This is a genomic window from Pseudomonas multiresinivorans (genome assembly GCF_012971725.1).
Taxonomy (GTDB): Bacteria; Pseudomonadota; Gammaproteobacteria; order Pseudomonadales; family Pseudomonadaceae; genus Pseudomonas; species Pseudomonas multiresinivorans.
Window position 1 is genome coordinate 2035699 of the sequence record NZ_CP048833.1, and the last position, 112955, is coordinate 2148653.

General features: G+C 64.6%; 108 protein-coding genes, 1 tRNA gene and 2 pseudogenes (1 of these 111 running past the window's edge). 73 read left to right on the forward strand and 38 right to left on the reverse strand.

What is annotated here, in order from left to right; genetic code table 11:
- Positions 1-83: 83 nt before the first annotated feature.
- The gene (locus G4G71_RS09310; RefSeq protein WP_169937036.1) at positions 84-593 is read right to left on the reverse strand and encodes an RDD family protein; all 510 of its coding nucleotides are present in this window, start codon (positions 591-593) and stop codon (positions 84-86) included.
- A 161-nt stretch (positions 594-754) separates the two neighbouring features.
- Here G4G71_RS09310 and G4G71_RS09315 point away from each other — a divergent pair, with 161 nt between their 5' ends.
- Positions 755-2305, forward strand: a complete 1551-nt coding sequence (locus G4G71_RS09315; RefSeq protein ID WP_169937038.1) for an EAL domain-containing protein — start codon at positions 755-757, stop codon at positions 2303-2305.
- A gap of 44 nt (positions 2306-2349) precedes the next feature.
- Here G4G71_RS09315 and G4G71_RS09320 read toward each other — a convergent pair.
- Positions 2350-2435, reverse strand: a tRNA-Leu gene (locus G4G71_RS09320).
- Positions 2436-2541: 106 nt separating this feature from the next.
- Here G4G71_RS09320 and queA point away from each other — a divergent pair.
- The 6 genes from queA (at position 2542) to G4G71_RS09350 (ending at position 8645) form a co-directional block, all read left to right on the forward strand.
- Positions 2542-3585, forward strand: a complete 1044-nt coding sequence (queA, locus tag G4G71_RS09325) for a tRNA preQ1(34) S-adenosylmethionine ribosyltransferase-isomerase QueA (RefSeq protein WP_169937040.1) — start codon at positions 2542-2544, stop codon at positions 3583-3585.
- Positions 3586-3597: 12 nt separating this feature from the next.
- Entirely contained in the window at positions 3598-4716 is a 1119-nt protein-coding gene (gene tgt, locus G4G71_RS09330) for a tRNA guanosine(34) transglycosylase Tgt (RefSeq protein ID WP_169942585.1), read from the forward strand.
- A 38-nt stretch (positions 4717-4754) separates the two neighbouring features.
- Positions 4755-5096: a preprotein translocase subunit YajC gene (gene yajC, locus G4G71_RS09335; RefSeq protein ID WP_024762947.1), complete on the forward strand. Its 342-nt coding sequence runs from the start codon at positions 4755-4757 to the stop codon at positions 5094-5096.
- Positions 5097-5160: 64 nt separating this feature from the next.
- The gene (gene secD, locus G4G71_RS09340; protein WP_024762948.1) at positions 5161-7023 is read left to right on the forward strand and encodes a protein translocase subunit SecD; all 1863 of its coding nucleotides are present in this window, start codon (positions 5161-5163) and stop codon (positions 7021-7023) included.
- Between the two features lie 10 nt (positions 7024-7033).
- Positions 7034-7951, forward strand: coding sequence for a protein translocase subunit SecF (secF, locus tag G4G71_RS09345; RefSeq protein ID WP_169937042.1), 918 nt, complete (start codon positions 7034-7036; stop codon positions 7949-7951).
- Between the two features lie 157 nt (positions 7952-8108).
- Positions 8109-8645: a glycine zipper 2TM domain-containing protein gene (locus tag G4G71_RS09350; RefSeq protein WP_169937044.1), complete on the forward strand. Its 537-nt coding sequence runs from the start codon at positions 8109-8111 to the stop codon at positions 8643-8645.
- Positions 8646-8858: 213 nt separating this feature from the next.
- On the opposite strand, the gene suhB is transcribed toward G4G71_RS09350, so the two are convergent.
- Positions 8859-9674: a type III secretion system regulator SuhB gene (gene suhB / locus G4G71_RS09355; protein WP_045210547.1), complete on the reverse strand. Its 816-nt coding sequence runs from the start codon at positions 9672-9674 to the stop codon at positions 8859-8861.
- A gap of 147 nt (positions 9675-9821) precedes the next feature.
- On the opposite strand from suhB, the gene trmJ reads away from it, so the two are divergent.
- The 21 genes from trmJ to G4G71_RS09460 all read left to right on the forward strand — a co-directional run bounded on the left by trmJ (position 9822) and on the right by G4G71_RS09460 (position 28483).
- On the forward strand, positions 9822-10601 hold the full coding sequence (gene trmJ, locus G4G71_RS09360; RefSeq protein WP_045210545.1) for a tRNA (cytosine(32)/uridine(32)-2'-O)-methyltransferase TrmJ: 780 nt from the start codon (positions 9822-9824) through the stop codon (positions 10599-10601).
- Complete coding sequence (gene cysE, locus G4G71_RS09365) at positions 10594-11373, forward strand: serine O-acetyltransferase (RefSeq protein WP_037010113.1); 780 nt, start codon at positions 10594-10596, stop codon at positions 11371-11373. The genes trmJ and cysE overlap by 8 nt, the downstream gene beginning before the upstream one ends.
- A gap of 140 nt (positions 11374-11513) precedes the next feature.
- Positions 11514-12008 (forward strand): Fe-S cluster assembly transcriptional regulator IscR, encoded by a 495-nt coding sequence (iscR, locus tag G4G71_RS09370; protein WP_024762953.1) that lies wholly within the window; start codon positions 11514-11516, stop codon positions 12006-12008.
- 28 nt (positions 12009-12036) lie between these two features.
- Positions 12037-13251, forward strand: coding sequence for an IscS subfamily cysteine desulfurase (locus G4G71_RS09375; protein WP_169937046.1), 1215 nt, complete (start codon positions 12037-12039; stop codon positions 13249-13251).
- Positions 13252-13278: 27 nt separating this feature from the next.
- Positions 13279-13665, forward strand: coding sequence for a Fe-S cluster assembly scaffold IscU (iscU, locus tag G4G71_RS09380; RefSeq protein ID WP_015478505.1), 387 nt, complete (start codon positions 13279-13281; stop codon positions 13663-13665).
- Positions 13666-13691: 26 nt separating this feature from the next.
- A complete protein-coding gene (gene iscA / locus G4G71_RS09385; protein ID WP_024762955.1) occupies positions 13692-14015 on the forward strand; it encodes an iron-sulfur cluster assembly protein IscA in 324 nt (107 codons plus the stop codon).
- An 8-nt stretch (positions 14016-14023) separates the two neighbouring features.
- Positions 14024-14545 carry a co-chaperone HscB gene (gene hscB / locus G4G71_RS09390; RefSeq protein WP_169937048.1) on the forward strand — a complete coding sequence of 174 codons (522 nt, stop codon included), beginning with the start codon at positions 14024-14026 and terminating at the stop codon, positions 14543-14545.
- Between the two features lie 44 nt (positions 14546-14589).
- Positions 14590-16449: a Fe-S protein assembly chaperone HscA gene (hscA, locus tag G4G71_RS09395; protein WP_169937050.1), complete on the forward strand. Its 1860-nt coding sequence runs from the start codon at positions 14590-14592 to the stop codon at positions 16447-16449.
- A 6-nt stretch (positions 16450-16455) separates the two neighbouring features.
- Entirely contained in the window at positions 16456-16794 is a 339-nt protein-coding gene (fdx, locus tag G4G71_RS09400; RefSeq protein ID WP_024762958.1) for an ISC system 2Fe-2S type ferredoxin, read from the forward strand.
- A gap of 14 nt (positions 16795-16808) precedes the next feature.
- Positions 16809-17009, forward strand: coding sequence for a Fe-S cluster assembly protein IscX (gene iscX, locus G4G71_RS09405; protein ID WP_017522288.1), 201 nt, complete (start codon positions 16809-16811; stop codon positions 17007-17009).
- 250 nt (positions 17010-17259) lie between these two features.
- Positions 17260-17691: a nucleoside-diphosphate kinase gene (gene ndk / locus G4G71_RS09410; protein ID WP_024762960.1), complete on the forward strand. Its 432-nt coding sequence runs from the start codon at positions 17260-17262 to the stop codon at positions 17689-17691.
- 29 nt (positions 17692-17720) lie between these two features.
- On the forward strand, positions 17721-18869 hold the full coding sequence (rlmN, locus tag G4G71_RS09415; protein WP_169937052.1) for a dual-specificity RNA methyltransferase RlmN: 1149 nt from the start codon (positions 17721-17723) through the stop codon (positions 18867-18869).
- Between the two features lie 16 nt (positions 18870-18885).
- Positions 18886-19644 (forward strand): type IV pilus biogenesis/stability protein PilW, encoded by a 759-nt coding sequence (pilW, locus tag G4G71_RS09420; protein WP_054907351.1) that lies wholly within the window; start codon positions 18886-18888, stop codon positions 19642-19644.
- Positions 19644-20666: a RodZ domain-containing protein gene (locus G4G71_RS09425; protein ID WP_169937054.1), complete on the forward strand. Its 1023-nt coding sequence runs from the start codon at positions 19644-19646 to the stop codon at positions 20664-20666. Before pilW ends, G4G71_RS09425 begins: the two co-directional genes overlap by 1 nt.
- Before the next feature lies 1 nt (position 20667).
- Complete coding sequence (gene ispG / locus G4G71_RS09430; RefSeq protein ID WP_169937057.1) at positions 20668-21780, forward strand: flavodoxin-dependent (E)-4-hydroxy-3-methylbut-2-enyl-diphosphate synthase; 1113 nt, start codon at positions 20668-20670, stop codon at positions 21778-21780.
- An 18-nt stretch (positions 21781-21798) separates the two neighbouring features.
- Positions 21799-23088 (forward strand): histidine--tRNA ligase, encoded by a 1290-nt coding sequence (gene hisS, locus G4G71_RS09435; RefSeq protein ID WP_169937059.1) that lies wholly within the window; start codon positions 21799-21801, stop codon positions 23086-23088.
- Between the two features lie 23 nt (positions 23089-23111).
- Entirely contained in the window at positions 23112-23756 is a 645-nt protein-coding gene (locus G4G71_RS09440; protein WP_169937062.1) for a YfgM family protein, read from the forward strand.
- A 1-nt stretch (position 23757) separates the two neighbouring features.
- Entirely contained in the window at positions 23758-24900 is a 1143-nt protein-coding gene (bamB, locus tag G4G71_RS09445) for an outer membrane protein assembly factor BamB (RefSeq protein WP_169937064.1), read from the forward strand.
- 83 nt (positions 24901-24983) lie between these two features.
- Entirely contained in the window at positions 24984-26471 is a 1488-nt protein-coding gene (gene der / locus G4G71_RS09450) for a ribosome biogenesis GTPase Der (protein ID WP_169937067.1), read from the forward strand.
- A gap of 81 nt (positions 26472-26552) precedes the next feature.
- Positions 26553-27701, forward strand: coding sequence for a pyridoxal phosphate-dependent aminotransferase (locus G4G71_RS09455; RefSeq protein ID WP_169937069.1), 1149 nt, complete (start codon positions 26553-26555; stop codon positions 27699-27701).
- A complete protein-coding gene (locus tag G4G71_RS09460) occupies positions 27689-28483 on the forward strand; it encodes an amidohydrolase (RefSeq protein ID WP_169937072.1) in 795 nt (264 codons plus the stop codon). Before G4G71_RS09455 ends, G4G71_RS09460 begins: the two co-directional genes overlap by 13 nt.
- Positions 28484-28580: 97 nt before the next feature.
- On the opposite strand, the gene G4G71_RS09465 is transcribed toward G4G71_RS09460, so the two are convergent.
- Positions 28581-29534 carry an aldo/keto reductase gene (locus tag G4G71_RS09465; RefSeq protein ID WP_169937074.1) on the reverse strand — a complete coding sequence of 318 codons (954 nt, stop codon included), beginning with the start codon at positions 29532-29534 and terminating at the stop codon, positions 28581-28583.
- Between the two features lie 133 nt (positions 29535-29667).
- Between G4G71_RS09465 and G4G71_RS09470 the strand changes: the two genes are divergently transcribed.
- Complete coding sequence (locus G4G71_RS09470) at positions 29668-30000, forward strand: DUF5629 family protein (protein WP_169937076.1); 333 nt, start codon at positions 29668-29670, stop codon at positions 29998-30000.
- Between the two features lie 54 nt (positions 30001-30054).
- Here G4G71_RS09470 and G4G71_RS09475 read toward each other — a convergent pair whose 3' ends face one another.
- The 4 genes from G4G71_RS09475 to leuA all read right to left on the reverse strand — a co-directional run bounded on the left by G4G71_RS09475 (position 30055) and on the right by leuA (position 35239).
- Entirely contained in the window at positions 30055-31293 is a 1239-nt protein-coding gene (locus G4G71_RS09475) for an OprD family porin (RefSeq protein WP_169937078.1), read from the reverse strand.
- Positions 31294-31374: 81 nt separating this feature from the next.
- Positions 31375-32745 carry a spinster family MFS transporter gene (locus G4G71_RS09480; RefSeq protein WP_169937080.1) on the reverse strand — a complete coding sequence of 457 codons (1371 nt, stop codon included), beginning with the start codon at positions 32743-32745 and terminating at the stop codon, positions 31375-31377.
- A gap of 273 nt (positions 32746-33018) precedes the next feature.
- On the reverse strand, positions 33019-33495 hold the full coding sequence (locus G4G71_RS09485; protein ID WP_169937082.1) for a hypothetical protein: 477 nt from the start codon (positions 33493-33495) through the stop codon (positions 33019-33021).
- 73 nt (positions 33496-33568) lie between these two features.
- Entirely contained in the window at positions 33569-35239 is a 1671-nt protein-coding gene (gene leuA / locus G4G71_RS09490; RefSeq protein ID WP_054907363.1) for a 2-isopropylmalate synthase, read from the reverse strand.
- Positions 35240-35638: 399 nt separating this feature from the next.
- Between leuA and G4G71_RS09495 the strand changes: the two genes are divergently transcribed.
- From G4G71_RS09495 to G4G71_RS09515, 5 genes are all read left to right on the forward strand, one after another.
- Positions 35639-36097 carry a DUF2946 domain-containing protein gene (locus tag G4G71_RS09495; protein WP_169937084.1) on the forward strand — a complete coding sequence of 153 codons (459 nt, stop codon included), beginning with the start codon at positions 35639-35641 and terminating at the stop codon, positions 36095-36097.
- Between the two features lie 105 nt (positions 36098-36202).
- Positions 36203-38314 carry a TonB-dependent copper receptor gene (locus G4G71_RS09500; protein WP_169937087.1) on the forward strand — a complete coding sequence of 704 codons (2112 nt, stop codon included), beginning with the start codon at positions 36203-36205 and terminating at the stop codon, positions 38312-38314.
- A 52-nt stretch (positions 38315-38366) separates the two neighbouring features.
- Positions 38367-39737, forward strand: a complete 1371-nt coding sequence (locus G4G71_RS09505; RefSeq protein ID WP_169937089.1) for a PepSY-associated TM helix domain-containing protein — start codon at positions 38367-38369, stop codon at positions 39735-39737.
- Between the two features lie 129 nt (positions 39738-39866).
- Positions 39867-40355: a copper chaperone PCu(A)C gene (locus tag G4G71_RS09510; protein ID WP_169937091.1), complete on the forward strand. Its 489-nt coding sequence runs from the start codon at positions 39867-39869 to the stop codon at positions 40353-40355.
- Positions 40355-40897 carry a GNAT family N-acetyltransferase gene (locus G4G71_RS09515; RefSeq protein ID WP_169937093.1) on the forward strand — a complete coding sequence of 181 codons (543 nt, stop codon included), beginning with the start codon at positions 40355-40357 and terminating at the stop codon, positions 40895-40897. The genes G4G71_RS09510 and G4G71_RS09515 overlap by 1 nt, the downstream gene beginning before the upstream one ends.
- Here G4G71_RS09515 and G4G71_RS09520 read toward each other — a convergent pair.
- The 4 genes from G4G71_RS09520 to xseA all read right to left on the reverse strand — a co-directional run bounded on the left by G4G71_RS09520 (position 40878) and on the right by xseA (position 44448).
- Positions 40878-41267: a ribosomal maturation YjgA family protein gene (locus G4G71_RS09520; RefSeq protein ID WP_169937095.1), complete on the reverse strand. Its 390-nt coding sequence runs from the start codon at positions 41265-41267 to the stop codon at positions 40878-40880. The genes G4G71_RS09515 and G4G71_RS09520 overlap by 20 nt on opposite strands.
- Positions 41267-42103, reverse strand: coding sequence for a M23 family metallopeptidase (locus tag G4G71_RS09525; protein WP_169937097.1), 837 nt, complete (start codon positions 42101-42103; stop codon positions 41267-41269). Before G4G71_RS09525 ends, G4G71_RS09520 begins: the two co-directional genes overlap by 1 nt.
- A gap of 203 nt (positions 42104-42306) precedes the next feature.
- The gene (locus G4G71_RS09530) at positions 42307-43062 is read right to left on the reverse strand and encodes a M15 family metallopeptidase (RefSeq protein ID WP_169937100.1); all 756 of its coding nucleotides are present in this window, start codon (positions 43060-43062) and stop codon (positions 42307-42309) included.
- Between the two features lie 6 nt (positions 43063-43068).
- The gene (gene xseA / locus G4G71_RS09535; RefSeq protein WP_169937102.1) at positions 43069-44448 is read right to left on the reverse strand and encodes an exodeoxyribonuclease VII large subunit; all 1380 of its coding nucleotides are present in this window, start codon (positions 44446-44448) and stop codon (positions 43069-43071) included.
- A 148-nt stretch (positions 44449-44596) separates the two neighbouring features.
- On the opposite strand from xseA, the gene guaB reads away from it, so the two are divergent.
- The 4 genes from guaB (at position 44597) to tadA (ending at position 49896) form a co-directional block, all read left to right on the forward strand.
- Complete coding sequence (guaB, locus tag G4G71_RS09540) at positions 44597-46066, forward strand: IMP dehydrogenase (RefSeq protein WP_024762983.1); 1470 nt, start codon at positions 44597-44599, stop codon at positions 46064-46066.
- Positions 46067-46148: 82 nt separating this feature from the next.
- The gene (gene guaA / locus G4G71_RS09545; protein ID WP_169937104.1) at positions 46149-47726 is read left to right on the forward strand and encodes a glutamine-hydrolyzing GMP synthase; all 1578 of its coding nucleotides are present in this window, start codon (positions 46149-46151) and stop codon (positions 47724-47726) included.
- Positions 47727-47980: 254 nt separating this feature from the next.
- A complete protein-coding gene (locus tag G4G71_RS09550; protein WP_169937106.1) occupies positions 47981-49384 on the forward strand; it encodes a multicopper oxidase family protein in 1404 nt (467 codons plus the stop codon).
- Positions 49372-49896, forward strand: coding sequence for a tRNA adenosine(34) deaminase TadA (gene tadA, locus G4G71_RS09555; protein ID WP_420825992.1), 525 nt, complete (start codon positions 49372-49374; stop codon positions 49894-49896). The genes G4G71_RS09550 and tadA overlap by 13 nt, the downstream gene beginning before the upstream one ends.
- Before the next feature lie 352 nt (positions 49897-50248).
- Here tadA and mltF read toward each other — a convergent pair whose 3' ends face one another.
- Entirely contained in the window at positions 50249-51727 is a 1479-nt protein-coding gene (mltF, locus tag G4G71_RS09560) for a membrane-bound lytic murein transglycosylase MltF (RefSeq protein WP_169937108.1), read from the reverse strand.
- Positions 51728-52017: 290 nt separating this feature from the next.
- On the opposite strand from mltF, the gene purL reads away from it, so the two are divergent.
- Entirely contained in the window at positions 52018-55914 is a 3897-nt protein-coding gene (purL, locus tag G4G71_RS09565; RefSeq protein WP_169937110.1) for a phosphoribosylformylglycinamidine synthase, read from the forward strand.
- Positions 55915-55995: 81 nt separating this feature from the next.
- Positions 55996-56247, forward strand: coding sequence for a CDGSH iron-sulfur domain-containing protein (locus tag G4G71_RS09570; protein ID WP_240964893.1), 252 nt, complete (start codon positions 55996-55998; stop codon positions 56245-56247).
- 23 nt (positions 56248-56270) lie between these two features.
- Here the strand turns inward: G4G71_RS09570 and G4G71_RS09575 are convergent, their stop codons facing one another.
- A complete protein-coding gene (locus G4G71_RS09575; RefSeq protein WP_169937114.1) occupies positions 56271-57998 on the reverse strand; it encodes a B12-binding domain-containing radical SAM protein in 1728 nt (575 codons plus the stop codon).
- A 394-nt stretch (positions 57999-58392) separates the two neighbouring features.
- On the opposite strand from G4G71_RS09575, the gene G4G71_RS09580 reads away from it, so the two are divergent.
- Positions 58393-58710, forward strand: coding sequence for a YqfO family protein (locus tag G4G71_RS09580; protein ID WP_169937116.1), 318 nt, complete (start codon positions 58393-58395; stop codon positions 58708-58710).
- 48 nt (positions 58711-58758) lie between these two features.
- Here the strand turns inward: G4G71_RS09580 and G4G71_RS09585 are convergent, their stop codons facing one another.
- Both G4G71_RS09585 and G4G71_RS09590 read right to left on the reverse strand, forming a co-directional pair.
- Entirely contained in the window at positions 58759-59259 is a 501-nt protein-coding gene (locus G4G71_RS09585; RefSeq protein WP_045210474.1) for a L,D-transpeptidase family protein, read from the reverse strand.
- Positions 59260-59309: 50 nt separating this feature from the next.
- On the reverse strand, positions 59310-59864 hold the full coding sequence (locus G4G71_RS09590; protein WP_169937117.1) for an NUDIX hydrolase: 555 nt from the start codon (positions 59862-59864) through the stop codon (positions 59310-59312).
- Between the two features lie 135 nt (positions 59865-59999).
- Here G4G71_RS09590 and G4G71_RS09595 point away from each other — a divergent pair, with 135 nt between their 5' ends.
- From G4G71_RS09595 to G4G71_RS09615, 5 genes are all read left to right on the forward strand, one after another.
- Positions 60000-60596 (forward strand): CoA pyrophosphatase, encoded by a 597-nt coding sequence (locus G4G71_RS09595; protein WP_017522246.1) that lies wholly within the window; start codon positions 60000-60002, stop codon positions 60594-60596.
- Positions 60597-60636: 40 nt separating this feature from the next.
- On the forward strand, positions 60637-61164 hold the full coding sequence (locus G4G71_RS09600) for a gamma carbonic anhydrase family protein (RefSeq protein ID WP_054907384.1): 528 nt from the start codon (positions 60637-60639) through the stop codon (positions 61162-61164).
- Positions 61157-61345: a DUF1289 domain-containing protein gene (locus G4G71_RS09605; RefSeq protein ID WP_169937120.1), complete on the forward strand. Its 189-nt coding sequence runs from the start codon at positions 61157-61159 to the stop codon at positions 61343-61345. The genes G4G71_RS09600 and G4G71_RS09605 overlap by 8 nt, the downstream gene beginning before the upstream one ends.
- A gap of 67 nt (positions 61346-61412) precedes the next feature.
- Positions 61413-62594 carry a formate-dependent phosphoribosylglycinamide formyltransferase gene (purT, locus tag G4G71_RS09610; RefSeq protein WP_169937122.1) on the forward strand — a complete coding sequence of 394 codons (1182 nt, stop codon included), beginning with the start codon at positions 61413-61415 and terminating at the stop codon, positions 62592-62594.
- The gene (locus tag G4G71_RS09615) at positions 62591-63331 is read left to right on the forward strand and encodes an SGNH/GDSL hydrolase family protein (protein WP_169937124.1); all 741 of its coding nucleotides are present in this window, start codon (positions 62591-62593) and stop codon (positions 63329-63331) included. The genes purT and G4G71_RS09615 overlap by 4 nt, the downstream gene beginning before the upstream one ends.
- An 84-nt stretch (positions 63332-63415) precedes the next feature.
- Here G4G71_RS09615 and G4G71_RS09620 read toward each other — a convergent pair whose 3' ends face one another.
- From G4G71_RS09620 to G4G71_RS09630, 3 genes are all read right to left on the reverse strand, one after another.
- On the reverse strand, positions 63416-64729 hold the full coding sequence (locus tag G4G71_RS09620) for an MFS transporter (protein WP_169937126.1): 1314 nt from the start codon (positions 64727-64729) through the stop codon (positions 63416-63418).
- Between the two features lie 285 nt (positions 64730-65014).
- A complete protein-coding gene (locus tag G4G71_RS09625; protein WP_024766879.1) occupies positions 65015-66307 on the reverse strand; it encodes an HlyC/CorC family transporter in 1293 nt (430 codons plus the stop codon).
- 42 nt (positions 66308-66349) lie between these two features.
- On the reverse strand, positions 66350-67150 hold the full coding sequence (locus G4G71_RS09630; RefSeq protein WP_054907389.1) for a cytochrome C assembly family protein: 801 nt from the start codon (positions 67148-67150) through the stop codon (positions 66350-66352).
- A gap of 220 nt (positions 67151-67370) precedes the next feature.
- Here G4G71_RS09630 and ffh point away from each other — a divergent pair, with 220 nt between their 5' ends.
- From ffh to G4G71_RS09660, 6 genes are all read left to right on the forward strand, one after another.
- Positions 67371-68744, forward strand: a complete 1374-nt coding sequence (gene ffh / locus G4G71_RS09635) for a signal recognition particle protein (protein WP_054907390.1) — start codon at positions 67371-67373, stop codon at positions 68742-68744.
- A 144-nt stretch (positions 68745-68888) separates the two neighbouring features.
- Positions 68889-69137, forward strand: a complete 249-nt coding sequence (gene rpsP / locus G4G71_RS09640; RefSeq protein ID WP_017522237.1) for a 30S ribosomal protein S16 — start codon at positions 68889-68891, stop codon at positions 69135-69137.
- 5 nt (positions 69138-69142) lie between these two features.
- The gene (rimM, locus tag G4G71_RS09645) at positions 69143-69679 is read left to right on the forward strand and encodes a ribosome maturation factor RimM (RefSeq protein ID WP_169937128.1); all 537 of its coding nucleotides are present in this window, start codon (positions 69143-69145) and stop codon (positions 69677-69679) included.
- Between the two features lie 3 nt (positions 69680-69682).
- Complete coding sequence (trmD, locus tag G4G71_RS09650; protein ID WP_169937130.1) at positions 69683-70426, forward strand: tRNA (guanosine(37)-N1)-methyltransferase TrmD; 744 nt, start codon at positions 69683-69685, stop codon at positions 70424-70426.
- Positions 70427-70469: 43 nt separating this feature from the next.
- Positions 70470-70820, forward strand: a complete 351-nt coding sequence (gene rplS / locus G4G71_RS09655) for a 50S ribosomal protein L19 (RefSeq protein WP_017522234.1) — start codon at positions 70470-70472, stop codon at positions 70818-70820.
- 161 nt (positions 70821-70981) lie between these two features.
- A complete protein-coding gene (locus G4G71_RS09660) occupies positions 70982-71395 on the forward strand; it encodes an acyl-CoA thioesterase (RefSeq protein WP_169937132.1) in 414 nt (137 codons plus the stop codon).
- Between the two features lie 142 nt (positions 71396-71537).
- On the opposite strand, the gene G4G71_RS09665 is transcribed toward G4G71_RS09660, so the two are convergent.
- Together G4G71_RS09665 and G4G71_RS09670 are read right to left on the reverse strand one after the other, a co-directional pair.
- Positions 71538-72215 (reverse strand): cyclic di-GMP-binding domain-containing protein, MshE-related, encoded by a 678-nt coding sequence (locus G4G71_RS09665; protein ID WP_169937134.1) that lies wholly within the window; start codon positions 72213-72215, stop codon positions 71538-71540.
- Positions 72216-72313: 98 nt separating this feature from the next.
- Entirely contained in the window at positions 72314-74158 is a 1845-nt protein-coding gene (locus G4G71_RS09670; RefSeq protein WP_054907396.1) for a cation:proton antiporter, read from the reverse strand.
- 88 nt (positions 74159-74246) lie between these two features.
- Here G4G71_RS09670 and xerD point away from each other — a divergent pair, with 88 nt between their 5' ends.
- The 5 genes from xerD to G4G71_RS09695 all read left to right on the forward strand — a co-directional run bounded on the left by xerD (position 74247) and on the right by G4G71_RS09695 (position 79515).
- Positions 74247-75143: a site-specific tyrosine recombinase XerD gene (gene xerD / locus G4G71_RS09675; protein ID WP_169937137.1), complete on the forward strand. Its 897-nt coding sequence runs from the start codon at positions 74247-74249 to the stop codon at positions 75141-75143.
- 250 nt (positions 75144-75393) lie between these two features.
- Complete coding sequence (locus G4G71_RS09680) at positions 75394-76122, forward strand: thioredoxin fold domain-containing protein (RefSeq protein ID WP_169937139.1); 729 nt, start codon at positions 75394-75396, stop codon at positions 76120-76122.
- Between the two features lie 174 nt (positions 76123-76296).
- On the forward strand, positions 76297-77601 hold the full coding sequence (locus G4G71_RS09685) for a homoserine dehydrogenase (RefSeq protein WP_169937141.1): 1305 nt from the start codon (positions 76297-76299) through the stop codon (positions 77599-77601).
- Positions 77602-77652: 51 nt separating this feature from the next.
- A complete protein-coding gene (gene thrC, locus G4G71_RS09690) occupies positions 77653-79062 on the forward strand; it encodes a threonine synthase (RefSeq protein WP_169937143.1) in 1410 nt (469 codons plus the stop codon).
- A gap of 171 nt (positions 79063-79233) precedes the next feature.
- Positions 79234-79515 (forward strand): DUF3509 domain-containing protein, encoded by a 282-nt coding sequence (locus G4G71_RS09695; RefSeq protein ID WP_169937145.1) that lies wholly within the window; start codon positions 79234-79236, stop codon positions 79513-79515.
- A gap of 52 nt (positions 79516-79567) precedes the next feature.
- Here G4G71_RS09695 and G4G71_RS09700 read toward each other — a convergent pair whose 3' ends face one another.
- The 6 genes from G4G71_RS09700 to G4G71_RS09725 all read right to left on the reverse strand — a co-directional run bounded on the left by G4G71_RS09700 (position 79568) and on the right by G4G71_RS09725 (position 85032).
- A complete protein-coding gene (locus G4G71_RS09700; protein ID WP_169937147.1) occupies positions 79568-79900 on the reverse strand; it encodes a hypothetical protein in 333 nt (110 codons plus the stop codon).
- Positions 79901-80148: 248 nt separating this feature from the next.
- The gene (locus tag G4G71_RS09705) at positions 80149-80850 is read right to left on the reverse strand and encodes an ABC transporter ATP-binding protein (RefSeq protein ID WP_024766892.1); all 702 of its coding nucleotides are present in this window, start codon (positions 80848-80850) and stop codon (positions 80149-80151) included.
- Between the two features lie 3 nt (positions 80851-80853).
- Positions 80854-81621: a high-affinity branched-chain amino acid ABC transporter ATP-binding protein LivG gene (gene livG / locus G4G71_RS09710; RefSeq protein ID WP_054907399.1), complete on the reverse strand. Its 768-nt coding sequence runs from the start codon at positions 81619-81621 to the stop codon at positions 80854-80856.
- On the reverse strand, positions 81618-82874 hold the full coding sequence (locus tag G4G71_RS09715; RefSeq protein WP_169937149.1) for a high-affinity branched-chain amino acid ABC transporter permease LivM: 1257 nt from the start codon (positions 82872-82874) through the stop codon (positions 81618-81620). Before G4G71_RS09715 ends, livG begins: the two co-directional genes overlap by 4 nt.
- Positions 82871-83794: a high-affinity branched-chain amino acid ABC transporter permease LivH gene (livH, locus tag G4G71_RS09720; RefSeq protein WP_169937151.1), complete on the reverse strand. Its 924-nt coding sequence runs from the start codon at positions 83792-83794 to the stop codon at positions 82871-82873. The genes G4G71_RS09715 and livH overlap by 4 nt, the downstream gene beginning before the upstream one ends.
- Positions 83795-83910: 116 nt before the next feature.
- Positions 83911-85032: a branched-chain amino acid ABC transporter substrate-binding protein gene (locus G4G71_RS09725; protein ID WP_024766896.1), complete on the reverse strand. Its 1122-nt coding sequence runs from the start codon at positions 85030-85032 to the stop codon at positions 83911-83913.
- Between the two features lie 309 nt (positions 85033-85341).
- On the opposite strand from G4G71_RS09725, the gene G4G71_RS09730 reads away from it, so the two are divergent.
- Positions 85342-85659: a DUF2288 domain-containing protein gene (locus G4G71_RS09730; RefSeq protein ID WP_054907401.1), complete on the forward strand. Its 318-nt coding sequence runs from the start codon at positions 85342-85344 to the stop codon at positions 85657-85659.
- A gap of 66 nt (positions 85660-85725) precedes the next feature.
- Entirely contained in the window at positions 85726-86091 is a 366-nt protein-coding gene (locus tag G4G71_RS09735) for a DUF5064 family protein (protein WP_024766898.1), read from the forward strand.
- Between the two features lie 159 nt (positions 86092-86250).
- Here the strand turns inward: G4G71_RS09735 and phnE are convergent, their stop codons facing one another.
- From phnE to G4G71_RS09755, 4 genes are read right to left on the reverse strand one after another with little or no spacing between them, the layout of a single operon-like run.
- A complete protein-coding gene (gene phnE / locus G4G71_RS09740; RefSeq protein ID WP_169937153.1) occupies positions 86251-87021 on the reverse strand; it encodes a phosphonate ABC transporter, permease protein PhnE in 771 nt (256 codons plus the stop codon).
- A complete protein-coding gene (locus G4G71_RS09745) occupies positions 87018-87860 on the reverse strand; it encodes a PhnE/PtxC family ABC transporter permease (RefSeq protein ID WP_169937155.1) in 843 nt (280 codons plus the stop codon). The genes phnE and G4G71_RS09745 overlap by 4 nt, the downstream gene beginning before the upstream one ends.
- The gene (locus G4G71_RS09750) at positions 87854-88660 is read right to left on the reverse strand and encodes a phosphonate ABC transporter ATP-binding protein (RefSeq protein ID WP_169937157.1); all 807 of its coding nucleotides are present in this window, start codon (positions 88658-88660) and stop codon (positions 87854-87856) included. The genes G4G71_RS09745 and G4G71_RS09750 overlap by 7 nt, the downstream gene beginning before the upstream one ends.
- On the reverse strand, positions 88657-89514 hold the full coding sequence (locus G4G71_RS09755) for a putative selenate ABC transporter substrate-binding protein (protein WP_054907404.1): 858 nt from the start codon (positions 89512-89514) through the stop codon (positions 88657-88659). The genes G4G71_RS09750 and G4G71_RS09755 overlap by 4 nt, the downstream gene beginning before the upstream one ends.
- Positions 89515-89681: 167 nt before the next feature.
- Between G4G71_RS09755 and G4G71_RS09760 the strand changes: the two genes are divergently transcribed.
- Entirely contained in the window at positions 89682-90581 is a 900-nt protein-coding gene (locus G4G71_RS09760) for an NAD(P)-dependent oxidoreductase (protein ID WP_169937159.1), read from the forward strand.
- Complete coding sequence (locus tag G4G71_RS09765) at positions 90578-91369, forward strand: hydroxypyruvate isomerase family protein (RefSeq protein WP_169937161.1); 792 nt, start codon at positions 90578-90580, stop codon at positions 91367-91369. The genes G4G71_RS09760 and G4G71_RS09765 overlap by 4 nt, the downstream gene beginning before the upstream one ends.
- 12 nt (positions 91370-91381) lie before the next feature.
- Here the strand turns inward: G4G71_RS09765 and G4G71_RS09770 are convergent, their stop codons facing one another.
- On the reverse strand, positions 91382-93544 hold the full coding sequence (locus tag G4G71_RS09770; RefSeq protein ID WP_169937164.1) for a putative bifunctional diguanylate cyclase/phosphodiesterase: 2163 nt from the start codon (positions 93542-93544) through the stop codon (positions 91382-91384).
- Between the two features lie 296 nt (positions 93545-93840).
- Here G4G71_RS09770 and G4G71_RS09775 point away from each other — a divergent pair, with 296 nt between their 5' ends.
- Entirely contained in the window at positions 93841-95499 is a 1659-nt protein-coding gene (locus G4G71_RS09775) for a phosphoethanolamine transferase (protein WP_169937166.1), read from the forward strand.
- Between the two features lie 80 nt (positions 95500-95579).
- Here the strand turns inward: G4G71_RS09775 and G4G71_RS09780 are convergent, their stop codons facing one another.
- Both G4G71_RS09780 and rapA read right to left on the reverse strand, forming a co-directional pair.
- Positions 95580-96032, reverse strand: coding sequence for a universal stress protein (locus tag G4G71_RS09780; RefSeq protein WP_024764627.1), 453 nt, complete (start codon positions 96030-96032; stop codon positions 95580-95582).
- A gap of 321 nt (positions 96033-96353) precedes the next feature.
- The gene (gene rapA / locus G4G71_RS09785; protein ID WP_169937168.1) at positions 96354-99206 is read right to left on the reverse strand and encodes an RNA polymerase-associated protein RapA; all 2853 of its coding nucleotides are present in this window, start codon (positions 99204-99206) and stop codon (positions 96354-96356) included.
- A gap of 227 nt (positions 99207-99433) precedes the next feature.
- On the opposite strand from rapA, the gene G4G71_RS09790 reads away from it, so the two are divergent.
- From G4G71_RS09790 to G4G71_RS09815, 7 genes are all read left to right on the forward strand, one after another.
- A complete protein-coding gene (locus G4G71_RS09790; protein ID WP_169937170.1) occupies positions 99434-99739 on the forward strand; it encodes an aspartate-semialdehyde dehydrogenase in 306 nt (101 codons plus the stop codon).
- A 48-nt stretch (positions 99740-99787) separates the two neighbouring features.
- Positions 99788-100387: an alpha-ketoglutarate-dependent dioxygenase AlkB family protein gene (locus G4G71_RS09795; protein ID WP_169937172.1), complete on the forward strand. Its 600-nt coding sequence runs from the start codon at positions 99788-99790 to the stop codon at positions 100385-100387.
- Positions 100384-100545 carry a hypothetical protein gene (locus G4G71_RS09800; protein ID WP_089285726.1) on the forward strand — a complete coding sequence of 54 codons (162 nt, stop codon included), beginning with the start codon at positions 100384-100386 and terminating at the stop codon, positions 100543-100545. The genes G4G71_RS09795 and G4G71_RS09800 overlap by 4 nt, the downstream gene beginning before the upstream one ends.
- Before the next feature lie 215 nt (positions 100546-100760).
- A complete protein-coding gene (gene ccoM / locus G4G71_RS30040; RefSeq protein WP_024764625.1) occupies positions 100761-100871 on the forward strand; it encodes a cytochrome c oxidase subunit CcoM in 111 nt (36 codons plus the stop codon).
- 182 nt (positions 100872-101053) lie between these two features.
- The gene (locus G4G71_RS09805; protein WP_169937174.1) at positions 101054-103042 is read left to right on the forward strand and encodes an FUSC family protein; all 1989 of its coding nucleotides are present in this window, start codon (positions 101054-101056) and stop codon (positions 103040-103042) included.
- Positions 103029-103238: a DUF1656 domain-containing protein gene (locus G4G71_RS09810; protein ID WP_169937176.1), complete on the forward strand. Its 210-nt coding sequence runs from the start codon at positions 103029-103031 to the stop codon at positions 103236-103238. Before G4G71_RS09805 ends, G4G71_RS09810 begins: the two co-directional genes overlap by 14 nt.
- A gap of 13 nt (positions 103239-103251) precedes the next feature.
- Entirely contained in the window at positions 103252-104109 is an 858-nt protein-coding gene (locus tag G4G71_RS09815) for an efflux RND transporter periplasmic adaptor subunit (RefSeq protein WP_169937177.1), read from the forward strand.
- On the opposite strand, the gene G4G71_RS09820 is transcribed toward G4G71_RS09815, so the two are convergent.
- The 3 genes from G4G71_RS09820 to G4G71_RS09830 all read right to left on the reverse strand — a co-directional run bounded on the left by G4G71_RS09820 (position 104090) and on the right by G4G71_RS09830 (position 106831).
- Complete coding sequence (locus tag G4G71_RS09820; protein ID WP_169937179.1) at positions 104090-105268, reverse strand: MFS transporter; 1179 nt, start codon at positions 105266-105268, stop codon at positions 104090-104092. The genes G4G71_RS09815 and G4G71_RS09820 overlap by 20 nt on opposite strands.
- 142 nt (positions 105269-105410) lie before the next feature.
- A complete protein-coding gene (locus tag G4G71_RS09825) occupies positions 105411-105881 on the reverse strand; it encodes a MaoC family dehydratase (RefSeq protein ID WP_169937181.1) in 471 nt (156 codons plus the stop codon).
- Positions 105878-106831 carry an alpha/beta hydrolase gene (locus G4G71_RS09830; RefSeq protein ID WP_169937183.1) on the reverse strand — a complete coding sequence of 318 codons (954 nt, stop codon included), beginning with the start codon at positions 106829-106831 and terminating at the stop codon, positions 105878-105880. The genes G4G71_RS09825 and G4G71_RS09830 overlap by 4 nt, the downstream gene beginning before the upstream one ends.
- Positions 106832-107137: 306 nt before the next feature.
- Between G4G71_RS09830 and fadD2 the strand changes: the two genes are divergently transcribed.
- Positions 107138-108826 (forward strand): long-chain-fatty-acid--CoA ligase FadD2, encoded by a 1689-nt coding sequence (fadD2, locus tag G4G71_RS09835; protein WP_169937185.1) that lies wholly within the window; start codon positions 107138-107140, stop codon positions 108824-108826.
- Positions 108827-108902: 76 nt separating this feature from the next.
- Here fadD2 and G4G71_RS09840 read toward each other — a convergent pair whose 3' ends face one another.
- Positions 108903-109139 (reverse strand): HP1242/YdcH family protein, encoded by a 237-nt coding sequence (locus G4G71_RS09840; protein WP_054907419.1) that lies wholly within the window; start codon positions 109137-109139, stop codon positions 108903-108905.
- Positions 109140-109673: 534 nt separating this feature from the next.
- Here G4G71_RS09840 and fadD1 point away from each other — a divergent pair.
- From fadD1 to G4G71_RS30195, 3 genes and pseudogenes are all read left to right on the forward strand, one after another.
- Entirely contained in the window at positions 109674-111359 is a 1686-nt protein-coding gene (gene fadD1, locus G4G71_RS09845) for a long-chain-fatty-acid--CoA ligase FadD1 (protein ID WP_169937187.1), read from the forward strand.
- 39 nt (positions 111360-111398) lie between these two features.
- Positions 111399-112223: pseudogene (locus tag G4G71_RS30190) on the forward strand (cache domain-containing protein); the annotation flags it as partial.
- A gap of 306 nt (positions 112224-112529) precedes the next feature.
- Positions 112530-112955 (forward strand): annotated as a pseudogene (locus G4G71_RS30195) (methyl-accepting chemotaxis protein) (its annotated part continues 174 nt past the right edge of the window); the annotation flags it as partial.

Consider the following 112955-nt stretch of genomic DNA (forward strand, 5'->3'; position numbering starts at 1 on the left):
TCCGAGTGGATTCTGTTCGCGAGCAAGCTCGCTCCTACACAAAGCAAAAAGCCGGCAATCGCCGGCTTTTTTGTGTGCCGGGGTCAGCCCTGGCCCTGGGTGGCCTTGCGCACAGCTTTGGGAATCTGGATCACCAGGCTTTCCGAGTAGCGGTCCTGCCAGGTGCGTTTGTCCTTGTCCCAGAGCATCCAGAGGAAGCCCAGGCCCACGCAACCCCAGGAAGCGATGGCAATGACGAAGCGCAGCAGCGCCTGCATCAGGCTGATGCGCGTCCCGTCCGCGTTCTGCACGCGCACGCCCCAGACCTGCATGCCCAGGGTCTGGCCACTATGGGTCCAGAATTTCGCGAAGAAGGCGAACACGCTGATGAACAGCAGGCTGGACAGCAGCGGATCACCGGTCAGCGCGCCCTGGTCGGCCAGCATGCGGAGTTTCTCGCTGCCATAGATCAGGCGCAGGAAGCCTTGCTGGTAGATGAGCGTCACCACCATCAGCAAGGCCACGCAGAGCAGGAAGTCGTAGAACATCGCGGCAAAGCGACGGACGAGCGTGGCGGGCGGAAAGTCTCCCACGGGCTGGAGCTGCTTGGGCATGAGCGTCTTCTATGGAGGCTGGGATCGATGGGGCCGGGATTATACGGATTCCTTCGCACGGCGCCCGGCGGCGGAGGCTGTTCTAAGCTCAAACCACGTCGCTGCCCATGGGGGAGTGGCAATGCGCCGCAGGTCGCGGTGCCGTCGAGCAAGGATCAAGGATGCCGCTACGCAGCTACACCCGGCGCAGGCTGCTGCCCCGCCTGGTCTTTTCACTTTCCATGGCGCTGCTGCCGCTGCTGCTGGGCAGCGCCATCATCTATTGGCAGGCCTTGCGCAGCCTGACCGTCGAGGCCAGTACCGCTGCGAACGAAGCCGTGCGCCTGTTCGATGTGATGCTCGGCAATGCCAACGGCGCGGCCCGCGTAGCGCTACTGCATGCCGATGAGTCCTGCGACGAGGCGACCCTGGTACTCAGGGAGCAGGTCGCCGTGGTGCCGTTCGTCCGCTCGGTCAACCTGGCCCGCGACGACGACATCTACTGCACGTCGCTGTTCGGCGAGTTCGACGAGCTGCTGGACCCTTCTCTCTATGCGCAGGGGCAGTTGCGGATGATGGCAGGGAACCGGGTGACGCCGGACTCTGCCCTGCTGATCCTGCGTCGACCCCAGGGCAGCTATGCAGCGCTCGCCACCGTTGATGGCCGCTACCTGAGCAATACCCTGCAACTGGTCGATCAGCGCAGTGACCTGCAGTTGCAGGTGGGACGGCAGTGGATGGACGAGGAGGGCGCGGTGCGCGACGGCGATCCGGCGCCCATGCCGCTCGGGCACGTCGAGCGGCGCTCGGAGCTGTTTCCGTATGCGGTGATCGGTGGCTTCCCTGCCGGGGCGCAGTGGCGGCATATCCGCGAAGACTCGCTGCCGCTGGTGGCGCTGATGCTTATGCTGGGCGGCGTCTCCGGCCTTGCCTGTTTCTGGCTCTGGGGCCGTTCCGCGACCCCGAGTCTGGAATTGGAGAGAGCCCTGCTGGCGGGGGAGTTCGTCCCCTACCTGCAGCCGCTGGTGGACGCACAGGACGGCCGCTGGATCGGCGCCGAGGTGCTGATGCGCTGGATTCATCCGCGCGAAGGGATGGTCGGGCCGGATCTGTTCATTCCCTTGGCCGAGCGCTCCGGGCTCATCGTGCCGATGACTCGCGACCTGATGCACCAGGTCGCCGATGGCCTGGCGCCACACGGCGAGTTGCTGGGCGATGGCTTCCACCTGGGCTTCAACATCAGCGCTCGGCACCTTGCCGAGCCGGGGCTGTTCGAGGAGTGTCAGGAGTTCCAGGCGCGATTCCTGCCGCATCGTCCTGAGTTGACCCTGGAGCTGACCGAGCGCGAGCTGATCGTCTCCAGCGCGGCCATCGACGAGCTGTTCGACAATCTCCATGCCCAGGGAGTCTGCCTGGCGATCGACGACTTCGGCACCGGTAATTCCAGCCTGGCCTATCTGCACCGTTTCAAGGTGGATGCGCTGAAGATTGACCGCAGTTTCGTCGCAATGATTGGAGTGGATGCGCTGTCCTCGCACATCCTCGACAGCATCGTCGAACTGTGCGGCAAGCTGAATCTGCGAATCGTCGCCGAGGGCGTGGAGACCGAGGAGCAGTGGCGCTACCTGGCGCAATGCGAAGTGGATGTGCTGCAGGGCTATCTGTTCGGCAAGCCGATGGCGCTGGCGGCCTTCATCGAAGCGCTGAAGGCCAGAAACGAAAAAGCCCGCTGAATGAGCGGGCTTTCAAGTGTTCCCTCCACTGAGGAGAGGGAGGATGGTGCCCCGGGAGAGACTCGAACTCTCACTCTGTCGCCAGAAACGGATTTTGAATCCGCCGCGTCTACCATTCCGCCACCGAGGCAATCGGCGCGCAGTATAGGGAGCCGCTCTGCGCCGGTCAATCGGCTCGAATGGTCAGAATTTGGCATTTCCAGTAAGATACGCGCCCCTTCGAGATAGCTCTTCCCATGCGCGTCGCTGACTTTCATTTCGACCTGCCCGAGGCGTTGATCGCCCGCCATCCGCTTCCCGAGCGCCGCTCCAGCCGTCTGCTGGTGCTGGACGGTCCGAGCGGCGAGCTCAGCCATCGGCAATTCGCTGACGTCCTCGGCTTCCTCCAGCCGGGTGACCTGATGGTGTTCAACAACACCCGGGTGATTCCTGCCCGCCTGTTCGGCCAGAAAGCTTCCGGCGGCAAGCTGGAAATCCTCGTGGAGCGCGTGCTGGACAGCCACCGTGTGCTGGCCCACGTGCGTTCCAGCAAATCGCCCAAGCCGGGCTCGAAGATCCTCATCGACGGCGGTGGCGAAGCTGAAATGCTGCAGCGCCATGATGCGCTGTTCGAACTGGGCTTCAGCGAGGACGTGCTGCCGCTGCTGGAGCGCGTCGGCCACATGCCGTTGCCGCCCTATATCGATCGCCCCGACGAGGACGCCGACCGCGAGCGTTACCAGACCGTCTACGCCGAACGCGCGGGCGCTGTTGCAGCGCCGACTGCCGGCCTGCACTTCGACGAGGCGCTGCTGGAGTCCATCCGCGCCAAGGGCGTGGAAACCGCGTTCGTGACCCTGCACGTCGGCGCCGGCACCTTCCAGCCGGTGCGTGTAGAGCGCATCGAAGACCACCACATGCACAACGAATGGCTGGAAGTCAGCCAGGACGTGGTCGACGCCGTGGCCGCCTGCAAGGCGCGCGGCGGCCGCGTGGTCGCCGTCGGCACCACCAGCGTGCGCTCGCTGGAAAGCGCCGCCCGTGATGGCGTGCTCAAGCCGTTCAGCGGCGACACCGACATCTTCATCTTCCCGGGCCGGCCGTTCCATGTGGTCGACGCCCTGGTGACCAATTTCCACCTGCCCGAATCCACCCTGCTGATGCTGGTCTCCGCCTTCGCCGGCTACCCCGAGACCATGGCTGCCTATGCGGCGGCAGTGGAGCAGGGCTATCGCTTCTTCAGCTACGGCGATGCCATGTTCATTACCCGCAACCCGGCACCGCGCGGCCCCGAGGACTGATCCATGAGTTTCATGAAATTCGAACTGCTGGCCACTGAAGGCAAGGCCCGTCGCGGCCGCCTGACCTTCCCGCGCGGTGTGGTGGAAACCCCGGCTTTCATGCCGGTGGGCACCTACGGCACCGTGAAGGGCATGCTCCCGCACGACATCGAGGGCATCGGCGCGCAGATCATCCTCGGCAATACCTTCCACCTGTGGCTGCGCCCGGGTACCGAGGTGATCCAGAAGCACGGCGACCTGCATGACTTCATGCAGTGGAAGGGGCCGATCCTCACCGACTCGGGCGGCTTCCAGGTGTTCAGCCTGGGCGCGCTGCGCAAGATCAAGGAGGAGGGCGTGTACTTTGCTTCGCCGGTAGATGGCGCCAAGGTCTTCATGGGCCCGGAAGAGTCCATGGCCGTGCAGCGTGCACTGGGCTCGGACATCGTGATGATCTTCGACGAGTGCACCCCGTACCCGGCCGAGTTCGACGTGGCCAAGCGCTCCATGGAGCTGTCGCTGCGCTGGGCCAAGCGCTCGAAAGCTGCTCACGGCGACAGTCCGTCGGCGCTGTTCGGCATCGTCCAGGGCGGCATGCACGAAGAGCTGCGCATGCGCTCGCTCGAAGGCCTGCAGGAAATCGGCTTCGACGGCCTGGCCATCGGCGGCCTTTCGGTGGGCGAGCCCAAGGAAGAGATGATCCGCGTGCTGGACTTCCTGCCCAAGCACATGCCGGCTGACAAACCTCGTTACCTGATGGGTGTGGGCAAACCCGAGGACCTCGTGGAAGGTGTGCGCCGGGGCGTCGACATGTTCGACTGCGTCATGCCCACCCGCAATGCGCGCAATGGCCACCTTTTCGTTGACACCGGGGTGATCAAGATCCGCAACGCGGTGCACAAGCACGACGAATCTCCGCTGGACCCGACCTGCGATTGCTACACCTGCAAGCACTTCTCCCGCGCCTACCTCTACCACCTGGACAAGTGCGGCGAAATGCTCGGCAGCATGCTCAATACCATCCACAACTTGCGGCATTATCAGCGGCTTATGGCTGGTTTGCGCGAGGCAATCCAACAGGGTACATTGGCGAACTTTGTCGACGCCTTCTACGCCAAGCGCGGCCTTCCCGTGCCGCCGCTGGCGGACTGACCTTATTCATCGAAAAAGCTTTGAGACAGGAGTTTCCAATGAGTTTTCTGATCCCCGCTGCCTACGCTGACGCCGCAGCCCCGGCCGCTGCTGCTGGCCCGGCCGGTACCGGCTTCGAGTGGATTTTCCTGGTCGGTTTCCTGGTCATCTTCTACCTGATGATCTGGCGTCCCCAGGCCAAGCGCTCCAAGGAGCACAAGAACCTGCTGTCCGGTCTGCAGAAGGGCGATGAAGTCGTCACTTCCGCCGGCATCGCCGGCAAGGTGACCAAGGTGGCCGATGACTTCGTCGTCGTCGAGGTTTCCGACAACGTCGAGCTGAAGTTCCAGAAGGCCGCGATCGCCGCGACCCTGCCGAAAGGCACCCTGAAGGCGATCTGATCCACCTATTAGAAACCCAACCGACGGGGCGCAAGATGCGCCCCGCGTCATAACGGGCGGTGTCATGCTCAACAAGTATCCCCTGTGGAAGTATCTGCTGATCCTGGCGGTTCTGGCCGTCGGTTTCATCTACTCCGCACCCAACCTCTATCCTGACGATCCGGCCGTCCAGATCAGCGGCGCGAGCACCGCGCTGCAGGTCACCCAGGCCGATGTGGACAAGGCCAGCAAAGCGCTCGCCGACGCTGGCATCGCCGTCAAGGCGGGCTCGCTGGGCAAGAACAGCGGCCTGATCCGCCTGGTCAAGCAGGAAGACCAGTTGCCGGCCAAGGACATCGTCCGCCGTGCGCTGGGTGACGACTATGTAGTCGCCCTGAACCTGGCCCAGACCACGCCGAACTGGCTGCGCAATATCGCCGCCCACCCGATGAAGCTGGGTCTGGACCTGTCCGGTGGTGTGCACTTCCTGCTGGAAGTGGACATGGACAAGGCCGTCGACGCTCGTATGAAGGTCTACGAGAACGAGGTCAAGAGTGCCCTGCGTAAAGAGCGCGTGCGCTACCGCAGCCTGCCGGTACAGGACGGCGGCATCCAGCTGGGCTTCACTGAAGAAGCCGACCTGGACAAGGCCAAGTCGATCATCGCCAAGGATTTCCGCGATTTCGAAACCGCCCAGAGCGAGCGCAATGGCATGCAGGTCCTGCGCCTGGCCATGACCGCCACCAAGCTGGCCGAAATCCGCGAATACTCGATCAAGCAGAACCTCACCACCGTCCGCAACCGCGTGAACGAGCTGGGCGTGTCCGAGCCGCTGGTACAGCGCCAGGGCGCCAACCGCATCGTCGTCGAGCTGCCGGGCGTGCAGGACACCGCCGAAGCCAAGCGTATTCTCGGCAAGACCGCGAACCTGGAGTTCCGCCTGGCCGCCGAGCCGGATGCGATCAAGTCCTCCACTGAAACCTTCGATTTCCGCGAGCCGCGTCGTCCGCCGGCAACCCTGGAGCGCGGCGTGATCATCACCGGTGACCAGGTCACCGACGCCAGCGCCAGCTTCGACGAGAACGGCCGTCCACAGGTGAACATCCGTCTGGATGGCCACGGCGGCGAGCTGATGAACCGCGCGACCCGCAACAACGTCGGCCGCAGCATGGCGGTGGTGTTCATCGAGCAGAAGCCGATCACCCGCTACACCAAGCAGGTCGTCGACGGCGTCGAGCAGGAAGTCGCTGTCCAGGCGTTCAAGGAAGAGAAGCAGATCATCAGCCTGGCGACCATCCAGTCGCCGCTGGGCAACCAGTTCCGCATCACCGGCCTGGACGCTCCGGGCGAGTCCTCGGAACTGGCCCTGCTGCTGCGCGCTGGTGGCCTGGCTGCGCCGATGTACTTCGCTGAAGAGCGCACCATCGGCCCGAGCCTGGGTGCCGACAACATCGCCAAGGGTATCGATGCATCCCTGTGGGGCATGGTCTTCGTTTCCCTGTTCATCATCGTCATCTACCGCTTCTTCGGCGTGATCGCCACCGTCGCCCTGGCCTTCAACATGGTCATGCTGGTGGCGCTGATGTCGATCCTCGGTGCGACCCTGACCCTGCCGGGTATCGCGGGTATCGTGTTGACCATGGGTATGGCGGTGGACGCCAACGTGCTGATCTTCTCGCGGATACGCGAGGAACTGGCGGCGGGCATGTCGACGCAGCGGGCGATCCACGAGGGCTTCAACCGGGCCTTCACCGCGATCATCGACGCCAACCTGACCTCGCTGCTGGTCGGCGGCATCCTCTACGCCATGGGCACCGGCCCGGTGAAGGGCTTCGCCGTGACCATGTCCCTGGGTATTCTCACCTCGATGTTCACTGCCATTCTGGTCACCCGCGCAATGGTGAACCTGATCTACGGCGGCCGCGACGTTAAGAAGCTGTGGATCTAAGGGGCCAGAGATGAATATCAAGATCGGTACTATCAACTTCATGGGCGTGCGCAACATTGCGTTCGCCGCGACTCTGCTCCTGACCCTGATCGCCCTTGGCAGCTGGGTCTTCAAAGGCATCAACTTCGGCCTGGACTTCACCGGCGGTACGTCGATCAAGCTGAGCTACGAACAGCCTGCCGACCTCTCCAAGGTGCGTGAGCAACTGGTCGCCGCCGGTTACAGCGAAGCCGTGGTACAGAGCTTCGGCGACACCAAGGACGTGCTGGTACGTATGCCCAGCGAAGACCCGGAGCTGGGCAAGAAGGTCGCCACTGCGCTGCAGAAGGCTGATGCTTCCAACCCGGCCAAGGTGAACGGCGTCGAGTACGTCGGCCCGCAGGTGGGTGAAGAGCTGCGCGACCAGGGCGGCCTCGGCATGCTCCTGGCGCTGGGCGGCATCCTGTTGTACGTGGGCTTCCGCTTCCAGTGGAAGTTCGCCCTGGGGGCGATCCTCTCGCTGATCCACGACGCCATCATCGTGATGGGCGTGCTGTCGTTCTTCCAGATCACTTTCGACCTGACCGTGCTGGCTGCGGTGCTGGCGGTGGTGGGCTACTCGCTGAACGACACCATCGTGATCTTCGACCGGGTGCGCGAGAACTTCCGCGTGCTGCGCAAGGCCAGCCTGATCGAGAACATCAACATCTCGACCAGCCAGACCCTGCTGCGGACCATCGCCACCTCGGTGTCGACCCTGCTGGCCATCGCCGCTCTGCTGTTCTTCGGTGGCGACAACCTGTTCGGCTTCTCCATCGCCCTGTTCGTCGGTGTGATGGCGGGTACCTACTCGTCGATCTACATCGCCAACGTGGTGCTGATCTGGCTGAACCTGTCCAGCGAGGACCTGATTCCTCCGCCGAGCAAGGAAGTCGACGAGCGCCCGTAATAGAGCGCTCCGAGCTTTCGACAAAACTCCCGCTTCGGCGGGAGTTCTTGTTTGTGGGTAGTAGCTCACGGATTTGTTGGAACTTTCTTACAAATCCTTTGCTCCAAGGCAGGGTAAAGGGCAAGGCCCGAATGAGAAGAAAGACCAGGAGAACCCTATGAACAAGTCGTTGCTAATCGGTACCGTGCTGGGCGCTGTAGGCGTGACTGCCGGTGGCGCCGTGGCTACCTACAGTCTGGTGGACCGTGCGCCGCAATACGCCGAGGTGCTCGCCGTTCAGCCGGTCAAGGAAACCATCAAGAATCCGCGCCAGGTCTGCAAGGCCGTGGCAGTGACCCATCAGCGTCCGGTCAAGGACCAGCACCAGATTGCCGGTACCGCCATTGGCGCCATTGCCGGCGGCCTGCTCGGCAACCAGATCGGCGGCGGCAACGGCAAGAAGATCGCCACCGTGGCAGGCGCCATCGGCGGCGGCTACGCGGGTAACAAGGTGCAGGAAGGCATGCAGGAGCGTGATACCTACACCACCACCGAAACCCGCTGCAGCACCGTCAACGATACCAGCGAGAAGGTCGTCGGCTACGACGTGAAGTACCTGCTCGATGGCAAGGCTGGTCAGGTCCGCATGGATCGTGATCCGGGCTCGCAGATTCCGGTCGACAAGAGCGGTCGACTGATCCTGGGTCAGCAGTAAGCAGTCGCCAGGTGTAAGTGGAAAAGGCGCCCATCGGGCGCCTTTTTCTTTTTCGCCCTTGTGTAGGAGCGAGCTTGCTCGCGAACCGCCCCGCGTCGTGGCGCCAGAAGAAAGAGCAAAAGCTTCGCGAGCAAGCTCGCTCTTACAGGAAGGGTTTTCTTGCGGGCACAAAAAAGCCCGGCACTGCCGGGCTTTTTCTCGCGTCACTCAAGCTCAGCGCTTGAGCGAGGCCGGCAGGTGCGGCTGGATGCTGGTCAGCAGCGCTTTGAAGCACTTGGTGTTGCCGGCAACGATCTGGCCTTTCTCGAGGAATTCGTGGCTGCCGGTGAAATCGCTCACCAGGCCGCCCGCTTCCTGGATCAGCAGGGCGCCAGCTGCCATGTCCCACTCGGACAGGCCGAATTCCCAGAAGGCGTCGTAGCGGCCGGCGGCTACGTAGGCCAGGTCCAGGCTGGCGGCGCCAGCGCGGCGGATGCCGGCGGTCTGGCCGACCAGGCTGCGGAACATGCCCAGGTAGGCGTCCAGGTTGTCCATCTGGCTGTCGCGGAACGGGAAGCCGGTGCCGAGGAGGGCGCCTTCCAGGCTCTTGCGGTTGCTGACGCGCAGGCGGCGACCGTTCAGTGCGGCGCCACGGCCACGGCTGGCGGTAAATTCTTCCTGGCGGACCGGGTCGAGAACCACTGCGTGCTCGAGGCGGCCGCGGTATTTGCAGGCGATGCTGACGGCGTAGTGCGGGACGCCGTGGATGAAGTTGGTGGTGCCGTCCAGCGGGTCGATGATCCACAGGTAATCGGCGCCTTCGCCGCTGCCTTCGAGCATGCCGCCTTCTTCGCCCATGATCCCGTGGTTCGGGTAGGCCTTGCGCAGGGCGGTGACGATGGAGAGTTCGGCCGCGCGATCGACTTCGGTGACGTAGTCGTTGGCTTCTTTCTCGTTGACCGACAGGGTATCCAGGCGTTCGATGGAGCGGAAGATCAGTTCACCGGCGCTGCGAGCGGCGCGCAGGGCGATATTCAGCATAGGCTGCATGGAGAGGTCACCTGGGTCGTTAAAGAAAGCCGAACATTCTAGCAGAAAGCCATGGAGTTCATAGAGCGACCTGTCGCCTGCGTGGCGCAAGCCCCACTGCTGCGGTAGGATTCCCTCCCTTTTTCGCTTTATGTGTGGAGTCGCGCGTTGCTCGACAAAATTCGCGTGGTGCTGGTCAACACCAGCCATCCCGGCAATATCGGCGGTACGGCCCGTGCGATGAAGAACATGGGCCTTTCGCGCCTCGTGCTGGTCGATCCGATGGATTTTCCCAGTGGTGAAGCTCGCGCCCGTGCTTCCGGCGCCGATGACATCCTCGACGCGGCCGTGGTCGTTCCGACCCTGGAAGATGCCCTGGCGGGTTGCAGCCTGGTGCTGGGCACCAGCGCGCGCGATCGCCGCATTCCCTGGCCGTTGCTGGACCCCCGCGAGTGCGCCACCACTAGCCTGGAACACGTCCAGCAGGGTGGGGAGGTCGCGCTGGTATTTGGCCGCGAATATGCCGGCCTGACCAACGAAGAGCTGCAGCGATGTCAGTTCCACGTGCACATCCCGGCCAATCCCGAGTTCAGCTCGCTGAACCTGGCGACGGCGGTGCAGGTGCTGGTCTACGAGGTGCGCATGGCTTGGCTGGCCGCTGAAGGTCAGCCGACCAAGCACGAGAAGGTCGAGTCCACGGCGATGCTCAACAGCGTCCCGGTGACGTCGGATGAGCTGGAGCGCTTCTATGCGCACCTGGAATCGACCCTGGTGGATATCCAGTTCCTCGACCCGCAGAAGCCGCGCCACCTGATGTCGCGCCTGCGTCGCCTGTACGGCCGCAGCGGCGTCAGCAAGCTGGAGATGAATATCCTGCGGGGTATTCTCACCGAGACACAGAAGGCTGCCCGCGGGGAGCTTTCCAAGCGGAGTGATGAAGATGTTTGAGCGTGTACGCGAGGATATCCAGAGCGTATTCCATCGTGACCCGGCGGCGCGCAACGCCTTCGAGGTGCTGACCTGCTATCCGGGGTTGCATGCCGTCTGGCTGCATCGTCTGGCTCATGGCCTGTGGGCGTCCGGCTGGAAATGGCTGGCGCGCATGGTGTCGAACTTCGGTCGCTGGATGACCGGCATCGAGATCCATCCGGGTGCGAAGATCGGTCGCCGGTTCTTCATCGATCACGGCCTGGGTATCGTCATCGGCGAAACCGCCGAGATCGGCGATGACGTGACCATCTACCAGGGCGTAACCCTGGGCGGCACAAGCTGGAACAAGGGCAAGCGCCATCCGACCCTGGCCGATGGCGTGGTGGTGGGGGCGGGCGCCAAGGTGCTTGGTCCGTTCACCGTCGGCGCCGGGGCCAAGGTTGGTTCCAATGCCGTGGTGACCAAGGAGGTACCGCCTGGGGCTACCGTCGTGGGTATTCCGGGTCGCATCATCGTCAAGGATGACGCGGATCAGGCGGCCAAGCGCCAGGCCATGGCAGAAAAGCTCGGATTCGATGCCTACGGCGTCAGCCAGGACATGCCCGACCCGGTGGCGCGCGCCATCGGTCAGTTGCTCGATCACCTGCAGGCGGTCGACGGCCGTCTGGAAGGCATGTGCAAGGCTCTGACGGCTTTGGGCAGTGACTACTGTGCCAAGGATCTTCCGGTTCTGCGGGAAGAGGACTTTGCCGGGGTCAAGGATCAGGAGAGCAGCCAGTCGGCGCAGTGATGCGCCGACGCCGCTATTGCTGTTAGAATGCGGCGCCGTTCGCTGGCTAAATCCGACTAAAGTAATAGGTCTTATAGTTGACTTAAATAGTCGGAAAAGAGCATACTCCCGCCATACCAGCGATTCTTCCGGATTTCCCCATGCGATTGACCACCAAAGGCCGCTATGCCGTCACCGCCATGCTCGACCTGGCGTTGCACGCCCAGCGTGGCCCGGTTTCTCTCGCCGATATCTCCGAACGCCAGGGTATATCCCTGTCCTACCTGGAACAGCTGTTCGCCAAGTTGCGCCGTGGCAACCTGGTGGTCAGCGTGCGCGGTCCGGGCGGTGGCTATCAGCTGTCCCGCGACATGACCGGCATCCACGTCGCCCAGGTGATCGATGCGGTCAACGAGTCGGTCGACGCCACCCGCTGTCAAGGTCAGGGCGACTGCCACTCCGGCGATACCTGCCTGACCCACCACCTGTGGTGCGACCTCAGTCAGCAGATTCACGAGTTTCTCAGCGGCATCAGCCTGGCCGACCTGGTCGAGCGCCGCGAAGTTCAAGAGGTCGCCCAGCGCCAGGACGAGCGTCGCTGCTCGGGCAGCAAGTCGCTGCGCCTCGACAAGATTGAAGCGTCCGCCATCGATTGAGCGAACGCCCGCCTGTAGGAGTTACCTGATGAGATTGCCGATTTACCTCGACTACTCCGCCACCACCCCGGTGGATCCGCGTGTCGCTCAGAAAATGGCCGACTGTCTGCTGGTTGACGGCAATTTCGGCAACCCGGCTTCGCGTTCCCACCTCTTCGGCTGGAAGGCCGAGGAAGCGGCTGAGAACGCCCGTCGCCAGGTCGCCGAGCTGGTCAATGCCGACCCCCGCGAGATCGTCTGGACGTCCGGTGCCACCGAGTCCGACAACCTCGCCGTCAAGGGTGTCGCGCACTTCTACGCGACCAAGGGCAAGCACATCATCACCTCGAAGATCGAGCACAAGGCGGTCCTGGATACCTGCCGCCAGCTGGAGCGCGAAGGCTTCGAAGTGACCTATCTGGAGCCGACTCCCGAGGGCATTATCACCCCGGCAATGGTCGAGGCCGCCCTGCGTGACGACACCATCCTGGTCTCGGTCATGCACGTGAACAACGAAGTCGGCAGCATCAACGATATTGCCGCCATCGGCGAGCTGACCCGTTCGCGCGGCATCCTGCTGCATGTCGACGCTGCTCAGTCCGCCGGCAAGGTGGACATCGACCTGGAAAAACTCAAGGTCGACCTGATGTCCTTCTCTGCCCACAAGGTCTATGGCCCCAAAGGCATGGGCGCTCTGTACGTGCGCCGCAAGCCGCGTGTACGTCTGGAAGCCCAGATGCACGGTGGCGGCCACGAGCGCGGCATGCGTTCGGGCACCCTGGCGACCCACCAGATCGTCGGCATGGGCGAAGCCTTCCGCATCGCCAAGGAAGAAATGCACCAGGAAATGGCCCGCATCGAAGGCCTGCGCAAGCGCTTCTTCGATCAGGTGCAGGACCTGGAAGAGCTGTATCTCAATGGCAGCCCGGTTTCCTACGCACCGAACATCCTCAACGTCAGCTTCAACTACGTCGAAGGCGAGTCGCTGATGATGTCGCTCAAGGACCTGGCCGTTTCGTCCGGTTCCGCCTGCACCTCGGCCTCGCTGGAGCCGTCCTACGTGCTCCGCGCCCTGGGTCGCAACGACGAACTGGCGCACAGCTCCATCCGTTTCAGCTTCGGCCGCTTCACCACCGAAGAAGAGGTCGATTACGCCGCCAAGAAGGTGGTGGAAGCCGTTTCCAAGCTGCGTGAGCTCTCGCCGCTGTGGGATATGTTCAAAGAGGGTGTCGACCTGTCCAAGGTCGAATGGCAGGCCCACTGACCCGCCCCGTAGAAGTGAGGATTAGCCATGGCTTACAGTGACAAGGTCATCGACCACTACGAAAACCCGCGCAACGTCGGCAAGCTCAACGCCGAAGATCCGGATGTCGGCACCGGCATGGTCGGTGCTCCCGCTTGCGGCGACGTGATGCGCTTGCAGATCAAGGTCAACGAGCAGGGCGTCATCGAGGACGCCAAGTTCAAGACCTACGGCTGCGGTTCGGCCATCGCCTCCAGCTCCCTCGCCACCGAGTGGATGAAGGGTAAGACCCTGGACGAAGCAGAATCGATCAAGAACACCACCATCGCCGAAGAACTGGCTCTGCCGCCGGTGAAGATCCACTGCTCGGTACTCGCCGAGGACGCCATCAAGGCGGCCGTGCGCGACTACAAGCAGAAGAAAGGTCTGCTCTGAAGCGATTCGTTGAGTAAGGAGTTCCCATGGCCATCAGCATGACCGAAGCCGCCGCCAACCACGTTCGCCGCTCCCTCGAAGGGCGCGGCAAGGGCGAGGGCATTCGTCTTGGCGTGCGTACCACCGGCTGTTCGGGCCTTGCCTACGTGCTGGAGTTCGTCGACGAACTGGCAGCCGAGGATGAGGTGTTCGAGAGCCACGGCGTGAAGGTCATCATCGACCCGAAAAGCCTGGTCTACCTCGACGGCACGGAGTTGGACTTCACCAAGGAAGGCCTCAACGAGGGCTTCAAGTTCAACAACCCGAACGTGCGCGGTGAGTGTGGCTGCGGCGAAAGCTTCAACGTCTGAGGCTGGGTGTGGGTAGTCCCTGTCACTTTGCGCTATTCGACCTGCAGCCGGGCTTCCGGATTGATCTGGAAGCCCTTGGCAATCGCTACCGTGAGCTGGTGCGAACCGTCCATCCGGACCGTTTCGCCGATGCTTCCGAGCGCGAGCAGCGACTGGCGCAGTCCAAGGCCGCCGAGCTCAACGATGCCTACCAGACGCTGAAGAGCGTTCCGCGTCGTGCCCTGTACCTGCTGGCCCTGCGCGGCAATGCGTTGCCGCTGGAAGCCACGGTGCAGGATCCGGAGTTCCTCTTGCAGCAAATGCAGCTGCGCGAGGACCTGGAAGACCTGCAGGAAAGCGCTGATCTCGACGGCGTGGCGCAGTTCAAGCGTCAGTTGAAATCCGCCCAGCAGCGTCTGGAAGAGGATTTCGCCGATTGCTGGGATGATGCAGCCCGTCGTGATCTGGCCGAGCGTCTGGTTCGCCGCATGCAGTTCCTCGACAAGCTGGCGCAGGAAGTGCGGCAGCTCGAAGAGCGACTCGACGATTAATCCGCGCGGCCCGCGCCGCGCCCGATAGCCTGATTAGAAACCGCATGGCCCTACTGCAGATCGCCGAGCCCGGACAAAGTCCCCAGCCACACCAGCGTCGCCTGGCGGTGGGGATCGACCTGGGCACCACGAATTCCCTGGTCGCTGCCGTGCGCAGCGGCGTCGCAGCACCCTTGCCCGATGATCGCGGCGAAGTGATCCTGCCGTCTGCGGTGCGCTATCTCGCCGATCGCATCGAGGTGGGCGAGAGCGTTCGCGCCAACGCCTCGCAGGACCCGCTGAACTCCATCATCTCGGTCAAGCGCTTCATGGGGCGCGGCCTGGAAGATGTGAAGCAACTGGGCGGCCAACTGCCGTACCGCTTCACCCAGGGCGAATCGCACATGCCCTTCATCGAGACTGTCCAGGGTGCCAAGAGCCCGGTGGAAGTCTCGGCTGAGATCCTCCGCGTCCTGCGTCAGCGTGCCGAGTCCACCCTGGGTGGCGAGCTGGTTGGCGCGGTGATCACTGTTCCCGCCTATTTCGACGACGCCCAGCGTCAGGCCACCAAGGATGCTGCGCGTCTGGCCGGCCTGCACGTTCTGCGCCTGCTCAATGAGCCGACCGCTGCTGCTGTGGCCTACGGCCTGGACAAGAACGCCGAGGGCGTGGTCGCCATCTATGACCTGGGCGGCGGTACCTTCGATATTTCCATCCTGCGCCTGACCCGTGGCGTCTTCGAAGTTCTGGCCACCGGCGGTGATACCGCGCTGGGCGGCGACGACTTCGACCATGCCATTGCCGGCTGGATCATCGAGCAGGCTGGCCTCTCGGCCGATCTCGATCCGGGTGCCCAGCGCCGCCTGCTGCAGACTGCCTGCGCGGCCAAGGAAGCGCTGACCGACAGTGCCAGCGTGGCCGTTGCTTATGACAGCTGGTCTGGTGAACTGACCCGCAACCAGCTTGAGGCCCTGATCGATCCGCTGATCCAGCGCAGCCTCAAGTCCTGCCGTCGCGCAGTTCGTGATTCCGGTGTCGAGCTGGAAGAAGTCAGCGCCGTCGTCATGGTTGGCGGCTCGACCCGCGTACCTCGTGTGCGCGAACTGGTGGGCGACCTGTTCGCTCGCGACCCGCTGACCGACATCGATCCGGATCAGGTCGTCGCCATTGGCGCGGCCATCCAGGCTGATGCCCTGGCCGGCAACAAGCGCGGCGAAGAGTTGCTGCTGCTGGACGTGATTCCCCTGTCGCTCGGCCTGGAAACCATGGGCGGGCTGATGGAGAAGGTGATTCCGCGCAACACCACTATCCCGGTGGCGCGTGCTCAGGAGTTCACCACCTACAAGGATGGCCAGACGGCCATGATGATTCATGTGCTGCAAGGCGAGCGTGAGTTGGTCAAGGACTGCCGGTCCCTGGCGCGCTTCGAGCTGCGCGGCATTCCACCGATGGTAGCTGGCGCGGCGAAGATTCGCGTCAGCTTCCAGGTTGATGCTGACGGTTTGCTGGGCGTTTCCGCTCGCGAATTGTCCTCGGGCGTCGAGGCGAGCATCCAGGTCAAGCCTTCCTATGGCCTGACCGATGGCGAAATCGCTCGTATGCTGCAGGACTCCTTCCAGTATGCCGGCGATGATCTTGCTGCCCGCGCCCTGCGTGAGCAGCAGGTCGAGGCCCAGCGCCTGCTGGAGGCCGTGCAGTCGGCGCTGGACGCCGACGGCGAGCGCCTGCTGGAGGCCGACGAGCGCCTGGTCATCGATGCCGGCATGGACTCGCTGCGCGAACTGGCCACCGGCAGCGATACCGTCGCCATCGAACAACAGATCAAGCGTCTGTCCCAGCTGACCGACGCCTTTGCCGCGCGCCGTATGGACGCCACCGTCAAAGCCGCACTGGCCGGTCGCCGGCTCAACGAAATCGAGGAATAAGCGAAGATGCCGCAGATTGTCTTTCTGCCCCACGCCGAACACTGCCCGGAAGGCGCGGTGATCGAAGCCCAGCCGGGCGAAACCATCATGAAGGCAGCGCTGCGCAATGGCATCGAGATCGAGCATGCCTGCGAGATGTCCTGTGCCTGCACCACCTGCCACGTGATCGTGCGCGAAGGCTTCAACTCGATGGAAGCCTCCGACGAGCTGGAAGACGACATGCTGGACAAGGCCTGGGGTCTGGAGGCTGATTCGCGCCTGTCCTGCCAGGCTGTGGTCGGCGAGACGGACCTGGTGGTGGAAATTCCGAAGTACACCATCAACCAGGTGTCCGAAGGTCACTGAAGCGGAGCGTTCACATGAGTCTGAAATGGGTTGATGTGCTCGAAATCGCCATCCAGTTGGCCGAATCCAAGCCGGATGTCGATCCGCGCTACGTGAATTTCGTCGATCTGCACCGCTGGGTGCTGGCATTGCCGGAGTTCAGCGACGATCCTTCCCGCGGCGGGGAGAAGGTCCTGGAGGCCATCCAGGCCGCCTGGATCGAGGAAGCCGACTGAGGGCGCGGCTCACCAGAGCCGCGTACCCATTTGTCATGAACCCGCGTATAATTCGCGGGTTTTATCTTTAGGTGAGCTGTCGAAAATTTCCCCAGGGGAATTTTCCAGTCGCCGGCCCTGTCGCAGTCGGGCCGGTTTCGCGGCTGCCGCCCAACGGGCGTGGCGCGCGGCAAACCCTAGAATCGCAGGAGCTCCTGGCCACGCCAGGGGCTTCTTGGCATTACCAACCTTGCTTTTCGGAGTTATTTCCATGGCCCTGCAACGTACCTTCTCCATCATCAAGCCCGACGCCGTTTCCAAGAACGTCATCGGCGAAATCCTGACCCGCTTCGAGAAAGCCGGTCTGCGCGTTGTCGCTTCGAAGATGGTTCAGCTGTCCGAGCGCGAAGCTGGCGGTTTCTACGCCGAGCACAAAGAGCGTCCCTTCTTCAAGGACCTGGTTTCCTTCATGACCTCCGGCCCGGTCGTCGTTCAGGTTCTGGAAGGCGAAGACGCCATCCTGCGCAACCGTGAGCTGATGGGCGCCACCGATCCGAAGAAAGCCGACGCCGGCACCATCCGCGCCGACTTCGCTGTTTCCATCGACGAGAACGCCGTACACGGTTCCGACTCGGAAGCTTCGGCTGCCCGCGAAATCGCTTACTTCTTCTCCAGCACCGAGGTGTGCGAGCGCATTCGCTGATCCGTCAGTGAATGAGCGAGGGTGAATCCATGACTGATACCGCTGTAAAGGCCAACCTGCTGGGCATGACCAAGCCCCAGCTCGAGGAATTCTTCGAGTCCATCGGTGAAAAGCGCTTCCGCGCCGGCCAGGTGATGCAATGGATTCACCACTTTGGCGCCGTCGAATTCGGCGCCATGACGAACGTCGGCAAGGCCTTGCGCGAAAAGCTCGAGGCCGTTGCCGAAATTCGCCCGCCGGAGATCGTCAGCCAGGACATTTCCGCTGACGGTACCCGCAAGTGGGTCGTACGCGTGGCCTCGGGCAGTTGCGTCGAGACCGTGTACATCCCGCAGGGCGGCCGCGGCACCCTGTGCGTGTCGTCCCAGGCCGGTTGCGCGCTGGACTGCAGCTTCTGCTCCACCGGCAAGCAAGGCTTCAACAGCGACCTGACCTCCGCCGAGATCATCGGCCAGGTGTGGATCGCCAACCAATCGTTCGGGACCATCCCGGGCAAGATCGACCGTGCCATCACCAACGTGGTAATGATGGGCATGGGCGAGCCGCTGCTGAACTTCGACAACGTCGTGACTGCCATGAGCATCATGATGGAGGACCTCGGCTACGGTATTTCCAAGCGCAAGGTGACCCTGTCCACCTCCGGCGTGGTGCCGATGATCGACAAGCTCGCCGAGGTGACCGACGTGTCCCTGGCCCTGTCGCTGCACGCGCCCAACGACGAACTGCGCAACAAGCTGGTACCGATCAACAAGAAGTACCCGCTCGAAATGCTGCTCGACTCCTGCTACCGCTACATCACGCGCCTGGGCAAGGAGCGCGTGCTGACGATCGAGTACACCCTGCTGGCCGGTGTCAACGACCAGCCCGAGCATGCCGAGCAGTTGATCGCATTGCTCAAGGATTTCCCTTGCAAGATCAACCTGATTCCGTTTAATCCGTTCCCGCATTCCGGCTACGAGCGGCCGAGCAACAATGCCATCCGCCGTTTTCAGGACATGCTGCACAAAAGCGGCTTCAACGTTACGGTTCGCACCACTCGCGGAGACGACATCGATGCCGCCTGTGGTCAGCTGGTAGGCCAGGTGATGGACCGCACCCGCCGCAGCGAACGCTATATCGCCGTACGACAGCTGGCCGCGGAAGCCGATCAGGCTCCGACCAACGCCAATCGAAACTGAACTAGGGAGGAATCCGATGACCCTGCGCGCCGCGCTGTTCTTGCTGTTGGCAACCGTGCTGACGGGTTGCGTGACGACTGGTAAACAGGATCCTCTGAAGACCGACAAGGGCCGGAACGAGGCGCGTGACGCCTATATCCAGCTCGGCATCGGTTACCTGCAGATGGGCAATACCGAGCAGGCCAAGATACCGCTGCGTCAGGCGCTGGAGATCGACTCGTCCAGCGCTGACGCCCACGCTGCGCTGGCGGTTGTCTACCAGACCGAAATGGAACCCAAGCTCGCCGAGAGCGAGTACCGCAAGGCGTTGTCCGCGCGTTCGGGAGATGCCCGCATCCTGAACAACTACGCGAGTTTTCTGTTCGAGCAGAAGCGCTACAAGGAAGCCTACGACACCTATATGAAGGCCACCGAAGACGGCCTTTACTCCGAGCGCTCGCGCATCTTCGAGAATCTCGGCATCGTCAGCCTCAAGCTCAACGACCGAGTCCAGGCCAAGCAGTACTTCGAGAAGGCCGTGCGCCTGAATCGCAATCAGCCGGGGGCACTGATCGAACTGGCTGACCTGAACTACCAGGATCGCGAGTACGTGCCTGCCCGGACTTTCTATGAGGAATACCTTAAGCAGGGCCCGCAGACCGCGCGCAGCCTGCTGCTGGGGATTCGACTGGCGAAGATTTTCGACGACCGGGATACCGCTGCCAGCTACGGGCTGCAACTCAAGCGCCTGTATCCCGCTTCTCCTGAATACCAGGCATACCAGGCGGATAAATAATGAATACGTCGCAGTCCGATGTCATCGGCACGACCCGCGCCAATCCTGGCGAGACCCTGCGCCAGGCGCGCGAGAACAAGGGCTGGAGCACCGCTCAGGTCGCCGGTCAGCTGAATCTCACCGAGAATGCGCTGCGCCAGCTGGAGCAGGGTTCCTTCGACCAGTTGCCGGGCCACACCTTCGCCCGTGGCTATATCCGCGCCTACGCCAAGCTGCTGGGCATGGACCAGGCTCAGATGGTCACTGCCTTCGATCAGTACACTGGCACCGATGCCAGCGGCAGCAACGTGCAGGCGCTCGGCCGAGTGGTCGAGCCGGTGCGCCTGTCGCGCAATCTGCTGCGCCTGTTCAGCCTGGTCCTGCTGGCCGTGCTGATCGGCTTTGGCTACTTCTGGTGGCAGGAACGCTCCGCGCGTCCGGCCGAGACGGGCAGCCTGAATATGGAGCACGTCGAGGTCGAGAGCGCCGACGGCACCACTGAAATCCATACCCTCGACGAGCCGGAAGACCAAGCCGTCGCGGAGGACCAGGCCAATACCCCGCCGGTTCCGTCCGAGCCCGCTGGCGACAGTGGCACCGCCGAGGCTCCGGTCGAAGGTGCTCCGCCGGCCACTGTCGCACCTGCCGCTCCGGGCACACCTGCCTCCCCAGAAGTCGCACCGGCTCCCGCACAGGCAGTTCCAGCCCCGGCGCAACCGCCGGCTGCGCAACAGCCCGCGGTACCGGCGAGCCCCGCTGCACCGGCTGGGGCGCCGGCTGCTCCCGTGGTCGCTGCCGCCGGCCAGGGTGTGGTCAAGGTTCAATTTGTCGCCGATTGCTGGACCCAGGTGACCGATGCCGACGGCAAGGTCATCCTCGAGGGCCTCAAGCGCAAGGGTGATTCGCTCGAAGTCGCCGCCAAGGCGCCGGTCCAACTGCGCCTTGGCTTTGCCCAGGGGGCACAGGTCAGCTACAACGGCCAGCCAGTCGAAGTCACGCCGGCGCGCGGTGGTACCGCTCGCCTGAAGTTGGGTGGACAGTAAGATGCATTGCGAGTCTCCGATCAAACGTCGCCTTTCCCGGAAAATCTGGGTAGGTAACGTGCCGGTAGGTGGGGATGCCCCCATCGCCGTGCAGAGCATGACCAACACCGACACCCTGGATGTGGCGGCCACCGTGGCCCAGATCCGCCGTCTGGAAGACGCCGGCGCCGACATCGTGCGCGTCTCCGTGCCGGATATGGACGCTGCCGAGGCATTCGGCAAGATCAAGCAGCAGGTGAATGTCCCGCTGGTGGCCGATATCCACTTCGACTACAAGATCGCCCTGCGCGTGGCCGAACTGGGCGTTGACTGCCTGCGCATCAACCCCGGCAACATCGGTCGCGAAGACCGGGTGAAGGCCGTGGTCGATGCGGCTCGCGAGCGCAATATCCCGATCCGCATCGGCGTCAACGCCGGCTCGCTGGAAAAGGATCTGCAGAAGAAATACGGCGAGCCGACTCCCGAAGCACTGCTGGAATCGGCCATGCGTCACGTCGACCACCTGCAGCGTCTGGACTTCCAGAACTTCAAGGTCAGCGTTAAGGCCTCCGACGTGTTCATGGCCGTCGCCGCCTACCGCCTGCTGGCGAAAGAGATCGAGCAACCCCTGCACCTGGGCATCACCGAAGCCGGTGGCCTGCGTTCAGGCACCGTGAAGTCGGCCGTGGGCCTGGGCATGCTGCTCGCCGAAGGCATCGGCGACACCATCCGCATTTCCCTCGCCGCTGACCCGGTGGAAGAGATCAAGGTCGGCTTCGACATCCTCAAGTCGCTGCGCCTGCGCTCCCGTGGCATCAATTTCATCGCCTGCCCGAGCTGCTCGCGGCAGAACTTCGATGTGGTGAAGACCATGAACGAGCTGGAAGGCCGCCTGGAGGACCTGCTGGTCCCGCTGGACGTCGCCGTGATTGGCTGTGTGGTCAACGGCCCGGGCGAAGCCAAGGAGGCCCACATCGGCCTTACCGGTGGCACGCCGAGCAATCTGATCTACATCGACGGCAAGCCGGCGCAGAAGCTGCAGAACGATAACCTGGTGGATGAGCTGGAACGGCTGATCCGCGAAAAAGCGGCCGAGAAGGCCGAGGCCGACGCCGCACTCATCGTGCGCGGCTGACCGCAACAAGGATCTTAAGTGAGCAAGTCCCTGCAAGCCATCCGTGGCATGAACGACATCCTGCCGGACCAGACCCCGGCCTGGCGCTATCTGGAGCGCACCTTTGCCGATCTGCTGGACGCCTATGGCTACAGCGAGATCCGCATGCCGATCCTGGAGTTCACCGAACTCTTCGCCCGCGGCATTGGCGAAGGCACCGACGTGGTCGACAAGGAGATGTACACCTTCCTCGACCGCAACGGCGAATCCCTGACCATGCGTCCTGAAGGTACTGCCGGTTGCGTGCGCGCCGTGCTTGAGCACGGCCTGTCCGGTGGCGGCCAGGTGCAGAAGCTCTGGTACACCGGCCCGATGTTCCGCTACGAGAAGCCGCAGAAGGGCCGCTATCGCCAGTTCCACCAGATTGGCGTGGAAGTCTTCAACCTGCCCGGCCCGGACATCGACGCCGAGCTGATCATCCTCACCTGGCGCCTGTGGCAGAAGCTGGGCATGGCCGACGCCGTGACCCTGCAGCTGAACACCCTGGGTTCCAGTGAAGCTCGGGCGCGTTTCCGCGAGGACCTGGTGGCCTACCTGCAGGAGCGCTTCGACCAGCTCGACGAAGACAGCCAGCGCCGTATGACCACCAACCCGCTGCGCATCCTCGACAGCAAGGTAGAGGCCACCCAGGCCCTGCTGGTTGGCGCGCCGAGCCTGCACGATTACCTGGATGAAGAGTCGATCGCCCACTTCGAGGGCCTGAAGGCTCGTCTGGATGCGGTCGGCCTGCGCTACGAGATCAACCAGAAGCTGGTGCGCGGCCTGGATTACTACTGCCGCACCGCTTTCGAATGGGTCACCGACAAGCTCGGCGCCCAGGGCACTGTCTGCGGCGGGGGTCGCTACGACGGCCTGGTCAGCCAGTTCGGCGGCAAGCCGACGCCGGGCGTGGGCTTCGCCATGGGCGTGGAGCGCCTGGTGCTGCTGCTGGAAACCCTGGGCGTGGTCCCGTCCGAGCTGAATCGCCCGGCCGACCTCTATGTCTGCGCCTTTGGCGAGCCGGCCGAGCTGGCCGCGCTGACCCTGGCGGAACAACTGCGCTCGGCTATCCCGGGGCTGCGCCTGCTGGTCAATGCCGGCGCCGGCAGTTTCAAGAGCCAGTTCAAGAAGGCCGACAAGAGCGGCGCACAGTTCGCAATGATTCTGGGTGACGACGAACTGGCCAACCGCGTGGTAGGTTTCAAGCCCCTGCGTGGCGAGGGCGAACAACAGAATATCGCCTGGGATGCTCTGCCCGAGCACCTGGCTGCCTGCCTCCAGCAGGCCTGAATCGAGCGGATAGGAGTATTGGGGTGAGTAACCGTACCGAAGAAGAACAGATCGCTGACATCAAGGACTGGTGGCAGCGTAACGGCATGCCCCTGCTGACCGGCGCCGCTCTGGCGTTGATCGTGGTGTTCGGCTGGCAAGCCTGGAAAAAGTACCAGACCAATCAGTCCCAGGGCGCTTCCATCATTTACCAGGCCCTGCTGGAAACCGCGCTGAACCCGGCCGGCAAGCCCGACACCGCCAAGGTCGCCGAGCTGGCCGGCAAGCTGACCACCGAGTTCCCCGGCACTCCGTACGCCCAGTACGGCCGCCTGTTTGTCGCGAAGGTCGCGGTGGACAACGGCAAGCTGGATGACGCCGCCCTCGAACTCAAGGCCGTAGTCGACAAGCCGGTCGACGCTACGCTTGGCGAGCTGGCGCGTCAGCGTCTTGCCCGCGTGCTGGCTGCCCAGGGCAAGGTCGAAGACGGTCTCAAGCTGCTCGACGGCAACGTCGACAAGGCCTATGTAGCCACTCGCGAAGAACTGCGCGGCGACCTGCTGCTGCAACTCAAGCGCAATGACGACGCCCGTGTCGCCTACGAGAAGGCCAAGGCTGCCTTGCCCGAAGACGCCGCCGTTGGCGCCCTGCAGATGAAACTCGACGACCTGGCCAAGGGAGACGCCTGAGATGTTGCGTTGGAAACACGTTGCACTGCTGGCACTGACCCTGATGGCTGTGGGTTGCAGCAGCAATAGCAAGAAAGAACTGCCGCCGGCCGAATTGACCGATTTCAAGGAAGAGGTTCGCCTGGAGAAACAGTGGAGCCGTTCGGTCGGTGACGGCCAGGGCGACCTGTACAACCTGCTCGAACCCGCCGTGGATGGCCAGACCATCTATGCCGCGTCTGCCGAGGGTCGTGTCATGGCCATGCAGCGCGAGAGCGGCGAAGTGCTGTGGAAGAAAGACCTCGACCTGCCCATCTCCGGCGCCGTCGGAGTGGGTAACGGCATGGTCCTGCTGGGCACCCTGCGCGGTGACGTGATCGCCCTGGATTCCGGTTCGGGCGAGCAGAAGTGGCGCACCAAGGTCAGCAGCGAAGTACTGGCTGCTCCGGCCACCAACGGTGACGTGGTGGTCGTGCAGACCCAGGATGACAAGCTGATCGGCTTCGATGCCGCTACCGGCAACCAGCGCTGGATCTACGAAGGCACCGTGCCGGTACTGACCCTGCGTGGCACCGGCGCTCCGCTGATCGCTGGTCGCCTGGCCCTGGCGGGCCTGGCCAGCGGCAAGGTTGTCGCCGTGGACGTCGAGCGCGGCCTGCCGGTCTGGGAACAGCGCGTTGCCATTCCGCAAGGTCGTTCCGAACTGGACCGCGTCGTCGACATCGACGGCGGCCTGCTGCTGGTCGACAACGTTCTCTACGTCGCCAGCTACCAGGGCCGCGCCGCGGCGCTGGACGTAGGCACCGGCCGCGTACTCTGGCAGCGTGAAGCTTCCAGCTACGTCGGCGTCGCCGAAGGGACTGGCAGCGTGTTCATCAGCCAGGCCAGCGGCACCGTGGAAAGCCTCGACTCCCGTGGTTCGTCCTCGCTGTGGAGCAACGACGCCCTGGCTCGCCGCCAGCTGTCCGCTCCGGCCGTGCTGTCGAGCAACGTGGTTGTCGGTGACCTGGAAGGTTATGTGCACCTGCTGAGCCAGGTGGACGGTCGTTTCGTTGGCCGCGAGAAGGTCGACGGTGACGGCGTGCGGGTTCGCCCGCTGGTAGTCGGCAGCTGGATGTACGTGTTCGGCAACAGCGGTAAGCTGGCCGCCTACACGATTCGCTAAGCTGAGTGTTACTGCCGGCCGCTGCCGTGAAAAACGGCAGCGGCCGTCGTGTTTTCTGAAAATCAAATTTCCTGGAGAGCCGCATGGTTCCCGTTATAGCCCTGGTGGGCCGCCCGAACGTCGGCAAGTCCACCCTGTTCAACCGCCTGACCCGCACCCGCGACGCCATCGTCGCCGAGTACGCAGGTCTGACCCGAGACCGCCAGTACGGCGAGGCCAAGTGGCAGGGCAAGAAATTCATCGTCATCGATACCGGTGGTATCTCCGGTGACGAAGAGGGTATCGACGCCAAGATGGCCGAGCAGTCGCTGCAGGCAATCGAAGAGGCCGATGCTGTCCTGTTCATGGTCGACTCCCGCGCCGGCCTTACCGCCGCCGACGAGATGATTGGCGAGCACCTGCGCAAGAAGAACAAGCGCACCTACCTGGTGGCGAACAAGGTCGACACGGTCGACCCGGACATCGCCCGCGCCGAGTTCAGCCCGCTGGCCCTGGGGCATGCGATCCCGATCGCCGCTGCCCACGGCCGTGGCATCACACAGATGCTGCAGGAAGCCCTGGGCGAGATGTTCGCACCCGAGCCCGAGGCGCCGGAAGACAACGACCTGCCCAGCGAGCTGGAAGAGGTCGCTGAGGGCGAGGAAGCCAAGCGCATCCCCGGCCCGAGCGAGAAGGATGGCATCAAGATCGCCATCATCGGCCGCCCCAACGTCGGCAAGTCCACCCTGGTCAACCGCATGCTCGGTGAAGAGCGGGTGATCGTGTACGACCAGGCGGGCACCACCCGCGACAGCATCTACATCCCCTTCGAGCGCAACGAAGAGAAGTACACCCTGATCGACACCGCCGGCGTGCGTCGCCGTGGCAAGATCTTCGAGGCGGTGGAAAAGTTCTCCGTGGTGAAGACCCTGCAGGCGATCCAGGATGCCAACGTGGTCATCTTCGTCATGGACGCCCGCGAAGGTGTGGTCGAGCACGACCTCAACCTGCTCGGCTTTGTGCTGGAGACCGGCCGTGCGCTGGTCATCGCGCTGAACAAGTGGGACGGCATGGAGTCGGCCGAGCGCGACTACGTGAAGACCGAGCTCGAGCGCCGGCTGATGTTCGCCGACTTCGCCGATATCCACTTCATCTCCGCGCTGCACGGCACTGGCGTTGGCCACCTGTACAAATCGGTGCAGGATTCCTTCCGTTCCGCCGTGACCCGCTGGCCCACCAGCAAGCTCACGCAGATTCTCGAGGACGCCATCCAGGTCCACCAGCCGCCCATGGTCAACGGCCGCCGCATCAAGCTGCGCTATGCGCACCTGGGTGGCGCCAACCCGCCGCTGATCGTGATCCACGGCAACCAGGTGGACGCGGTGCCCAAGGCCTACACGCGCTACCTGGAGAAGACTTTCCGTCGCGTGCTGAAGCTGGTCGGTACGCCGATCCGCATCGAGTACAAGGGCGGTGAAAACCCGTTCGAGGGCAAGAAGACCCAGCTCACCGAACGCCAGGTCAACAAGAAGCGTCGCCTGATGTCGCACCACAAGAAGGCCGAGAAGAAGAAGAAAGACAAACGCAAATAACGTCTGTCGGGCTTTAGACCGCAAGCTGCAGGCGATAGAGTAGGGGCCTCCCTCTCATCGCCTGCAGCCTGTAGTCACGCCATGCTTACCAGCAAACTGCCGAATGTCGGCACCACCATCTTCACCCGCATGTCCCAGCTCGCCGCCGAAAGCGGGGCGCTGAACCTCTCCCAGGGCTTCCCGGACTTCCCCGGCCCCGCACCGCTGCTCGAAGCGGTCGCCCGCCATGTCATGGCCGGAAACAACCAGTACAGCCCGATGACCGGCCTGCCGGCACTGCGCGAACAGGTAGCGATCAAGGTCGCCAGCCTGTATGGGCGTAGCGTCAGCGCTGACTCCGAGGTGACCATCGTCCCCGGCGCGACGGAAGGGATCTTCTGTGCGGTACAGGCGCTGATCCGCCCTGGCGACGAAGCTATCGTCCTGGACCCCTGCTATGACAGCTACGAGCCTTCGGTCGAACTGGCCGGCGGCCGTTGCGTGCACGTTGCGTTGAGCCAGCCCGGCTTCCGCATCGACTGGCAGCGCCTGGCCGATGCCATCACTCCGCGCACGCGCCTGATCTTCCTCAACAGCCCGCACAACCCCAGCGGCGCGCTGATCGACCGCGCCGACCTGGATCGTCTGGCCGAGCTGATTCGCGACCGCGAGATCTACGTCATCAGCGACGAGGTATACGAGCACCTGATCTACGACGGCGTGCAGCATGCCAGCGTGCTGGCCCATGACGAACTGTATCCGCGCGCCTTTGTCATCAGCTCCTTTGGCAAGACCTACCATGTTACCGGCTGGAAGACCGGCTATGTGGTAGCGCCGCCGGCGCTGTCGGCGGAGATGCGCAAGATCCACCAGTACGTGAACTTCTGCGGCGTGACCCCGCTGCAGTGGGCGCTGGCTGATTTCATGGCCGCGCATCCCGAGCACCTGCGCGAGTTGCCGGGCTTCTACCAGGCCAAGCGCGACCTGTTCTGCGACCTGCTGGAGGGCTCGCGCTTCGAGTTCCAGCGGGCTGCCGGCACTTACTTCCAGGTGGTGGACTACTCGGCGATCCGCCCGGACCTTGATGACGTCGCCATGTCCGAATGGCTGACGCGCGAGCACGGCGTGGCCGCCATTCCGGTCTCGGTGTTCTACCAGCAGGCCCCAGCGGACATGCGCCTGGTGCGCTTCTGCTTCGCCAAGAAAGAGGAGACGCTGCGCCAGGCAGCGGAACGACTATGCGCGATCTGAGCCAATTGCCCGACCTCAAGCTTGCTCTCGTGCAGACCACCCTGGTCTGGCACGACGCCAGGGCCAATCGCGAGCGCTTCGACGCGCTGCTGGAGGGTGCTCACGGTGCGGATCTGGTGATCCTTCCGGAGATGTTCACCACGGGCTTCTCCATGGACTCCGAAGCACTGGCCGAGGCGGAGGAGGGCGAAACCTACACCTGGCTAAGCGAGCAGGCAGCGAAGCTTGAAGCGGTGGTCTGCGGCAGCGTGATCATCCGTACCGCCGACGGCAGCCATCGCAACCGCCTGCTCTGGGCGCGCCCGGATGGCGAGATGCAGCACTACGACAAGCGCCACCTGTTCCGCATGGCCGGCGAGCACAAGCACTACACGCCGGGCGAACAGCAGGTGCTGCTGGAATGGAAGGGCTGGCGGATTCGCCCGCTGGTCTGTTACGACCTGCGTTTCCCGGTGTGGAGCCGCGATGCCCAGGACACCGACCTGCTGCTGTATACCGCCAACTGGCCGGCCGCGCGCCGCCAGCACTGGAACCGTCTGCTGCCGGCACGGGCCATTGAAAACCTCTGCTACGTCGCCGCGGTCAACCGCGTCGGTGAAGACGGCAAGGGCCACGCCTATTCCGGCGACAGTCAGGTGCTGGACTTCCAGGGTGATAACCTGCTGGCGGCGGGCAATGCCGACGGGGTATTCCAGATCGCCCTGAATGCGGCGGAGCTCGCGGCTTACCGGGAACGCTTCCCGGCCAATCTCGATGCGGACGAGTTCGACATCCGTCCCTGAAGTTGTCGCTCGCTGCAATCCATCGCGGACGAAGTCCGCTCCTACGAAACATGACACCGCGTAGGAGCGGACTCTGTCCGCGATGTTTCCGCCCCGCTCAATACGCGCTGGCGGTGTTCAAGCGCTGGATCACTTCGTCACTGAGCTTCAGGTCTACCGCCGCGATCAGGTCCGGCAACTGCTCCAGCCTCGACGCGCTGGCGATGGGGGCCGTGATACTCGGGCGGGCCATCAGCCAGGCCAGGGAGACCTGTGTTGGCGTGGCATTCAGCTCGCCAGCCACTTCCTCCAGCGCATCAAGGATCGCGAAGCCGCGCTCGTTCATGAAGTTCTTCACCTTGTAGCCGCGCACCGCACTCTTGCCCAGGTCATCCTCGCGACGGTACTTGCCGGTGAGGAAGCCGGCGGCCAAGGAGTAGAAGTTGATCACGCCCAGGCCCAGTTGCTGCACCGTGGGCTCCAGGTTGGTCTCGTAATTGGCGCGATCGTAGAGGTTGTAGTTGGGCTGCAGGCTCTGGTAGTTCGGCAGCTTCAGCCGGTCGCAGACTTCGCGGGCTTCGCGCAGGCGCTTGGCGTCCAGGTTGGAGGCGCCGATCACGCGGACCTTGCCTAGCTCCACCGCTTCGGCGAAGGCGCCCATGGTTTCCTCCATGGACGTATGCGGGTCGTCACAGTGAGACTGGTAGAGGTCGATGTAGTCGGTCTGCAGGCGCTTGAGCGAGCGCCCCAGCGCCTGCTCGATGTACACCGCCGATAGACCCTTGTGGCCGTTGCCCATGTCCATGCCGACCTTGGTGGCGATCTGCACCTGGTTGCGCTTGCCGGTCTTCTTCAGCCATTTGCCGATCAGTGCTTCCGATTCGCCACCCTCATGGCCGGGAGCCCAGCGCGAGTAGACGTCCGCGGTGTCGATGCAGTTGAGCCCGGCGTCGAGCAGGGCGTCGAGCAGGCGGAAGGAGGTCGCTTCGTCGGCGGACCAGCCGAACACATTGCCGCCGAAGACCAGCGCGGGAATCTTCAGGCCCGATTGTCCGAGTTCGCGTGTACGCATCTGCTTTGCCTCCTCAGGGATGTGCGAGAACCCTCAGTGTAGACGCCGCCTCTGCCCGCGCCGGGCGGAATAACCGGCAGCCGCCACCCAGCTGGTCTATCATGGCGGCCAGCCCAATTGCCGAGTGCCGAACATGACCACGACTCCTTACCTGCTGGACCAGCTGGAAACCGCCGATATGCTCTTGATCGACGGCCTGCATGCCTGGCAGTTCGAGCTCAACGAGGCACTGCTGGACCAGGCGGACGCCGCCGCCAACGCCGGGCAACCCTTCGCCAGCGAAGACGTGGTGCTGCAGATCGAATCCATCGACGGCCGTGACCGCCGCGAATGGCGCTTCAGCTACAACCAGGTGATGGAGGCCAGCTACCAGTCCGAGGACGAGAGCTGGCTGCTGCAGGGCGGTGAACAGCAGCACCGCCTGTGTTGCCTGGGCGCCGTGACGGCCAGTGGCGACGACGAATGAGTGACGAGTGAATGAAGAAGGCCCCGAAAAGGGGCCTTCTTCGTTTCAGGGCCTTCAGAACGCCAGCGGGTAGCTGGTGATGAAGCGCACCTCGTCATAATCGCTGGCGTAGCTGCTGCGCACGGTGGAGGTGCGCATAAGGAATGACAACGTCTTCAGTGGGCCGTCCTGGATCGTGTAGCCGATATCCGTATCGCGCTCGTACTCGTGGCCGTCGCCCTTGCCAGGGCGCGCAATGTCGGTGCCCTTGGTGTAGCGCGTCATCAGGGTCAGGCCCGGCAGGCCGAGGCTGGCGAAGTCATAGTCGTAGCGCAGCTGGTAGGAGCGCTCCTGAGCCCAGAAGAACCCGCCGTTGGTGACCCAGTTGACCAGGTATGGCTGTGGCGTGTTGCCCAGCAGCATGGGGAACATGTCCTCGCCCAGCATGCGCTGGTAGGTGGCCGACAGCGTGTGGCTGCCGTGCTTCACACCCAGCCGCGCACCATAGGCGCGGTTGTCGATGCGCCCGGACAACGCCTGCCCGGACTCCTCGTTGTGGAAGTAACTCAGGGTGCCGAGCAGTGCGGTGTTCTCGCCAACCGGTTGCTTGAAGTTGGCGCCGACATAGTGCTGGTCGTAGATGTCCTCGAGCTGGGCGAAGTAGTAGCTGGTGGACAGGCCGGGCGTCCACTGCGCATCGACACCGCCAAGGTTCAGCTTGTTGCTGTCCTGGCTGGCGGGGCGGGTGGCGAGGTAGAACGACTCGCGATCGCTGGAGGCGCGGGTGCTGGTGTTCCACAACTGGGCCGCGGTGAACTTGAAGCGCTCCGATTCCTTTGACTCCAGCATCACGCCCTGGAATGTCTGCGGCAGTACGCGCACATCGTCCTGGAATATCACCGGCAGGCGCGGTTCCAGCAGGCCGACCTTCAGCGTGGTCTTCGAATAGCGCAGCTTGAGCGTGGCGCCGCCACGGCTGAAGTCATCCACCGGCTCGCCGGTCGTGCGGTCATAGGGCAGGTTGCTGTCGTTGCTGGTGCCGGCGCCGCCGTCGAGCTTCAGGGCGTAGAAACCGGTGAAGTCCACACCGACACCGATGGTGCCTTGGGTAAAGCCCGAACTGAAGCGTGCCAGCACGGCTTGGGACCAACTGCCCGCCTGGGATTGCGGGGCATTGTCCTGTCGGTAGTCGCGCAACATGTAGAAGTTGCGCAGGGTGGTGTCCAGGCGGCTGTCGTCGATCAGGTCGGCCTGGGCGCAGAGGGGCAACAGCGCGCTGGAAAGCAGCGCGCCGGCAAAGCGATTACGGAACATCGTCATCTCCTGGGCATCGTTCGCCGGGGCGCAGGGCGCCACGCCGGCGAACGGGCGTACGTCTTGTCGAGGCGGGTGCGATCAGTTCGTGGCGGCGGTGCTATCCAGCGATACGGCTTCAGGCTGGATTGTTTGCTCCTGGCCCAGGCTGCGGCGGAAGTGCTTGCGGCCGTTGCCCAGCAGCCACAGGCAGAGCAGCCCGGCGAGGGTGACAATGATGCCGATGGAGGAGCCGACGGCCTTCGGGTCCTTGAAGTACTGGTCGGTGAGCAGTGCAACGAGGGTGGTGCCGACGCCCAGGCCGATCAGGTTGGAGACCAGCAGGAACAGCGCCGACACCTGTGCGCGCAGGCGGTTGGGCGTGAGCACCTGCATGGCCGCCGCCGAGGTGGAGATGCAGAAGGCGCAGAAGAACATCGCCGGCCCCATCAGCAGCACCGACAGCTGCAGGCTGCCGGCCGTCACGGAGCCGATGACGAAGGGAATGGTGCAGGCGGCGCCGAGCATGCCGCTGATCAGCGCGGCGTCGCTGCGCCCGCGCTTCTGCAGCACGTCCACCAGCCAACCGGCGCAGAACACCCCGGCGGTGTTGAGCACCAGCAGGATGCCGCCAAGGATGTAGCCGACCTCCAGCGGCGACAGGCCATACTGGCGGATGTACATGGCCGGTGCCCAGCCCATCAGCGCGTACTGGCACATGGCGAAGAAGGAGAAACCCAGGTAGTGGCAGGCGAAGGTGGCGCGGTGGCGGCCCAGGAAACGCAGCCCGTCACGAACCGTTGCCTTTTGTTCCCGATCGCCCAGCTTGCGCGCCGGGTCGCGGATGGTCAGCGCGATCAGCAGCGCCACCAGCACGCCGGGCAAGCCGACGATGAAGAAGGCGATCTGCCAGGAACGCACCTGGCCCAGCCAGCCCAGGTCGATGGCCGGCACGTCGCGCAGTGCTTCGATTACGTAGCCACCGACGAGGAAGGCCAGGCCGCCGCCGAGGAAGGCGCCCATGGAGTAAAGCCCCAGTGCGCGGCCGAGTTTCTCCTTGGGGAACAGGTCGGCGAGCATCGAGTAGGTCGCCGGCGTCAGCGCCGCCTCGCCGACGCCTACGCTCATGCGCGCGAGGAACATCTGCAGGAAGTTCTTCGACAGCCCGCACGCCGCGGTGGCGATGCTCCAGAAGGCCACGCCGATGGCGATGATCCTGACCCGCGAAGAGCGGTCGGCGAGATACGCGATGGGCAGGCCCATGAAGGCATAGAACAGCGAGAAGGCCAGCCCGCTGAGCAGACTGAACTGGGTGTCGCTGATCTGCAGGTCGGCTTTGATCGGCTCGATCATCAGCGAGAGTATCTGCCGGTCAACGAAGGAGAAGATGTACGCCACCATGCACAGCACGACGACATACCAGGAATAACGGGAAGCACGGATGGATTGCGGGTGGGGAGATTGCGGGTTCACGGTTACTGGCTCCTGAAGCGGGTGAAGGCAGATGGCCAAGCACGTCGAGCTCGTTGTTGTTGTAGGTAACCAGGCGCCTCTGTACGCAAGGCAGGGGCGGCCAAAAGTGTCTGATTGCGTGACACGGTTTTTTGTTTGCCTGCCGCTTTCACGGCAGTGCACGCAAGACTAGGGAAGGGGAGAGCGGGGAGTAATCGGGGCGAGCCCCAGCATTGCGGAGACTTCCCCCCTAGGGGGCTAGGGGGAATCTTTAGGTGATGTGCAGAGGGTGATTCAGATCAGCCCGAACAGAGCCAGGACAAAGGCACCGCCGAAGACCACGGCCATGACCGCGAGGAGGAACAGCAGGCTGACGCCGAAAGCCCGCCAGTTGGAGGCGAACTGACCACCCTGGGCCGCATGCTGCTCGACAGCGGCACCGGTGTGCTGCTTGGCGTAGTGATACATGCCGAAGACGGCGGCGATGTTGATGGGGGTGGCGGGGACGCTATCCGGCAGGAACATGCCCAGCAGGAAGATCGCGATGAGCGCGCCTATTCCGGTGATCCAGGCGTTGCGCACCTGGTCGAGGCGGCCCAGACGTTTGAGGTTCTGTGCGATGACCCAGGCTCCGGCGACCGGCGTGCCGAAGAAGGTGGCTATGCCCACGGCGGCGAGACGGTAGAGCGGTTCGCCTGTGGCGACGGCGGGGCCGTCCTCAAGTACGGCGGCGGGCGTCTGGAAGGGGTTGTCCTGCGATGTATCGGTCATGTTTTCACTCCGTTGAAAACAGCCCCGGACGCACGAGGCGTCCGGGGCAAAGGGGACTGCTTTATTACCAGGCTTACGCGGCTTTCGCGTGGCCCAGCGTCACCGCACGGTTCAGGGCGCTGAACAGCGCACGGAAACTGGCGGTGGTGATGTTTTCATCGATGCCGATACCGTGCAGCGAACGACCACCCTCGACGCGCAATTCGATGTAGGCGGCTGCGCGGGCATTGGTGCCGGCGCCGATGGCGTGCTCGTTGTAGTCCATGATCTCAACGTCCACCGGCAGCGAGGCGACCAGGGCTTCCAGCGTGCCCTTGCCCTTGCCGTGCCAGCGGTGCTGTTCGCCCTTGTGGGTCACGTCGATGTCGATGGCGCAGATACCGTTCTCTTCCTGCAGGCGATAGTTCTTCAGGCCGAACGGAGAAACGGCCTGCAGGTACTCGGTCTGCAGCAGGGTGTAGATCTGCTCGGCAGTCATTTCCAGGCCGAGGCGGTCGGTCTCGTTCTGCACCACCTGGCTGAACTCGATCTGCATGCGGCGCGGCAGGCTGATGCCGTATTCCTGTTCGAGCAGGAAGGTGATGCCGCCTTTGCCGGACTGGCTGTTCACACGGATCACTGCCTCGTAGCTGCGGCCGATGTCCGCCGGGTCGATCGGCAGGTACGGCACTTCCCACACGGCGTCTTCCTTCTGCTGGGCGAAGCCCTTGCGGATGGCGTCCTGGTGGGAGCCGGAGAAGGCGGTGTGGACCAGGTCACCGACATACGGGTGACGCGGGTGCACCGGAATCTGGTTGCACTCTTCCACCACCTTGCGCACGGCATCGATGTCGGAGAAGTCCAGCTCGGGGTCGATGCCCTGGGTGTACATGTTCAGCGCCATGGTCACCAGGCACAGGTTACCGGTGCGCTCGCCGTTGCCGAACAGGCAGCCTTCGACGCGGTCGGCACCGGCCATCAGGGCCAGTTCCGAAGCGGCCACGCCAGTGCCACGGTCGTTGTGGGTGTGCAGGCTGAGCAGCACGCTGTCGCGCTTGTTGATCTGGCGGCCGAACCATTCGATCTGGTCGGCGTAGTTGTTCGGCGTGGCGCACTCGACGGTGGCGGGCAGGTTGAGGATCAGGCGGTTAGCCGGGGTCGGCTGGAACACGTCGATCACCGCGTTGCACACCTCGACGGCGAAATCGGTCTCGGTGGAGCTGAACACTTCCGGCGAGTACTCGAAGCCCCACTGGGTTTCCGGAGCGGCTTCGGCCAGGCGCTTGATGGTCTGGCCGGCGGCCACGGCGATGGCTTTCACGCCGGCCTTGTCCTGGTTGAAGACGATCTTGCGGAAGCTCGGCGCGCAGGCGTTGTAGTAGTGGACGATGGCCTTCTTCGCGCCCTTGAGGGATTCGAAGGTGCGCTCGATGAGGTCGTCGCGGGCCTGGGTCAGCACCTGGATGGTGACGTCATCGGGAATGTGGTCGTTCTCGATCAGTTCACGCACGAAGTCGAAGTCAGTCTGCGAGGCGGACGGGAAGCCCACTTCGATTTCCTTCAGGCCGACCTGCACCAGGCACTTGAAGAAACGCATCTTCTTCTCGGCGTCCATCGGCTCGATCAGGGACTGGTTGCCGTCGCGCAGGTCGGTCGAAAGCCAGATGGGCGCCTTGTCGATGATCTTGTCCGGCCAGGTGCGGTCGGGCAGGGTGATCTGGGTGAAGGCGCGGTATTTCTTCGACGGGTCTTTCAACATGCTCATGAGCGGAATCCTTGTTCTCTGCGGCCCGCGGGCCTGCGCGAATAAAACGAAATGAGGTGAAACCGGGGGGAGGGGGGCTCAGCTACGCAGTCGCGGGCTGACCAGGCGCAGGCAGGCGTGTTGGCGAAGCAGGATGAGGGTGTGTGCGGTTTTCATGAGTGCCAAGCTAATGGCCTGGGAGATCGATGGCAAGCATTTGAGGAAATTTGGTAGGAAAAGTCTTTATTGCTGAATTGGTGAGAGATAATTGTTGAAAGCCTGGTGTTCAAGCAATTTTTTCTGAGGCTTATCGCTGTGCTTAACTGATTCTGCGTCTTCGTGCCGCAGCGGAGCTTTGTAACTCCGTGCGATCATTGCGCACCCGCCACACGCGGGGCCCTCCATCCCCAAGGACATTTCGTGACCCGTCGCACGCGACAAGGCGTAGGAACCTGGCTGGCACTGTTCGCCATGCTGATGATCTATGTCGGCCCGCTGGTTTCCCAGTCGATGCCGATGGATCACCCTATGCCCATGGATCACGTCATGCCGATGGAGCATGGCAAGGCGATGGACCATGGCGCGGCGGTCGCCGCCATGGACGAAATGGCCTGTTCGGATGGGCACCGGGCAGTTGTACAACACGCGGCACCGACTTCCCACGGCGAACAGCCGCTCACCGCCGACGCCTTCATGGAGAAGTGCGGCTACTGCAGCCTGCTGATCCATAGCCCGCCGCTGACGCCGCCGCCGGTCGTGATCGACCACGGCCTGCCTGCCGTCGGTGCGCCTGTCGCCCAGACCGTTTCCTCCCGCATTCCCGCCTCGCCGGTCTTCCCCGGCGCCCGCTCCCGCGCACCTCCGTTCCCGATCGGCTGACCCGCAATCCCGACTCCCCGACCCCGGCGCGCCTGCCTGCATTGCCTTGCGCGCCGTGCGAGTACGCGTGGAGCGGGCGTCATCACCGATCATGGAATTCATGGAATGACCCGCATGCTTATGCGCCGTCGGCAAAGTGCCGCCGGCCTGCGCGCCCTCTGCGCGCTGACCGCCCTTGGCGGTTTCACTGCCGTCCCCGTGCTGGCCGAGGAAGAAGATCACTCGGCACACTCCACCAATGCGTTGGTTACCGAGCTGTCGCCCAGCGTCATCACCGCCGTGGCGCAGAGTTCACCGCTGACCATCGTCACGGACCCCAAACAGCCGCGCCAGCCGATCCCTGCCAGCGATGGTGCCGATTACCTCAAGACCATCCCCGGCTTCTCCGCCATCCGCAACGGCGGCACCAATGGCGACCCGGTGCTGCGCGGGATGTTCGGCTCGCGCCTGAACATCCTCACCAACGGCAGCACCATGCTCGGCGCCTGCCCGGCGCGGATGGATGCGCCGACTTCCTATATCTCGCCGGAAACCTACGACAAGCTCACCGTGGTGAAAGGCCCGGAAACCGTGATCTGGGGCCCAGGCGCCTCGGCCGGCACCATCCGCTTCGACCGTGAGCCGGAGCGCTTCGGCGAACTGGGCACACGGGTCAACGGCAGCATCGTCGCCGGCTCCAATGGCCGCTTCGACCGCGTGCTGGACGCCGCCGCCGGCGGACCGCTGGGCTACGTGCGGGTCACCGGCAACAAGTCGCAATCCGATGACTACGAGGACGGCAGCGGCAACACCGTGCCCTCGCGCTGGAACAAGTGGAACGGCGACGTGGCCGTGGGCTGGACACCGGACGCCGACACCCTGGTCGAGCTCACCGCCGGCAAGGGCGATGGTGAAGCGCGTTACGCCGGGCGCGGCATGGACGGCTCGCAATTCAAGCGCGAGAGCCTTGGCCTGCGCTTCGAGAAGTCCAACATCGGCGAAGTGCTCGACAAGCTGGAGGCGCAGGTCTACTACAACTACGCCGACCACGTGATGGACAACTACAGCCTGCGCACGCCCTCGGGCATGGGCATGATGGCTGGCCCCATGGCGTCCAACGTTGATCGCCGCACTCTTGGCGGGCGACTGGCCGCCACCTGGCGCTGGGACGACTTCAAGCTGATCACCGGCGTCGATGCGCAGACCAATGAGCACCGCGAACGCAGTGGCATGGGCATCAACACCTATGACGAGCAGCCGTGGGACAAGGACGCCGTGTTCCACAACTACGGCGCCTTCGGCGAGCTGACCTGGTACGCCGCCGACCGCGCCCGCCTGATCACCGGCGCGCGCCTGGACCGCGCCTCGGTCAAGGATTACCGGCAGACCAGCGGCTCGGGGATGATGGCGATGCCCAACCCCACCGCCGACGACACCCGCGCCGATACCCTGCCCAGCGGTTTTGCTCGCTACGAGCACGACCTCGCCGATACGCCGACCACGCTCTACGTCGGCCTCGGTCACGTGCAGCGCTTCCCCGACTACTGGGAGCTGTTCTCCCCGGACAAGGGCCCGACCGGCTCGGTCAACGCCTTCGACAGCATCAAACCGGAGAAAACCACCCAGCTGGACTTCGGTGCGCAGTACGAGGACGAGAAGCTCAAGGCGTGGGCGTCCGGCTATGTCGGCGTGATCCGTGACTACATCCTGTTCGACTACATGCCCGGCGGCATGATGGGCCGCACCTCCCAGGCGCGGAACGTCGATGCCCGCATCATGGGTGGCGAACTGGGCGCGGCCTACGCGCTGACCAGCAACTGGACCGCCGACGGCACCCTGGCCTACGCCTGGGGCAAGAACACCACCGACGACACCGCGCTGCCGCAGATGCCGCCGCTGGAGGCGCGTTTTGGCCTGACCTACGAGGACGGTGACTGGAGCGCCGGCGGTCTCTGGCGCGTGGTCGCGCACCAGGGACGCATCGCCGAGAACCAGGGCAACGTGGTCGGCTACGACTTCGACGAAAGCCCCGGCTTCGCGGTGTTCTCGCTCAACGGCGCGTACAAGCTGAGCAAGAACCTCAAGGTCAGCACCGGCGTCGACAACCTGTTCGACAAGGACTACGCCGAGCACCTGAACCTGGCGGGCAACGCCGGCTTCGGCTACCCGGCCAACGACCCCGAATCGATCCACGAGCCGGGACGTACGTTCTGGACCAAAGTGGACTTCAGCTTCTAAGCCCGACCGGCCCCTGCCGGTCGGGGGCCTCCTTGCGTGAGGAGATCAACGAATGCAGAAGAAGACATTCGATTTCTACAACCTGGCCTGGCGCTGGCATTTCTATGCCGGGCTGTTCGTTGCCCCGTTCATGATCCTGCTGTCGCTGACCGGGATCATCTACCTGTTCAAGCCGCAGCTTGACCCGCTGATGTACAGCGACCTGCTGACGGTGAAACCGGGCGAGGTGCGGCTGTCCGCCGACGAACAACTGATGCATCTGCATCACCAGAACCCGCAGTTGCAGGTCAGCCAGTACCTGCCGGCGCCGGCCGCCGATCGCAGCGCGCAGTTCGTCGCTCAACTCGATGGGCGCGAGGTGAATGCCTTCGTTGATCCTTACAGCGGCAAGCTGCTCGGCGTGCAGGACGCGAAGTCCAATCTGCAGGCCATGGCCCGTGCGCTGCACGGCGAGCTGATGATCGGCACCGTCGGTGACCGGCTGATCGAGCTGGCCGCTGGCTGGGGCATCGTATTAGTGGTGTCTGGCCTGTACCTGTGGTGGCCGCGCAAGCGCTCGCTGCGCGTGCTGCTCTGGCCGGACCTGTCCCGCCGAGGCCGTGCGCTGTGGCGCGATGTGCATATGGTGGTTGGCTTCTGGGGCTCGCTGCTGATGCTGTTCATGCTTCTCACCGGCATGACCTGGACCGGCTTCTGGGGCAAGTCCTTCGCCGATGTCTGGAACCGTTTCCCGGTGGCTATGTGGAACGACGTGCCCAAATCGGACCTGGAAGCGCGCACGCTCAACGAGGCGCACCGCCAGACCATTCCCTGGGCGATGGAAAACACCCCAATGCCCATGTCCGGCGGCGCCCACGCCGAGCACATGGCCCATGGTTCCGGCGGTATGGCGATGCCGCAGATCAGTCTGCAGCAGGTGGTCGATACCGCCGACAAGGCCGGCGTGGCACCGGGCTATGCCATCGCGTTGCCCAAGGGCGCGGAGGGCGTGTTCACCGTCTCGGTGTTCGCCGACGATTCGCGCAACGACGCCACCCTGCACATCGACCAGTACACCGGCAAAGTACTCGCCGACGTGCGCTGGAAGGACTACGGGCTGGTGGCCAAGGGCGTCGAATCCGGCGTGATGCTGCATGAAGGCAAGATGTTCGGCCTGTTCAACCAACTGCTCATGCTCGGCGTCTGCCTGATGATCCTGCTCAGCGCGGTCAGCGGCCTGTGGATTTGGTGGAAGCGCCGTCCGCAGGGGCGCCTCGGCGTGCCGCCGATGCCGCACGCGCTGCCGGTATGGAAGGGCGGGGTGGCGATCATGATCGCCCTCGGCGTCGCCTTCCCACTGGTGGGAGCGTCGCTGCTGCTGGTATGGGCGCTGGATTGGGTCGTGCTGTCGCGGATCAAGCCGCGCAGCCCGGCGCTGGGCTGATGTGTGCACGGTTCAAGCCTGACGCCTGCCGTGAGGCAGGCTATGCTGCGGCGCGATCGTTGCGCCCGCGGCCCGATGTTTTACCGCCTTCACGGCGGATCTGATCACAAGCCAACTGGAGTCTCGAACATGCGTAAAACCCTGCTCGCTTTCGCTGTCCTGCTGGGCTTCTCCGGGGCCGCCATGGCCCACGAATACGAGGCTGGCAACCTGCACATCGACCATCCCTGGTCGCTGTTGCTGCCGGCCAACTCGGTGAACGGCGCGGCCTACTTCATCGTGCAGAACCACGGCAAGGACGCGGACCGCCTGCTCGGCGCCGATACCGACCGCGCCGCCAGCGCCGAAATCCACCAGCACGTGGAGAAGGACGGCATGATGAAGATGCAGAAAGTCGAGGGCGTGGACATCCCCGCTGGCGGCAAAGTCGTCTTCGCGCCTGGCCAGTACCACCTGATGCTGTTCGGCCTGAAGAAGCCGCTCACCGATGGCGAGCGCTTCCCGTTGACCCTGCACTTCCAGAAGGCCGGCGACGTGAAGGTCGAGATCGCCGTGCAGAAGGACGCCCCGAAAGGCACCGACATGGGCCACGACATGCACGGCATGAAGATGAACTGATGAGCGACCGGCTCCTGCGTCCGCTGGTGTGGGCGCAAGACGGCGAGTGGCTGCTGGGTTTCGACGGCAGCTACTCGAGCGACTCGATCCTGCGCATCGAGAGCGCCGCCGATGGTTTCATCCTGCGCGAGGAGCGCCTGCCCGAGGCGCAGACCAAGCGCTATCCCTTCGCTGATCTGAAAGATGACGTCACGGCGGCCGACTGGACCGCCGTGGTCGTCGACGAAGAAGGCGAGCGCCTGGGCTTCGCCATCGCCCGCTACGAAATCTGGAATCGCCGCGCGGTACTGGACGACCTGTTCGTCCTCCCCAAGGCGCGAGGGGTGGGCGTAGGCAAGCAACTGCTGGAAGGCTGCCTGGACTGGGCGCGCGGCACCGAGGCGCGCCACCTGTGGCTGGAAACCCAGAACCTCAACCTGCCGGCGGTAGGCTTCTACCGCTCCCGCGGCTTCTCCCTCAGCGGGCTTTCCACCGACCTCTACGACCCGGCGCAGGTGCTGCCCGGGGAGATGGCGCTGTTCTTCAGTTACCCGCTGGCCTGAGGGCCAATCGGGTCTGCCGCGCCGCGAGAATCAGCGCGAAGCCGATGCAGTAGGCCAGTACGTCCAGCCAGTCCGGCGTGGCGCCCAGCACGATGCGCAGTGCGCGGTTGCCGATCTGCCAGTGGAAGGTCGCGGCGAGGAACTGGCCGAATTCGATCAGCAGCCCGCAGGCCAGCGCGGCTCTGGCCAGCCAGGGCGCGGGTGCCTCCAGCGCGGCGCGCAGCAGGCAGTACAGCCAGATCACCGCCAGCACGTCGCCGCCGAAGCCGCGCAGCCAGCCGAGGTTCGCGCCGGCCGTGGCCAGCCAGACCAGCACGGCGAACCAGAGCAGCGCGAAGATCGCACTGCGTCCATCGAAACGAAGTCGCATCAGGGCTTGAACGCGCCGATGAAGATCGCCGGGTCGACGCGGGCGTCGTTCAGGCTGACGTTCCAGTGCATGTGCGGCCCGGTGGCGCGGCCGGTGGCGCCGACACGGCCAACCACGCCGCCGCGCGGGAGCTGGTCGCCGAGCTTCACGTCGATCTTCGACATGTGGCAGAACATGCTGATGAAGCCCTGGCCATGGTCGACGAACACGGTGTTGCCGTTGAAGAAGTAGTTGCCGATCAGGATCACCTTGCCGGCGGCCGGTGTCTTGATTGGCGTGCCGGCGGGCACGGCGAAGTCGAGGCCCGAGTGCGGGTTGCGTTCCTCGCCGTTGAAGAAGCGGCGCAGGCCGAAGGGGCTGGAAAGCGGACCGTTGACCGGTTTGTCCAGCACCAGGTTGCTCGGCGTGCCGGGGCTGAAGCTGCGGTAGGCGGCGGTCTGCTCGGCCAGCTCGCGGCTGATGCGCTTGAGGTCTTCGGGCAGCGGGTTCACCTGGCGGGTGTTCTTCAGGGTGATGCGCTGCTCTTTATAGTGCTTGGCGCCAACGGTGAAACCGAGGTTGCGGCTCGCGCCGGCCTGCTTCACGGCGATCTGCTGGCTGCCGGTCTTAGCGGTCAGCGGGATGCCGACGATGGCGATCCAGCCGCGGCCTTCCTCGCGCACCACCAGTACCGGTTTTCCCTGATAGGTGGCAGTCGGCACGGCGGCATCCTGGCCCAGTTGCACCACGGCGACCCCGCCGGGTACCGGCTTGTTCAGGGTGCGACTGATGAAGCCTTCAGCGTGGGCGGGCAGGGCGAGAAGGGTAGCGGCGAGCAGGCAGAGGAGTCGGAACATGGCGCTATCCGTGGACGTGTCGGCGGATGAAGCGGGCAGTCTACACGGCGCTCTTCGGCGAGCGGGACGATTTCGTCGAAAGCGGAACGTCGTGGCAGGGCGCTTTATGTAGGAGCGAGCTTGCTCGCGAACCACCCTCGCAGCGAAGCCGTTCGCGAGCAAGCTCGCTCCTACAGGTCCGGGCTCCCCGGCAGAGGAAAAAGCTACCGGTGCAGGCCCTCGAGCTGCTGGCGCCACAACTGCTCCAGCGGCAGAACCTGCGTTGGACCATAGATAGCGTGGGGCTTGCCCAGGTGCGCGGCCCACAGCTGGTCGCCGTAGTCGTAGTGCCACCATTCGCTGGACAGGTTGCTGAACCCTGCAGCGCTCATGGCGTTGAACAGGATCCGACGGTTGTCGCGGATGCGCCGCTGCTGCTCGTCAGGCGCGGCGACCTCTTCGTAATGGCGGGTATAGGAGCGCGGCGTGGCCTCGTCGAACAGGCTGCCCATGTCCAGCCAGCGGCCTTCGCTGTCGCACAGGGTCAGGTCGATGGCGCCGCCGGTCAGGTGCGGGCTGGGCGATTCGGCGCGGGTGCTGGGCGGCGCGACGAATTCGCGGGTGCGCCGGGTCAGCTCGGCCGGGTCGGCGTCTGGCTGGTGCTGGTGGAGGATGTCGTAGAGCGTGTCATACAGGTGCTGCTGCACGGCGAACGGCCGCCAGGCGTCGAGGATGACCAGGCGCAGGCCATCGGGCAGCAGGCTGGCGGCGTGCAACAGGCGCTCGAATACTCCCGTTCGGGCATAGCACTCCGGTTGCGCGTTGGGCACGCCGAGGCGGTGATAGGCCGGCCATACCGCGAAACCCGTGGCGATGCCCATGGCCTGCAGCGGCTGGTGGCATTCGACGATAGGCACGCGGAAGGCCTCGGCCCAGTCCGGATCGGGTTGCGGCAGGATCGGCGCGAGCAGGTCGGTCATCGGTTCTCAGTCCAGCAGCGACAGGGTGACGGGCGCCTGGTGGTTGTCTTCCACCCGCACTTCCAGCTCGCCATCGCCCAGCTTGGCCTTGAGGCGCTGGCCGTTCTTCGTCTGCGCCGCGCTGCGGATGGCCTGGCCCCTGTCGTCCAGCAGGATGCTGTAGCCGCGCCCCAGAGTGGCCAGCGGGCTGACGATGTGCAGCGTCTGCATCAGGCCATCCAGGCGCTGGCGCTGTTCGCGCAGGATCGCGTTGGTGGCGCGGGGCAGGCGGGCGCTGAGGTTTTCCAGGCGCTGGCGCAGCAGGGCCAGGTTGCGGCCAGGGTGTTGGGCGGCGAGGCGAGTATCCAGGCGCGCCACACGCTCCTGGCGGATATGCAGCTGGCGCTCGAAGGCGCGGCGCAGGCGCATGTCCAGGTCGTCCAGGCGCTGGGACTGCTGGCGCAGGCGCTCGCCGGGGTGGCGCAGGCGCCGCGCGGTGCCTTCCAGGCGCAGGCGTTCGCGGGTCAGGCGGTCCTGGATGCGCAGGATCAGCCGGCGGCGCAGGCTGTCCAGGCGCTGTTGCAGGTCGCCGCTGTGGGGCGCGAGCAGCTCGGCCGCGGCCGAGGGAGTCGGTGCGCGCACGTCGGCGACGAAATCGCTGATCGATACGTCGGTCTCATGGCCCACGGCGCTGACGATGGGCGTTACGCAGGCGGCGATGGCGCGCGCCACCGGTTCCTCGTTGAAGCACCAGAGATCTTCCAGCGAACCGCCGCCACGGGCCAGGATCAGCGCGTCGAAGCCCTGCGCGTCGGCCAGCTTCAGCGCGCGGACGATCTGCCCGATGGCTTCGCGGCCCTGCACGGCGGTGGGTACCAGGGTCAGTTCGACTTGCGGTGCGCGGCGGCGGAATACGCTGATGATGTCGCGGATCACTGCGCCGGTGGGCGAGCTGACGATGCCGATACGCCGGGGATGAGCCGGAAGTTCGCGCTTGCGCTCGGCGGCGAACAGGCCTTCGGCGGCGAGTTTTTCTTTCAGCGCCTCGAAGGCCAGGCGTAGAGCGCCATCACCGGCGGGCTCGACGGTGTCGGCGATCAGTTGGTAGTCGCCGCGCCCCTCGAACAGCGAGACCTTGCCGCGCACCCGCACGGCCAGGCCGTCGCGCAGGGCCTGGCGCACGCGCAGGGCGTTCTGTCGGAACAGCGCGCAACGCACCTGGGCGTTGCTGTCCTTCAGGGTGAAATACATGTGGCCGGAGGCGGGCTTGGCGAGGTTGGAAATCTCGCCCTCGACCCAGACCTGCGGGAACACGTCCTCCAGCAGGTGGCGGGCGCGCTGGTTGAGCTGGCTGACGGTCAGAACCTCGCGGTCGAGGCCCAGCCGTTGGAAGGGATCTTTCTGCATGGCGAAGGATGATAAGCGGGCCTGTGGACCGGGGCCAGCGCGCATGCCGGATAAAGACTGCATTCAGATCGTCTGGTTACGTTGAGCCGCACCCCCCAGCTGAGATATAATGCCGCGCTTCCATTTTTCCCGATCGGGAGCCCCCGCCATGCTGCGCATCAGCCAAGAAGCCCTCACTTTCGACGACGTCCTCCTGATCCCAGGTTATTCGGAAGTCCTGCCCAAGGACGTGAGTCTGAAGACTCGCCTGACCCGTGGCATCGAACTGAACATCCCGCTGGTGTCAGCCGCGATGGATACCGTGACCGAAGCCCGCCTGGCCATCGCCATGGCGCAGGAAGGCGGCATCGGCATCATCCACAAGAACATGAGCATCGAGCAGCAGGCCGCCGAGGTCCGCAAGGTCAAGAAGCACGAGACCGCCATCGTTCGCGACCCGGTCACCGTGACCCCGTCGACCAAGATCATCGAGCTGCTGCAGATTGCCCGCGAGTACGGCTTCTCCGGCTTCCCGGTGGTGGAAGAGGGCGAGCTGGTCGGTATCGTCACCGGCCGCGACCTGCGCGTTAAGCCGAACATCGGCGATAGCGTGGCCGCGATCATGACCCCGAAGGACAAGCTGGTCACTGCCCGCGAGAACACTCCGCTGGAAGAGATCAAGGCCGCGCTCTACGAGAACCGCATCGAGAAGATGCTGATCGTCGACGAGAACTTCTACCTCACCGGTCTGGTGACCTTCCGCGACATCGAGAAGGCCAAGACCTACCCGCTGGCGTCCAAGGATGACCTGGGTCGCCTGCGCGTCGGCGCTGCCGTCGGCACTGGCGCCGATACCGGCGAGCGTGTTTCTGCCCTGGTCGCTGCCGGCGTTGACGTGGTTGTCGTCGATACCGCCCACGGTCACTCCAAAGGCGTGATCGACCGCGTGCGCTGGGTGAAGGAAACCTTCCCGCAAGTGCAGGTCATCGGCGGCAACATCGCCACCGGCGAGGCTGCCAAGGCACTGGCTGACGCTGGCGCCGACGCCGTGAAGGTCGGCATTGGCCCGGGCTCCATCTGCACCACCCGTATCGTCGCTGGCGTCGGTGTGCCGCAGATCTCCGCCATCGCCAACGTCGCCGCTGCCCTGGAAGGCACCGGCGTTCCGCTGATCGCCGACGGCGGCATCCGCTTCTCCGGCGACCTGGCCAAGGCCATGGTGGCTGGCGCCTACTGCGTGATGATGGGTTCGATGTTCGCCGGTACCGAAGAAGCGCCGGGCGAGATCGAACTGTTCCAGGGCCGTTCCTACAAGTCCTACCGTGGCATGGGCTCTCTGGGCGCGATGGCCGGTTCCACCGGTTCCTCCGACCGCTACTTCCAGGACGCCTCCGCCGGCGCCGAGAAGCTGGTACCCGAAGGCATCGAAGGCCGCGTGCCCTATAAAGGCCAGCTGACCGCCATTGTCCACCAACTGATGGGCGGCCTGCGTGCCGCCATGGGCTACACCGGCAGCGCCGATATCCAGGACATGCGCACCAAGCCGCAGTTCGTGCGCATCACTGGCGCCGGCATGGCCGAGTCCCACGTCCACGATGTACAGATCACCAAGGAAGCCCCGAACTACCGCGTAGGTTAAGGGTTCCACGGTTAATGAGTCGGACACGGGGCTGGTTGATACAGCCCCGTGTCGTTTAAGAATTTCGCTACGAGAGATGGCCATGGCCCAAGACATTCACGCTCACCGGATCCTGATCCTCGACTTCGGCTCCCAGTACACCCAGCTGATCGCCCGCCGCGTTCGCGAGATCGGTGTGTACTGCGAAATCCATCCGTTCGACATGAGCGACGATGAGGTTCGTGCCTTCGCCCCGCGCGGCGTCATCCTGGCAGGCGGCCCGGAGTCGGTGCACGAAGCCAACAGCCCGCGCGCGCCGCAGGCGGTGTTCGACCTCAAGGTGCCGCTGTTCGGCATCTGCTACGGCATGCAGACCATGGCCGAGCAGATGGGCGGCAAGGTGCTGGGTTCGGACCTGCGCGAGTTCGGCTACGCCCGCGTCGACGTGGTCGGCAAGGCCCGCCTGCTCGACGGCATCGAAGATTGCGTCAGCGAAGACGGCGTGTTCGGTCTCGACGTGTGGATGAGCCACGGCGACAAGGTCACCGAGATTCCCGACGGCTTCCACATCCTCGCCAGCACCCCGAGCTGCCCGATCGCCGCCATGGCGGACGATGCCCGCGGCTACTACGGCGTGCAGTTCCACCCGGAAGTGACCCACACCAAGCAGGGCGGTCGCATCCTCTCGCGCTTCGTGCTGGACATCTGCGGCTGCGAAGCCCTGTGGACCCCGTCCAACATCGTCAACGACGCCATCGCCACCGTGCGCGCCCAGGTCGGCAACTCCAAGGTGCTGCTGGGCCTGTCCGGCGGTGTGGATTCCTCGGTGGTCGCGGCCCTGCTGCACAAGGCCATCGGCGACCAGCTGACCTGCGTCTTCGTCGACAACGGCCTGCTGCGCCTGCACGAGGGTGACCAGGTGATGGCCATGTTCGCCGAGAACATGGGCGTCAAGGTGATCCGCGCCAACGCCGAAGAGAAGTTCCTCAGCCGTCTGGCCGGCGTCAGTGACCCGGAGCAGAAGCGCAAGATCATTGGCGGCAGCTTCATCGAAGTCTTCGATGAGGAAGCCACCAAGCTGAAGGACGTGAAGTTCCTCGCCCAGGGCACCATCTACCCCGACGTGATCGAGTCGGCCGGCGCCAAGACCGGCAAGGCCCACGTGATCAAGTCGCACCACAACGTCGGCGGCCTGCCCGACGACATGCAGTTCGAACTGGTCGAGCCGCTGCGCGAGCTGTTCAAGGACGAAGTCCGCAAGATCGGCCTGGAGCTGGGCCTGCCCTACGACATGGTCTACCGTCACCCGTTCCCGGGCCCGGGCCTGGGCGTGCGCATCCTTGGCGAAGTGAAGAAAGAGTACGCCGACCTGCTGCGTCGCGCGGACCACATCTTCATCGAAGAGCTGCGCAACTTCGACTGGTACCACAAGACCAGCCAGGCCTTCGTGGTATTCCAGCCGGTGAAATCCGTCGGCGTGGTCGGCGATGGCCGCCGTTACGCCTGGGTCGTTGCGCTGCGCGCCGTGGAAACCATCGACTTCATGACCGCTCGCTGGGCGCACCTGCCGTACGAGCTGCTGGAGAAGGTCTCGAACCGCATCATCAACGAGATCGAAGGCATCTCCCGCGTCACCTACGACGTGTCGAGCAAGCCGCCAGCCACCATCGAGTGGGAATGATCGGAGACGTTTAACGTTTCCTTAACGAGGAAAGCGGCAATCTCGCCGCTTTCTTCGACAGGCGAGGACGGGGATACCTGTCCTTGACCTGGCGCATGAGAGGCGTTTGCGCCTTCATGCACAGTTGCCTTCTGCTTCCGATGTAGAAGCAGAGCAGTGCAGCCGGCCGCAAGAGCCTGGCGCCGGGCGCGAACGCGCCAACCTCCGTGAAAGCCGATGGGGTCGCAAGTCCCTTGTTCGAGGAGTCTGGACCCATGTCGTTTACCCGTAGACAAGTACTCGGTGGCCTCGCTGGCCTGGCCGTCGTCGGCCTGGGCGCCGGTGGCGCGCGCATCTGGCTGGCGCGCCCGCAGGTAGCCGCCGAGCACGATTACGAACTGATCGCCGCGCCGCTCGACCTGGAGCTGGTGCCCGGCCACAAGACCCCCGGCCTGGGCTATGGCGGCCAGGCTCCCGGTGTGGAAATCCGCGCGCGCCAGGGCGACTGGCTGCGAGTGCGCTTCACCAACAAGCTGGACGAGCCGACCACCATCCACTGGCACGGCATCCGCCTGCCCATCGAGATGGACGGCGTGCCCTACATCTCGCAGCCGCCGGTGCAGCCGGGCGAAAGCTTCATCTACCAGTTCAAGACGCCGGACGCCGGCAGCTACTGGTATCACCCGCACCTGATGAGCAGCGAGCAGTTGGGCCGTGGCCTGGTCGGGCCGCTGATCATCGATGAGCGCGAGCCCACCGAGTTCACCAGCGAGAAGGTCCTGAACCTGAAGACCTGGCACGTGGACGAGGAGGGCAACTTCACGCCCTTCAGCGTGCCGCGCGAGGCGGCACGCGAAGGTACTCGCGGGCGCCTGTCGACTATCAACGGCGAGCGTACGCCGGTGATCGAACTGCCGGCTGGCGAAATCGTCCGCGTGCGCATTCTCAACGTCGACAACACCGTGACCTACCGCCTCAACCTGCCGGACGCCGACGCGAAGATCTACGCCATCGACGGCCATCCGGTGGAGCCGCGCGACTTCGGCAAAGGCCCGAATGACCAGTACTGGATCGGCCCGGGCATGCGGCTGGAGCTGGGCATCCGCGGCCCGGCGGAAGGCGCCGAGCTGTCGCTGCGCAATGGCCCGGTGCGTCTGGCGACCATTCGTGGCGTCGCCAACCCGAAAGCGCCCACCGCCAAGTGGCCGGCGCCGCTGCCGCGCAACCCGGTGGCCGAGCCGGACCTGAAGAACGCCGAGACCATCAACTTCAAGTTCGAGTGGGTCGGCGCCATGTCCGACTATTCCAAGGGGCAGTCGGCGCCCTCGCTGTGGCAGATCAACGGCGTGGCCTGGCAGGGCGGTGAGGAGCACAAGCACAACGCGCCGCCGCTGGCGAAGCTCAAGGAAGGCAACAGCTATATCTTCGTGCTGCGCAACATGACCCAGTACCAGCACCCGATCCACCTGCACGGCATGGCCTTCAAGGTGTTGGATTCGGATCGCCGCGACATCATCCCGTACTTCACCGACACCTACCTGCTGGGCAAGAATGAGACGGCACGCGTGGCGCTGGTGGCGGATAACCCCGGCCTGTGGATGTTCCACTGCCACGTGATCGATCACATGGAGACCGGCCTGATGGGAACCATCGCGGTGGGCGAGGCATGGTGCGGCTGACCAACAGCAAGGGGCATCCGACGGTGAAGGGGCTGGCGCCGGTCATCGACCGCAGCCAGGACATCCCCTTCATGCGTGAAGCCATGGCCCTGGCCGAGCAGGGCGCGGCGCTGGGCGAAGTGCCCGTGGGCGCCGTGCTGGTGCTGGACGGCCAGGTCATCGGCCGTGGCTTCAACCGCCCGATTACCTCGCACGACCCCAGTGCCCACGCGGAAATGGTCGCCATCCGCGAGGCCGCCGCCGCCGCGCAGAATTATCGCCTGCCCGGCAGCACTCTCTACGTCACCCTCGAGCCCTGCAGCATGTGCGCCGGCCTGCTGGTGCACTCGCGCATCCAGCGCGTGGTGTTCGGCGCCACCGAGCCCAAGTCGGGGGTGGTGGTCAGCCGTGGCAACTTCTTCGAACAGGACTTCCTCAACCACCGGGTGCTGGTGGAAGGCGGGGTGCTGGGGGAGGAGTGCAGCGCAATGCTCTCGGCCTTCTTCAAGGCGCGGCGCAAGGGTTCTTTGTAGGAGCGAGCTTGCTCGCGAACCTGCTCAGCCTTGCGCGGCACTTGGCCTATCGCGGATAAACCCGCTCCTGCCCAATGCTCGACATCCGCGTAGGAGCAACTGTCTTCTCTGGATAGTCCGTCGCTGCGTCTTCCCCCTCACCCCAACCCTGGCTGCGCGCCCCGCTCCTCAGGGAGAGGGGGCAGTCCGAGCTGACTGACGCGAAGGTTTGATCCTGCACCGAACGGTCCCCTCTCCCCTTGGGAGAGGGCTAGGGTGAGGGATGGCCCAAGCGCAGAGGTATCTCGTGGGAGCGGACTCCGTCCGCGATCGATTCGACGCGGCACTTTGACTGGCGAGTGGAGTTGAAGCCTCAGAGCTTCTGATCCCGCCCGTCGTCGTCATCGTCGGGCTTGGTCTTGTTCACGCCCGGCAGGTGCAGGCCGCTCTCGGCGAGCTGGCCGCCTTCCATCTGCGGCTGGGTCACCCAGGTGAGGATGTCGTAGTAGCGGCGCACGTTCTGCACGAAGTGCACCGTCTCGCCGCCGCGCGCATAGCCGTAGCGGGTCTTGCGGTAGTACTGCTTCTGCGACAGGCGCGGCAGCATCTTCTTCACATCCAGCCACTTGTTCGGGTTGAGGCCCTGCTGCTCGGCCATCTTGCGCGCGTCGTCGAGGTGCGCGCCGCCGATGTTGTAGGCGGCCAGAGCGAACCACATGCGGTCCGGGTCCTTGATGCTGTCGGGCAACTCGTCCTTGATCTGCACGTAGTACTTGCTGCCGCCCTGGATGCTCTGCTTCGGGTCCAGGCGGTTGGCCACGCCCATGGCCTGGGCGGTGCGGTTGGTCAGCATCATCAGGCCGCGCACGCCGGTCTTGGAGGTCGCGTCGGGCTGCCACATGGATTCCTGGTAGCCGATGGCCGCCAGCAGGCGCCAGTCGGCTTCGAGCTTGGTACCGCTCTGGCGGAAGTGCTGTTCGTACTTGGGCAGGCGTTGCTGCAGATGCTGGGCGAAGGTGTAGGCGCCGACGTAGCCCAGTACGTCCACATGGCCGTAATAGCGGTCTTTCAGGCGTTGCAGCAGGCCGTCCTGCTTGGCCTTGTCCAGAAAGGCGTTGACCTTCTCCAGCAGGCTGTTGTCATCGCCGGCCGGCAGCGCCCAGGCCAGGCCCTTGGCGTCGCCGAGGTCGAAGGCGACGCGAACGTTGGGGAAATACACCTGGTTCATTGCCAGTTCGTTGGAGTCGACCAGGGTCAGGTCGATCTCGCCGACGTCGACCATGCGCAGCAGGTCGACCATCTCATCGGCGTCTGATTCGCGATATTCCAGCTTCGGGTACTGCTTCTTCAGTTCGGCCAGTTGCGCGGCGTGGCTGCTGCCTTTCAGGACGACGATGCGTTTGCCGACCAGATCGTCCGGGCGGGTAGGGCGTTGGGCGCCGTTGCGGTAGACGACCTGCGGGGTGACGTCGAGGTAGGAGTGCGAGTAGCGCACCTGGGTATCGCGCTCGCCGCCCGGCGTCAGGCCGGCGGCAGCCAGGTTCGGTCCGCCGTCGCGGCCGATGCGGTCGTAGAGGTCGTCGATGTTGTCGGCGGTTTCGATCTGCAGTTGTACGCCCAGGCTGTCGGCGAAGCGCTTGGCCAGCTCGTATTCGAAGCCGGTGTCGCCGTTGCGGTCCTGGAAGTAGGTGGCCGGACTGTTGCGGGTGATTACGCGCAGCACGCCGTCCTTCTGCACGCGCTCGAGGGCCGTCGGGGCTTTCGCCTCGCTACAGCCGGAAAGCAGCAGAAAGATACAGGTCGCCAAGATCCAGGCGGTGCAGCGCACACGGGACACAGTCAGGGCAAGCATCGGGGCAGTATACGCAAAGGCCGGTGTGCGCCATATCTCGACAGCATGCTGCTTCTCTGCTAGCTGGAGCGCCGTTCGTCGGCCTGCAGGGCGCGAAAGGCCGGGGGCACGCGCCTGCACCCCTGTGGCTCGAAGGCATTCGAAGATGAATGGCGATTTTCGCGGGAGCAACGGCAAGGAAGGCGCTTGAGAGCTGCCGCCACGCAGCGCTTTACGGTAGAATGCACGGCCTCTGTGGGCCGGCCCGTCCGGCCCCACACACTTCCCCGTCTCCAGAGGCTGTTCCGACAATGCTGATCCTGCGCGGTGCTCCCGCCCTTTCCGCTTTCCGCCACGGCAAACTGCTCGACCTGCTGACCCAGCATGTGCCCGCCGTCACCGGGCTGTATGCCGAGTTTGCGCACTTCGCCGAGGTCACCGGAGCCCTCAACGCCGAGGAAGAACAAGTCCTGGCGCGCCTGCTGAAATACGGCCCGAGCGTTCCGGTGCAGGAGCCCGCCGGTCGTCTGTTCCTGGTTCTGCCGCGCTTCGGCACCATCTCTCCCTGGTCCAGCAAGGCCTCGGACATCGCCCGCAACTGCGGCCTGGCGAAGATCGAGCGCATCGAGCGCGGCATCGCCTACTACGTCACTGGCGAGCTGAGCGAGGCCGACGCACAAGCCGTTGCCGCCCGCCTGCACGACCGCATGACCCAGCTCGTGCTCAACGAGCTGGAACAAGCTTCCGCCCTGTTCAGCCACGCCCAGCCCAAGCCGCTGACCGTGGTCGACATCCTCGCCGGCGGTCGCGCCGCGCTGGAGAAGGCCAACCTCGAGCTGGGCCTGGCCCTGGCCGATGACGAGATCGATTACCTGGTGAAGAGCTTCGTCGAGATGGGCCGCAACCCGCACGACGTCGAGCTGATGATGTTCGCCCAGGCCAACTCCGAGCACTGCCGCCACAAGATCTTCAACGCCAGTTGGGATATCGACGGCCAGTCGCAGGACAAGAGCCTGTTCGGGATGATCAAGAACACCTATGAAATGCACCGCGAAGGCGTGTTGTCCGCGTACAAGGACAACGCCGCGGTCATGAAAGGCTACGTCGCCGGTCGCTTCTACCCGAACGCGGAAACCCGCGAGTACGCGGCCAGCGAAGAGCCCGTGCACATCCTGATGAAGGTGGAGACCCACAACCACCCGACCGCCATCGCCCCGTTCCCCGGCGCTTCCACCGGCTCCGGCGGCGAGATCCGCGACGAAGGCGCAACCGGCCGTGGCGCCAAGCCGAAGGCCGGCCTGGTCGGCTTTACCGTCTCCAACCTGAACATCCCCGGTTTCGAGCAGCCCTGGGAAGTGCCGTACGGCAAGCCCGAGCGCATCGTCACTCCGCTGGACATCATGATCGAAGGCCCGCTGGGCGGCGCCGCGTTCAACAACGAATTCGGCCGCCCGAACCTGGCCGGCTACTTCCGTACCTTCGAGCAGGCCATCGCCACTCCGCGTGGCGAGGAAGTCCGTGGCTACCACAAGCCGATCATGATCGCCGGCGGCCTGGGCAACATCCGCGAAGACCACGTGCAGAAGGGCGAGATTTCGGTCGGCGCCAAGCTGATCGTGCTCGGCGGCCCGGCCATGCTGATCGGCCTGGGCGGCGGTGCCGCGTCCTCCATGGCCACCGGCGCTTCCGCCGCTGACCTGGACTTCGCCTCGGTACAGCGCGAGAACCCGGAAATGGAGCGCCGTTGCCAGGAGGTCATCGACCGCTGCTGGCAGATGGGCGAGAACAACCCGATCAAGTTCATCCACGACGTGGGCGCGGGCGGCATTTCCAACGCCCTGCCGGAACTGATCAACGACGGTGGCCGTGGCGGCCGCTTCGAACTGCGCGCCGTGCCCAACGACGAGCCGGGCATGAGCCCGCTGGAAATCTGGTGCAACGAGTCGCAGGAGCGCTACGTGATGTCGGTGGACGCCGCCGACTTCGAGACCTTCAAGGCCATCTGCGAGCGCGAGCGCTGCCCGTTCGCCGTGGTCGGCGAGGCCACCGAAGAGATGCAGCTCACCGTCGCCGACAGCCACTTCGGCAACAACCCGGTGGACATGCCGCTCGAGGTGCTGCTGGGCAAACCGCCGCGCATGCACCGGTCGGTTACCCGCGAAGCCGAACTGGGCGATGACTTCGCCACTGCCGGCCTGGACCTGACCGAGTCCACCCAGCGCGTGCTGCGTCACCCGGCCGTGGCCAGCAAGAACTTCCTGATCACCATCGGCGACCGCACCATCACCGGCCTCGTGGCGCGCGACCAACTGGTCGGCCCGTGGCAGGTACCGGTGGCCGACTGCGCCGTCACCGCCACCAGCTTCGACGTCTATACCGGCGAAGCCATGGCCATGGGCGAGCGCACTCCGCTGGCCCTGATCGACGCCCCGGCCTCCGGCCGCATGGCGATCGGCGAGACCATCACCAACCTGGCCGCCGCGAGCATCGACAAGATCTCCGAGATCAAGCTCTCCGCCAACTGGATGGCCGCTGCCGGCCACCCGGGCGAAGACGCGCGCCTGTACGACACCGTCAAGGCAGTCGGTATGGAACTGTGCCCGGCGCTGGGCATCACCATCCCGGTGGGCAAGGACTCCATGTCCATGAAGACCCGCTGGCAGGATGGCGACGCCGAGAAGAGCGTCACCTCGCCGATGTCGCTGATCATCTCCGGCTTCGCCCCGGTCAACGACGTGCGCAAGATCCTGACCCCGCAACTGCGCCTGGACAAGGGCGAGACGGATCTGATCGCCATCGACCTCGGCCGTGGCAAGAACCGCATGGGCGGCTCCATCCTCGCCCAGGTCAACGGCCAGATCGGCCGCGCCGCTCCGGACGTCGACGATGCCGAAGACCTGAAAGCCTTCTTTGCCGTCATCCAGGGCCTGAACGCCGACGGTCACCTGCTGGCCTACCACGACCGTTCCGACGGCGGCCTGATGGCCACCGTGGTGGAAATGGCCTTCGCCGGCAAATGCGGCCTCGACCTGAGCCTCGACGCACTGGCCGATAGCCGTGACGAGCTGACCGCGGCCCTGTTCAATGAAGAACTGGGTGCGGTGATTCAGGTTCGCAGCGGCGCCACGCCGGAAGTGCTGGCCCAGTTCAGCGCCGCCGGTCTGGAAGACTGCGTTGCCGTCATCGGCCAGCCGGTCAAGGGCGCCGAGATCAACCTGGACTTCAATGGCGAGCGCGTCTTCAACGACCAGCGCCGCAACCTGCAGCGTATCTGGAGCGAAACCAGCTACCGCATTCAGCGCATGCGCGACAACGCCGACTGCGCCGATCAGGAATTCGACGGCCTGCTCGACGAGGACAACCCCGGCCTGTCGGTGAAGCTGAGCTTCGACGTCAACGACAACATCGCCGCGCCCTACATCAAGAAAGGCGTGCGTCCGCAGATCGCCATCCTGCGCGAGCAGGGCGTCAACGGCCAGGTCGAGATGGCGGCTGCCTTCGATCGCGCCGGCTTCGCCGCAGTCGACGTGCACATGAGCGATATCCTCTCCGGCCGCATCAGCCTGGAGCAGTTCAAGGGCCTGGTGGCCTGCGGCGGCTTCTCCTACGGCGACGTGCTGGGTGCCGGCGAAGGCTGGGCCAAGTCGATCCTGTTCAACGCCCGTGCCCGTGATGGCTTCCAGGCCTTCTTCGAGCGCAAGGACAGCTTTGCCCTGGGCGTGTGCAACGGTTGCCAGATGATGTCCAACCTGCATGAGCTGATCCCCGGTACCGAGTTCTGGCCGCACTTCGTGCGCAACCGCTCCGAGCAGTTCGAGGCGCGCGTGGCGATGGTCCAGGTCCAGGAGTCGCAGTCGATCTTCCTGCAGGGCATGGCCGGTTCGCGCCTGCCCATCGCCATCGCCCACGGCGAAGGCCATGCGGAGTTCGAAAGCGAGGAAGCCCTGCTCGAGGCTGACCTGTCCGGCACCGTGGCCATGCGCTTCGTCGACAATCTGGGCAAGGTCACCGAGACCTACCCGGCCAACCCGAACGGCTCGCCCCGTGGCATCACCGGCCTGACCAGTCGCGACGGCCGTGTCACCATCATGATGCCGCACCCGGAGCGCGTGTTCCGCGCCGTGCAGAACTCCTGGCGCCCGGACGAGTGGGAAGAGGACGGCGGCTGGATGCGCATGTTCCGCAACGCCCGCGTCTGGGTCGGCTGAGTTCGGCCTTCATGCGTGACGGAAAAGGGGAAAGCTTCGGCTTTCCCCTTTTTCTTTGCCTGGACATCGATGGAGGCTGCCTTGGCTGACGACCCCGTCCTTCCCGAAGTTCGCCCGGTAACGTCGGGACAGGTGCTGCGCCTGTGTCGCTGCGGGCGCTGTGCTTGCCTGCCGGACGCCGCGGCGGACTGCCCGGACGTGTTCGAGCTGACGGTCGCTCGCCAACGCCACTTGCTGCTATGCCGCTGCGGCCGGTCCACCGAGTTGCCCTACTGCGACGGCCGCAGCCATGCCGCCGGTGAGCGCTGGTTCAGTGGACTGCTGCGCAAGTGAACAGCGCGACGACGCGGGCCTGTTCAGCTCAGCAGGTCGGCGGTGGTTGCCTGCACTCCACTGGGCGCCACTGACAGGTTCAGTGCAGGAAACTCGCGCGGCATCTGTTTCATGGCCTCGGCGCCGAGCTTGTCGTACACCAGCATGGCGTGATCGCGGTAATTGGCCAGGTAAACCGCATACGGATTGAAGCGTCGGAAGAACGGTTGCACGGACTGGAAGATGTTCTGTGTCTGCTCACGGTTCATGCCGCTGACGGTTTCATGCAGCCAGCGTCCGCCGAGCGGCGTCGGTTGCGCCATCCAGGCACGGGTGACACCGAAACGCTCCTGTTCCTTGTAGATGGGAGAGCCGGGCTCCAGCGAGAAGGTGCCGCGGTGGATCGAGTAGATGTATTCGCGGTTCTCCTCCAGGAATCGCAGGGTATTGCCAAATTCTTCCGCCGTTTCGGTCGGGAAGCCGCAGATGACGTAGACGTGGTTGGCGATCCCGGCCGAGTGGGCATTGCGCAGCACCTGCGCGACGTCCTCGATTCGGGTGCCCTTGTCCATCAGATCGAGAATCCGCTGCGTGCCGCTTTCCAGGCCCCACAGCAGGTACTTGCAGCCCGAGCGCGCCATCTTCGCGAGGATCTCCGGCGTGAAGGTACGGTTGGGCTTGCTCAGGGCGTAGTAGGAAATGTCCAGCCCGGACTCGATGATGGCGTCCGCCAGCTTGGCGAAATGGCCGGGAGCGATCATTTCATCGACGAAGGAGAAGTGCCGTATACCTTGCTCGACAAACCCCCTGAGCATGTCGATGACCATTTCCAGTCCGTGCAGCCGGTAGGTCAGTCCCGCGGACATGTAGTGGACGCAGAAGGTGCAGCGCCGCCAGTAACAGCCTCGCGACAGCAACAGGGGAATGACGGGAGTGGGGGAGTAGTAGCGGTCGAGCTGCAGGTTGCCGAAGTCCGGTTTGCCGTAGGCGTCGATGTCGCGGCGGTATTCGGAGGTGTTGCGTTTGACTTCGCCATCCTCGAAGAACACGGCGCCCGGGACATTCTCCGGCGAGCCGCCCTGAAGCAGCAGTTGCTTAAGCGGCTCCTCGCCATCGCCGTCGACGATGACGTCTGCCGAATGCGGATACCAGCGCAGGAAGTCCTCGGCGCCGGCGGTGAAGCAACTGCCGCCGAAGAACACCTTGCTGGTGGTTTCCTGACGCAGCAGACGGCCGAGCGCGGCCCCCACGGGCAGTTGCTGGTTGAAGATCATCGAGAAGCCGTAGCAGTCGGCCTTTTCCTCGAGGATCAGCTTGAAAGCCTCGGCCAGCAGGGGGCTCAACCCGGCGCCCTGGTGTATCGAGTTCGCCTCGTTGCCCAGTTGGGTGCTCATGATGTGAGTGATACCCAGCAGCAGTTCGCCGTACTGGTCATAGGCCGCAGGGTCGGCATAGAAGTCCCTTGCGGTCTTGCCGCGGAAAAAGTCCGGGACCTCCAGCAAGGACGCCAGCGCGCTTTGACCTCCAGGCAGGTACTCATCCGGAATCCGGATGAAACCACTGCGCAACATCTCGAATACCCGCTCGTAGCACCAGATGTTCAGGTCCAGCACCTTCACTTCCCAGTTGGGCAGTTCCCGCTCGATGTAGCCCTTTAGCATCGGTGCACCCAGGGGCGGCGAGGTGGGGGTGGTCATCGGCGGGTAGATCAGCAGAAGCTTCTGGCGGCGTGTGGAGCCGTCGGGGTTGGAGCGGGCGATCAGGTCGTTCATGGCGCGGTACCGTACGAGTGGGAAGAACCCCGTAGTTATCGCCTCATCCCACGGTGGGCGCTGTGACCAGAGCGCCCAAAAAGTCTCTTAGAGATTTGCCCTACGCAGTAAGAAGAACTTTCGTTCGATAAATCTCATTAAATGCTCAGCGAGTTGGGTCGGCTCTGCGGAATCGTCTGACGGCTCGCGCTTTCGACTTCGGCAGCGCGGAGCTCGAAGTCGGTCACAGATTTCATACAAAGGACTTCCCTGACGAACCAGCAGGGAACCGGACGGTCGAACTTGGACGACGACTTGTCGGTCGCAAGAGGCAAAGTGCCACTATTTGTGGCAGCATTTGTCACCCGTGGCGCGCCTTGCCACGGTCGTGTCCCCGTTTCGGTCGGAGTCTCCGATGTACAAACTGTGTTTCTACGTTCCGGAAAGCCATCTGGAATCGGTCAAGAAAGCGGTGTTCGCCGCCGGTGCAGGACGCATCGGTGCCTATGACAGCTGTTGCTGGCAGGCGCTCGGACAGGGACAGTTCCGCCCCTTGCAGGGCAGCAACCCGTTCATTGGCCAGGCCGGCAGCATCGAGCAGGTCGCCGAATGGAAGGTGGAGATGGTGGTCGCCGACGAGTTGATCCATGACTCGGTCAAGGCCCTCAAGCAGGCCCATCCCTATGAGACGCCGGCCTTCGAGGTCTGGCGGCTGTCGGACATGGTGTTCTGAACCATACGAAAAAGGCGCCCGCGGGCGCCTTTTTTCATGCTGCTGCCCTTACGGGCGAATCTCGATCAGCGTGCCGTCCTTGACCAGGCTCCAGACCTCGCGCATGTCGGCATTGGTCATGGCGATGCAGCCGTTGGTCCAGTCCAGGGTCGAGAAGTACCACTCGGGGTAGTCGTCATCCATCGGGGTGCCGTGGATCATGATCATCCCGCCCGGCTGCAGGCTCTTCTCCCGTGCCTTGGCCACGTCGCGGGCGTTGGGGTAGGAAATGTGCATGGAGAGGTTGTACTTGTCGCTGGTCTTGCGCCAGTCGACCCAGTAGAAGCCCTCCGGCGTGCGGTTGTCGCCTTCGGCCAGCTTCGGCCCCTGCGGGCGTTTGCCCAGGGACACGCGGTAGCTCTTGAGCACCTTGCCGTTGCTCATGAGGTGCAGTTTGCGCTCGGACTTGAGCACGAGAATCTTGTCGATGTGACCGTCGAGCGTGGGCGTCGCGTTGGCATGCGAGAACGCTGCGAAGGTCAGACAAAGTACGGCAATCAACCAGCGCATCGAGTGGTGTTCCCCGGTAGTTCCTAAAGCCTTAGAGGCGGTAAATGAGCTTATAAGTTCTTTTTCTGTGCAAGCATTGGGAGAATCCCTTCATTGCGTATCGGGAAGTTCTGAATGATCCGATCCGCCAGGAAATATTCTAAGGTACGGCCCACGGTGGGGAAAGCCAGCTCACCCCACGGAATGTCGGATTCTTCGAAGAGCTGCACTTCCAGGCTTTCGTCGCCGGCACAGAAGTCGAGGTCGGCGAGTTCGGCGCGGAAGAAGATATAAATCTGGCTGATATGCGGCAGATCAAAGACCGTATAAAGCTGCAGGCCGTGGACGCGGGCGTTGGCTTCTTCGAGCGTCTCGCGGGCGGCGGCCTGTTCCAGGGTTTCGCCGTTCTCCATGAAGCCTGCCGGTAGCGTCCAGTACCCTCGGCGCGGCTCGATGGCGCGGCGGCAGAGAAGGATTTTCCCCTCCCAGACCGGCAGGCAGCCGGCAACGATGCGCGGGTTCTGGTAATGCACGGTCTGGCACTGGTCGCAGACGAAGCGCGGGCGGTTGTCGCCGCTGGGGATGCGCAGGCTCACGCTGGCGCCGCACTGGCTGCAGAATTTCATGCCGCTTCCTTGTTATTGAATGGGGCAATCTTGCGCGCTGCGCGGGGCACCCAGCAAGGGGCGGGGGTTGGGCAGGGGCGTCTTTCGTGCCATGATCCTTCAATTAGAAGAATCGGCCCCCGCAGGATGTTCGGCATGCTGGACCAGCTGCGCCAACGCATACAGACGCACACCCCAAGCGACCTTGAAACGGACCACAGCTTCCCCGAGGCGGCGGTCCTGCTCCCCATCACCCCCCAGGAAGAGCTCGTGCTCACCCTGCGCGCGACCGGGCTTTCGACCCACAGCGGCGAGGTGGCCTTCCCCGGCGGACGTCGTGACCCGGAGGACGTCGACCTGATCCACACCGCGCTGCGCGAGGCGCAGGAGGAAATTGCCCTGCCGCCGGGGCTGGTGGAGGTCGTCGGTCCGTTGAGCACCCTGGTCTCGCGGCACGGCATCCTGGTCAAACCATTCGTCGGCTTTGTCCCCGATTTCGTGGAGTACCGTCCCAACGACGGCGAGATCGACGCCGTGTTCAAGGTGCCGCTGGAGTTCTTCCGCGGCGACCCGCGGGAAACCACCCACCGTATCGATTACTTCGGCCGCAGCTGGTACGTCCCGAGCTACCTGTTCGAGGGCTACAAGATCTGGGGCCTGTCCGCGATCATGCTGGTCGAGCTGCTGAACCTGCTGTACGACGCCCGTATCGACCTGCACCAGCCGCCATCGAAGTTCATCAAGCTGAGCTGAGACCTGATAATAAAGAGCGGCCACCGCCTGAGGAGAAACCATGAAGTACCGCCTGGGCTCGTCCCGAGTCGAAACCCATCCGGAGAGCTGGATCGCCCCCAACGCCACGGTGGTCGGCAAGGTGCGCCTCGACGCCGGCGCCAGCGTCTGGTTCAACGCCGTACTGCGCGGCGACAATGAGCTGATCCACATCGGCGAGCACAGTAACGTGCAGGACGGCACCGTCATGCATACCGACATGGGCTTCCCGCTGACCCTGGGCAAGGGCGTGACCATCGGCCACAACGCCATGCTGCACGGCTGCCAGGTAGGCGACTACAGCCTCGTCGGCATCAACGCGGTGATCCTCAACGGCGCGAAGATCGGCAAGTACTGCATCATCGGCGCCAACGCGCTGATCCCCGAGGGCAAGGAAATCCCCGACGGCTCCCTGGTCATGGGCTCGCCCGGCAAGGTGGTGCGCGAGCTGACCGAGCCGCAGAAGAAGATGCTCGAGGCCAGCGCCGCCCATTACGTGCACAACGCCCAGCGCTACGCCCGCGACCTGGCCGAGCAGGAAGATGACTGAAGAACGTCCCGTCGCCTCGCCCTGCGTGCACGTCTGCGCGCTGGACGATGCCGACATCTGCCTGGGTTGCCAGCGCAGCGCCGCTGAAATCACCCGCTGGGGCCTGATGGACAACGCCGAGCGCCGCGAGGTGCTCCAGCGTTGCGAACAGCGTGCCCGCGAGCAGGGTGTGCTGGCCTAGCCCGCCGCGAGCTTTCCCGTTTACGAGCTACCCCGTTTCGAACTTTCCCTTCTCGAGGTTTCCCGCAATGCCCCGTCTTGGAACTCCCCTGTCGCCGAGCGCGACCCGCGTACTGCTCTGTGGCTCCGGCGAGCTGGGCAAGGAAGTGGCGATCGAGCTGCAGCGCCTGGGCTGCGAAGTCATCGCCGTGGACCGCTACACGAACGCTCCGGCCATGCAGGTCGCGCACCGCAGCCATGTGATCAGCATGCTCGACGGCGTGGCCCTGCGCGCAGTGATCGAGCAGGAGAAGCCGCACTACATCGTGCCGGAGATCGAGGCCATCGCCACCGCGACCCTGGTCGAGCTGGAGAACGAAGGCTACACCGTCATCCCCACCGCCCGTGCAGCTCAACTGACCATGAACCGCGAGGGCATCCGCCGCCTGGCCGCCGAAGAGCTGGGTCTGCCGACTTCGCCCTACCACTTCGCCGACACCTACGAAGACTACGCCGCTGGCGTCGCCGCCGTGGGCTACCCGTGTGTTGTGAAGCCGATCATGAGTTCCTCCGGCAAGGGGCAGAGCGTGCTCAAGTCCGACGCCGACCTGAAGACCGCCTGGGACTACGCCCAGGAAGGCGGCCGCGCCGGCAAGGGCCGGGTCATCGTCGAGGGCTTCATCGACTTCGACTACGAGATCACCCTGCTCACCGTGCGCCACATTGGCGGCACTACCTTCTGCGCGCCCATCGGTCACCGCCAGGTGAAGGGCGACTACCACGAGTCCTGGCAACCCCAGGCGATGAGCCCGAAGGCGCTGGCCGAGTCCGAGCGCGTGGCCAGGGCGGTCACCGAAGCGCTGGGCGGCCGCGGCCTGTTCGGCGTGGAGCTGTTCGTCAAGGGTGACGAGGTGTGGTTCAGCGAAGTCTCGCCGCGCCCGCACGACACCGGCCTGGTCACGCTGATTTCCCAGGACCTCTCCGAGTTCGCCCTGCATGCCCGCGCCATCCTCGGCCTGCCGATCCCGGTGATCCGCCAGCTGGGCGATTCCGCCTCGGCGGTGATCCTGGTGGAAGGCAAGTCGCAGCAGGTTTCCTTCGGTAACCTCGGCGCCGCGCTGAGCGAGCCGGACACCGCGCTGCGCCTGTTCGGCAAGCCGGAGGTGGATGGCCAGCGCCGCATGGGCGTAGCCCTGGCGCGTGACGAGTCGATCGACGCTGCCCGCGCCAAGGCCACCCGCTCGGCCCAGGCGGTCAAAGTCGAGCTGTGAGCCGCTGGGCGGGGCTGATGTGGTGGGCGGCGGCATTGCCGCTGTTGCCGCTGGCCCTGCCCATGGCCGTGCGTACCAGGCGCACGGCCTTGCGCCTGGCTCCCGCCGCGGGCGTCTGCGAAGGCGTTGCGGGCTCAGAGTTTCCGGGCGAACCTTTTCGTCTTCTCCTGCTGGGTGAATCCACGGTCGCCGGCGTTGGTGCGTCCTGCCTGGACTTTGCCCTGGCCGGGCGGATGGCGTTGGCGCTATCGAGCCGCCTGGAGCGCCCCGTTGCGTGGCGCGCGGTCGGGGAGAACGGTATTACCGCCGCAGAGGCCTGCGAGCGCCTGCTGCCGGTGGCAACTGATCTGGATTACGAGCTGGTGGCGCTGGTCTTCGGCGTCAACGACACCACGCATTTCAGCTCCAGCCAGCGTTGGCTGGGGGCCCTTGAGCAGCTGATCGCGCACTTCCGTGGTCGCGGCACACAGGTCGTCTGCACGGCCGTGCCGCCATTGCAGCATTTCACGGCGCTACCCTGGTTGCTGCGCCGGCTGCTCGGCTGGCGCGCAGCGCTGCTGGATCGTCAGCTCAGCAGCCTGGCGCTGGCGCAGGGGGCGGGGTATTGCGGCGTCAGCCTGGAGATGCAGCCGCAGTTCCTCGCCATCGATGGCTATCACCCGTCGGCGCTGGGTTATCAGGTTTGGGGTGAGCATCTGGCCCAATGGCTGGTTTCCCAGGATCGAACCCTTCTGTAGGAGCGAGCTTCCTCGCGAACCCGCGTCACGCCGGGGCTGGCGGTGCAATGCGTTCGCGAGCGAGCTCGCTCTTACATGCAGGTCTCAGCGGATATCGTTCAGATCGTCCCCGCGCGTCTCGCGCAGGCACAGCACCGCCAGCAGGCTGAGTGCCGCCGCGACCGACACATAGCCGCCCACCCAGCTCAGGCCACCCATGCCCACCAGCTTCTGTGCGATGTACGGCGCCACCGAGGCGCCAAGGATGCCGCCGAGGTTATAGGCCGCCGAGGCGCCGGTGTAGCGCACGTGGGTGGGGAACAGTTCTGGCAGCAGCGCGCCCATGGGGGCGAAGGTCACGCCCATGAGGAACAGTTCCAGGGACAGGAAGACCGCCACTTCCACCGACGAGCCCTGGCTCAGCAGCGGCTCCATGGCGAAGCCCGAGGCAATGGCGGCGATGCAGCCGACGATCAGCACCGGCTTGCGCCCGAAGCGATCGCTCAGCCAGGCCGATACCGGTGTTGCTGCTGCCATGAAGAGCACGGCGATGCACAGCAGGCCGAGGAAGTCCTCACGGCTGTAACCCAGGGTGCTGACGCCGTAGCTCAGCGAGAACACCGTGGAGATATAGAAGAGCGCATAGCACACCACCATCGCCAGGGCGCCCAGCAGGGTGGGCCGCCAATGCTTGGCGAACAGTTCGGCGATCGGCAGGCTCGCGCGCTCGTGGCGCTCCATGGCCTTCGCAAACACCGGGGTTTCCACCAGCTTGAGGCGAACGTAGAGGCCGACGATGACCAGCACCGCGCTGAGCACGAACGGGATGCGCCAGCCCCAGGCGCGGAACTGCTCTTCGCTCAGCAGCATGGCGAGGCAGAGGAACAGGCCGTTGGCGGCGAGGAAGCCGATCGACGGACCCATCTGCGGGAACATGCCGAACCAGGCGCGGCGGCCCTTGGGAGCGTTCTCCGTGGCCAGCAGTGCGGCGCCGCCCCATTCGCCACCCAGCCCAAGGCCCTGGCCGAAGCGCAGCACGCAGAGCAGGATCGGCGCCCAGGCGCCAATGCTGTCGTAGCCCGGCAGCAGGCCGATCAGGGTGGTGGAGATGCCCATCAGCAGCAGGGAGGCCACCAGGGTCGACTTGCGCCCGATGCGGTCGCCGAAGTGGCCGAACAGTGCCGAACCCAACGGGCGAGCGAGGAAGGCGATGCCGAAGGTAATGAAGGCGCTGAGCGCCTGGGCGGTACCGGAGGTCTGCGGGAAGAACACCGGGCCGATCACCAGAGCGGCGGCGGTGGCGTAGACGTAGAAGTCGTAGAACTCAATGGCGGTGCCGATGAAGCTGGCTACCGCGACGCGGGTGGTGGAGTTGGTCTGTGCGGCTGGTTGTGCGGCTTCGAGGGTGGCGCTGGTCATACGGGGAATATCCCTGGCAGTCACGGCTGGCGACGACTCTCTGGTCGTGTCCAGCGTCATAGGAGGCATTGCCATGGCGCGAGTGCGAGCGCGGCCCGGTGTCGGGGCTGGATGGGCGCGGCTCGCGGCGGGTCGGGGCGAGGCCGGCTGCTTCGCAAGGCAACGACGCAGGGTCGAGGCTCGGCGGGGCGTGCGATTGACTGGCCGGCGCTGCGTCGCGGATAACGGCGGGCGTCGGCGGGAGGCTGGGTAAGCCGCCTGGATTATAGGGGCGGGCGGGGCGGCTCAGGCAAGCTCGTCGGCGTAAGGCTCTCTTGGCGGGGCGCCAGGCAGCCACGCGCGCACGCTTTTCACCCGGTTTTCCCCCGACTGGAGGATCTCCAGGCGATAGCGGCCGATCTTCAGGCACACGGCGCAGTCTGGGATCTGCTCCAGCGCTTCGGTGACCAGGCCGTTGAGAGTCTTGGGCCCGTCACTGGGTAGTTGCCAGCCCAGCGCGCGGTTGACGTCACGCAGGTTGGCCGAGCCGTCGATGACATAGGTGCCGTCGGCCTGGGGGTGGATGTCCGGGTTGCGCAGGGTGTTCTGGTTACTGAACTCGCCGACGATCTCTTCGAGGATGTCTTCCAGGGTGATGATGCCGATCACCTCGCCGTACTCGTCGACGACGATGCCGATGCGGCGCTTCTGCTTCTGGAAGTTCACCAGCTGGGTCGACAGCGGCGTGCTCTCGGGCACGAAGTAGGGCTCCAGGCAGGCGGCCTTGAGGCTGTCCTTGGTCAACTGGTTATGGGTCAGCAGGCGGGCGATCTGGCGCATGTGCACCACGCCCTCGACCTGGTTGATATCGTTGCGGAACACCGGTAGCCGGGTATGGGTGGTGTTGCGCAGCTGGCCGATGATGGTTTCCAGCTCGTCGTCCAGGTCGATGCCCTGGACCTCGTTGCGCGGCACCATCAGGTCGTTCACCGTGATCTTTTCCAGGTCGAGGATGCTCAGCAGCATGTCCTGGCGATTATGGGTGAGCTTTTCGCTGGAGTCGGTGACGACGCTGCGCAGTTCGTCGTTGCTCAGCGGCTTGCCGCCACGCTGGGTCGGGTCGAGGCCGCCCAGGCGCAGGAGGAGGTTGCTGATGCCGGTCATCAGCCAGAGCAGCGGGCTGAACAGCTTCTGCATCCAGATCAGCGGCAGGCTGGCGGGGAAGGCCACGCGCTCGGGGCGCAGGGCGGCGTAGGTCTTGGGGGTGATTTCGCCGAAGATCAGCAGGATCAGCGTCAGCGCCACGGTGGCGATGGCCACGCCCGCTTCGCCCCACAGGCGCAGGGCCAGCAGGGTCGCCAGGGACGAGGCGATGATGTTGACGAAGTTGTTGCCGATCAGGATGGTGCCCAGCAGCCGGTCGGTGCGCAGCAGCAGCCAGCTGGTGCGGCGCGCCCCGCGGTTGCCCTGCTTGGACAGGTGGCGCAGGCGGTAGCGGTCGAGGCTGAGCATGCCGGTCTCGACGCTGGAGAAGAATGCCGAGCAGAGGATCAGGAAGACCAGCAGGCCGATCAGGTAGCCGGGGTGGATCTCTTCCATGCGCGCATATCCTTCAGCGGCGCTCAGGCGCCGCCGTTAGCCTCAGATGTGCAGGATGAATTCCTTGACCAGCTTGCTGCCGAAGTAGGCCAGCATCAGCAGGCAGAAACCCGCGAGGGTCCAGCGGATCGCCTTGTGGCCGCGCCAGCCGAGCTGGTGGCGGCCCCACAGCAGCACGCCGAACACCACCCAGGCGAAGCAGGAGAGGATGGTCTTGTGCGCCAGGTGCTGGGCGAACAGGTTGTCGACGAACAGCCAGCCGGAGATCAGCGACAGCGAGAGCAGCGACCAGCCGCCCCAGAGGAAGCCGAACAGCAGGCTTTCCATGGTCTGCAGCGGCGGGAAGTTGCGGATCAGGCCCGACGGGTGCTTGTGCTTGAGCTGATGGTCCTGCACCAGCAGGAGCAGCGCCTGGACCACAGCGATGGTCAGCAGGCCGTAGGCCAGGATCGACAGCAGGATGTGGGCGAGGATGCCGGGCTGCTCGTTGATCGGCTCGATGGTGCCGTGGGGCATCAGCAAGGCCAGCAGGGTGGTCAGCGCGCCGAGCGGGTAAAGGAAGAGCAGCAGGTTCTGCACCGGGATGCGCAGGCAGGCCAGCAGGGTCAGGGCGGTGACCGCGGCGGAGATCAGGCTGGCGGCGTTGAAGAAGTCCAGCGCCAGGCCCGCAGGCGTCAGCAGCTCCTGGCTCAGGCTGTAGGCCTGGCAGAGCAGGGCGATGAGGCCCAGCAGGAGGAGCAGCGGTTTCTGCGGCGGGGTGCGGCGGGCCAGGCTTGCGCCCTGGTAGACGGTTGTGCCGATATAAAGGACGGCGGCGATCAGGCTGGGCAGCAGAGGTTGCATAAGTCCTTGGAACAGTCCTTCGACGGGGGACCCGAAAGGTGCTGAGTTTGGCACAGATCGCCCGCGCCTAGAAAGCCGCTGAGAACAGTTCGCTTCTGGCCTGCGAAGCGCTCCGTCACATCGGGATCATCGGCGGTGTTGGCGCTGGCCGCACTTCGCTATAATCGGCGGCTTGCTGACAAGCCAAACCCAGGCCCGATCGGGCTGATTAGGAACGCGCATGTTCGAAAACCTTACAGATCGCCTCTCGCAAACGCTGCGCCACGTCACCGGCAAGGCCAAGCTGACCGAGGACAACATCAAGGACACGCTCCGCGAAGTACGGATGGCCCTGCTGGAGGCCGACGTGGCCCTGCCGGTGGTCAAGGACTTCGTCGCCAAGATCAAGGATCGCGCGGTCGGCACCGAGGTTTCCAAGAGCCTGACCCCGGGCCAGGCCTTCGTGAAGATCGTCCAGGCCGAGCTGGTCGAGCTGATGGGCGCGGCCAACGAGGACCTGGACCTCAACGCCGCTCCGCCGGCGGTCATCCTGATGGCCGGCCTGCAGGGCGCGGGCAAGACCACCACCGCCGGCAAGCTGGCGCGCTTCCTCAAGGAGCGCAAGAAGAAGTCGGTACTGGTGGTATCCGCCGACGTCTACCGCCCGGCGGCGATCAAGCAGCTGGAAACCCTGGCCAGCGACATCGGCGTGACCTTCTTCCCGTCCGATACCAGCCAGAAGCCGGTGGCGATCGCCGAAGCGGCGATCCGCGAAGCCAAGCTGAAGTTCATCGACGTGGTCATCGTCGACACCGCCGGCCGTCTGCACATCGACGCCGACATGATGGACGAGATCAAGCAGGTCCACGCGGCGATCAAGCCGGTGGAAACCCTGTTCGTGGTCGACGCCATGACCGGCCAGGACGCCGCCAACACCGCCAAGGCGTTCAATGATGCGCTGCCGCTGACCGGCGTGGTGCTGACCAAGGTCGACGGCGACGCCCGTGGCGGTGCCGCGCTGTCCGTGCGCGCCATCACCGGCAAGCCGATCAAGTTCCTCGGCATGGGCGAGAAGAGCGAAGCGCTCGATCCGTTCCATCCCGACCGCGTGGCCTCGCGCATCCTCGGCATGGGTGACGTGCTCAGCCTGATCGAGCAGGCCGAGCAGAGCATGGATCGCGAGAAGGCCGAGAAGCTCGCGAAGAAGATCAAGAAGGGCAAGGGCTTCGACCTGGAAGACTTCCGTGATCAGCTGCAGCAGATGAAGAACATGGGCGGCCTGGGCAGCCTGATGGACAAGCTGCCGATGCTCGGCGGCGTCAACCTGTCGCAGATGGGCAACGCGCAGAATGCGGCGGAGAAGCAGTTCAAGCAGATGGAGGCGATCATCAACTCCATGACCCCCGCCGAGCGCCGTGATCCGGAAGTGATCAGCGGTTCGCGCAAACGCCGCATCGCCATGGGTTCCGGTACCCAGGTGCAGGACGTCGGTCGCCTCATCAAGCAGCACAAGCAGATGCAGAAGATGATGAAGAAGGTCACCGCCAAGGGCGGCATGGCCAAGATGATGCGCGGCATGGGGAGCATGTTCCCCGGCGGCATGCCCAAGATGTAAGCCCAGACGGCTCGCCGCCCGGCGGGCCGGACGCGCTGCGGCTTGCGGCGCGGGGTTTTAGCTCATAGAATATGCGGCCTTTCGGGCTATGTGCCCGAGGGCTGCATTTCTTTTTTGCAAGCAAACCATAGGAACAACGTACGCATGGTAACCATTCGTCTGGCTCGTGGCGGCTCCAAGAAGCGCCCGTTCTATCACCTGACCGTGACCAACAGCCGCAACGCTCGTGACGGCCGTTTCGTCGAGCGCGTCGGCTTCTTCAACCCTGTCGCCACTGGCGCCGAAGTCAAGTTCTCGGTCAACCAGGAGCGTCTGAACTACTGGCTGAGCCAAGGCGCTCAACCGTCTGAGCGTGTTGCTCAGCTGATCAAGGACGCCGCCAAGGCTGCCTGAGATCGATGAACACGAATCCTGCTCCCGCCGAGGAGATGGTTGTTCTCGGCAAGATCGTATCGGTGCACGGTATTCGTGGTGAGGTGAAGGTGTATTCCTTTACCGATCCGTTGGACAACCTGCTGGACTACCGTCGCTGGACGCTCAAGCGTGGCAACGAGGTTCGACAGGCTGAACTGGTCCAAGGTCGCGTGCAGGGCAATGTCCTGGTCGCGAAGCTGAAGGGACTGGATGATCGCGAGATCGCCCGCACCTTCGCTGAATTCGAAATCCTGGTCCCGCGCAGCGAGCTGCCGGTGCTGGACGATGGCGAGTTCTACTGGAGTCAGTTGGAAGGTCTCAAGGTGATCGACCAGAACGGGCAGCTGTTCGGGATTCTCGACCACATGCTGGAGACCGGCGCCAACGATGTGATGGTAGTCAAGCCCTGCGCAGGCAGTCTGGACGACCGTGAACGCCTGCTCCCGTATACGGATCAGTGCGTACAAGCGGTGGACCTGGAAGCCGGTGAGATGCGGGTGGACTGGGACGCGGACTTCTAACCCATGTGGATTGGAGTCATAACCATCTTTCCGGAGATGTTTCGCGCCATCAGCGACTATGGCATCACGAGTCGCGCGGTCAAGCAGGAGCTGATTCAGCTTCAGTGCTTCAACCCGCGAAGCAACACCGAGGACCGTCACCAGACGGTGGACGACCGGCCTTTCGGCGGTGGTCCCGGCATGGTGATGAAAATCAAGCCGCTCGAAGGCGCACTGGGCGATGCCCGGCAAGCCGCAGGCGGACCGGCGAAGGTGATCTACCTCTCGCCGCAAGGTCGCAAGCTGACGCAGGCGGCCGTGAAAGAACTGGCGAACGAGGAACGTCTGATCCTGATCGCCGGGCGTTACGAAGGCATCGACGAGCGCTTCATTGAAGAGCATGTCGATGAGGAATGGTCAGTCGGCGATTATGTCCTGTCCGGGGGTGAGCTTCCGGCCATGGTGCTGATTGACGCGGTTACGCGGTTGTTGCCCGGTGCATTGGGCCACGTGGATTCCGCCGAGGAGGACTCCTTTACGGACGGCCTGCTCGACTGTCCGCACTACACCCGACCTGAGGTGTACGCAGACAAACGTGTTCCGGAGGTGCTGCTCAGCGGCAACCACGAACACATCCGGCGCTGGCGTTTACAGCAGTCCTTAGGCAGGACCTGGGAACGACGTGCCGATCTTCTGGATTGCCGCTCGCTTTCTGGAGAAGAGAAAAAGCTGCTGGAGGAATACATCCGCCAGCGGAACGATAGTTAACGTATCGATGGCGAGCGCCGAGCGCTTGTCTTAGGAGCACGAAATGACCAACAAGATCATTCAGCAGATCGAAGCTGAACAGATGAGCAAAGAGATTCCGGCGTTCGCCCCCGGCGACACCGTAATCGTCCAGGTTAAAGTGAAGGAAGGCGACCGTCAGCGTCTGCAGGCCTTCGAAGGCGTCGTGATCGGCAAGCGTAACCGCGGCCTGAACAGCGCTTTCACCGTTCGCAAGATCTCCAACGGCGTAGGCGTTGAGCGTACCTTCCAGACCTACAGCCCGCTGGTTGACAGCATCTCCGTCAAGCGTCGCGGCGACGTGCGCAAGGCCAAGCTGTACTACCTCCGCGAGCTGTCCGGCAAGGCAGCACGCATCAAGGAAAAACTGGCCTAATTCGCCGGTTGTTCCCGAAAAAAGCAGCCCAAGGGCTGCTTTTTTCTTGCCCGTAATTTTTCGCCGTTCAATCCGGCGCCCCATCTGCCCCCGGCAGCGCATTAGAAGTACAAGACCCCGCAGCACCGGCAGCCACCCTCATTGCATCAGGTAGCAGTGGCATGAGCTCCAGAGAGCAAGAAATCCTCCGTCGTACCGAGTTGTCCGAAACCCGCGTGACCAAAGCGGTTTTCCCGCCCACCACCAACCACCACAACACCCTGTTCGGCGGTACCGCGCTGGCCTGGATGGATGAGGTCTCGTTCATCGCCGCGACCCGGTTCTGCCGCCTGCCGCTGGTGACCGTGTCCACCGATCGCATCGACTTCAAGCACCCGATCGCCGCCGGCTCCATCGTCGAATTGATCGGCCGGGTGGTGAAGGTTGGCAACACCAGCCTCAAGGTCGAGGTGGAGGTCTTCGTCGAGAGCATGTCCGCCGATGGCCGCGAGAAGGCTATCCACGGGCTGTTCAGCTTCGTCGCCATCGACGATGAGAAGCGCCCGGTGCCGGTCCTGCCCGGCTTCGAGGCCTGAAATGAAAGAAGGCGCCCTTGGGCGCCTTCTTGCTTCATGCCTGTCCGCTTTCTACAGGAGCGAGCTTGCTCGCGAAGCTGTTCGCCGGCCGATTCGGCGCGGGGCCGTTCGCGAGCAAGCTCGCTCCTACAAAGAGAATGCGTCAGTGGCGCAGGCTGATCTTCAGCGAGGCCTGCGACAGGTCGATGTTCTGCAGGCTCAGGCTGCCCATGCTCTGGGTCTTCGGCGCGCCGGCGACGCGGATGTTGTCGAAGCGCACCTCGCCGATGGAGCTGGGCAGGCGCACGTTGATCGATCCATCGGCATTCAGGCTGGAGGAGGCGTGCAGCGTGTCGTACTGGACGTCGTGCAAAGAGGTTTCGGCGTCGAGGCTATCCACCACGGGCATTACCAGGCGCGACAGTTGCTTGATGGCGCCGACGCCATCGCCGCTCTCGGCGCTGACCAGCAGGCTCTGCAGGGTGTCATCGAAACCCTGGGCGCTGACGTCGCTCATCTCGCGGTCGCTCAGTGGCTTCAAGCCCTTGGGCGCCTCATGGCGGGTGATGCTCGTTGGTGCCTGGCGTTGCACATCGGCGCTGGCCAGCTGGAACGGGCTGAGCAGCGCGGCGACCAGGGTCGCGGCCAGGCGCAGGTTGTTCTGCTTCTTCAGCGCACGGCCTAGCTGGCGTTCGCTGATCCAGCCTTGCTGGATCAGGGTTTCGCCCAGGCGCAGGCCGTTGGTGAGCTGAAGCTGGATGGCCTTGTCCAGCTGTTGGGAGGTAATCAGGCCCTTGCTGATAAGGATCTGACCGAGGCGAGAGTTCTGTTGACTGGGCATGGCGTGGGCTTCGTGGGGCGCAATGATGGCGTGGTGCAATCATTGTCTGTCAGACATATTCTGTCACCAACCGTAAGATAGGGTGACGTAGCCAGTCGTCAGGTTCTTGCGACTTGTGCCGTTTCATTCCTGCTCGACGACCCTTCAGCTACTTCCTCGATCAGCGAAATCACCGTCCACCCCGTGTCGGGCGTCAGCGGACGCTCGGGGCTGGCAATGTGCAGGCGGCCATTCGGGTCCTTGGCGAACAGCAGAAGCGCACGGCCTTCGTGCAGCGCCTGGTAATCCTCCCAGCCAAAGTTCTCGCTCAGTAGCGTCGAGCGGATTTCCGCGCCGCGAGCGATAAGGCCTGCCATCTGTGGATAAGTGATCGTCGATTGCCCCAGCGGCCGGCCGCGATGGCGGTCGCTGACCCGATGCTTCTCGCTGCGCCTGCTGTCCTGGCTGCTGGGCAGGATGAAGCGCTGGCGCGGGTTGAACTCGTGACGGAAGCTCATGCACATCAGCGCATTGAGCTCAGCGTTGGGCGATAGGGCCAGCAGGTGTCCCAGGCCGATCAGGTCCAGGTGCGCCTCGGCGTGCTGCGAGGCCGGGTTGCCGAAGTAGGTGGGCAGGTTGTCCATGCGCGCGGCGCGGGTGTTCTCCCAGCTCGAGTCGGTCAGCAGTACCTCCACGCCGGCGTTCTGTAGGCCGGTGCCGATGGCGCGGGCCACCGGATTGGCACCGATGATGAGGAAGCCGGTGGGCACCGGCTCGGCAACCTTCAGCAGGCGGGCCAGCGGGCGGGCGGTGGCGCTTTGCAGGATCACGGTGCCGATGATCACCAGAAAGGTCAGCGGCACCAGCACGCCAGCCTGGGCGTGGCCAGCCTCCTGCAGGCGAATGGCGAAGATTGCCGAGACCGCCGCGGCGACGATTCCCCTTGGTGCGATCCAGCTCAGCAGCGCCCGTTCCCGCCAGTTCAGCGTTGACCCGGCCGTGGCGATCAGCACGTTCAGCGGGCGTGCGACGAACTGGATCAGCACCAGCACCAACAGCGCGATCGGCCCCAGGCCGAGCAGGGCCGGCAAGTCCAGGCGCGCGGCAAGCAGCACGAACAGGCCGGAAATCAGCAGGACGCTGAGGTTCTCCTTGAAGTGCAGGATGTGCCGCACGTCGACGCCCTGCATGTTGGCCATGCGCAGACCCATCACGGTGACGGCGAGCAATCCTGACTCGGACATCACGGTGTTGGACAGCACGAACACGCCAAGGACGACCGACAGCGATGCCAGGTTGTGCAGGTAGTCCGGCAGCCAGTGGCGACGCAACGCGACGCCCAGCGCCTGGCCGCCGAGCAGGCCGAAGAGGATGCCGCAGCCGATCACGCTGATGAAGGTCAGCAGGCTGTCCGTCCAGCCGGAGCCTGCGTCGCTCGCGGCGATGAAGGTGTAGACCACCACGGCGAGGATGGCGCCGATGGGGTCGATGACGATGCCCTCCCAGCGCAGGATGTTGGCGATGGTGGCGTTGGGGCGGACCACGCGCAGCATCGGCACGATCACCGTAGGGCCGGTGACAAGCGTCAGGGTGCCGAACAGCAGTGCCATCTCCCACGTGAAGTCGAGCAGGTAGTGGGTGGCCAGGGCGATCACACCCCAGGTGACCAGGGCGCCAATGGTCACCATGCGGCGTACCACAGTGCCGATTTCCTTCCATTCGTCCAGGTGCAGGGTCAGGCTGCCCTCGAACAGCACCAGGGCTACCGCGAGGGAGACCACGGGGAACAACAGCGGGCCGAACAGCGCTTCGGGCGACAGCACGTGCAGGATCGGGCCAACCAGGATGCCGCTCAACAGCAGGAAGAGAATCGCCGGCAGGCGCAGGCGCCAGGCCAGCCATTGGCTGAGGAGGGCGGCGATACCGATACCGGCGAAGGCGTAATAGGTGCTGTGTTCGTCCATGGACCGTCCGAGGTTGTGCAGCAGTGGTGAGGGGGATGGTGTCTATGAAAGACTACCGGCGCCGCTTTTTCCTTTGTACTGGCTTGAAATGACTCCGATTGCTCATCCCCTGATCGACCGCTTCCTCGATGCCCTCTGGCTGGAGAAGGGGCTCTCCGACAACACCCGCAGTGCGTATGGGAGTGATCTCGCCCTGTTCAACGGCTGGCTGGACCAGCGCGGCGTGGTGCTGGAGGCGGCTGGTCGCGACGTGATTCTCGATCATCTGGCCTGGCGCCTGGGCGAGGGCTACAAGGCGCGCTCCACGGCACGCTTCCTGTCGGGCCTGCGTGGCTTTTATCGCTACTACCTGCGCGAGGGCCTGATCGCCGAAGACCCGACTCTGCTGGTGGATCTGCCGCAACTGGGCAAACCGCTGCCCAAGTCGCTGTCGGAGGCGGATGTGGAGGCGTTGCTGGCAGCGCCGGAGACCGACGACCCGCTCGGGCTGCGCGATCGCACCATGCTCGAAGTGCTGTATGCCTGCGGCCTGCGGGTCAGCGAACTGGTCGGCCTGACCCTGGAGCAGGTGAACCTGCGCCAGGGCGTGGTGCGCGTGCTCGGCAAGGGCAGCAAGGAGCGCCTGGTGCCGCTGGGCGAGGAGGCGATCCGCTGGATCGAGCGCTATGTCCGCGAGGCCCGCGGTGATCTGCTGGCGGGGCGGCCCAGCGACGTGCTGTTCCCCAGCCTGCGCGGCGAGCAGATGACGCGCCAGACCTTCTGGCACCGCATCAAGCTGCACGCGAGGGTGGCCTGCATTGGCAAGAGCCTGTCGCCACATACCTTGCGCCACGCCTTTGCCACCCATCTGCTCAATCACGGCGCTGACCTGCGCGTGGTACAGATGCTGCTGGGGCATAGCGATCTGTCGACCACGCAGATCTATACCCACATCGCACGCGCTCGCCTGCAGGACCTGCACGCCCAGCATCATCCACGCGGGTGAGCTTCTCTAGCGCTGCTAGACATCCTTCGAACTGTGCGGCCTCACGCCAATGTTCAGCGTGATCTTGTAGGAGCGAGCTTGCTCGCGAACAGCTGGAAGCGGTGCGGGCCAGTAAGGTTCGCGAGCAAGCTCGCTCCTACAGAAAAACCGTGGAAGCCGATGAGACCGCCGAAGCTTCCCGCTACAGCCTTTGGCTCGGTCTTGCCGGCCCGGTGTGATAGTCTTCGCCGACTGACATCAGGAGTTTTCCATGCGTTTGTCTCGACTTCTGGCTGGTATGGCTATCGGCCTCGCCAGCACCCTCGCCCTGGCCGCCGAGCCGGACCAGGCGATCCGTACTACCCTGCAATCCCTGCAGCCTGACCTGCCCATCGAGAATATCTCCAAGGGTCCCCTGGACGGCATCTACCAGGTGCAGCTCAAGGGCGGTCGCATTCTCTACGCCAGCGCCGACGGCCAGTTCGTCGTGCAGGGCAATATCTACCAGGTGAAGGACGGCAAGCCGACCAACCTGACCGAGAAGGCCGAGAGCGCCGGTGTGGCCAAGACCATCAACGCCATTCCCGCCAAGGACATGGTCGTGTTCCCGGCCAAGGGCGAGACCAAGGCGCACATCACCGTCTTCACCGACACCACCTGCCCGTACTGCCAGAAGATGCACGCCGAGGTGCCGGAGCTGCAGAAGCGCGGTATCGAGGTGCGCTACCTGGCCTTCCCGCGCCAGGGTCCGAACTCGCCGGGCGACCAGCAACTGCAGGCCGTGTGGTGCTCCAAGGACCGCCAGGCGGCGATGACCGACATGTTCCACGAGAAGGAAGTGAAGGCCGCCAAGTGCGATAACCCGGTGGATGCGCAGTTCGCCCTGGGCCAGATGGTCGGCGTGCAAGGCACCCCGGCAGTGATCCTCGCCGACGGCACCATGCTGCCGGGCTACCAGCCGGCCGGCCAGATCGCCAAGCTGGCGCTGGAAGCCAAGTAAGCCGCGGCTTGCGCTCTGATTGACTAATGCGGAACCGCTTCGTAATGTTCGGTTCCTTTTGACTAGGGAACAGGCGCCTCGCCTGTTCTGACTTGGTGCCTGCTGCCGTGCCCGCCTTGTTGCGGGCATCGGCGCGTCAGGCGCCCCGATGCTGTAATCATGGGGAGTTTCAGCGTGAAACCGGTGAAAGTGGGAATCTGTGGGTTGGGGACCGTCGGTGGCGGTACCTTCAATGTACTCAAACGCAACGCCGAGGAGATTGCCCGCCGTGCCGGGCGTGGTATCGAGGTTGCGCAGATTGCCGCCCGTCGCCCCAATCCGAAGTGTGAAACCGGCAGTACCCCCATTACTGCCGATATCTTCGACGTGGCGAACAACCCGGAAATCGACGTCGTCATCGAGCTGATCGGTGGCTACACCCTGGCCCACGAGCTGGTGCTCAAGGCCATCGAGAACGGCAAGCACGTGGTCACCGCGAACAAGGCGCTGATCGCCGTGCACGGCAACGAGATTTTCGCCAAGGCCCGCGAGAAGGGCGTCATCGTCGCCTTCGAAGCCGCCGTGGCCGGTGGCATCCCGGTGATCAAGGCGATCCGCGAGGGCCTGGCCGCCAACCGCATCAACTGGCTGGCCGGCATCATCAACGGCACCGGCAACTTCATCCTCACCGAAATGCGCGAGAAGGGTCGCACCTTCGCCGACGTGCTGCAGGAGGCCCAGGCGCTGGGTTATGCCGAAGCCGATCCGACCTTCGACGTGGAAGGCATCGACGCCGCGCACAAGCTGACCATCCTGGCGTCCATCGCTTTCGGTATTCCGCTGCAGTTCGACAAGGCCTACACCGAAGGCATCACCCAGCTGACCACCGCCGACGTGAACTACGCCGAAGCGCTGGGCTATCGCATCAAGCACCTGGGCGTCGCCCGCCGTACCGACAAGGGTATCGAGCTGCGCGTTCACCCGACCCTGATCCCGGCCGACCGCCTGATCGCCAATGTGAATGGCGTGATGAACGCGGTCATGGTCAACGGCGATGCCGCCGGTTCGACGCTGTTCTACGGCGCCGGCGCCGGCATGGAGCCCACCGCTTCGTCGGTGGTCGCTGACCTGGTCGACGTGGTTCGCGCCATGACCGCCGACCCGGAGAACCGCGTGCCGCACCTGGCCTTCCAGCCGGACTCGCTCTCCGACCACCCGATCCTGCCGATCGACGCCTGCGAAAGCGCCTACTACCTGCGCATCCAGGCCAAGGACCATCCGGGCGTACTGGCCCAGGTGGCGACCATCCTCTCCGAGCGCGGCATCAACATCGAATCGATCATGCAGATGGAAGTCGAAGAGCATGACGGTCTGGTGCCGATGATCCTGGTTACCCACCGCGTGCTCGAGTCCCGCATCATCGAAGCCATCGCCGCGCTGGAAGCGCTGGATGACGTCGTCGGCAATGTCGTACGCATCCGCGTCGAACAACTGAACTGAATCGACTGCGGCGGCGCCTGCGCGCCGCCGCCAACCCGAAGGTTTCACACCATGCGTTACATCAGTACCCGCGGCCAGGCGCCCGCGCTGAACTTCGAAGACGTGCTGCTGGCTGGCCTGGCCAGCGACGGCGGCCTCTACGTGCCGGAAAACCTGCCGCGCTTCACCGTCGAGGAAATCGCCTCCTGGGCCGGCCTGCCGTACCACGAGCTGGCCTTCCGCGTGATGCGCCCGTTCGTTGCCGGCAGTATCAGCGATGCCGACTTCAAGAAGATTCTCGAAGAGACCTACGGTGTCTTCGCCCACAACGCCGTGGCGCCGCTGCGCCAGCTCAACGGCAATGAGTGGGTGCTGGAGCTGTTCCACGGCCCCACCCTGGCCTTCAAGGACTTCGCCCTGCAGCTGCTCGGCCGCCTGCTCGACCACGTGCTGACCAAGCGTGGCGAGCGCGTGGTGATCATGGGCGCCACCTCCGGCGACACCGGCTCGGCCGCCATCGAAGGCTGCAAGGCCTGCGAGAACGTCGACATCTTCATCATGCACCCGCACAACCGTGTGTCCGAGGTGCAGCGCCGGCAGATGACCACCATCCTCGGCGAGAACATCCACAACATCGCCATCGAAGGCAACTTCGACGACTGCCAGGAGATGGTCAAGGCCAGCTTCGCCGACCAGGGTTTCCTCAAAGGCACTCGCCTGGTGGCAGTGAACTCGATCAACTGGGCGCGGATCATGGCCCAGATCGTCTACTACTTCCACGCTGCCCTGCAGCTTGGCGCACCGGCCCGTTCCGTGGCCTTCTCGGTGCCCACCGGCAACTTCGGCGACATCTTCGCCGGCTACCTGGCGCGCAACATGGGCCTGCCGATCAGCCAGCTGATCGTCGCGACCAACCGCAACGACATCCTGCACCGCTTCATGTCCGGCAACCGCTACGACAAGGACACCCTGCACGCGTCGCTGTCGCCGTCCATGGACATCATGGTCTCGTCCAACTTCGAGCGCCTGCTGTTCGACCTGCACGGCCGCAACGGCAAGGCAGTCGCCGAGCTGATGGACAACTTCAAGGCCACCGGCAAGCTGGCTGTCGAGGATGACCGCTGGACCGAAGCCCGCCGTCTGTTCGATTCGCTGGCGGTGAGCGACGAGGAAACCTGCGAGACCATCTCCCAGGTGTTCGCCGAGTCGGGCGAGCTGCTGGACCCGCACACCGCCATCGGCGTGCGCGCCGCTCGCGAGTGCCGCCGCAGCCTGGCCGTGCCGATGGTTACCCTGGGCACCGCGCATCCGGTCAAGTTCCCGGAAGCGGTGGAGAAGGCCGGCATCGAGGCGGTTCCGGCACTGCCGACGCACCTGGCCGACCTGTTCCAGCGGGAAGAGTGTTGCACGGTTCTGCCGAACGAACTGGCCAAGGTTCAGGCCTTTGTCAGCGCCCACGGCAACCGCGGCAAGCCGCTCTAAAACGCGGCTCGCTGCCTGGAAAAGCCCGCCAATCGGCGGGCTTTTTCATGCCCGCATGAACGGGCCGTGAAACATGCCGTCATGACCAACGGTACTGAAACTCACGAACTTTATCGCCGAACGTGCGGTCTTCTTCCTGTGTTTTTTCATTTCGCAACAAGGAGATACGACATGGACCGGCTAAGCGCCCTGCTGACCGAGACCTTCGCTCCCTACGCTCCCTCCCTGGGCCCGGCACGCCCCGACGGCGGCCGTATTCTGACCCTGACCAACGACGATGGAGATGTAGTTCTGCGGCGCGTCATCGAGGGCCAGCACCTGGCCGACCATGATCAAAGCACGGAGGCGGTGCAGACCATTCGCCGCGATCTGCTGATCTCCGAAGGCCGGATGGAGGACGATGTGGTCTCCCAATTGCGCCAGCGCGCACAGGTGCTGAGCTACGGCACCTGAACGCCAGTCAACGAAAACGCCGCCCATTGGGCGGCGTTTTCGTTTCTGCACCTCAGAGTTTGCCCAGGTATTTGAGCCGGGAACGGATGCCGCCGCTGGAGCGCCCGTGCTCGCGGGCGATGGCTGCCACCGTCTCGCCAGCCTCGAAGCGCTCCAGCAAGGCTTTCTCTTCTGCCTCCTGCCAGGGTTTGCCGGCCTGCTGGGGCAATACGCGTGGCTTGGCCGGTGGAGCTTCCAGTGCCTGGATAGCGTGGAAAAGCGCGCGGATCACTTCCGGGGCCTGGCAGGGATCGTCGACTGCCAAGGGAGCATCGTGGCGCGGGTCTATGCCGTGGGCCAGCTTGCGCAGCAGCACGAGGGATTCGGTGTAGTGGTCGGCGTTCATGGCGGCTCTCCCGGTGATTGTCCACCGATGCTTGGCTAGCGCGTGCGTGCTGTCTGTCGGCTGAGTCGGGAGAGGTGGTCGAAATGGCGGAGGAGGGCGGGCTGACTGTAGGAGCGAGCTTGCTCGCGAATGGATTTCCCGTCAGCGTCGTCGTTGGAGGTGGTTCGCGAGCAAGCTCGCTCCTACAGGACCCTTTCAGGCCGTCATAAAAAACGGCCCCGAAGGGCCGTTTCTTTGCAGCGCGAGGATCAGCCGCCGAGGTACGCGTCGCGCACCTTAGGGTTCACCAGCAGGTTGGCGCCAGTGTCCTGCATGACGATGCGACCGTTCTCCAGTACGTAGCCGCGGTCAGCGAGCTTGAGCGCCTGGTTGGCGTTCTGCTCGACGAGAAAGACGGTCACGCCTTCCTGGCGCAGCTGTTCGACGATGTCGAAGATCTGCTGGATGATGATCGGCGCCAGGCCCAGGGACGGCTCGTCGAGCAGCAGCAGCTTGGGCTTGCTCATCAGCGCACGGCCGATGGCGAGCATCTGCTGTTCGCCGCCGGACATGGTGCCGCCGCGCTGGTTGAAGCGTTCCTTCAGACGCGGGAACAGGGCCAGGACCTTGTCCATCTGCTCCTGATAGTCACCCTTGCTGGTGAAGAAACCGCCCATGGCGAGGTTCTCCTCCACGGTCAGGCGGGCGAACACGCGGCGGCCTTCCGGCACGACGGCGATGCTCTTGCGCATGATCACGGAGGATTCCTTGCCGACCAGTTCCTCGCCCATGTAGGTGATGCTGCCGGAGGAGGCGCGCGGCGAGCCGCACAGGGTCATCAGCAGGGTCGACTTGCCGGCGCCGTTGGCGCCGATCAGGGTGACGATCTCACCCTGCTGGACTTCCATGCTGACGTCGTGCAGCGCCTGGATCTTGCCGTAGAAGGTGGAAACCTTGTCGAACTTCAGCATGACTCAGGACTCCCCCAGATAGGCTTTGATCACATCCGGGTTGCCGCGGATTTCCTCCGGGGTGCCGTCCGCCAGGGGAGTGCCCTGGTTGATCACGTAGATGTGGTCGGAAATGCTCATCACCAGCTTCATGTCGTGCTCGATGAGCAGGACGGTGACGCCGTGCTCGGAGCGCAACATGGCGATCAGCGCCTTGAGGTCCTCGGTTTCCCGCGGGTTCAGGCCGGCCGCCGGCTCGTCCAGCATCAACAGCTGCGGGCGGGTCATCATGCAGCGGGCGATCTCCAGGCGGCGCTGCTGGCCGTAGGCGAGGGTGCCCGCCGGGCGGTTGGCGATGTCCTTGAGATTGACGATTTCCAGCCAGTGCGAGGCGTAGTCCAGGGCCTCGGCTTCCGCGCGACGGAAGGCCGGGGTCTTGAGCAGGCCGGCGAGGAAGTTGGTGTTGATGTGCCGGTGTTGCGCCACCAGCAGGTTCTCCACCGCGGTCATTTCCTTGAACAGACGTACGTTCTGGAAGGTCCGCACCACGCCCTTGTGGGCGATCTTGTGGCCCGGCAGGCCCTGGATGGGCTCGCCGCGCAGCAGGATCTCGCCGCCGGTGGGCGCGTAGAAGCCGGTCAGGCAGTTGAACACGGTGGTCTTGCCGGCGCCGTTGGGGCCGATCATCGAGATCACCTGTTTTTCCTGGACCTTCAGGGCCACGTTGTTGACGGCCAGCAGCCCGCCGAAGCGCATGGTGAGGCCGGATACTTCAAGAATCGGTCGGCTCATTTGCGCAACTCCAGGTGCGGGCGCTGCATGGGCAGAAGCCCCTGCGGACGCCAGATCATCATCAGCACCATGAGGGCGCCGAACATCAGCATGCGGTACTCGCTGAACTCACGCATCAGTTCGGGCAGCAGGATCATCACCACGGCGGCCAGGATGACGCCGAGCTGGGAACCCATGCCACCCAGCACCACGATGGCGAGGATGATGGCCGATTCGATGAAGGTGAACGACTCCGGGGTGACCAGGCCCTGGCGCGCGGCGAAGAAGCTGCCGGCGAAACCGGCGAAGCAGGCGCCGAGGGTGAAGGCGGAGAGCTTGATCAGCGTCGGGTTGAGGCCCAGTGCGCGGCAGGCAATCTCGTCCTCGCGCAGAGCTTCCCAGGCGCGACCCAGGGGCATGCGCAGCAGGCGGTTGATCACGAACAGCACCAGCAGCACCAGCAGCAGCGCGACCAGGTAGAGGAACACGACCTTGTAGTTCGAGTTGTAGGCGATGCCGAAGAACTCGTGGAAGGTCTGCATCCCCTCGGGGGCGCGGCGCTCGAAGGTCAGGCCGAACAGGGTCGGCTTGTCGATGTTGCTGATGCCGTTGGGGCCGCCGGTCAGCTCGGTCATGTTGCGCAGCAGGATGCGGATGATCTCGCCGAAGCCCAGGGTCACGATCGCCAGGTAGTCCCCGCGCAATCTCAACACCGGGAAGCCGAGAATGAAGCCGAAGAACGCAGCCATCAGGCCGGCGATCGGCAGGCACACCCAGAAGCCCAGGCCGTAGTAGTGCGACAGCAGCGCGTAGCTGTAGGCGCCCACGGCATAGAAGCCGACGTAGCCGAGGTCGAGCAGGCCAGCCAGGCCCACGACGATGTTCAGGCCCAGGCCCAGCAGCACGTAGATCAGGATCAGGGTAGCGATGTCCACCGCGCCGCGCGAGCCGAAGAACGGCCAGGCGAGGGCGATGAGGATCAGCACCATGATGATCTTGCGTTGCACGGAGGCGTGGGTCAGGCGTTCGGCCAGACGGGTATGCGGATGCGACAGGGCTTGCTTCACGCTGCCGCCGAAGGCGAAGCGGTCACGCACCAATTGCCAGACGAACATCAGCACGGCGCAGGCGGCGATGGTCCACAGGCGGGTGGGGCTGACGTTTTCCAGCTGCAGGCCGATACCGATCACGCTGAGCTTCAGGCCCAGCACCGGGTAGGCCACGGCCATCACCAGCAGGGCGCTGAAGAAGGCGGTCTTGAGTTTCCGAGTCATACCTTTTCCACCTCCGGGCGACCGAGCAGGCCAGTGGGGCGGAAGAGCAGCACGAGCACCAGCAGGGTGAAGGCCACCACGTCCTTGTACTGGTCACCGAACACGTCGGCGCCGAAGGCTTCAGCCACGCCCAGCACCAGGCCGCCGAGCATGGCGCCCGGGATGCTGCCGATGCCGCCCAGCACCGCGGCGGTGAACGCCTTGATGCCGGCGAGGAAGCCGATGTGCGGGTTGATCACGCCGTATTGCAGGCCCAGCAGCACCGCGGCCACAGCGGCCAGGGTGGCGCCGATGACGAAGGTCAGGGCGATGATGTTGTTGGTGTTGATGCCCAGCAGGTTGGCCATCTTCAGGTCCTCGGCGCAGGCGCGGCAGGCGCGACCCAGGCGGGAGCGGGAGATGAACATGGACAGGCCGTACATGGTCAGCAGGGTGACGATGAAGATCAGCACCTGCATGTACGAGATGGTCACGCCGGTCATTTCGTCGGCGCCGATCACGAAGTTGCCCGGCAGCAGGTTGGGGATTGCCTTGTCCTTGGAATCCTGGGCCAGCAGAACCTCGTTCTGCAGGAATATCGACATGCCGATCGCGGAGATCAGCGGAATCAGCCGGTTGCTTCCGCGCAGGGGGCGATAGGCGATCCGTTCGATGGTGTAGCCGTAGGCGCTGGTGACGATGATCGCCGCGGCGAAGGTGCAGATGATGACGACAGGAAGACTCACGATTCCCATCATCGCCAGCCCCGTGATCACGATGAAGGCCACGTACGAGCCAATCATGTACACCTCGCCATGGGCGAAGTTGATCATGCCGATGATGCCGTAGACCATGGTGTAGCCGATGGCGATCAGGGCATAGGTGCTGCCGACGGTGAGGCCGTTGATCAGCTGTTGCAGGTAGTGATAGAGCTCAGGCATTACCTAACTCCTCGGGCGTCGCGTGAAGCGGCGCTTGTGGCGCGACGGACCCCCGGAATACTCGGATAAACAAAGCCCACTGCGTGGGCAGTGGGCTTTGTGTGGCGGCGGGTGGCTTACTTGGCTTCGGTCTTGGTGCCGTCCTTGTGCCACTGGTAGACCACGAAGTTGAAGTTCTTCAGGTCGCCCTTCTCGTCGAAGGCCAGGTCACCGGTCGGGGTCGCGAAGGTATTGGCGCGCAGAGCGGCGGCTACCTTGTCGGTGTCCTCGCTGCCGGCTTTCTTGATGCCTTCGGCGATGACCTGGACCGCGGCGTAGGCCGGGAACACGAACGGACCGCTCGGGTCTTCGTTCTTGGCCTTGAAGGCGTCAACCAGGGCCTGGTTCTTCGGATCCTGGTCGAAGGACTTCGGCAGGGTCACGTACAGGCCTTCGGAAGCCGGGCCGGCGATGGCGGAGATTTCCTTGTTACCCACGCCTTCCGGGCCCATGAAGCCGACTTTCAGGCCTTTCTCGGCAGCCTGACGCAGGATCAGGCCCAGCTCCGGGTGGTAGCCGCCGTAGTAGACGAAGTCGACCTTGGCCTGCTTGAGCTTGGCGATCATCGCGGAGAAGTCCTTGTCGCCGGCGTTGATGCCTTCGAACAGGGCGACCTTGATGCCGGCGCCTTCCAGGGTCTTCTTCACGGCAGTGGCGATGCCTTCGCCGTACTGCTGCTTGTCGTGGATCACGGCCACGGTCTTGGGCTTGATGTGCTCGGCGATGAACTTGCCGGCGGTCGGGCCCTGCAGGCTGTCCAGACCGATGGTGCGGAAGATCAGCTTGTAGCCGCGGGAAGTGATGTCCGGGCTGGTGGAGGCGGCGGTGATCATCAGCACGCCTTCGTCTTCGTAGATGTCCGAAGCCGGTTGAGTGGAGCTGGAGCACAGGTGGCCAACGACGAACTTGACGCCGTCGTTGACGATCTTGTTGGCAACGGCCACGGCTTGTTTAGGGTCGCAAGCGTCGTCGTAGACCACGCCTTCGAGTTGCTTGCCGTCGACGCCGCCGGCCTTGTTGATCTGCTCAATGGCCATTTTCGCGCCAATGAACTGCATCTCCCCATACTGGGCGACTGCGCCGGTCACCGGGCCGGCCAGAGCGATCTTGATAGTGTCGGCGGCCATGGAGAAGCTGGCAACGCCGGCCAGAGCCATGGCGGTGAACAGCTGGGAAAGACGCTGAGTACCCTTTTTCATAGTGCTCCACTCTTCTTGTGTTTTCGTTTTTGTAGTCCTGGTGGCCGAAGGGCTACCGGACCGGGATTGCCCCGGACAGGCCCACCGGCAACTGTACCGGTACAGTGTAGAGTGCCGCCGGACCGCTTGAAAAGCGGGGGGCGGACAGCCGATTGTGGGCATGTCGCAAGATTGAAACAAACGTACAGAAAAACGGCGCCTTCCGACTTATCCCCATGGGTTTTCCGTCACCATGGAAAACGCCGTCCGAACCTTGCCTGGCGCGGTCTCGGCGCTATCATGGCGCCGTTCGTTTACCAGGTGAGATCCATGACAGAAGAAGCTAGCACCCTCTATGCCAAGTTGCTTGGCGAAACCGCGAAGATTTCCTGGCAGGAGCTCGCGCCTTTCTTTGCCCGCGGCAACCTGCTCAAGGTCGCGGGTTCTGCCGATCTGGTGGAGGTCGCGATGGGCGTGGCCGAGGACGACAGGGCGAAGGTATCGGCCTGGCTGGCCAGTGGTGAGCTGAGCAAGGTCGACGAAAAGCTGGCGCAGGATTTTCTCGACCGCGACCCGGAGCTTTGGGCGGTAGTGATCGCCCCCTGGGTGCTGGTACAGGAAAGAGTTCGAAAAGAGTCCGTGCACTGACACAGGGCGATTTCCAATTCGCAAAGGCCGGCTAGACTGTCGGGATTCCATAGAAGGAGATTCGCCATGTTCGAACCGGGCCATCTGCATCTCCAGTCCCTGCCGGGGCTGGGGCAGCAGGAGATCGACGCTCACATCAACTATGAAGTCCGCAAGGATGTGGAAAAAGGCACCATCGTTCACTTCGTCATGAAGGGCGAGATCGACGGCAATGCCTTCACCGAAGAATGGGACATGCCCAAGGAACAGGCCTTCAATTTCGCCAGCGATGCCACCCGCATCGCGCAGAAGCATGGCCTGCATCCGCGATTCGGCTCGATGGTGCGCAATCACAAGGAATACGACGCGATGTTCGAGGACATCCGTCAGAAGCTCGGCACCCAGCCGGGCGACCCGATCGACCTGGACAAGGTGATCCACGGCGACTCGTAACCGACGTACGCAATAAAAAGCCCGGCCTGTGTGCCGGGCTTTTTATTGCGTGCAGTTCAGCCCCGCCAGGCGACGGCGGTTTACCTGTAGGAGCGAGCTTGCTCGCGAACGGACTCACCGGTGACTTCGTCGTGGGGCGCCCCCTCGCTCCTACAAGTGCTAATGGCTCACCCAGCGCTGCCGCGCCCAGGCGCTGAGCGAATCCACACACAGCACCAGCAACAGCATGGCGAGGATCACGGTCGCCGCCTGGGCCTGCTGGAACAGGCTGAGGCTGAAATACAGCATCTGCCCCAGCCCGCCCGCGCCGACGAAGCCGAGCACGCTGGCCATGCGGATGTTGTTCTCCCAGCGGTAGAGCATGTACGCCACCAGTTGCGGCCAGACGGCCGGCAGGGTGCCGTAGGCGAATGCGGCGACGCGTCCGCCACCGCCCAGGCGCACGGCCTCTGCCGGGGCGCTCGGGGTATTCTCCAGCGCCTCGGCGAACAGCCGGCCGAGCACGCCGCCGGTGTGCAGGGCCAGGGCGAGCGTGCCGGCGTTCGGGCCCAGGCCGGCGGCCAGCACCATCAGCGCACCCCAGACCAGCTCCGGCACCGCGCGCAGGGCGTTGAGCAGCAGCCGCGAGAGGCTCTGCGCAATGCGCCCGAAGCGCCCGGCCGCCGGTAGCGCCAGCAGCATGCCAAGCAGCGCCGCGAGCAGGGTGCCGATGGCCGACATGGCCAGGGTCTCCAGGGCGCCGCGACCGACTGCCGTGAGGTGCGTTGTGCTCAGGTCCGGCGAGAGGAAATCGCGGCCGTAATCGAGCATCTGGCCGAGGCCGCGCGCGTCGAACAGGCCGCCGCTGTCCATCTCCAGATAGGTGAAGGACGCGCCGATGGCGAGCAGGATCAGCAGCAGCCAGCCGAGGCTGCGCAGCAGGCCGGTCATTCGAGCCTCCCGCGCAGAAAGCGGCTGAGCAGGTCGGCGCCCAGCACCAGGACCAGGAAGGTCAGCAGGATGCTCGCCACTTCGCCGCCGGCGAACATGCGCAGCGACAGGTCGATCTGCTGACCGAGGCCGCCGGCGCCCACGAAGCCCATCACCACCGAGGCGCGGATCGCGCACTCCCAGCGGTAGACGGTGTAGGAAATCAGTTCCGCCGCCGCCGAGGGCAGCACGCCGTAGGCGAAGGCCTGCAACCGCGAGCCGCCGCCCAGCAGCACGGCGCGCGTCGGTCGCGGGTCCACCGATTCGAAGATTTCCGCGTAGACCTTGCCGAGCATGCCGCCGTAGGTGATGGCGATAGCCAGCACGCCAGCGGTGGGGCCCAGGCCCACGGCGCGGACGAACAGCAGCGCCCAGACGATCTCCGGCACGCTGCGCAGGACGATCAGCAGGCCGCGCACCGGCCAGCGCAGCGCGCGCGCCCACCAGGCCGGCAGCCCGCCACGGGGCAGGGCGGAGATCGACAGCGCGCGGGTTGCCAGCAAGGCGGCGGGGAAGGCGATCAACCAGGCCAGGGCCATGCCGGCGGTGGCGATGGCCAGGGTTTCCAGGGTGGCGCGGCCGAGCAGGGCGAGGAATTCCTCGTCATGGGCCGGCGGCCAGAAGCCGGCTAGGAAGTTCGCCATGGTCCGCGCGTTGTCGCCGCTGAACAGGCCGGCGATATCCAGCTCGGACAGGCGCAATCCCGGCCACAGCAAGGCCAGGGCGAGCAGGGTGAGCAGCAGGCGCGGCAGCGCCGCCGGATCGCGGGGCGAAGTCTTCGACAGAGCAGGGTTCAGCATCGCGGGATCTGCACCACCACAGGCCTGCCTTCCGGCGAGGAAACGCCCTGCTGGCCGAGCTGCTCGTTGGCGTAGAGGGTGTGCAGGTCATCGGGGGTGACGTGCTGTGCTGCCTTGTCGAAGGCGATGCGACCGTCGCGTATTCCGACTATGCGCGGGAAGTGCTGCAGGGCGAGCTCGACCGCGTGGAGGCTGGCCAGCAGGGTCACGCCACGGTCCTGCGCTTCACGGGTAAGCACGCCGAGGGTGTGGCCGGCGAGCACGGGGTCCATGGCCGAGACGGGTTCATCCGCCAGCAGCACTTCAGCCTGCTGGTACAGCGCACGGGCGATGCCGACGCGTTGCAGCTGGCCACCGGAGAGCTTGTCGCAACGTTCGAAGAGCTTGTCGCCCAGGTCCAGGCGCTGCAACTCGCTGCGGGCGCCGGTGCTGTCGACGGGGTAGAGCAGGCTGGCCAGGCTCTTCCACAACGGCCACTGGCCGAGGCGGCCAGCGAGCACGGCGGTGACCACGCGCTGGCGCGGCGGCAGCGGCGGGGCCTGGTGAATCAGCGCGATGCGGGCACGCAGGCGCTGGCGCGCGCCGGCACCCAGCGTCCAGGGCTGGGCGTCGAGCAGCTCGTAGCGCCCCGCCGAGGGTTGCAGGGCGGTGGCCAGGATGCGCAGCAGGGTGGTCTTGCCGGCGCCCGAAGGGCCGATGATCGCCACCCGTTCACCGGTATCGACGCTGAGGTCGATACCGGCGAGCGAGCGCTGGCCATTGGCGTGGATGTGCTCCACGCCGGTCAGTTTCAGGGTCACTTCAGCAGGCCGGCGGCGCGCGCCGATTCCTCGATGCCCTTGTAGTTGTCAGGCTGGGTCTCGATGAAGCGGCTGGCCGCCTGCAGGTCGAGGATTTCCTTGTCGCGCGGCTTGCTCGGGTCGAGGGCGAGGAAGGCTTTCTTGATCTTCTCGGCCAGGGCCGGATCGAGGTTGCCGCGCACGGTCCAGTTGTAGTCGTAGTAGGTCGGTGTAGTGGCGAAGACCTTCACCTTGTTGGTGTCGACCTTGCCGCTGTCCACCAGCTTCTGCCAGACGGAGGCGTTCAGTACGCCGGCGTCGACCTTGCCGGCCTGGACCCAGGCGACAGTGGCGTCGTGGGCGCCGGAGTACGCCACGCGTGAGAAGAACTGCTCGGGCACCACGCCGTCCTTCTGCATGAAGTAGCGCGGCATCAGGCTGCCGGAGGTGGACGATACCGAGCCGAAGGCGAAGGTCTTGCCCTTGAGGTCCTGAATCGATTTCACGTTCGGGTCGGCGGTGATGAATTTGCTGGTGAACTGCTGGTCCTGCTCGCGCTGCACCAGCGGGATGGCGTTGCCGGTCTTCAGGCGCGCCTGGACGAAGGTGAAGCCGCCCAGCCAGGCCATGTCCAGGCGATCCGACGCCAGGGCCTCGACCACGCCGGCGTAGTCGGACACCGGGATGAACTTCACCGGCATGCCCAGTTGCTCTTCGAGGTAGGCACCCAGCGGCTTGAACTTGCGCAGCAGCTCGGTCGGGGCTTCGTCGGGGATGGCGGAGACCTTGAGTTCCTTCGGTGTATCGGCGTGGGCGAAAACAGCGGACAGGGACAGAGCGAAACCGGCGGCGAGCGCCAGGGTGCGTTTGAGCATGGGGAGAGTTCTCCGGGTCAATGGCGGAAAAAACTCCGGGAGTATAGTGGCGGCGCGACTGTTTGGCTGCCCTGCGGTTTCGTCGCAGCGCCTTCGGCCGGCAGCGACCGACGCCTGTTAGAATGCCGATCCCCGTACTTTTCCCGCTTCTGTACTGGAGATTGTCCATGTCGTCCGCCATTCCCTCCCTTGCCTTCGCCGGCCTCGGCCTGATGGGCGTGCCCATGTCGCGACGCCTGCTGGCTGCTGGCTATCCGTTGACCGTGTGGAATCGCTCCGCCGGCAAGCGTGAGCAACTCGCCGCAGAGGGCGCCAGGGCCGTGGAAAGGCCAGCGGACCTGTGCGCGGATGCCGAGGTGGTGATGCTCTGCCTGGCCGATACTGCCGCCGTGCGCGAAGTGGTGTTCGGTGCCGGCGGCTTCATCGAGGGCGCTCGTGCAGGCCAGGTGCTGGTGGACTTCTCCAGCCTGGAACCGGCCGCCACCCGCGAGATGGCCGCCGAGCTGGAAGCGCGCACCGGCATGCGCTGGGTCGACGCGCCGGTCTCCGGCGGTACGCCGGGCGCGGAAGCCGGTACGTTGGCAATCATGGCGGGCGGGCGCGCCGAGGACATCGAGCGCGTGCGGCCGATCCTGGCCCATCTCGGTCAGCGCCTGACGCGAATGGGCGATGTCGGCGCGGGGCAGGTGACCAAGGTGTGCAACCAGATGATCGTCGCCTGTAATGCGCTGGTGATCGCCGAAGTGGTGGCACTGGCGGAGAAATCCGGCGTCGATGCCAGCCTGATCGCTCCGGCCCTGGCCGGCGGTTTCGCCGATTCCAAACCCTTGCAGATCCTGGCCCCGCAGATGGCGCTGAGCCAGTTCGAGCCGGTGAAGTGGCACGTGCGCACGCTGCTCAAGGACCTGGACACTGCCGTGAAGCTTTCCCGCGAGGAAGGCTCGGCCACGCCCATGAGCGGCCTCGCCGCACAGCTGATGCGCCTGCACGGTAGCCAGGGCAATCTTGAACGCGACCCGGCTACCCTGGTCGAGCAATACCGTCTTTCGAAGGAATTCCCCGCATGAAACTCTGCGCCAACCTGTCCCTGCTGTTCACCGAAGTCCCGCTGCTGCAGCGTATCGACGCCGCCGCCAAGGCCGGTTTCGAGGGCGTGGAGATTCAGTTCCCCTACGACGTCCCCGCGCAGGACCTGAAAGCCGCGCTGGACGAAGCCGGCCTGCCGCTGATCCTCATCAACCTGCCGGCCGGCGACCTGATGCAGGGCGGCCCGGGCATCGCCGCCGTGCCGGAGCGCGCAGCGGAGTTCGAGGCGGCGCTGGCCAAGGCGCTGGACTATGCGCGCATCGTCAAGCCGCAGCACATCAACGTGCTGGCGGGCCGCCTGGTCGAGGGGCTCGATCGCGAGGTCGCGCTGCAGACCCTGGCCGAGCGCCTGCGCAGCACCTGCGATGCCTTCGCCGGCAGCGGCACCGACGTGCTGATGGAAGCCATCAACTGCCATGACATGAAGGATTTCCTGCTCAACACCCCGGAGCACCTGCAGGACATGCTCGAGCGCGTGGCGCGGGAAAACCTGCGTGCGCAACTGGACCTCTACCACATGGCGCGCATGGGCCTGGAGCTGGTGGATTGCATCTACGCGCTGATGGGCCAGATCGGCCACGTGCAGTTCGCCGACTACCCCGAGCGCGGCGAACCGGGCTCGGGAGAGATGGAATTCGAAGTGCCGCTGCAGGTGCTCGATGACGTCGGCTACGATGGTTGGCTGGGCGCGGAGTACCGCCCCACCGGTACCACTGCCGATTCCCTGCGCTGGCTGCCGCGCTGGCGTGCGGGGAAATTCGACTTCTGAGGAACCCCGCAGTCAGGCCTGATTGCGCAGCAAGGCTGTATCGCTGTCCTCGCGGTAGGCCTCGAGGAATTCCACCAGTGCGGAGAGGGGCAGCGGGCGGCTGAACAGGTAACCCTGGGCCAGCTCGCAATGGTTGTCGCGCAGGAACGCCAATTGCTGCGCGTGCTCCACGCCCTCGGCGATCACCTTCAGGTGCAGCTTCTGCGCCATGGCGATGATCGCCTGGGCGATCTCGCTGTCGCGGCGTGACTGCGGCACGTCGCGGATGAAGGAGCGGTCCACCTTCAGCGCATCCAGCGGCAGCTGGCGCAGGTAGGACAGCGATGAGTAACCGGTGCCGAAATCGTCGATCGACAGGCTCACACCCAGCTCGCGCAGGCGGTTGAGCAAGGGAACGGCCTGGCTGATATTGGACATCACCGCGTTCTCGGTGACCTCCATCTCCAGGTAGCGCGCGGCGAGGCCGGTGTCTTCGAGCGTCTGCTGGACTTCATCGACCAACCCTTCGCGGCCGAGATTGCTGGCGCAGCAGTTCACCGCTACTCGCAGGTCCTTGTAGCCCAGGTCGTGCAGGCGTCGCAGGTCCTCGCAGGCGCGGCGCAGTACCCAGGCGTCGAGCGCACCGATCAGGCCATTGGCGGTCGCCAGGCCGATGAAGCGGTCCGGCGCCAGCAGGCCGTGGGCAGGATGCTTCCAGCGCACCAGCGCTTCGAGCTGCTCCACTTCGCCGTGGTCGATACGCAGGATCGGCTGGTAGTAGAGCACCAGCTCGTCGTCCCACAACGCCTTGCGCAGTTCTTCCTCCAGCTGCAGTTCCTGGGTCGCCTTGGTCTTCAGGTGCGGGCTGAAGAAATGCGTGGCGTTGCGCCCGTTGCCCTTGGACTGATAGAGCGCCAGGTCCGCGTGCTTGAGCAGTTCTTCGGGTTGATCGCCGTCGTTGGGGAACAGGCTGATGCCCACGCTCATGGTCATCACCAGGTTGCGCCCGGCCGTGCTGATCGGCTCCTTCATGCGCTGCATCAGGCGCTGGGCGAGGATGCGTGCCTCGTGGTCCTCACCCAGGTCAGCGAGGATGCAGAACTCGTCGCCGCCAAAGCGCGCCAGCAGATCGGTGCTGCGCAGCGCACTGCGCAGGCGCTCGGAAACGATGCAAAGCAGCTCGTCCCCGGCGGCATGGCCAAGGGAATCGTTGACCCGCTTGAAGTGATCGACGTCCAGCAGGATGACCGCCATGCCCTGGCCCTTCTGCCGATTGCGCTGTAGGCGGGCGGCGAACTCCTCGTTGAGCGCATTGCGGTTATGCAGGCCGGTGAGGCCATCGAAGCGAGCCAATTGCTGCAGCGAGGCATTGGCGTGGTCCAGTTGGCTGAGCAGGGCGTTGACCCGGCTCAACTCGCTTTCCTTGCTTTCCAGGCTGTCTTCGATCCAGGCCGCCCAGAGCCCGGCGAGCACCACGGCGAGTGCCAGCAGGCCGACCATAAGGCCGAGCTGGATGGCGTTGTTGCGCCCCAGGTCCGCCACCGGCGCCACCCAGGAGGGCAGGGTCAGGGTCAGGGCGGCCATGCCGGTGAAGTGCATGCTGGCGATGGCGCCGCCCAGCAGCAGGCTGGCGAAAACCTGGTAGAGCCACTGGCGGCCTGCCGGCTGGCGATTGAGTACCGGTGCCAGCACCAGCGCGACGAAAGCTACCAGTACGGCCATCAGCACCGACAGGGTGACCAGTAGCGGGTCGTAGTGCTGCATCGGCGGCGACTCGATGGCGGCCATGCCGGTGTAGTGCATGCCGGCGATGCTGGCGCCGATGCAGCAGGCGGCCAGCAGGTACTGCAGGGGGCTCAGGCCCGCGTGGGCGAGCAGGCGCATGGCGACCACGCAGATGGCGATGGCGATGAGCAGCGAGATCAGTGTCAGGCCGCCGGTGAAGTGCAGTGGCACCGAGGAGTGGAAGGCCAGCATGGCGACGAAGTGCATCGACCAGATGCCACTGCCCAGGCAGATGCCGCCGACCCACTGCCAACGGTGCGCGTGTTGCGGCGCGCGGACCATCCGCGCGGCGATGCTCAGCGCGACGAAGCTGGCGATGCAGGCGATGAGGATGGCCAGCAGGACCAGGCCGGAATTGTGAGAGCACTCCAACAGCACAGCATCGGGTAAGGCGTCCTTCTGCCAGTCCATGGGCGGGATGCTCCAGATGTCGAGGGAGGTAGTTGGCGAATTGATATCACTTTGATGTGAGTCTAGGAAGCTGTCTGCGGCTCGCAAGGTCTGACGGTCATTTCCGACAAACTGGTTAATACGAAACGACGTACGGTAGTGCCAGGTTCTGCTTTGATATTGTCCAGATTCTGAAGGATGGGCAGTGTTTCGAAATTGACACTTTTTTGACTAATTGCCCGCTAGAGTTGCGCCGCCGGCCGGCAGCGTCGGCCATCCCATTTCCTATCCGACTATCGATGTAAGGAGTGCGCTCGATGTCCGAGGGCAAGCGCCGCCTCTTCCCCCAGGTCAGCTCTGCAAGGCTGGTCCTGCTGTTCTCGCTGGCACTGGTGCTGTTCTACAACTTCGCCACCTGGCGGGCCCTGAACAGCCTGGTGCCCATGGAGGGCCTCTGGGGCGTGGCGTTCTTCGCCTCGTTCGCCTTGTTCCTCTGGGCCGCCTTCACTCTGTTGCTGACCCTGGTGTCCTTCCGCCCCTTGCTCAAGCCTGCGCTGACCCTGGTGGCGCTGGTTTCGGCGGCGGCGGCGTACTTCATGAACTCCTACGGTGTCGTGATCGATACCGTGATGGTGCAGAACGTCATCGAGACCAACCCCGGCGAGGCCGCCGCGCTGTTCAGCGCGCGCATGGTCGGCTACCTGCTTCTGCTGGGCGTGCTGCCGGCGGTGATCATCTGGCTGACGCCGGTACGCTACAGCCCGTTCTTCCGCGGGCTGCTGAACAAGGTGCTGGTGATCTTCGGCTGCCTGGTGGTGGTCGCCGTCTGCGTCGGTTCGTTCTATTCCACCTACGCCCCGGTGTTCCGCCAGGAAGAGAAGCTGACCCACTTCATCAACCCGACCAACTACATCTATGCGGTGAGCAAGTTCACCAAGCAGCGCCTGGGCATCAAGGAAAACCTGGTGGTGCAGCCCATCGGCGAGGACGCGGTGATGCCGCGCAAGGTGAATGCCGACGGCAAGAAATCGCTGATGATCTTCGTGGTCGGCGAAACCGCCCGTGCGGACCATTTCTCCCTCAATGGCTACGCGCGCGAGACCAACCCGGAGCTGAAGAAGCTCGATATCCTCAACTTCACCAATGTCAGCTCCTGCGGTACTTCGACGGCGGTTTCCGTGCCCTGCATGTTCTCGAAGTTCCCCCGCGAGGATTACAGCGACAAGAAGGGCAAGACCAACCAGGGCCTGCTGGACATCCTCCAGCGTGTCGGCGTGTCGGTGCTCTGGCTGGACAACAACAGCGATTGCAAGGGCACCTGCCTGCGCGTGCCCAGCCGCGATATCTCGAAGGATCAGCCGGGCCCGTTCTGCGACGGCAATCGCTGCCTTGACGAAGCCATGCTGCAGGACCTGCAGGCCTACATAGATGGCCTGAAGGACAACGCGATCATTGTCCTGCACGCCGATGGCAGCCATGGCCCGGAGTACTACGACCGCTATCCGAAGACCATGGAGCGCTTCACCCCGGTCTGCCATACCAACCAGTTGGGCAGCTGCAGCAAGGAAGAGCTGGTGAACGTCTACGACAACACCATCCTCTACACCGACTACTTCCTGTCCAAGGTCGTGGAGCTGCTCAAGCGCAACGAGGGGCGCTTCGATACTTCGATGCTCTACGTCTCCGACCACGGTGAGTCGCTGGGCGAGAACGGCGTATATCTGCACGCCGCGCCCTATGCCATCGCGCCGAAGGCGCAGACCCACGTGCCCATGGTGATGTGGTTCGGCAACGGTGCGCTGGGGGGCATGGGCGTCGACCGCGGCTGCCTGGAGAAGAAAGCCGGCGGCGACGAGCTGAGCCATGACAACCTGTTCCATTCGGTGCTCGGGCTCTACGGTGTGCAGACCAGCCTGTACCAGCCGGACCTGGACATCTTCCACTCCTGCAAACGCGCCATGACCGCTTCGCAATGAGTAGATAGCCGACCTGAACGGCGGCCATGAAAAAAGGCCCTGCGGCTTGTGCCGCAGGGCCTTTTGTTTTCCGCGGGCTGTTACTTCTCGCGAACCAGCAGCACCGGGCGGTTGCTGACGCGCAGCAGGCCTTCGGCCACGCTGCCCAGCATCAGGCGGCGTACGCCACGGCGGCCGTGGGTGCCCATGACGATGACATCGGCCTTGGAGGCTTCGGCCTCGATCTCGATGCGCTCGGCGATCTCCTCGCTGGCGCGCTCCTGGCAGACCCGCTCGAAGCTGGTTTTAACCGGGAACTCGGCGATCTTCTCTTTCGCCTTGCCGAGGATATCATCGGCGGCCTTCAGCGCGGCTTCGCGCAGCGGCTCCGGGTTGTAGTACACCGCGTAGTCGGGCAGATGGCGCAGCGGGCTGTCGACGATGGTGATAACGCGCAGCTCGCCGCCGCTCAGTTGGGCCAGCTTGGCCGCCTCGACCAGGGCTCGGTCGGAAACCGGGCTGCCGTCCACCGCTACCAGAATGCGCTCGTACATGATGTGTTCCCTCAATGAGTGGCTTGGTAGGGAAACTCTATCCCCCCATGGGCGAGAATCCCTTGCGCAGCGTCAATGGTAGTCGGTGTGCCCGAACGTGCCGGGAATAGAGCGGCGTAACGCGGTGTTTCTATGGTACGGGGCGTAGGAGCGGACTCTGTCCGTGATCGTGTCATCCACGCGCTTGTCTTGCCCACGGAGCCGCCGATTCGACATCGCGGACGGAGTCCGCTCCTACACAGGCTGGCATGGACAGGTGCCCATGAAAAAAGCCGCCACCGGTTGCCCGGTGGCGGCTTCTTCATTTCAGCGTTGCCGCGATCAGCCGGCGACCAGCACGCGGATCGCTTCCAGGCGCAGGGATGCCTTGTCCAGCATCGCCAGGCTGTCGTCACGCTGCTTGCGCACGGCGTCCAGCTCGCTGTCACGCACGCTGGGGTTGACGGCCTTGAGCGCGGTCAGGCGCGCCAGTTCTTCGTCCAGGGTCGCTTTCAACTGCTGGCGAGCCAGCTCCACGCGCTCGGCATGGCGCGGGGTGATCTTGGTCTCGGCCACGGAGAATTGCTTCGCCAGCACGTCGCGCTGGGCCTGCACGAACTTATTGGCGCTGGCGCGCGGCACGCTTTCCAGCTGGTCGTTCAGGGTGTCGAAGGACACGCGCGAGGACAGGTCGTTGCCGTTGGCGTCCATCAGGCAGCGCAGCGCCACTGGCGGCAGGAAGCGGCCGAGTTGCAGCTTGCGCGGTGCCACGGCCTCGCTGACGAACAGCAGTTCCAGCAGCACGGTGCCGGGCTTGAGCGCCTTGTTCTTGATCAGCGCCACCGAGGTATTGCCCAGCGAGCCGGACAGCACCAGGTCCATGCCGCCCTGCACCATGGGGTGCTCCCAGGTGAGGAACTGCATGTCTTCGCGGGCCAGGGCCTGGCCGCGGTCGTAGGTGACGGTCACGCCTTCGTCGTCGCCCAGTGGGAAGCTGGCGTCGAGCATCTTCTCGCTCGGGCGCAGGATCAGGGCGTTCTCGGAGTGATCCTCGCTGTCGATGCCATAGGTGTCGAACAGGCGCTCCATGTAGATCGGCAGGGCGAACTGGTCGTCCTGTTCCTCGATCTCTTCCACCAGCGCCTCGCCTTCGCCGGCGCCGCCGGAGTTGAGCTCCAGCAGGCGGTCGCGGCCGTTGTGCATTTCGGCTTCCAGCGCCTCGCGAGCAGCGGTGCCTTCGGCCAGCAGGGCCTCGAAGGCGTCATCGTCGCCGCCGTCCAGCAGTTCCACCAGGCGCGGGCCGAAGCGGTGCTGCAGGGCGTTGCCGGTGGGGCAGGTGTTGAGGAAGGCGTTCAGCGCCTGGTGGTACCACTGGAACAGGCGTTCCTGCGGGCTGTTTTCCAGGTGCGGGACGTGGATCTGGATGGTGTGCTTCTGGCCGATCCGGTCCAGGCGGCCGATGCGCTGTTCCAACTGATCCGGGTGGGCCGGCAGGTCGAACAGCACCAGATGGTGGGCGAACTGGAAGTTGCGGCCTTCGCTGCCGATTTCCGAGCAGACCAGCACCTGGGCGCCGAATTCCTCATCGGCGAAGTAGGCAGCGGCGCGGTCGCGTTCGAGGATGCTCATGCCTTCATGGAACACGGTGGCCGGAATGCCCGACTTCAGACGCAGGGCATCGCCCAGGTCCATGGCGGTCTCGGCGTGGGCGCAGATCACCAGCACCTTGTACTGCTTGAGCATCTTCAGGGTGTCGATCAGCCACTCGACGCGCGGGTCGAAGCGCCACCAGCGGTTGTTCTCGTCGCCGTCGTCGGCCTGCGCCTGGAAGCTCACTTCCGGGTACAAGTCCGGGTGCTCGCCCAGCGGTAGTTCCATGTACTCGATCGGGTTGGTCAGTACGTAAGGATGCAGCTGACGTTCCGGGAAACCCTGCACGGCGGCGCGGGTGTTGCGGAACAGCACGCGGCCGGTGCCATGGCGGTCGAGCAGCTCGCGCACCAGACGGGCACGGGATTCTTCGTTGCCGCCCTCGACGCTGGCCAGCAGTTCGTCGCCTTCGCTGCCGAGGAAACCGTGGATGGCCTGGCGCGCGGCAGGGGAGAGAGTGCCCTGGTCGACCAGCTCCTGCACCGCTTCGGCCACCGGGCGGTACTGGCTGCTTTCGCTGCGGAAGGCTTCCAGGTCGTGGAAACGGTCCGGGTCGAGCAGGCGCAGGCGGGCGAAGTGGCTGTCCAGGCCGAGCTGTTCCGGGGTCGCGGTGAGCAGCAGCACGCCGGGGATGACCTGGGAGAGTTGCTCGACCAACTGGTATTCCGGGCTGGCCTGCTCCGGGTGCCACACGAGATGGTGGGCCTCGTCGACCACCAGCAGGTCCCATTCGGCAGCGAACAGCGCGTCCTGGGCCTTCTCGTCCTCGCGCAGCCATTCCAGCGCCACCAGGGCCAGCTGGGTGTCCTCGAAGGGATTGCTGGCATCGCTCTCGACGAAACGCTCGCGGTCGAACAGCGCGACTTCCAGGTTGAAGCGCCGGCGCATTTCCACCAGCCACTGGTGCTGCAGGTTCTCCGGCACCAGGATCAGTACGCGGCTGGCACGGCCGGAGAGCAGTTGACGATGGATCACCAGGCCCGCTTCGATGGTCTTGCCCAGGCCCACTTCGTCGGCCAGTAGAACGCGCGGCGCCATGCGGTCGGCGACTTCGCGGGCGATGTGCAGCTGGTGCGCGATGGGTTGCGCGCGGGCGCCGCCCAGGCCCCAGAGCGAGGACTGTAGCAGGCGGGTGCGGTGTTCCAGGGTGTGATAGCGCAGGCCGAACCAGGACATCGGGTCGATCTGCCCGGCGAACAGGCGGTCGCTGGCCAGGCGGAACTGGATGAAGTTCGACAGCTGGGTTTCCGGGACGGTGTGCTGCTCGTTCTGCGCGGTGATGCCGTGGTAGATCAGCAGGCCGTCGATCTCGTCCACTTCGCGGACGGTCATCTTCCAGCCTTCGAAGTGGGTGATCTGATCGCCCGGGGCGAAGCGCACGCGGGTCAGCGGCGCGTTGCGCTCGGCGTACTGGCGGGTATCACCGGTAGCCGGATAGAGCACCGTGAGCATGCGGCCGTCCAGAGCGAGGATGGTCCCCAGCCCAAGTTCCGCTTCACTGTCACTGATCCAGCGTTGACCGGGTTGATACTGCGCCATGGACACCTCCCAAAAAAAGCCGGCTATGGTACCGGAACGCGCAGCGTTCAGCGATGGCGATCGACGCCTCCGGTCGTCCGAAATGTCGCTGGGGCCGCCGGCAGGTGCCGGGTTTCACGGCAGATTCATCGCGAATCGAAGAAAGTGTAGCGAGGCGGGCTCAAGTCTCTAGCGCTTGCGCCGATAGCCTGACCAGAGGACTTCCCACTGAGCTTCGGCGCAGGAGCATCCCGATGCTGCCACTTGTACCGACCCATTTTGCCCCCGTCACTGCCCAGCAGGACGTGCCCAGGCCGCGACCGGATGTCACCCCGGTGACTCCGCCTGCGCCCAGTGCCGGCAACGCTGGCGTGGAGTTGGAGCGCCGACCGGACGAGCAGGCGCTCAAGGACGAGTACCAGCGCCGACGCAAGCGTCGCGAGCAGGCCGACGGCACGCTCGAGGGCGAGGCGCTGGAGGAGCTGGAAGAAGTCGAGGAGTTGGGTGAAGGTGTACAGGCCGCGCCGCGCAAGGGACTGTGGATCGATGTCGAGGTCTGACTTCCCGGGGGAGTAGACTCTGCCCATCGCTGAATCCCCGAGCCTTCCATGCTGTTCGACGACGCCCCGATCCTGCTGCCCGATGCAGAGCTGCGCCTGACTCCCGACTGGTGCCCGCCGCAGCGTGCCGCCCGCTGGCTGGCGCAGTTGCTGGCCGAGACGCCCTGGGAGCAACCGCTCGTCCATCTGCACGGTCGCGACTACCCGGTTCCGCGCCTGGTCAATTGGTACGGCGATCCCGAGGCCTTCTATACCTATTCCGGCCTGACCCACGCGCCGCTGCCCTGGACGCCGCTACTGGCGGAGATTCGTGCCGCGGTGGAGGCGGCGGCCGGGCAGCGCTTCAATGGTGTGCTGCTCAACTACTACCGCGATGGCCAGGATTCCATGGGCTGGCACAGCGACGACGAGCCCGAACTCGGGCGTAATCCAGTGGTGGCCTCGTTGAACCTGGGAGGCACGCGGCGCTTCGACCTGCGGCGCAAGGGACGAAACACAATCGAACATTCCATCGAGCTGTCCGACGGTTCGCTGCTGGTCATGTCCGGCGCGACACAGCATTATTGGCAACATCAGGTCGCCAAGACGCGCCGTCCGGTCGCGCCGCGCCTGAATCTGACTTTCCGCCTGGTGCATGCCCTGCCATGAGCAACGACGACAAGCTGATCGACTTCACCGCCGAGCGCGACAAGCGCATCCACGACGTGCACGAAAAGCGCCTGCAGGATGTACGCAAGGCCTTCGAGCAGGCGCTGCCGCTGGGCAAGTCGCGCAAGAAGGGCAAGAGCAAGCCGAAGAAGCGCTGAGTTTCTTCGCCTCTACCCCCTCGCTTTACCCGCAAACCCCCGCTCTGCGCGGCTTCCCGCCGCACCCTGTCCCCTCCGAAACTTGACCTGCGTCAGTGCTCCGGGCCTCCCCGGAAAGCGCCTTGTCGACCATTGATCCAGGTCAATTGGCCCCGCCCGGTCGCCGGTAATCTGCACACATCCCCAGACGATGTAGGCAACAGGAGGCCAGCATCATGTTCATCGACGAAGTGGTTCTAGCAGGCATCCTTACCGTCGGACTGATGGTTGTTTTCTTCGGCGGGGTCGGAATTTTCATCTGGAAGGACAGCCACAAGAAGAGCTGATCCTTACAGATACACAGAGCACGCAAGGCACTTCGGGCGACTTAGGTCGCCCGTTTTTTTTGCCTCGACGAAAGTCGGGATGACATATTGTTAGCTTGCTAATAATATGATCAGCAACGATTACGTCATCCTCTTTGCCGGCTATCTTTAAGCGATAGACCCGGACCCTTTCGAGAGACCGCGTGCGACCTACGCTGCAGGCATTCCTCGCGCCGGATACGCTGGCGCTGAAATTCGCGATTAAGACCCTCCTGGCCGGTGGCCTGGCGCTCTGGTGCGCCTTCCGCTTCGACCTTGAACAGCCGCAGTGGGCGCTGATGACCGTGTTCATCGTCTCCCAGCCGCTGTCGGGCATGGTGGTGGCCAAAGGGCTGTTCCGCCTGATCGGTACCCTTGTCGGCACCGCCATGTCGGTGGTGATGATGGCATTGTTCGCCCAGACGCCCTGGCTGTTCCTGCTGGCCATCTCGCTCTGGCTCGGGCTCTGCACGGCCGCCTCCACCAGCCTGCGCAACCATGTGTCCTATGCCTTCGTGCTGTCGGGCTACACCGTGGCGATCATCTGCCTGCCGGCGATCAGTCACCCTCTGGAAGTGTTCGACCAGGCGGTGGCGCGCAGCACGGAAATCTGCCTGGGGATCCTCTGCGCCTCGGCGATCAGCGCCATCCTCTGGCCGCGCCGCGTCGAAGCCAACCTGGACAAGCAGGCCCACGCTACCTGGCTCACCGGCATGCAGGCCGCGCGTAGCGAGATCGATGCGGACGCGCGGCAGATCAAGGGCCTGCTGCAGGCACTGGGCAAGATCGTCGAGGTCGATGTGCAACGCGACCATGCCTGGTTCGAAGGCTACCGCGGGCGGATGCGTTCGCGTGCGCTGCGGATTCTTTCCCGCGACCTGCTCAGTCTGCTGCGCACTGCACGGGGCGTGGCCCGGCAGCGCAGCGTGCTGGACGCCGAGGACCGCGCGCGGCTGCAACCCTGGTTCGAGGAGTTGCGTGCCACCCTGGAAAACCCGCAGGTCGACGCGATGCGTTCGTTGCAGGAGCGCCTGCAGGAGGCCGGGCTGGATGAAAACTACTCCAACGACCTGCGTTACTGCCTGACTCGCTGCTCCTTGCTGCTGCTCAAGGCGTTGAACTCGGAAATGACCATGCGTGCGGTGGCAGACGGTCGGATCGACGACGTTGCAACCGGTACCCTGTCCTGGCACCGCGACGGGCTGATGGCACTGTTCTACGGCCTGCGCAGCGCGCTGGCGCTGCTGGGCATGTCGGCCTTCTGGATGGCCACCGCCTGGCCGGCAGCCACCGGCGGCATGCTGCTGGCGGCGGTGATCTGCAGCCTGTTCGCCAACCGTGACAACGCCGTCACCATCGGCCTGGGCTTCCTGCGCGGCATCCTTTACGCGATCCCCGCGGCGGCCGTCGTCAGTCAGTGGCTGTTGCCGCAGTGGAACGGCTTCCCGCTGCTCTGCCTGGCGTTGGGCGTGCCGCTGTTCTTCGCCTTGCTGGGCATGGCCACGCCGGCGCTGGCGGGCACGGCGACATCCTTTTCGATCCACTTCATCACCCTGGTGGCGCCGAGCAACGTGATGAAGTACGACCTGGCCAACCTGCTCAATTCCGCCCAGGGCATCGTCATCGGCGTGGGCTTCGCGGTGCTGGTGTTCCGCCTGCTGACCTTGCCGGCGGACTGGCTCAATCGCCGCTTGATCCAGGCCACCTGCGAGGACCTCGGGCGCCTGACCCGGCGGCCGCTGGCGGAAGCCGAGAACTGGTTCGGCGGGCGCATGGCCGATCGCCTGATCCGCCTGGCACGGCACTACACCCTGTTGCCTAGGGAAGAGCAGAAACGCTGGCAGGATGGCTTGCTGGCGCTGGACCTGGGCAACGAACTGATCCACATGCGCGCCTGCCTCAACGGTGCCCAGGGGCAATTGCGCAAGCGTCGCGACCAGTTCCTCGGCGCCCTGGGCAGTGTGCTGGAAAAGGGCCCGGGTGCGGGGCGCGAGCAGCGCCTGGAAAGTCTTTGCCCGCCGCTGGAGGAGGCCCTGGCCCAGGATCTTGAGGGCGACAACGAACCCAACCGCCTGGCCCGTGCGGCGCTCGCCCAATTGCGTCATACCTGGCGCCAGTGGTGCCGTCTGGAGGACGCCAATGGGACTGCATGAGATCGGCTGGGGCGGCGTCTACATCAGCCCGCTGTTCATCTATGCACTGATGGCCCTGGGCCTGACTGCGCTGTTGCGCCTGCTGTTGCAGGCCACCCCCTTCGGGCGTTGGATCTGGCACGAGGCGCTGTTCGACTGCGCGTTGTTCGTGCTGATTCTTTGTTCCATTACCTGGGTGCTGAGTACGGCGCCTTGAGAGGAGAAGCTGTATGCGCGGATACCTTCGCGTAGCTGTCACCATCGTCCTGGTCATTGCCGCCGTCATGGCCGGTACCTGGCTATGGCGCTACTACATGCTCTCGCCCTGGACTCGCGATGCGCGGGTGCGCGCGGATGTAGTGGTGATCGCCCCGGACGTTTCCGGCTGGGTAACCGACCTCGCCGTGCAGGACAACCAGCAGGTCAAGGCCGGCGACCTGATCATGCGCATCGACCACGAGCGCTACGCCGCCAACCTGGAGCAGGCCAAGGCCGTGGCCGAGACGCGCCAGCAGCAATACCGCCTGCGCCTGAGCGAAGCCTCGCGGCGCAACAAGCTGGGCATCGCCGCGATCAGTGCCGAGGACAAGGAAACCGCGCAGATCAACGCCGCCATCGCCAAGAGCGAGTTCGACGAGGCCCAGGCCCAGGTCCGGCTGGCGCAGCTCAACCTGACCCGCAGCGAGATGCGCGCCCCGCGCGACGGCCAGGTCACCAACCTGCGCCTGGCCCAGGGCAACTACGCCCAGGCCGGCCAGCCGGTGATGGCGCTGGTGGATCAGAAGTCCTTCTACGTCACCGCTTACTTCGAAGAAACCAAGCTGCCCGGCATCCGTATCGGCCAGCCGGCGCAGGTGGTGTTGATGAGTGGCGACATCGCCATCGACGGCACGGTGGAAAGCATCAGCAGCGGCATCACCGACCGCAACGCGATCCCCGACAGCCAGTTGCTGGCCAACGTCGAGCCGACCTTCAACTGGGTGCGCCTGGCCCAGCGCATCCCGGTGCGCATCCGCCTGGACAAGGTGCCCGAGGGCGTGCACCTGAGCGCCGGGATGACTGCCAGCGTCACCGTGAAGGAGCGCTGAGCCCCGCCGCCTGCGGTTCGCGCCCGAACCAGCAGGACAGCGCCGCGCACAGTACCGACGCAGCCACCAGGCTGACGCCGACCCAGGGCGTCCAGACGATGCCGGCCAGGCTGATCACCGCGCCGCCCAGCGCCGCGCCGAGGGCCACGCCCAGGTGCATCGCCGAGGTATTGAGCGCCACACCGGCGCTGCCGCTGGCCGGGTCGCTGGCCAGCAGGTAGCTCTGCACCGCCGGCGAAATCATCCAGCTGATGGTGCTCCAGACCATCAGTGCGCCGAGCAGCAGCCACGGATGCCCGAGGCTCAGCGGGATCGCCGTCATCGCCAGGGCGAACAGCACCGGCACCACGATCAGCGCGCGGCGATGGCCGAGCCGGTCGCTCAGCCAGCCACCCAGATAGCCGCCGCCGATGGCCGCAAGGCCGATCAGTAAAAGTGTCAGCGCAATGCTCTGACTGTCAGTGATCCCGGCGACCTGCTGGAACCAGGGCGTGATGTAGGCGAACAGGGTGAAGTGCCCGCCCAACAGAAGAATCGACACCAGTTGCGCGAGGTTCAGCGCCGGGCTGCGCAGCTGGCGCTTGTACGCCGCCCCATTGGCCGGGCTCTCCAGCGCGCGGCGGGGCAGGGCGAGCAGCAGCAGGGCGGCCAGTGGCAGCGAGTAAAGGGCGATGGCGGCGAAGATCCAGCGCCAGCCGAACCAGTCGTTGACCAGTACGCCGGCCGGTACGCCGAACACCAGCGAGCCGCTGATGCCCATGAAAATCAGGCCAATGGCACGCCCGCGCTGGCCCGGCGGCGCCAGCTCCACCGCCAGCAGGCTGGCCTGCATGATCAGCAACCCACAGCACGCGGCCATGCCGATGCGCATCAGCAACAGCGAGACGTAGCCGGGACTCAGCGCGGCGCCAGCATTGAATGCGGCGAACACCAGCAGGGTGATGAACAGCAGCCGCCGGCAATCGGCGCCACGGGTCAGCCAGCCGAGCAAGGGGGCGGCGATGGCGAAACTCAGGGAAAACAGGCTGGTGAGCTGGCCGGCGAGGCTGAGGGAGACGTGCAGGTCGTCGGCGAGAGAGGGCAGGATGCCGGTGAGGATGGCCTCGGCGAGGCCCGCGGCGAAGGTGCAAAGGGACAGCAATAGCAGTCGAAGGTCCATGGCGGCTCCGATTCCCGGTGAGGGGTTTCGGGCACGAAGCCTTCGGTTATCCCGGATGGATGTGAGGTGACGGGGGCAGGGTAGTCGAGGGGAAAACTGTATACAAGTTTCCGGGACCGGATGGCCGGCCCCGGAGTTTGCATCAGCCGATGGTGATCGGCGGCAGGACTGGCAGTTCGATATTGAGCTTCTCAGCGGGCGCCATCACTTCAGCTTCGCCTTTCACCACGGCCTTGCCGTCCTGGTTGAGCACCACGGTGCCGATGCGCACGCGGTTCTTCGGCAGCTTTTCCAGTACTTCCAGTTCCACCGTCAGTTCGTCACCGAGCTTCACCGGGCGGGTGAACGTCAGGTTCTGGCCGAGGTAGATGGTGCCCGGGCCGGGCAGGGTGGTGGCGATCGCCGCGCTGATCAGCGCGCCGGTGAGCATGCCGTGGGCGATGCGTTCCTTGAACTGGGTGGTGGCGGCGTAGTCGGCGTCCAGGTGCACCGGGTTGCGGTCGCCGGAGACCTCGGCGAACAGCTGGATGTCGCGCTCGCCGACGCTGCGCTTGAAGTTGGCCTTCTGGCCGACTTCGAGTTCTTCATAGGGGACGTTCTGCACGGAAGTCATAGGGGCTCCTCGGATTTCTCGACCTGCGGGACCGGGCACTGCACGCCCAGCCAGTCGATCAGGTTGTGGATGACCTCGTCGCGGTTGCTCTCGTTGAACAACTCGTGGCGAGCGTCGGGATAAATCTTCAGTTGGACGTCACGAACCCCGGCGCGGGTCATCGCCTGGGCGAGATCGCGCAGGCGCTTGCCCTGGCTGACCGGGTCGCGTTCGCCGCCGATCACCAGCACGGGCAGGTCGTTGCGGATGCGCGACAGATGCTCCAGCGGAGTGATGTCGGCCAGGCCGCCGAGCAGATCCACCCACAGCTGGTTGCTGCAGCGGAAGCCGCAGAGCGGGTCGGCGACATACTTGTCGACTTCGACGGGGTCGCGGCTGAGCCAGTCGAAGGCCGTACGGTTTGGCTTGAAGGCCTTGTTGAACGAGCCGAAGGACAGGAAGTCGATCAGCGCGCTTTGCCCCAGCGGGCCCTGGCGCCAGCGTTCGAAGCGGGCGATGGCGCGGGCGCTTTTGTACAGTGCGACCGGCTGGTAATTGGAGCCGGACAGCACCGCCGCCTTCACGCTGGCGCTGTGCTGCAGCAGGTAGGCGCTGCCGATGTAGCTGCCCATGCTGTGGCCGAGCAGGATGATCGGCAGGTCCGGGTGTTCCTCGCGCACATGCTGGTTGAGCGTGTGCAGGTCGCCGATCACCTTGCCCCAGCCGCCGCGGTCGGCGTAATGGCCCAGCTCGCCGTTCTCGGCGGTGCGGCCGTGGCCGCGCTGGTCGATGGCATAGAGGTGATAGCCGGCGGCGTTCAGCGCCAGTCCCAGGCGCTCGTAGCGTCCGGCGTGCTCGGCCATGCCGTGGGAGAGCATCAGGGCGCCGCGGGACGGGCCTTCCGGCGCCCAGTGGCGGGTGTAGAGCGGTGTCTCGTCGCTGGCGGCGAGCCAGTAGGCGGCGTAGGGCATGGGGTCCATCCTGCTTCTTGTTCGTCGATTCTTATTGGAATGGGGCCATGGAGCGGGCCAGACGGGGCGATTCTGCCACGCCGGGACATCTTCTGTATGGATTGCCGATGGCTCCCGGTCATTGTCGTGCAAGTCCCGTCCCAGGCGGCCGCCGGCTCTATCCCGCGCCATGCCGGGATGGTGGAGCAAGATTCACGCAGTCTATGACGCCGCCTGGAGTCTTTGCGATGACCAAAGGAACTGCTAGCTTCCGTCGAATGACCGCAATGACGGTTCGGTTTCGTTCAGGTACGAGGACAAGAATAAATGCAACCTGATTTCTGGAACGACAAACGCCCGGCCGGCGTGCCCAGCGACATTGATCTGACCGCCTACAAATCGGTGGTGGAAGTCTTCGAACGCTCCTGCAAGAAGTTCGCCGACCGCCCGGCCTTCAGCAACATGGGCGTGACCCTGACCTACGCCGAGCTGGATCGCCTGTCCGCCGCCTTCGGCGCGTACCTGCAGAAGCACACCGACCTCAAGCCCGGCGACCGTATCGCCGTGCAGATGCCGAACATCCTGCAATACCCCATCGCCGTGTTCGGCGCCCTGCGCGCCGGCCTCATCGTGGTCAACACCAACCCGCTCTACACCGCTCGCGAGATGCGCCACCAGTTCAAGGATTCCGGCGCCCGCGCGCTGGTCTACGTGAACCTGTTCGGCAAGCTGGTGCAGGAAGTGCTGCCCGACACGGGCATCGAGTACCTGATCGAAGCGCAGATGGGCGACCTGCAGCCGACGCTCAAGGGCCTGCTGGTCAACACCGTGGTCAAGCACGTGAAGAAGATGGTGCCGGAGTACAACCTGCCCCAGGCCGTCTCCTTCAAATCGGCCTTGCGCCAAGGCCGCGGCCACGGCCTGCAACCGGTCAAGGTCGGCCTGGAAGACATCGCGGTGCTGCAGTACACCGGCGGTACCACCGGCGTGGCCAAGGGCGCCATGCTCACCCACGGCAACCTGGTGGCGAACATGCAGCAGGTGCATGCCTGTTTGCAGCAGCACGGGCCGGACGGCAAGCCGCTGATGCAGGTCGGCAACGAGGTGATGATCGCGCCGCTGCCGCTGTACCACATCTATGCCTTCACCGCGAACTGCATGTGCATGATGGTCAACGGCAACCACAACGTGCTGATCAGCAACCCGCGCGATATCCCCGGTTTCATCAAGGAACTGAAGAAGTGGCGCTTCTCCGCGCTGCTGGGCCTGAACACCCTGTTCGTCGCCCTGATGGACCGCCCCGAATTCAAGGAGCTGGACTTCTCCAACCTGAAGGTCACCAACTCCGGCGGCACCGCGCTGGTCACCGCCACCGCCGAGCGCTGGAAGGCCATGACCGGTTGCACCGTGGTCGAAGGCTACGGCCTCACCGAGACCTCCCCGGTGGTCAGCACCAACCCCTACGGCGACCAGGCCCGCCTGGGCACTGTCGGCATCCCGGTGCCGGGCACCGCGCTGAAGGTGATCGATGACGACGGCAACGACGTCGGCCTGGGCGAGCGTGGCGAGCTGTGCGTGAAGGGGCCGCAGGTGATGAAGGGTTACTGGCAGCGCGAAGAGGCCACCGCCGAGGTGCTGGACGCCGACGGCTGGCTGCGCACTGGCGACATCGCCGTGATCGACCCGGACGGCTTCACCCGCATCGTCGACCGCAAGAAGGACCTGATCATCGTCTCCGGCTTCAACGTCTACCCCAACGAGATCGAGGACGTGGTCATGGCCCACCCGAAAGTCGCCAACTGCGCGGCGGTTGGCGTGCCGGACGAGAAATCCGGCGAGGCGGTGAAACTGTTCGTCGTGGCCCGCGAAGGCGGCGTGACCGTCGAGGAGCTCAAGGCCTACTGCAAGGAAAACTTCACCGGCTACAAGGTGCCCAAGCACATCGTGCTCAAGGACGCCCTGCCGATGACCCCGGTGGGCAAGATCCTGCGTCGGGAGCTGCGCGAAACCGCCTGAGGCGAGCGTGAATGAAAAAGGGGGCTGATCCAGGATCAGCCCCCTTTTTTTATGGCTGGTTGTCGGCCAGCGCTAGTCAACCACCACAGCCGCCACAGCAGCCGTCCTTCTTGCGCAGAATCTCGTAGAGATCGTCCTTGAGCTGCAGTTTCTGCTTCTTCAGCGACTCGATGGTGTCGTGCGATGCAGGGGTGATGCCGGCTTCCATGTTCTTGATCTCCTGGTCGAGATCGTTGTGGCTATGGAAGAGCTTGGCGAAATGCGGATCCTCGGCTTTGAGGCGGGTAATTTTTTCACGGTATTCAGGAAACATGAGGGTTCTCCAGGAGAGTGCAATTGCACTCTGCGTGATCCGCACCCGGCGGGTGTTGAGGTAGATCATTCCCGGAAGGTGATTTCGCCGTTCCCAGGCGGATGAAGTTTTCACCGATCCGGATACCGCGACGCATGCCTTTGTTCTTTCCTGGGAGTCGGGGGCGAGGCCTGGAACGGTGCGAAATCGTCGGCTCGAACTCCGATGATATGCCCAGTAACGAAGGCTGATTTGACCGCCAGCTACCGGTCTTTTTTCCGGTTTCATTTCCCTGAAATCTACTTTGTCAGACAATCCAACAAGGCTGCGAGCCTTCTGGGACGGGCTTTTCCGACGAATGGGAGGTTGGTGACCGGAAAGCCTGTCTTTGGTCATTTTTCTTACGGACAAGGCTGTGTTTGGTGCTGGTCGCTGTTTCCCAAAGCTGATAATCTCGGCCCGCTTTTCGCTCCCCGAGCCGGGGGAAAGCGACATAAACACAACAAAGAACCGCGTACGCGGTAAAGATGAGCTGTTGCTTAGGAGTGGGCTTCCATGACCGACAATTTCTGGAAGGACAAATACCCAGTGGGGATCGCTGCCGAGATCAACGCTGACCAGTACCCGAACATCCTCGCGGTACTCAAAGAATCCTGCCAACGTTTTGCAGACAAGCCTGCCTTCAGCAACCTGGGCAAGACCCTGACCTACGGCGAGATGTACAAGCTCTCCGGGGACTTCGCCGCCTACCTGCAACAGAACACCGATCTCAAGCCCGGCGACCGCATCGCCGTGCAACTGCCCAACGTGCTCCAGTACCCGGTCGTGGTCTTCGGCGCCATGCGCGCTGGCCTGGTCGTGGTCAACACCAACCCGCTGTATACCGCGCGGGAAATGGAGCACCAGTTCAACGACTCCGGCGCCAAGGCGCTGGTGTGCCTGGCGAACATGGCGCACCTGGCCGAGGAAGTGCTGCCCAAGACCGGCATCCGCAACGTCATCGTCACCGAAGTGGGTGACATGCTGCCGCCGCTCAAGCGCTTCATCGTCAATTTTGTGGTCAAGAACATCAAGAAGATGGTCCCGGCCTACAACATCCCCAACGCGCAGAAACTCACCGACGTCCTGGCCAAAGGCCGTGGCAAGGCGGTGAAGGAAGTCTCGCCGCACAACGACGACGTCGCCGTGCTGCAGTACACCGGTGGCACCACCGGCGTGGCCAAGGGCGCGATGCTGACCCACCGCAACCTGGTCGCCAACATGCTGCAGTGCAAGGCACTGATGGGCGCCAACCTCAATGAAGGTTGCGAGATCCTCATCACCCCGCTGCCGCTGTACCACATCTACGCCTTCACCTTCCATTGCATGGCGATGATGCTTACCGGCAACCACAACATCCTGGTGACCAACCCGCGCGACCTGGCCAGCATGGTCAAGGAGCTGTCGCAGTGGAAGTTCACCGGCTTCGTCGGCCTGAACACCCTGTTCGTCGGCCTGTGCAACAACGAAGGCTTCCGCAAGCTGGACTTTTCCGCGCTGAAGCTGACCCTCTCCGGCGGCATGGCCCTGCAACAGGCCGCTGCCGAGCGCTGGAAGGACGTCACCGGCTGCGCCATCTGCGAAGGCTACGGCATGACCGAGACCAGCCCTGTGGTGTCGGTGAACCCGTTCCAGAACATCCAGATCGGCACCATTGGCATCCCGGTTCCGTCGACCCAGTGCAAGGTCATCAGCGATGACGGCCAGGACCTGCCGCTGGGCGAGCGTGGCGAACTGTGCGTCAAGGGCCCGCAGGTGATGAAAGGCTACTGGCAGCGCCAGGAAGCCACCGACGAGATCCTCGACAAGGACGGCTGGCTGCGTACCGGCGACATCGCGATCATCCAGGAAGACGGCTACATGCGTATCGTCGACCGCAAGAAGGACATGATCCTGGTGTCGGGCTTCAACGTGTACCCCAACGAGCTGGAAGACGTGCTCGCCACCCTGCCGGGCGTGCTGCAGTGCGCCGCCATCGGCATCCCGGACGAGAAGTCCGGCGAGGCGATCAAGGTCTTCGTGGTGTCCAAGCCGGGCGTCACGCTGACCAAGGAGCAGGTCATGCAGCACATGCACGACAACCTCACCGGCTACAAGCGTCCCAAGTCCGTGGAGTTCCGCGACAGCCTGCCGACCACCAACGTCGGCAAGATCCTGCGCCGCGAATTGCGCGACGAAGAGCTCAAGAAGATCAGGGCTTAAGCCGATATACAAGAAACCCGCCGCAAGGCGGGTTTTTTGATGGGGCAAGGAAGCCATGTCCCTTATCCGCCTGAGGTGAACGCCTTGAATACTGCCCTCCGTTTGCGCGCCAAGGTCCTGCTCCTGGCCATTGTGCCGATCCTGATCCTCACCCTGCTGTTGTGCGCCATCGCCACCGTCGCACTGAAGCAGCTGGCGACGCAGCAGGAAGCGCAGATCCGCGAGAACCTGACCCAGGATCGCGAAGCCCAGCTGAAGAATTTCGTCGATGTGGCGCTGGCCGCCGTCGGCCCGGCTTACCAGGCTGCTGCCCAGGGCGATGCCCAGGCGCGTGAGCAGGGCATAGCGATCCTCAAGCGACTCGAATACGGCAAGGGCGGCTACTTCTGGGGCTACGACACCCGCTCCGTCCGCGTCTTCCAGGGCACCAGCGACGAGCGCCTGGGCGAAGACTTCAGCGGCTACCGCGATCCCAACGGCGTCTACGCCATCCGCGAACTGGTGGCGGCGGGGCAGAGCGGCCAGCATTACGTGCGCTACAGCTTCACCCTGCCGGGTGGCAATACCATCGTGCCGAAGATCGGTTACGCCCACTTCCTGCCCAAGTGGAACCTGGTGTTCGGCACCTCGCTGAACCTCGATGACGTCGAGCGCGAAGTGAAGGAAGCCGGCGCCGCCTTCGATGCCAAGATCGACAACCTGCTGCTGCTCATGGGCGGCGCGGCCCTGGCGCTGGTGGTAGTGATCAGCCTGCTCGCCGGTCTGTTCAGCCGCACCATCGTCCAGCCTATAGTGCAGGTGCGCGACAACCTCGACGACATGGCCGCCGGTGACGGCAACTTGACCCATCGCCTTAACTTGGGCCGTCATGACGAGCTGGGCGAACTGGCCGGCTCCTTCAACCGCTTCGTCGAGAAGATCCACGTGCTGGTGCAGCAGGTGGCCGGCACCACCAATCAGTTGTCCGGGCTGGTGGGCGACGTGGCTCAGCAGGCGCAGCGCTCTGAACGGGCGATGGATGGCCAGCGCCACGAGACCGACCAGGTTGCCACCGCCATCAACGAGATGACCGCTGCCGCCCAGGAAGTGGCGCGCAGCGCACAGCAGGCTGCCGATGCCGCACAGCAGACCGACCGCGAGGGCCAGGCCGCCAAGCGCGAGGTGGACCTGTGCGTGGCGCAGATCAACGACCTGGCCGGCGAGGTGCGCAGCAGCAGCGATTCCCTCGACACCCTGCGCCAGGACGTGCAGGGCATCGTCGGGGTGCTCGAAGTGATCCGCTCCATCGCCGAGCAGACCAACCTGCTGGCGCTCAACGCCGCCATCGAAGCGGCCCGCGCCGGTGAGGCCGGGCGTGGCTTTGCCGTGGTCGCCGACGAAGTCCGCGCCCTGGCCAGCCGCACCCAGCAGAGCACCGGGGAGATCCAGCAGATGATCGACCGCCTGCGTGGCACCACCGAAGGCTCGGTCAGTGCCATGCAGCGCGCCAGCGACATGGCCGAGCGTACCCGTGGCCAGGCCAACCAGGCCGGCCAGTCGCTGGATGCCATCGCCCAGTTGATCGGCACCATCAACTCGATGAACGCGCAGATCGCC

Coding starts and splice junctions, on each gene's coding strand:
- G4G71_RS09515 (WP_169937093.1), top strand. CDS start 40,355: ATGAGCGACCGGCTCCTGCGTCCGCTGGTGTGGGCGCAAGACGGCGAG.
- tadA (WP_420825992.1), top strand. CDS start 49,372: ATGGTGCGGCTGACCAACAGCAAGGGGCATCCGACGGTGAAGGGGCTG.
- G4G71_RS09735 (WP_024766898.1), top strand. CDS start 85,726: ATGTTCGAACCGGGCCATCTGCATCTCCAGTCCCTGCCGGGGCTGGGG.
- yajC (WP_024762947.1), top strand. CDS start 4,755: ATGAGTTTTCTGATCCCCGCTGCCTACGCTGACGCCGCAGCCCCGGCC.
- purL (WP_169937110.1), top strand. CDS start 52,018: ATGCTGATCCTGCGCGGTGCTCCCGCCCTTTCCGCTTTCCGCCACGGC.
- G4G71_RS09630 (WP_054907389.1), bottom strand. CDS start 67,150: ATGCAACCTCTGCTGCCCAGCCTGATCGCCGCCGTCCTTTATATCGGC.
- G4G71_RS09730 (WP_054907401.1), top strand. CDS start 85,342: ATGACAGAAGAAGCTAGCACCCTCTATGCCAAGTTGCTTGGCGAAACC.
- G4G71_RS09475 (WP_169937078.1), bottom strand. CDS start 31,293: ATGTTCCGTAATCGCTTTGCCGGCGCGCTGCTTTCCAGCGCGCTGTTG.
- ndk (WP_024762960.1), top strand. CDS start 17,260: ATGGCCCTGCAACGTACCTTCTCCATCATCAAGCCCGACGCCGTTTCC.
- G4G71_RS09580 (WP_169937116.1), top strand. CDS start 58,393: ATGTACAAACTGTGTTTCTACGTTCCGGAAAGCCATCTGGAATCGGTC.
- bamB (WP_169937064.1), top strand. CDS start 23,758: ATGTTGCGTTGGAAACACGTTGCACTGCTGGCACTGACCCTGATGGCT.
- trmD (WP_169937130.1), top strand. CDS start 69,683: ATGTGGATTGGAGTCATAACCATCTTTCCGGAGATGTTTCGCGCCATC.
- G4G71_RS09575 (WP_169937114.1), bottom strand. CDS start 57,998: ATGAACGACCTGATCGCCCGCTCCAACCCCGACGGCTCCACACGCCGC.
- G4G71_RS09620 (WP_169937126.1), bottom strand. CDS start 64,729: ATGACCAGCGCCACCCTCGAAGCCGCACAACCAGCCGCACAGACCAAC.
- G4G71_RS09460 (WP_169937072.1), top strand. CDS start 27,689: ATGCGCGATCTGAGCCAATTGCCCGACCTCAAGCTTGCTCTCGTGCAG.
- G4G71_RS09470 (WP_169937076.1), top strand. CDS start 29,668: ATGACCACGACTCCTTACCTGCTGGACCAGCTGGAAACCGCCGATATG.
- G4G71_RS09695 (WP_169937145.1), top strand. CDS start 79,234: ATGGACCGGCTAAGCGCCCTGCTGACCGAGACCTTCGCTCCCTACGCT.
- G4G71_RS09820 (WP_169937179.1), bottom strand. CDS start 105,268: ATGGACCTTCGACTGCTATTGCTGTCCCTTTGCACCTTCGCCGCGGGC.
- G4G71_RS09500 (WP_169937087.1), top strand. CDS start 36,203: ATGACCCGCATGCTTATGCGCCGTCGGCAAAGTGCCGCCGGCCTGCGC.
- G4G71_RS09625 (WP_024766879.1), bottom strand. CDS start 66,307: ATGGAAGAGATCCACCCCGGCTACCTGATCGGCCTGCTGGTCTTCCTG.
- purT (WP_169937122.1), top strand. CDS start 61,413: ATGCCCCGTCTTGGAACTCCCCTGTCGCCGAGCGCGACCCGCGTACTG.
- thrC (WP_169937143.1), top strand. CDS start 77,653: ATGCGTTACATCAGTACCCGCGGCCAGGCGCCCGCGCTGAACTTCGAA.
- xerD (WP_169937137.1), top strand. CDS start 74,247: ATGACTCCGATTGCTCATCCCCTGATCGACCGCTTCCTCGATGCCCTC.
- G4G71_RS09840 (WP_054907419.1), bottom strand. CDS start 109,139: ATGTTTCCTGAATACCGTGAAAAAATTACCCGCCTCAAAGCCGAGGAT.
- G4G71_RS09725 (WP_024766896.1), bottom strand. CDS start 85,032: ATGAAAAAGGGTACTCAGCGTCTTTCCCAGCTGTTCACCGCCATGGCT.
- G4G71_RS09310 (WP_169937036.1), bottom strand. CDS start 593: ATGCCCAAGCAGCTCCAGCCCGTGGGAGACTTTCCGCCCGCCACGCTC.
- ffh (WP_054907390.1), top strand. CDS start 67,371: ATGTTCGAAAACCTTACAGATCGCCTCTCGCAAACGCTGCGCCACGTC.
- xseA (WP_169937102.1), bottom strand. CDS start 44,448: ATGCAGAAAGATCCCTTCCAACGGCTGGGCCTCGACCGCGAGGTTCTG.
- ispG (WP_169937057.1), top strand. CDS start 20,668: ATGCATTGCGAGTCTCCGATCAAACGTCGCCTTTCCCGGAAAATCTGG.
- G4G71_RS09350 (WP_169937044.1), top strand. CDS start 8,109: ATGAACAAGTCGTTGCTAATCGGTACCGTGCTGGGCGCTGTAGGCGTG.
- G4G71_RS09605 (WP_169937120.1), top strand. CDS start 61,157: ATGACTGAAGAACGTCCCGTCGCCTCGCCCTGCGTGCACGTCTGCGCG.
- secD (WP_024762948.1), top strand. CDS start 5,161: ATGCTCAACAAGTATCCCCTGTGGAAGTATCTGCTGATCCTGGCGGTT.
- G4G71_RS09795 (WP_169937172.1), top strand. CDS start 99,788: ATGCTGTTCGACGACGCCCCGATCCTGCTGCCCGATGCAGAGCTGCGC.
- G4G71_RS09780 (WP_024764627.1), bottom strand. CDS start 96,032: ATGTACGAGCGCATTCTGGTAGCGGTGGACGGCAGCCCGGTTTCCGAC.
- leuA (WP_054907363.1), bottom strand. CDS start 35,239: ATGAGCATGTTGAAAGACCCGTCGAAGAAATACCGCGCCTTCACCCAG.
- G4G71_RS09830 (WP_169937183.1), bottom strand. CDS start 106,831: ATGCCCTACGCCGCCTACTGGCTCGCCGCCAGCGACGAGACACCGCTC.
- livG (WP_054907399.1), bottom strand. CDS start 81,621: ATGAGCCGACCGATTCTTGAAGTATCCGGCCTCACCATGCGCTTCGGC.
- G4G71_RS09505 (WP_169937089.1), top strand. CDS start 38,367: ATGCAGAAGAAGACATTCGATTTCTACAACCTGGCCTGGCGCTGGCAT.
- G4G71_RS09660 (WP_169937132.1), top strand. CDS start 70,982: ATGAGCTCCAGAGAGCAAGAAATCCTCCGTCGTACCGAGTTGTCCGAA.
- phnE (WP_169937153.1), bottom strand. CDS start 87,021: ATGACCGGCCTGCTGCGCAGCCTCGGCTGGCTGCTGCTGATCCTGCTC.
- G4G71_RS09775 (WP_169937166.1), top strand. CDS start 93,841: ATGTCCGAGGGCAAGCGCCGCCTCTTCCCCCAGGTCAGCTCTGCAAGG.
- G4G71_RS09520 (WP_169937095.1), bottom strand. CDS start 41,267: ATGCGACTTCGTTTCGATGGACGCAGTGCGATCTTCGCGCTGCTCTGG.
- rimM (WP_169937128.1), top strand. CDS start 69,143: ATGAACACGAATCCTGCTCCCGCCGAGGAGATGGTTGTTCTCGGCAAG.
- G4G71_RS09825 (WP_169937181.1), bottom strand. CDS start 105,881: ATGACTTCCGTGCAGAACGTCCCCTATGAAGAACTCGAAGTCGGCCAG.
- tgt (WP_169942585.1), top strand. CDS start 3,598: ATGAAATTCGAACTGCTGGCCACTGAAGGCAAGGCCCGTCGCGGCCGC.
- livH (WP_169937151.1), bottom strand. CDS start 83,794: ATGCCTGAGCTCTATCACTACCTGCAACAGCTGATCAACGGCCTCACC.
- guaB (WP_024762983.1), top strand. CDS start 44,597: ATGCTGCGCATCAGCCAAGAAGCCCTCACTTTCGACGACGTCCTCCTG.
- G4G71_RS09465 (WP_169937074.1), bottom strand. CDS start 29,534: ATGCGTACACGCGAACTCGGACAATCGGGCCTGAAGATTCCCGCGCTG.
- G4G71_RS09680 (WP_169937139.1), top strand. CDS start 75,394: ATGCGTTTGTCTCGACTTCTGGCTGGTATGGCTATCGGCCTCGCCAGC.
- pilW (WP_054907351.1), top strand. CDS start 18,886: ATGACCCTGCGCGCCGCGCTGTTCTTGCTGTTGGCAACCGTGCTGACG.
- G4G71_RS09375 (WP_169937046.1), top strand. CDS start 12,037: ATGAGATTGCCGATTTACCTCGACTACTCCGCCACCACCCCGGTGGAT.
- G4G71_RS09810 (WP_169937176.1), top strand. CDS start 103,029: ATGGGACTGCATGAGATCGGCTGGGGCGGCGTCTACATCAGCCCGCTG.
- G4G71_RS09815 (WP_169937177.1), top strand. CDS start 103,252: ATGCGCGGATACCTTCGCGTAGCTGTCACCATCGTCCTGGTCATTGCC.
- G4G71_RS09755 (WP_054907404.1), bottom strand. CDS start 89,514: ATGCTCAAACGCACCCTGGCGCTCGCCGCCGGTTTCGCTCTGTCCCTG.
- G4G71_RS09550 (WP_169937106.1), top strand. CDS start 47,981: ATGTCGTTTACCCGTAGACAAGTACTCGGTGGCCTCGCTGGCCTGGCC.
- G4G71_RS09705 (WP_024766892.1), bottom strand. CDS start 80,850: ATGCTGAAGTTCGACAAGGTTTCCACCTTCTACGGCAAGATCCAGGCG.
- iscR (WP_024762953.1), top strand. CDS start 11,514: ATGCGATTGACCACCAAAGGCCGCTATGCCGTCACCGCCATGCTCGAC.
- G4G71_RS09790 (WP_169937170.1), top strand. CDS start 99,434: ATGCTGCCACTTGTACCGACCCATTTTGCCCCCGTCACTGCCCAGCAG.
- rplS (WP_017522234.1), top strand. CDS start 70,470: ATGACCAACAAGATCATTCAGCAGATCGAAGCTGAACAGATGAGCAAA.
- G4G71_RS09800 (WP_089285726.1), top strand. CDS start 100,384: ATGAGCAACGACGACAAGCTGATCGACTTCACCGCCGAGCGCGACAAG.
- G4G71_RS09525 (WP_169937097.1), bottom strand. CDS start 42,103: ATGTTCCGACTCCTCTGCCTGCTCGCCGCTACCCTTCTCGCCCTGCCC.
- rpsP (WP_017522237.1), top strand. CDS start 68,889: ATGGTAACCATTCGTCTGGCTCGTGGCGGCTCCAAGAAGCGCCCGTTC.
- G4G71_RS09745 (WP_169937155.1), bottom strand. CDS start 87,860: ATGCTGAACCCTGCTCTGTCGAAGACTTCGCCCCGCGATCCGGCGGCG.
- hscA (WP_169937050.1), top strand. CDS start 14,590: ATGGCCCTACTGCAGATCGCCGAGCCCGGACAAAGTCCCCAGCCACAC.
- rlmN (WP_169937052.1), top strand. CDS start 17,721: ATGACTGATACCGCTGTAAAGGCCAACCTGCTGGGCATGACCAAGCCC.
- G4G71_RS09595 (WP_017522246.1), top strand. CDS start 60,000: ATGCTGGACCAGCTGCGCCAACGCATACAGACGCACACCCCAAGCGAC.
- suhB (WP_045210547.1), bottom strand. CDS start 9,674: ATGCAGCCTATGCTGAATATCGCCCTGCGCGCCGCTCGCAGCGCCGGT.
- G4G71_RS09665 (WP_169937134.1), bottom strand. CDS start 72,215: ATGCCCAGTCAACAGAACTCTCGCCTCGGTCAGATCCTTATCAGCAAG.
- iscX (WP_017522288.1), top strand. CDS start 16,809: ATGAGTCTGAAATGGGTTGATGTGCTCGAAATCGCCATCCAGTTGGCC.
- G4G71_RS09715 (WP_169937149.1), bottom strand. CDS start 82,874: ATGACTCGGAAACTCAAGACCGCCTTCTTCAGCGCCCTGCTGGTGATG.
- iscA (WP_024762955.1), top strand. CDS start 13,692: ATGGCCATCAGCATGACCGAAGCCGCCGCCAACCACGTTCGCCGCTCC.
- queA (WP_169937040.1), top strand. CDS start 2,542: ATGCGCGTCGCTGACTTTCATTTCGACCTGCCCGAGGCGTTGATCGCC.
- G4G71_RS09455 (WP_169937069.1), top strand. CDS start 26,553: ATGCTTACCAGCAAACTGCCGAATGTCGGCACCACCATCTTCACCCGC.
- G4G71_RS09315 (WP_169937038.1), top strand. CDS start 755: ATGCCGCTACGCAGCTACACCCGGCGCAGGCTGCTGCCCCGCCTGGTC.
- ccoM (WP_024764625.1), top strand. CDS start 100,761: ATGTTCATCGACGAAGTGGTTCTAGCAGGCATCCTTACCGTCGGACTG.
- secF (WP_169937042.1), top strand. CDS start 7,034: ATGAATATCAAGATCGGTACTATCAACTTCATGGGCGTGCGCAACATT.
- G4G71_RS09770 (WP_169937164.1), bottom strand. CDS start 93,544: ATGGACTGGCAGAAGGACGCCTTACCCGATGCTGTGCTGTTGGAGTGC.
- G4G71_RS09760 (WP_169937159.1), top strand. CDS start 89,682: ATGTCGTCCGCCATTCCCTCCCTTGCCTTCGCCGGCCTCGGCCTGATG.
- G4G71_RS09530 (WP_169937100.1), bottom strand. CDS start 43,062: ATGACCGACCTGCTCGCGCCGATCCTGCCGCAACCCGATCCGGACTGG.
- G4G71_RS09670 (WP_054907396.1), bottom strand. CDS start 74,158: ATGGACGAACACAGCACCTATTACGCCTTCGCCGGTATCGGTATCGCC.
- fadD2 (WP_169937185.1), top strand. CDS start 107,138: ATGCAACCTGATTTCTGGAACGACAAACGCCCGGCCGGCGTGCCCAGC.
- G4G71_RS09700 (WP_169937147.1), bottom strand. CDS start 79,900: ATGAACGCCGACCACTACACCGAATCCCTCGTGCTGCTGCGCAAGCTG.
- der (WP_169937067.1), top strand. CDS start 24,984: ATGGTTCCCGTTATAGCCCTGGTGGGCCGCCCGAACGTCGGCAAGTCC.
- G4G71_RS09765 (WP_169937161.1), top strand. CDS start 90,578: ATGAAACTCTGCGCCAACCTGTCCCTGCTGTTCACCGAAGTCCCGCTG.
- iscU (WP_015478505.1), top strand. CDS start 13,279: ATGGCTTACAGTGACAAGGTCATCGACCACTACGAAAACCCGCGCAAC.
- G4G71_RS09600 (WP_054907384.1), top strand. CDS start 60,637: ATGAAGTACCGCCTGGGCTCGTCCCGAGTCGAAACCCATCCGGAGAGC.
- cysE (WP_037010113.1), top strand. CDS start 10,594: ATGTTTGAGCGTGTACGCGAGGATATCCAGAGCGTATTCCATCGTGAC.
- G4G71_RS09585 (WP_045210474.1), bottom strand. CDS start 59,259: ATGCGCTGGTTGATTGCCGTACTTTGTCTGACCTTCGCAGCGTTCTCG.
- G4G71_RS09485 (WP_169937082.1), bottom strand. CDS start 33,495: ATGACCGATACATCGCAGGACAACCCCTTCCAGACGCCCGCCGCCGTA.
- G4G71_RS09590 (WP_169937117.1), bottom strand. CDS start 59,864: ATGAAATTCTGCAGCCAGTGCGGCGCCAGCGTGAGCCTGCGCATCCCC.
- fdx (WP_024762958.1), top strand. CDS start 16,456: ATGCCGCAGATTGTCTTTCTGCCCCACGCCGAACACTGCCCGGAAGGC.
- G4G71_RS09425 (WP_169937054.1), top strand. CDS start 19,644: ATGAATACGTCGCAGTCCGATGTCATCGGCACGACCCGCGCCAATCCT.
- G4G71_RS09510 (WP_169937091.1), top strand. CDS start 39,867: ATGCGTAAAACCCTGCTCGCTTTCGCTGTCCTGCTGGGCTTCTCCGGG.
- guaA (WP_169937104.1), top strand. CDS start 46,149: ATGGCCCAAGACATTCACGCTCACCGGATCCTGATCCTCGACTTCGGC.
- mltF (WP_169937108.1), bottom strand. CDS start 51,727: ATGCTTGCCCTGACTGTGTCCCGTGTGCGCTGCACCGCCTGGATCTTG.
- fadD1 (WP_169937187.1), top strand. CDS start 109,674: ATGACCGACAATTTCTGGAAGGACAAATACCCAGTGGGGATCGCTGCC.